Genomic DNA, 112721 nt, shown 5'->3' with positions numbered 1-112721 from the left:
AGCAGCGAACGGACCACGATCGTGTCGAGCAGGACGCCGAACGCGACGACGAACGCGATCTGCACGAGGAACAGGATCGGGATCACGCCGAGGGCGGCGAACGTGGCGGCGAGCACGACGCCCGCCGACGTGATCACCCCGCCGGTCACGCCGAGTCCGCGCAGGACGCCCTCGCGTGGACCGTGCCGCAGCGCCTCCTCGCGCACTCGCGTCATGAGGAAGATGTTGTAGTCGACGCCGAGTGCCACCAGGAACACGAACGAGTACAGCGGCACGCTCGGGTCCGCGCCCGGGAAGTGGAACACGTGGTCGAACACGAGCGCTCCGACACCGAGGGCCGCCGCGAAGGACACGATCACGCTGCCGATCAGCACGAGCGGCGCGACGATGCTGCGGAGCAGGAGCATCAGGATCAGCAGGATCACGACGAGCACCACGGGGATGATCAGCGTGCGGTCACGGATGCCGGTGTCGTTCGTGTCGACCGCCGTCGCGGTGACGCCACCGACGATCGCTCCCGGGTCGACCCGTTCGACGGCGGTGCGGAGGTCGCGGACGGTCTGCTCGGCGGCGTCCGAGTCGGCGGCATCGGACAGCGTCGCCTCGAGCAGGACGTCACCGCGGGAGACCGTCGGCGTGCCGCTGCCGGCGGCGTCCCCGGTCACCGGGACGGTCCCCGCGGGGCTGTCCTTCGCCGCAGCGACGACACCGTCGACCCCGTCCACCGCGGTGATCGCGTCGACGAGCTGGTCGAGGTCGCGCTCCGCGCCGATGACCTGCGCGGGGCTGCCGGAGCCGCCCGGGAAGTGGTCGGCCAGCACGTCCTGTCCGTCGCGCGCCTGCGACGACCCGATGATCAGGTCGCTCTGCGGCACCCCGTCCGCCTTGAGTCCGAACAGGCCGGCACCCATCGCGAGCAGGCCGACCGTGCAGACGATCCACACCACCCGGGACCGACGGGCGACGAGCCGGCCGACGCGCGCCCAGATGCCGCGGGCGTCCGGACCGGTGAGCACGGGGTGGGCGCTGCCGAATACGGGACGCAGCGGCCAGAACGCCGCGCGGCGGAACGCGAGCAGCAGCGCGGGCAGGAGCGTCAGGGCGGCGAGCAGGCTGAACGCGATGCCGATGGCCGCGACGGGGCCGAGCGCCTTGTTCGAGTTGAGGTCGGAGAGCAGCAGGCAGAGCACCCCGACGATCACCGTGCCGCCCGAGGCCAGGATCGGCTCGAGACTCCCCCGCAGGGCGGCCTTCGTCGCGTCCCAGCCGGTGCGGTGGTCACGCAGGGCCTCACGGAAGCGCGAGGTGTACAGGAGCGCGTAGTCCGTCGCCGCGCCGATCACCAGGATCGACAGGATGCCCTGCACCTGCCCGTTGACCGTCACGATGTCGGCCTTGGCGAGCCACCAGACCACGAGGATCGAGGCGCACAGGGCGAAGGTGGCGGTCCCGAGGACGAGGACGGGCAGCAGGGGTGATCGGTAGACGATGATCAGGATCACGAACACCGCTGCGAGCGCCACCCCGAGCAGCAGCCCGTCGATGCCGGCGAAGGCCTCGGTCAGGTCCGCGGTGAACCCGGCCGGGCCGGTGACGTAGCCGCTCACCCCGGACGGCAGTGCGTCGTCGACGTCGGCCCGGATGGCCTCGACCGCGTCCCCGGTCTCGGCGTCCTGCGTGAGCGTGGCGACGATCTCGACCGCGTCGCCGTCCTCGCTCGGGATCACCGGGCTGACGGCATCGACGTCGGCGCGGTCGGACAGCGTCGTGGTGAGTGCCTTCGCGTCGGCGAGGTCGGTCGACGTCAGGCCGCCGTCGCGCTCGAGGACGATGATCGCGGGCGCTCCGGACTCGTCGCGGAACTCGGAGGACCGCTCCTGCACCTTCGTGGCGTCGGCCGAGGCGGGCAGGAACGAGGTCTGGTCGTTGGTCGAGACCTCGGAGATCTTGCCGAAGAAGGGACCGCCGACCGAGGCGATGCCGAGCCAGACCACGATGACGAGCGCGGGGAGGACGATGCGGAGGAAGCGGGACACGTCGGTGAGCGTACACCGATCGTCAGCATGCTGATTACTTGACGGTCGAGCGCTCCTGACGACCATAGAATCACGACATGCAGGACACGAGCGAGCAGTGGCCCCTCGGGCGCCTGCTGTCCGCGGCTGCACGGTCCGTCGAGCGGGACTGGGACGAACGACTCCGCGCCATCGGACTCTCGCACGCCGCGGTCGTCGCGATCGACATCCTCATCCGGACGGGTCCGACCGGCGCGGACACCATCGCCCGCACGGCCCGGGTCCAGCCGCAGACGATGTCCCGCACGCTCGAGCGGATGGAGCGAGACGGCCTGGTCGAGCGCACCCCGCACCCCGCCGATCGTCGGCGCCGCGTGGTGAGCGTGACGCCTGCCGGCCGATCCGCCTGGGAGACCGCACGGCACATCGAGCGCGAGGTCCTGCCGGAGAACCCGGCGCTCCGGACGGCACTGGGCGAACTGCTCGCCAAACCGCAGTCCGAGTGAAACACTGTTCATGAAATACCACATGCGGTAAGATCCCGTGGTCGGTCCGTGCCGACCTGACCACAGGAGCCCGCATGTCCGAACGCCGAGCCGCCCGCGCGGCCGTTGCACACGCCCACCACGCCGCCAGCAGCAGACGGCGTCGTCGGCCGTTCCTCGTCGCGCTGATCACGACGCTCGGCTCGCTCATCGGTGTCGCCCTGGTCGTCGCCGTCGTCGCGAGTGCGTTCGTCGGCGGTCTCGCTCGGAGCTTCGACGCCGGACGCGAGACCATCACGAACCCGTTCCCGAGCGGCACCCGACCGACGCCGACGGCAGGTGAGAACGTCCTGCTCATCGGTTCCGACTCCCGGGCGCAGGGCAACCCCGATGGTGGCCCTTCGACGTCCGGCGGGCGTTCGGACACCCTGATGCTGGCGCACGTCCCCGCCGATCGACAGCACGTCTACCTGATGTCGATCATGCGGGACTCCTGGGTCGAGGTCCCCGGGCACGGCCGCGCCAAGATGAACGCCGCGTACGCCTGGGGCGGGGTACCCCTGACCGTGCAGACCGTCGAGCAGCTCCTGGACGTCCGGGTCGACCACGTCGCCGAGATCGACTTCACCGGGTTCGAGGACATGACCGATGCCCTCGGCGGCGTGACCGTGTCCTCCCCGCAGGCCTTCTCGACCACCCACCACGACTTCGTGGCGGGGACGAACCGCCTCGACGGCACCGACGCACTCGCCTTCGTGCGGGAGCGTCACGCGTTCGCCGACGCCGACCACACCCGGGTCCGCAACCAGCAGGCGTTCATGCGCGGCGTCGTGGACGGGCTGCTGTCCCGCGGCACCGTCACCAACCCCGGGCGCATCCAGGACTTCGTCGCCGCGACCAGTGAGCACCTGTCGGTCGACGCGGGGTTCACGTTCGCTCGGATGGCGGAACTCGGGTGGTCGCTCCGCGCGGTCCGGGCCGACGACCTCGTGACCTTCACGGTGCCGACGGCGGGCTCCGGGACGTCACCGGACGGACAGTCGATCGTGACGCTGAACCAGCTCGCGATCGGGTCCCTGTCCCAGGCGCTCCGGTCCGACGACGTCGCCGGCTGGCTCGCGGACAACCCGCAGTAGCCCGGCTCCGCACGCACGACGACGCCCCACGACTCGAGGTCGTGGGGCGTCGTCGTGTTCGGTCTGCGGAGAGATCAGGCGGGGAGCTGGAGCTCCTGGCCGGCGTAGATCAGGTTCGCGTCGTCGATGGTCGACGTGTTCGCGGCCCAGAGCTGCTTCCAGCCGCCGTCGATCCCGAGCTTCGTCGCGATCGTGTCGAGCGTGTCGCCCGAGGCGATCGTGTACGTCTTGCCGCTCGTCTTGACCGGGGCGGGCTTGCTCGGCGTCGTCGCTGCCGGGGCGGGCGTCGACTCGGTCGTGCTCGGCGCGGCCGGCTGCGGGGCGGCCTGCTCGGCGGGAGCCGGTGCCGGAGCGGCGGGCTGCGGGGCAGCCTGCTGTGCGGGCGCCGGAGCCGGTGCGGGGGCCGGAGCCGCCGCGGCGGGCGCTGCACCGCTGGTGCCGCTCAGCCCGAGCTGGGCGGAGCAGGCAGGCCAGGCACCCCAGCCCTGCGAGGCGAGGACACGCTCGGCGACGGCGATCTGGGCCTCGCGGCTGGCGGAGGCGGGGTTGCCCGCGCCACCGTTCGCCTGCCAGGTACCGAGGTTGAACTGCAGGCCGCCGTAGTAGCCGTTGCCGGTGTTGATGGCCCAGTTGCCGCCGGACTCGCACTGCGCGAGCTGGTCCCAGGTCGAACCGGACGCTGCGTTCGCGGGGGCTGCCGCGAGGCCGACACCGGTCGCGGCGATGCCGGCGAACGCCAGGCCACCGACGATGGTGCGGGTACGGGAAAGCTTCTTCATGTGATTGCTCCACCGGGGTCACGAGCCGCATCTGTTGCGGGATCCACTGCCCACCCCGACCGATCGCGGTCAGTTGTGGGGGTGCGCCACCGGGGGCAGTGGTCATCGGGCCGGCGGCACCTCGGTCGGCAACGATAGGAAACTCTTGACCGTTATCAAACCGAGACAAACGGTTCTACCCGTGCATGCTATGTACCCCGCCCCAGAACCTGAACGGCTCGATGCCCATGGCCATGGCGATCGAGGCGTACCCGGGTACGTGTCCTTGGCAATTCCCTGGCAATGCCGATCGGCGGTCGGGATCAGGCGCGCGTGAGCAGGGTCACGGCCTCGAGGTGACCGGTCTGCGGGAACATGTCGAGCACCCTGGCCCGACGCAGCCGGAACGACGGCATGCGTGCCAGGTCCTTCGCCAGGGTCACCGGGTTGCAGCTCGAGTAGACGACGTGCTGGACGTCCGAATCCTCGAGCCAGGTCGACAACCGCTCCCCGATCCCGCGACGCGGAGGGTTCACGACGACGAGCTCGGGCACCGCGTCCGGACGGGCCCGGAGGGCGTGCTCGGTCGCGTCGTCGGCGGCGAACCGGAGGCCCTCGAGGCCGGCCTCACGAGCGGACTGCTTGGCGGAGCGGATCGCCTCGGCGCTCGTCTCGATGCCGGTCACCACGCGGCCAGGACGGGCAGCGTGCAGCGCGAACCCGCCGACGCCGCAGTACAGGTCCCACATCGACGCCGGGTCGAGCTCGTCGATCCAGGCCGTCGCCTGCGCGTACAGCTCGGTCGCGACGCCGGTGTTCGTCTGGAAGAAGCTCTGCGGCCGCAGGTGCATCGTGATCCCGCCGAGCCGCATCGGCAGGGTCTCCTGCTCGGTCAGCACGATCTCGCGGTCGCCCTCGGTGACGGCCTTGTGCTCGGGCAGCAGGTTGGCGGTCACCACGACCGCGTTCGGCAGTGCGGCACGCAGGGCGTCGAGGTGTTGGCGGAGCCGCGGGATCTGCCCCTCGGAACGCAGCACGAACCGGATCATCAGCTCGCCGTCGGGCGACTCGGTGACCAGGACGTACTTGAGCTCACCCCGGCGCGCGGCGACGTCGTACGGGATCAGCCCGGCGGTCGAGACGAACTCGGCCAGCACGGGCAACGCGTGCCGGATGCCGGGCGTGCAGATCCCGCAGTGCCGCAGGTCGACCCCGCGCTGCCGGTGGTCGAGGATGCCGACGGTGGGGTGCTGGACGGTCCCGCCCACGACCATCTTCGCCTTGTTCCGGTACCCCGACTCCGGGCTCGTGATCGCGGGCGACCAGGAGACCGCTCCGGGGCCCCCGGCGGCCTCGACCGCGTCCTGTAGGAGCTCGCGCGTGCGGAGTTCCTTGTCGAGGACCTGGTCGGCGTAGGGCTGGCCCATGAGCGTGCACGACCGGCACACCCCGCGGTCGAAGTAGTCGCACTGCATGGCCGAGTCAGGATACGGCAGCGTCCCGCGTCGTCGTGGCGATCCGGTACACCGAGGTCGTCGCCGTCAGGAACAGCGTCGTGCCGTCGTCGCCGCCGAAGCACAGGTTCGACGTCACCTCGGGGACCGCCACCTCACCGATCCGCTCGCCGGACGGGTCGAACACGACGACGCCGCAGTGCGAGGACGACCAGACGTTGCCGTGCACGTCGACCCGGATGCCGTCCGGCGCACCCTCTCCGGGCTCGAGCCGCGCGAACACCCGGCCGTTCTTCAGCAGGTCGCCTCGGCGGTCGTAGGCGCGGATGACCGGCTCGTCGCCCGACGAGCTCGCGATGTACAGCACCCGCTCGTCCGGGTCGAAGGCCAGACCGTTCGGCTCGTCCAGGTCGGTCGCCACTGGTCGCAGGTCCTCGCCCGCCGTGCCGCACCGGAACACCCAGTGGTCGCCGTACTCACGCACGCCCGGGTGTCCCTCGCGCGGCTGGGTGATGCCGTAGGCGGGGTCGGTGAACCAGACGCCGCCGTCCCGCGCGACCACCACGTCGTTCGGGGAGTTGAACCGGCCCCCGTCCCACACGTCGACGATCGGCGTGACGACGCCGTCGCGGTCCCGCTCGACCCGACGCAGCCCGTGCGAGCACTGCACGACGCTGCCGTCCCGGTCGAGCGTGCGGCCGTTGGTGAACTCGACACCGTCCGCGTACACCGAGGTCTCCCCCGAATCCGCGTGCCACTGCAGGATCCGGTCGCCGGGGATGTCGGACCACCGCAGCGTGCGCGTCGACGGGATCCAGCAGGGCCCCTCGGCCCAGGTGCTGCCGGTGGCGATGCGCTCGAGCGCGTCGGGGTCCGGTACGAGGTCGTCGAGCAGCACGGGTTCTCCTTCGAACGGGGTGCTCAGCCTACGTTCGTCAGGCCGCGGCCGCAGCCTCGGTGCGTCGTCGGACGGCCTTCTCGATCGCGGAGATCGCGAGGCCGAGCAGGATCGACGCCACGACCGCGAGGGTCGTGACGAGGAAGGGCTGCTCGCGGCTCCAGCGCCCGGTGGCCGAGGCGATGCCGACGCAGTACGCGGCCCACACGACGTCGGCGAGCACACAGCTGAGCAGGAACCGCCGGAGGTCGAGCCCGCTGTCCGCGCCGACCAGGTTCGTCGTCAACCGGCCCATCGGGATGAAGCGTCCGAGCACCGCGATGCGCCCGGGAGCGGCACGGTAGCGGCCGTCGATGGCGTCCCGGGCCGCGCGGACCTTCGGACGCGCGAACCACGACCTCGAGCCGAGGTCGACCGACCGCGCCAGCTGGTAGAGCCCGAGGTCGCCGAGGACCATCCCGATCGACGCCGCGACGACGAGGAAGAGGACCGGCAGGAGACCGCCGTCACCGCCCACCAGGAGCGTGCCGATCGCGACGACGAGTGCCTGGCTGGGCAGGAAGACCGCGACGCTGCCCACGGCGAGCACGAGGCCGACCACGAAGAACGCCCACGGGGTGCCGACGAGCTGGACGACCAGGTCCTGTGCTGCGTCCACGACTCACCCTCCACGGGCACCGGTGGGGCGCGCCGGGGTCCATCCTCGCAGGTCCGGCGCGCTCCGCTCACGTGCGGTCGACGATCGCCCGCATGGTCGAGGCCGCGTCGTCCGGGCGGCCGTCGAGGACGGCGTCGGCGAGTGCCAGGTGGAGGCCGACGTCGTGCCGGTCCGGGCGGACGCTCCCGCGTTCGCGCAGCACCTGGCCCACGACCTGGTGCAGTCGTCGGTACAGCGCGTTGCCGGACAGGTCGAGCACGAGCGCGTGGAACCGCACGTCCGCGGTCACGAAGTCGAGGCGGTCGTCGCGGGTCGCGGCGGCGGCGAGCTCGTCCGCGGTGGTGCGGAGGGCCTCCCGTCGGTCCGCGCACGCGTCGAGCGCCGCTCGCCGCGCCGCAGCGGCAGCGGCGGCGGGTTCGACCGCCGCGCGCAGCTCGCGGAGCTCGACCGCCACGCGGTCACCGTCGGGGCCCCGCAGACGCCACCGCACCACACGCGGGTCCAGGACGTCCCACTCCCGCACGCCGAGGACGGTCACGCCGACCCGGCGCCGCGCGCTGAGCAGGCCGAGCGCGACGAGGACGCGGACGGCCTCGCGGACGATGCTGCGACTGGCACCCGTCAAGGCCACCAGGTCGTCGATGCTCCGCCGGCTGCCCACGGCGACCGCGCCGGAGACGACGGCGGCACCGACCTGGTCGAGGACCCGTTCGAAGGTGCTCGTCACCGCTGCGAGACCGGCGACAGCACGAGCTCGTCGATGCGCACGTGCGCCGGCGACCCGAGCACGAAGGCGACCGTCCGCCCGATGTCCTCCGGTTGGAGCATGCGCTGCCGCGCGGCCGCGTCGGGGACCTCCGGCCGCTGGTCGAGGAAGTCCGTCGCGACGTCACCCGGGCACAGGTGGGTGGCACGCACGCCGTGCTCGGCCTCCTGCTGGTTGAGCGTCCGGACGACCGACGCGAGCGCGGACTTGCTCGCCGAGTACGCGACACCCGCCCCCGGCTGGAAGGACCACCCGGCGTACGACGACACGACGACGACCACGCCGCCGGCCGCGCGGAGTGCCGGCAGCGCGGCGTCCACCAGCGAGACGACGGCGGTGAGGTTCGTGTCCACGATCGCGCGGAAGTCGGTGAGCGACTGGTCGTCCCACCGGCGTCGCGGGGCGTTGAGCCCGGCCGCCAGCACGAGCCCGTCGAGCCGCCCGTGCCGCTCGAGCACGGTGTCCCGCGCGGCTGCGACGGCGTCGGGGTCGTTCGCGTCGAGGGGCAGGACGTCCGCGGTTCCCCCGGCGCCGCGGACGGTGCGTGCGACCTGCTCGAGCCGCTCGGCACGGCGCCCGCTGAGCACCACCGTCCAGCCGTCCCGCGACGCCGCCTCGGCGCTCGCGGCCCCCATCCCGCTGCCCCCACCCGTGACCCAGAGCACACGCTGATCCGTCATGCTCGAATAGTATGCCTATTCAAGGCACCGACGACGGGAGCAACGATGCACCTCGACCTGACCGACCGCGTGGTGGTCGTGACCGGCGCAGCGCGCGGGATCGGCCGCACGCTCGCCGACCGCTTCATCAGCGAGGGGAGCCGCGTCGTCGCGCTCGACCTGGCCTTCGAGCCGGACTTCCCGCTCGACCACGTCGTGTGCAACGTCGCCGACCCGCGATCGGTGCGCGACGCCGTGGACGAGGTCGTCCGGCGGCACGGCACGATCGACGTGCTGGTGAACAACGCCGGCATCAACGTCACGGGCACGGTCGCCGAACTGGAGTGGGACGCCTGGCGCCGCTGCATGGACGTCAACCTCGGCGGCACGTTCCTGATGAGCCAGGCCGTGGCTCCGGTGATGCAGGCCGCCGGGCGCGGTCGGATCATCAACGCCGCATCGTTCGCGGCGATCGTGCCCAGCGTCGGGAGCGCTGCCTACGCGGCGTCGAAGGCAGCCGTCGTCTCGTTCACCCGGGTCCTGGCGTCGGAGCTCGGCCCGTGGGGGATCACCGTGAACGCCTACGCACCGGGCATGGTGCCGACGGCGATGAACGGCTTCGCGACGATGCCGGCCGAGGCGCAGGACCGCCTGCTCGACACGCTGTCCCTCCGCCGGTGGGAGACCGCGGACGACGTCGCCGACCTGCTCGTCTTCGTGGCGAGCGATGCCTCCGGGTACATCACCGGCACCCTGCTCGACGTCTCCGGCGGCAAGCTCGCGACCCAGATCCCCGCTCGCGCGCACGGCCGGACCTGAGCGGACTGCTGTCCGGCCGCACAGGTTCTCCACATGGCCTCCTCCGTAGGCTGTGAAAGCCCAGTGAGCCGGACTGCAGCCCGACCCCGAGGAGGTGCCCGATGGTCCTCGTCCTCGTCGCGTTCGCGATCGTCGCCCTGATCGTCCCCGCCCTGACCCCCGTCCTCGGCCGCCGCGTCTTCTACGTGGCGGCCCTCGCCCCCGCCGCGGCGGCGGTGCTGACGATCGCGCAGACCGACGCCGCCCTGCACGGCAGCGTCGTCGAACGGCACCAGTGGGTCCCCCAGCTCGACCTCGACGTCACGCTGCGGATGGACGCCCTGTCGTGGGTGCTCGCCCTCGTGGTGTCGATCGTCGGCGCGTTGGTGCTGGTCTACTGCGCCTCGTACTTCGAGCGGGACGAACCCGGGCTCGGTCGGTTCGCCGGGGTCCTGACCGCCTTCGCCGGCTCGATGTACGGCCTCGTGATCGCCGACGACGTCATCGTCCTGTTCGTCCTGTGGGAGGCCACGACGGTCTTCTCCTACCTGCTCATCGGGCACGACGCCGCCAAGCGCGCTAGTCGCGCCGCCGCCATGCAGGCGCTCGTGGTCACCACCGCGGGTGGTCTGGCGATGCTCGCGGGCCTCGTGATGCTCTCGGTCACGGCCGGCACGACCTCGCTGTCCGCGATCGTCGCCGATCCCCCGAGCGGCACGGTCGTCTCGGTGTCGGTGGTCCTCGTGCTGCTCGGGGCGCTCACGAAGTCGGCGATCGTGCCGTTCCACTTCTGGCTCCCCGCCGCGATGGCCGCACCGACCCCGGTCAGCGCGTACCTGCACGCCGCGGCGATGGTGAAGGCCGGCATCTACCTGGTGGCCCGGCTCGCCCCCGCGTTCGCGCTGCTCGACGGCTGGCGCGAGACGATCACGCTGCTCGGCGTCGCCGGGATGCTCGTCGGCGGGTACCGGGCCCTGCGGCAGACCGACCTCAAGCTCCTGCTCGCCTACGGCACCGTGGCCCAGCTCGGGTTCCTCGTGCTCGCCGCCGGCTGGGGTGCCCCCGCGGTCGCCCTCGGCGGGGTCGCGCTCCTCGTGGCCCACGCCGCCTTCAAGTCGACGCTCTTCCTGGTCGTCGGCGCGATCGACCACGTCACCGGCACGCGTGACCTCGGTCGGCTCAGCGGGCTCGGCCGGAAGGCACCGTGGCTGGCCGTCGTGGCCGCCCTCGCGCTCGTGTCGATGGCCGGCATCCCGCCGACGATCGGGTTCGTCGCCAAGGAAGCCGTGCTGACCGGCTTCACCGAGTCCCTGCACGGCCCCGACGCCGGCTGGGCCTGGTTCGCCCTCGTCGGTGTGACGCTCGGCTCGGTGCTCACCGTGGCGTACTCGCTCCGCTTCTTCTGGGGAGCGTTCGCCCGCAAGCCCGGCGTCGCCCAGACGGAACCGCACGCCCTGCACGGCCTGGGTGTGGTGCCGTCGATCCTGGCACTGACCGGCGTGGCCCTCGGCCTGCTGACCCCGGTCGTCGCGCACGGCATCGAGCCCGCGGCGACGGTGGCCTCGCTCCCCGGCGAGGAAGTCCCGCACCTCGCGCTCTGGCACGGCCTCGAACCCGCACTCGGCCTGTCCGCGATCACCCTGGTCGGCGGCCTCGCACTGTTCGCCCTGCGCCGTCCGGTCGAAGCGCTCCAGCACCGGCTCGCGGGGTTCCCGAGCGCCGCGGGCACGTACCGGCACGGCATGCGACTGCTCGACCGCGGAGCGACCGGACTCACCGCGAGCCTGCAGCGCGGCTCGCTCCCCTACTACCTGACGGTGATCCTGTCGGTCTTCGTCGCCGGGGCGCTCGCCAACCTGGTGCTCGGCGGGCCGTGGGAGTTCCACGTCCGGTTCGCCGACTCGTGGGGCCAGATCCCGGTGATGATCGTGATGTCGATCGCGGGCATCGCGGTGCTCACGGCGAAGACCCGGTTCGCCGCCGCGGTCCTGGTCGGCGTCACCGGCTACGGCCTCTCGGTGCTGTTCGTCCTGCACGGCGCCGTCGACCTCGCCCTGACGCAGCTCGTGGTCGAGACGGTCACCCTGATCGCCTTCGTCCTGGTGCTCCGACGACTGCCCCCGCGCATCGCCACGACCAACCCGTCGCGGTTCCGGGTCGTGCGGGCGCTCTTCGCCGGGCTGGCGGGGCTGACGCTGGCGATCGTCGTCGTCGTTGCTGCCTCGGCCCGCACGGCCCGCCCCCTCTGGCCCGACCTGCCCGCACTGACGAGCTCGTTCGGGCACGGTCTGAACGTCGTGAACGTCGCCCTCGTCGACCTGCGCGGCTGGGACACCCTCGGTGAGCTCACGGTCGTGGTCGCCGCGGCCACCGGCGTCGCGAGCCTGATCTTCGTGAACTCGCGCGAGGACACCCTGCCCCGGCTGCGCGACCTGCCGGAGACCCTGACCGCGAACGGCGAGCGCACCGACGGCGAGCCCCGCGCCTGGCTGCCGACGAGCGCCGCGATCCCGACCGGCCGTTCGGCACTGCTCGACGTGGTCGTCCGCCTGCTGTTCCACGGCCTGATCGTGCTGTCGGTGTACCTGCTGTTCGCCGGGCACAACTCGGCCGGTGGCGGGTTCGCCGGTGGCCTGGTCGCCGGCATCGCGCTCGCGGCCCGCTACCTGGCCGGCGGCCCGGCCGAACTCGGTGCAGCGGCTCCGGTGCGTGCCGGTCGTCTGCTCGGCCTGGGGGTCGCGACGGCAGCGATCACTGCGATCGTGCCGCTGTTCTTCGGCCGTGAAGCCCTGTACTCCGAGTTCTTCGAGGCCACCGTCCCGATCCTCGGGCACGTCGAGTTCGTCACCGCCACGTTCTTCGACATCGGCGTCTACCTGGTCGTCGTCGGCCTGGTGCTCGACGTCCTCCGCAGCCTCGGTGCCGAGGTCGACCGGCAGCGCCTCGAGGACGCCTCGACCCCGACCCGCGACACCACCGAGGGGTCGGTCAGCGACGCCCTCGATGCCCCCACCCCGGAAGGGAGCGCCACGTGACCGTCACCCTCGTCCTCGTGATCGCCATGGCGGTGCTGTTCTCGTGCGGCGTCTACCTGCTGCTCGAACGCTCCCTGACCCGGATGCTCCTCGGCTTCCTGCTGCTCGGCAACTCGCTCAACCTGCTGCTGCTGGTGATGTCCGGCGCCGCGGGCGATCCGCCGATCGGCAAGAGCGCCGAGGGCATCACCGACCCGCTCCCCCAGGCGTTCGCCCTGACCGCGATCGTGATCACCTTCGCCGTGAGCGCGTTCCTGCTGGCCCTGATCCACCGGTCGTGGCAGCTGTCCCGCGCCGACGAGGTCGAGGTCGACGAGGCCGACGCCGCCATCGGCCGCGACCGCGACGAGGCGGCCGACGAGGACCCGGAGACCACCACCGACGCAGAACAGGAGGCGACCCGATGACCTGGCTCGTCCCGCTCCTCGTCCTCGTCCCGCTGCTCGGTGCCGCGGTCGCGCTCGGACTCCTCCGGCACCAGAAGCTCCAGCGTGCGATCACCGTCGTGGTGCTCGTCGTGGCGCTGGCCGTCGCCGCCACGCTCATGGTCCTGGTCGACCGGCACGGCACGATCGTGGTGCAGGTCGGCGGCTGGGACGCCCCCTACGGCATCTCACTCGTCGTCGACCGGCTCAGCGCGCTGCTGCTCACCGTCAGCGCGAGCGTCCTGCTGCTCGTCCTGCTCTTCTCGATCGGGCAGGGCCTGGCCGCCGACGACGAGGACGCCCCGGTCACGATCTTCTACCCGACGTACCTGGTGCTCGCCGCCGGTGTGCTCGACTCGTTCATCGCGGGCGACCTGTTCAACCTGTACGTCGCGTTCGAGATGCTGCTGGTGGCGAGCTACGTGCTCATCACGCTGGGCGGCAGCGAACAGCGCGTCCGGGCCGGCACGACGTACATCGTCACGAGCCTGATCGCGTCGGCGATCTTCCTCGCCGCCATCGGGCTGGTCTACGGCGCCACCGGCACGGTGAACATCGCCCAGATCAGCGAGCGCGTCGCCGACCTGCCGGAGCACGTCCAGCTGCTCCTGCACACGATGCTGCTGATCGGGTTCGGCATCAAGGCGGCCGTGTTCCCGCTGGCGTTCTGGCTGCCGGACTCGTACCCGACGGCCCCGGCGCCGGTCACCGCGGTGTTCGCGGGCCTGCTGACCAAGGTCGGCATCTACGCGATCATCCGGCTCGAGACGGTGATCTTCCCACGACCACAACTCAACGAGGTGCTGCTCGTCGTCGCCGCACTGACGATGGTGGTCGGGGTGCTCGGCGCGGTGTCGCAGACCGACGTGAAACGGCTGCTGTCCTTCACGCTGATCAGCCACATCGGCTTCATGGTGATGGGCGTCGGACTCGGCACCGTCGCGGGGACGGCGGCAGCGGTGTTCTACACGGTGCACCACATCGTCGTGCAGACCACGCTGTTCCTGGTGTCGGGCCTGATGGAACGTGTCGGCGGGACGACCTCGACCCGGTCGCTCGGCGGACTGCTGAAGGCCGCACCGCTGCTGGCCGCCCTGTACCTGATCCCCGCGTTCAACCTGGGCGGGATCCCGCCGTTCTCCGGCTTCATCGGCAAGCTCGGCCTGTTCCGCGCCGCCGCCGAAGACGGTTCCCCGATGGCGTACGTCACCATCGGCGCCGGCGTCGTCACCTCACTGCTCACCCTGTACGCGCTCATGCGGGTCTGGGACGCCGCCTTCTGGCGGCCGAAGCCGGCGGCCGAGGCCGCGGCTCCGCACGCGACCAGCGCCGAACCGCACGCCCACCTGCGCTCCCCGGAACCGGCGCCGCTCACCGTCTCCGAGGAGACGGGCGAGGCGTACCACCCGGGAGGCTCGGTGACGGTCACCGACGCACCGCACGCGGCCACCGCCTCCAGTCCGACCACCGGCGCGACCGAGGCGGTCGGCGAGGCTCCCGAGAAGGTGCGCCTGCCGCGCATGCTCGTCGGCGTGACGACCGTCGCGGTGCTCGGGTCCGTCGCCCTGACGGTCGTCGCCGGCCCGCTCTACGGCTACGCGACCCGCGCAGCGGAGTCGCTGGAGTCGCCCGACCGCTACGTGCAGGCCGTGCTCGGAGGTGAGCGATGACCGACGTCCGCCGCATCTCGAACGCCCGCCGGATCGCGCTGGCGTGGCGCTACGACGTGCCCCTGGTCGCGGGGCTCACCGTGCTCTGGGCGCTGCTCTGGGGGTCGTGGACCCCGCTGACGCTGCTGTGCGGCATCGTCGTGGCGCTCATCGTCACCCAGGCGCTGCCGCTCCCGCCGGTCCCCCTGTCCGCACGGTTCTCGATCGTGCACGTGCTGCGGTTCCTGGTGGTGTGGTCCGGGCTCGTCGTCGTGGCGTCCTTCCGGGTCGCCTGGGTCGCGTTCCGTCCTCGCGGTGTGCGGCGGAGCTCGATCACGCTCGTGCAGCTGCACTCGACCTCCGAGATGACCTTCACCCTGGCCACCCTCGCGATCTCGCTCGTGCCCGGCTCGTACGTCGCCGACGTGGACCTGCGGCGCCGTCGCCTGCTGCTCCACGTGCTCGACACCGAGCGCCACGAGCAGGTCGAGGACGAACGCCGCGTCGCACTCCGGATCGAGGCCATGGTCATCCGCGCACTGGGATCCAAGCAGGACGTCTCCGAGCTGTCCGAGCCCCTGCCGGAGGTGACCCGATGAGCCCCGCCGTCGTCGTGATGGGCATCGCCGTCGCGCTCGTGCTCGCGCTCCTCGGGGCGACGTTCGCCCTCGCGGTGTTCCGCATCGTGCGCGGCCCGACCATCCTCGACCGCATGATCGGCTCCGACATGGTGCTGACCACCGTGCTCGTGGTCATCGCCGCCGCGATGGTCATCCGCCAGGACCTGACCGGCATCCCCGTGCTCGTGGTGATCTCGGCGACGAGCGTCTTCGCCACGGTCGCCGTTGCCCGGGCCGTCACGCCCTCGGCTGACCCGTCCGACGAGGGACTGACCGTCACCACCCCCGAGCGCGCCGAGGAGGACCAGTCGTGATCGAGATCATCGAGTCGTTCGTCGACGACGCCGGCATCCGGGCGTGGATCGCCATCGGGCTGCTGCTCGTCGGGTCGCTGCTGTCGCTCGGCGCCGGGGTCGGCATCGTCCGGTTCCCGGACCCGCTCGTCCGTCTGCACGCCATGGCGAAGCCGCAGGTGCTCGGGCTCGCACTCGCGCTGGCTGCCATCGTCGTCGCGGTGTGGACGTGGACGGCGTTCTGGGTCGTGCTGCCGATCATGGTGTTCCAGCTGTTCCTGGTGCCGGTGTCGACGCACATGATCGCCCGCGCCGGCCTGCGCGCCGACGACTACCGGCACGAGGACCTGCTCGTCGACGACACGGAGTCCTGACGCACCGATCTGACGGACGGGAGGCCCGTGGCGGCGTCGCCACGGGCCTCCCGTCCGTCAGGTGGTCACGTTCGCGGTCAGGCGGTCGCGACCCGGCGCGGGAGCAGCAGGTTGCCGACCGCGGCGACCACGACGATCGCGGCGGAGACCGCCGGCAGCAGCATCGCTGCAGCGGTGCCGTGGTGCTCGGCGACGTCCCCGGTGATCGCGGAGGCGATCGACTGGCCGACGATGACGGCCGACCCGAGGATCGTCATGGTGGTGGCGGACCGGCCGACCGGTGAGCGGTCCGAGCCGAGGCTGTACTGGGCGACCAGGGTCGGCCCGATCCCGATGCCCATGATCGCGAGGACGATGCCCGCGGCGACGACGGAGTCGGCGCTGGCGAACGCGATCGCACCGGCGAGGAGCACGACGCCGAACACGAGCCAGCGCCACCCGAGGCCGAAGGCCCGGGGGAATGCCGCCGACCCGAGTGCCAGCCCGGCGGACCCGATGCCCATCAGGCCGTAGAGCAGGCCGGCCTGCGAGGCCTCGCCGTGGGTCTCCATGAAGGCCGTCAGCGAGGTGAGCGTCGAGCCGAAGAACAGGCCGATGCCGAGGATGCCGACCACCACGACGACGAGCCGCGGACGCAGGAGCTGCCGTGCGGGTGCCTGCGTCGACTCCGCGTGCTGGCCGACCACGAGCTTGCCGGTCGGGTGCAGCGCGAACGCCGTCACGAACACGAACGTCAGGACCGAGGCGCCGGCGACGGCCACCCACGGGGCGATCGCGCTGGCGAGGATGCCGACCAGGAACGGACCGATGATGAACACGGTCTCGTCGGCGGCGGACTCGTAGGCCATGGTGCCGCTGAGGGTCTTCTCGCGCCGCGCCGGGGCCATCCGCTGCCGGATGATCGCGACGAGCCGCGTGCGGGACATCGGGGCGACCTGCGGTGCCGAGGCGCCGATGCAGAACGCGACCGCGAGGACGGCGAGGTCGGGCGCGGTGCCGCTGACGACGAACGGGAAGAACCCGAGCAGCGCCGCGTTCACCAGGCCGACGGGGACGAGCACCGCCCGCTGGCCGTAGCGGTCCGCCGCGGCGCCGACCATCGGGCCGAAGATCGCGGAGCCGATGCCGACGGCGGCGGAGTTGATGCCGCCGAGGGCGACGGAGTCACGGGCGGCGACGACGAGGGTCAGGACGCCGACCACCATCATCGCGAACGGGAGCCGGGCGATGAACGCCACGGGGAAGTACCAGCGTCCGGCGAGGGAGACGAGTGAGCGGTCCGGAGCGGGCGGGGCGTCGGTTGAGCGGGTCTGGAGCATCGGGGTTGTGCCTTCTCGGCCCGCCCGGTTCGGTGGCGGCGGACCCATCGGGTGCCGCCGTTGTCCGCCGGGATGCCGGCGGCCGGTAGATACACACTGCGTGTTGTCGAACGCTGTCGATGGTACCAACCGGCCGCCGCGCCCCGGAGGAGTTCGCTCCGGGCACCGTCCCGGCGGTCACGACACGTCGCCGGCCGTGCGCGGCGCGGTCGCAGACCGTCGCCTGCGGCGCCGCCAGCCGACGGTTCGTGACCAGTCGGCGGGCGACCCGCGACGTGTCGTGACCAGTCGGCGCGGGCCGACCACGCGACGCAACGCGACCGGACGACGGACGGGAGGCGCGTGGCGGGGTGCCCCGCGCCTCCCGGCCGCCGTGCCGCGCGCCCAGGGCCCCGCACCGGTCACGACACCCCGCCCGCCGTCCGCGGCGCGGTCGCAGACCGTCGCCTGCGGCGCCGCCAGCCAACAGGTCGTGACCGGTCGCCGGGCGACCCGCGACGTGTCGCGACCGGCCGGCGGGACCCGCCGAGCGACGAGATGCGACCAGCCGAGGGACTGGTGCGGCGTGGGGCTCGGGTCAGGAGACCTCGCCCGCGCGGGCTCCCGCCCACAGGTCGACATCGGTGATGCCGACCGAGTGCTCGTCGATGACGCGGAGCTCCTCGTCGCTGAACGACGTGTTCGACAGCGCGGCGACGTTGTCCTCGAGCTGCGACACCCGGGACGCACCGATGACGAGTGAGGTCACCCGCTCGTCGCGGAGTGCCCAGGCGAGGGCGAGCTGCGCGAGGGACTGTCCGCGGGCGGCCGCGACGTCGTTCAGGGCGCGGAGGTGCTCGACGACCTCGGGCGTGATGCTCGACGCGTCGAGGGACTTGCCCGCTGCCGCGCGGGAGTCCTCGGGCACACCGTTCAGGTACTTGCCGGTCAGGAGCCCCTGCGCCAGCGCGGTGAAGCCGATGACGCCGAAGCCGAGCTCGCCGGCGGCGTCGAGCAGCCCCTCGGTCTCGATCCAGCGGTTGAGCATCGAGTAGGAGGGCTGGTGGATGAGGAGCGGGGTGCCGAGGTCGCGGAGGATCTCGACTGCCTGCCGGCTGCGCTCGGCGTCGTACGAAGAGATGCCGACGTACAGCGCCTTGCCCTGCTGGACCGCGGTGTGCAGGGCGCCCATCGTCTCCTCGAGCGGGGTCGAGGCGTCGAGGCGGTGCGAGTAGAAGACGTCGACGTAGTCCAGGCCCGTGCGCTGCAGCGACTGGTCGAGCGAGGCGAGCACGTACTTGCGCGAGCCACCGCCCTGCCCGTACGGCCCCGGCCACATGTCCCAGCCGGCCTTCGTCGAGACGACCATCTCGTCGCGGTAGGGCCGGAAGTCCTCGCGCATCAGGCGGCCGAAGTTCACCTCGGCGGCGCCGTACGGCGGGCCGTAGTTGTTCGCGAGGTCGTGGTGGGTGATCCCGAGGTCGAACGCCCGGCGGCTGATGGCACGCTGGTTCTCGAAGGGCATGTCGTCCCCGAAGTTGTGCCAGTACCCCAGGGAGAGCAGCGGCAGGTCGAGGCCCGAGCGGCCGGTCCGGCGGTACGTCATCGAGTCGTAGCGGTCGTCACTGGCGATGTAGGTCATGGGACGAGCCTGGCACTCGTTCGGGCCCGGGCCTCGCATGCTTCGCTTCGCGGACCCATGATGGGTGCACGAGACCACGAGGAGACGACGATGGCACGGACGACGAAGACCGAGACCACCTTCACCGACGAGGAGCGCGCGGCGATGCAGGAGCACGCCGCCGAGGTCAAGCGTGCTCGCGGCACGAAGGGCACCAAGGCCGAGAAGGCGGCGGCCGACGCCGCTGCGGTCGAGGCGAAGATCGCCGAGATGCCCCAGCCGGACCGCGGGCTGGCGGAGCGCATCCACCGCATCGCGCTCGAGGTCGCCCCCGAGCTCGCGCCGAAGCTCTGGTACGGCATGCCCGCCTACGCCCGGGACGGCAAGGCCGTGTTCTTCTTCCAGGACGCCGCGAAGTTCAAGGCCCGCTACGCGACGCTCGGGTTCCAGGACTCGGCCGCGCTCGACGACGGCACGTTCTGGCCCACGTCGTGGGCGATCAGCCCCGAGTTCTCCGAGGCCGACGAGGCACGGGTGGCCGACCTGATCCGTCGCGCGGTCGGCTGACGGTGCTCGGGCTGGGCGCCGCTCCCGTCTTCGCCCTGCTGTTCCTGGTGCTGTACGTCCTGGGGCGGCGACGGGACCCGCGGATGCTCCGCAACGGGGTGTTCCTGACGGCGGCCGTGCTGTTCGGGCTCGCGACGGTCGTGGGCGTGCTGACCAGGGTGGTCCCCGGGTTCAGCCTGCTCGTCGCCGTGGTGCTGCTGCTCGTGCCGCTCGCCGTGGTGGTGCTCGGCGTCGCCCTGGTCGCGAACGGTCTGCAGATGCTCCGGGCCGAGGGGCGCAGCGTCGGCAACCTGCTGTCGCTCGCCGCCGGCGTGGCGGTGTTCGTGCTGCCGGCGATCGCCATCGCCCTGCTCGTCTCGGGCAGCGGTGAGGGCTTCACGCTGTGGGACGGCACGAAGATCGCCGTCGCCGTCCTGATGGTGTTCGTCTGCGGGTACTTCGCGCTGTCGCTGGTCGCGTTCGCCCTGTACTCCCTGGTCTACGGGCGGACGCGGCACGGCATCGTCCCCGACACGATCGTGGTCCTCGGCTCCGGGCTCGTGCACGGCGAGGTCCCGCCCCTGCTGCAGAGCCGGCTCGACCGGGCGCTCGGCGTCTACCGGGCCGAACGGGCCGCCGGACGCCGACCGCTCCTCGTGCCGTCCGGCGGACAGGGCGACGACGAGCCCCGCCCCGAGGGCACCGCGATGGCCGAGTACCTGGTGGCGCACGGTGCCGACGCGGACGACGTCGTGGCGGAGACCGCGTCGCGGAACACCCGCGAGAACCTGCGGTTCTCGCGGGACGTGCAGACGGCCGCCGGCCGCGACGGCCAGATGGTCGTGGTCACGAACAACTACCACGTGCTGCGGGCGGCGACCCTGGCCCGTCGCCTCGACCTGCCCGCCCAGGTCGTCGGCGCGCGCACGGCGGCGTACTACGTCCCGAGTGCGTTCCTGCGGGAGTTCGCCGCGGTGATCGTCGAGCACCGCTGGCTCAACGTGGTCGCCTGCACGCCGTTCGTGCTGTTCACCGGGTTCCTGCTCTGGGAGTCGTTCCAGCAGTAGGATCTCCACCATGGTCGAGATCCCGGCGCCGCGGCCGACCGACCTGCTGCCCATCGGCGAGATCGTCCGCCGCACCGGCGTCGCAGCCTCGGCCCTGCACTTCTACGAGCGCAAGGGCCTGATCCACCCGGAGCGCACTGACGGCGGCACACGGATGTACCCGCGGCACGTCGAACGGCGGATCGCGATCATCCAGGTGGCCAAACGCCTCGGCATCCCGCTCAGCGAGGTCGCCGAGCAGTTCGAGGCCCTGCCCGCCGACCGCATGCCCTCGCTGCGCGACTGGAACCGGTTGAACGAACGGTGGCGCGCACGACTGCGGGCCCGCCAGCTCGAGCTCGAGCGGCTGCAACAGGAGATGACGCAGTGCATCGGCTGCGGGTGCGTCTCGCTCGGAGCGTGTTCGGTCGTGAACCCCGGTGATGCCCTGGGCGACGAGGGGCACGGCGCGCGTCGCCTGCTGCCGATCCAGGACGAGGCGGCCGACGATGCCGACACCGCTGACGACGCCGACGCTGTCGCCTAGCCCGCGCGAAGTCCGTCGTCGATCCGCTGCAGCAGCTCCAGCGCCTCGACCGCGCCCCGCTCGTCGCCGCCGAGGGCCGTGCGGAGCTTGCCCGACCAGTGCCGGTAGAGCCGGTCGACGCTCTCCTGGGCCAGCGCGGTCGAGTGCAGCTGCACGGTCCGGGCGTCCGCCGGGTCCTGGCGCCGCTCGACCATGCCCTTCGCCACGAGCGACCGGAGCGCGACGCTGAGGTTGCTGCGCTGCAGGGCCGTGGCCTCGGCGGTGGCACTGGGCGAGGTGCCGGGGTTGCGGTTGATCCAGCGCATCACGAGTGCCTCGGTGCCGGTCAGCGGCACGATGTCGAGGGTCTCCGAGCCGTGCGGGTCGATGTCGCGCGCGATCCGGAGCAGGACGTCCGCGAACTCGGCGAGGACGTGGTCGGACACGGCGGAGTGCATGACCGTACTGTACCGATCTCGGGCGATGAGTTATGCTTTCATAACAATGACCACGGACACCGGAACCATCCGCGCGACGATCGCGACACCCACGACCAAGCAGCAGGGCATCACGACCGCGCTGCTCCTGGTGCTCGGCCTGCTCAGTGCCGTCGCCCCCTTCGCCACCGACCTGTACCTGCCGGCGTTCCCGCAGATGACCACCGAGCTCGGGGCGAGCGCCACCGCCGTCCAGCTCACCCTGACCGCGTTCCTGGTGGGCGTGACCGCGGGCCAGCTCGTGTTCGGTCCGCTGTCCGACCGGTTCGGCCGCGTGCCACCGCTCATCGCCGGTGCCGCGGTGTGCGTGCTCGCCAGCATCGCGGCGGTGCTCGCGCCGAACATCGGCGTGCTCATCGCGGCCCGCCTACTGCAGGGCCTCGGCGGTGCAGCCGGCATGGTGATCAGCCGTGCGGTCATCTCCGACCTGGCGACCGGCAAGTCCGCCGCCCGTGCGTTCTCGCTCATGATGATCGTCGGCGGGGTCGCCCCGGTCGTCGCACCGCTGCTCGGCGGCCTGCTCACCGGTCCGATCGGCTGGCGCGGCCTGCTCTCGATCGTGCTCGGTCTGTCGGTCGTCATGCTCATCGCGGTCCTCGCCGTGATCCGCGAGACCCACCTGAAGGAGCACCGCGACGCCCTGCGTGCGGAACGCCGTGGCTCGGGCTCGGCGCTCCGTGCCCTGCGCTCCCGCACGTTCCTCGGCTACACCGCCGTGTTCGGCTTCGCGTTCGCCGTGATGATGGCCTACATCTCCGCGTCACCGTTCCTGTACCAGGACATGATCGGCTTCGGCACGGTCGGCTACGGCCTGGCCTTCGGGCTGAACGCCCTGGCGCTGATGGGCGTCAGCATCCTGTCCGCCAAGCTCACCGCGACCCGTTCGGTCACGGGCGTGCTGTCGCTCGGCATCGTGCTGGTGCTCGCGTCGACCGTGGCGTTCGCGCTGCTCGTCGTCTCCGGGGCGCCGGTCATCTGGCTCGCCGTACCGCTGTTCACCGCGGTGGGCTCGCTCGGTCTGGTGCTCGGCAACGCCACGGCGCTCGCCCTCGGTGCCGTGCCCTCGGCCGCCGGCAGCGCCTCGGCCGTGCTCGGTGCGCTGCAGTTCGGGCTCGCCGCGCTCGTGTCCCCGCTCGTCAGCATCGGCGGCTCGGACACCGCGGCGCCGCTGGCGATCGTGATGCTCGCCGCCGCCGTGGTGGCCGTCGTGGCACTGCTCGCGGCGCGGGGCCGGACCAGCACGCTCCGCTGACCCGGAACGGCGCCGCGCGCTGACGCGGAACGACACTGTCGACGTCGTACGACATCGACAGTGTCGTTCCGCGTCGACCAGACCGCCCCCGACCCGCCCAACCAGCCCGGCCTCAGCCCCGCCCGGGCCGCAGGAACGGCACCCGCGGCATGAGCCAGTCGACCCACACCACCCGCACCCCCGGCGTCACGGCGAGCGCCCACAGGATCGAGGCAGCGGCGTCGGTCGGGTAGTGCACCGCGTCGATCGACACCGCGAAGAACACGATCACGATGGCCACGACCCCGAGCATCAGGGCGAGCCGGTGCCACCGGGTCTCGCGGAGCAGCCAGATCAGGGCGATGACGAACGCCGTGATGTAGACCGTGTGCCCGCTCGGGTACCCGGGGTCGGGCTGCACGGGGAACGGGTGCGGCAGCACGGCGACGTCGGGCCGGGCGCGGTGCACGATCTCCTTCACGATCGCGGACGGCACCCACGTGATCGCGATGGTGCCGCCGAACGCCAGGGCCGGTCGCAGGTCGCGCGTGCGCCACCAGATCACGGCGACGACGACGACCGTGATCCCGATCGCCGGTGCCGGACTGATCACGTGGTAGACCGCCGTGCTGAACGCCCCGATGAACCCGGTGTGCAGCGCGTTGAGGGCTTTGGACAGCCCGAGGTCCACGGTGCCGAGGGTGAACCCGACGATGGTGATGACGACGACCGCGATGACGGCGATCGCCACCGAGACGAGCGGGTACGGCGAGCGCTCGAGGATCCCGTACGCGGCGGGCTCCCGTCGGCGGGGACGGAGGAGCGGCGCGTCGTCGGTCATCCCGCCATCGTCGCAGTCCGACCCCGGCATCCCAGGGCGAGTGAGCCTCACAAAACTCCGAAAGCGTTCAGCGCGGCGGTCGGGAGTAGACAGGACGCATGCCAACCGTTGCCGAGAACATCGTCGCCACCCTCCGCGCCAACGACATCCACCGGGTCTACGGCCTGCCCGGGGACTCCCTGAACGGCTTCACCGACGCCCTGCGCAAGGACGGCACGATGCGGTGGGAGCACGTCCGGCACGAGGAGGCGGCCGCGTTCGCCGCCTCTGCCGAGGCCGCCCTGACCGGTGACCTGACCGTCTGCGCCGGCAGCTGCGGGCCCGGCAACCTGCACCTGATCAACGGCCTGTACGACGCGAACCGTTCGCGGGTGCCGGTGCTGGCGATCGCCGCCCACATCCCCACGGCCGAGATCGGCTCCGGTTACTTCCAGGAGACGCACCCGCAGGAGCTGTTCCGCGAGTGCTCCGTCTACGTCGAGTACGTCGCCGACCCCGTCCAGATGCCCCGCCTGCTCGAGATCGCGATGCGCGAGGCGATCGAGAAGCGCGGCGTCGCCGTGCTCGTGATCCCGGGCGACGTGCTGCTCGCCGAGGCGAAGGACGACCGCACCACCCGCATCGAGCGGGCCACCCCGCGCATCGTGCCGAGCGAGGCCGAGCTGCAGCGCACCGCCGACCTGCTGAACGGTGCCGACCGGATCACCATCCTGGCCGGAGCCGGCGTCGCGGACGCCCACGACGAGGTCGTCGCCCTGGCCGAGCGGCTGCAGGCCCCGATCGTGCACGCGCTGCGCGGCAAGGAGTACATCGAGTACGACAACCCGTACGACGTCGGCATGACGGGGCTGCTCGGCTTCGCCTCCGGGTACCGCGCGATGGAGGACGCCGACGTCGTGCTGATGCTCGGCACGGACTTCCCGTACCAGCAGTTCTTCCCCGCCAAGGCGAAGCACGTGCAGGTCGACATCCGCGGCTCACAGCTCGGCCGCCGGCACCCCGTCGACATCGGGCTGGTCGGCACCGTCAAGGACACCGCCCTCGCGCTCATCCCACTGCTGACCGGCTCGCACCCGACGAAGCACCTCGAGGACTCGCTCAAGCACTACCGGAAGACCCGCGAGAAGCTCGACGACCTGGCGGTCCCCGCCGGGAAGAAGAAGCCGCTGCACCCGCAGTACGTCGCCCGGGTGCTCGACCGGCTCGCCGCCGAGGACGCTGTCTTCATCCCCGACGTCGGCTCCCCCGTCGTCTGGGCCTCGCGCTACCTCACGATGAACGGCAAGCGCCGACTGATCGGCTCGTTCGTGCACGGCACGATGGCGAACGCCGTCCCGCAGGCGATCGGCGCGCAGACGGCGTTCCCGGACCGGCAGGTGATCGCCCTGGCCGGCGACGGCGGGCTGACGATGCTCCTCGGTGAGCTCATCACGATCGTCCAGAACAAGCTGCCGGTGAAGATCGTCGCGTTCGACAACTCGTCGCTCAACTTCGTCGAGCTCGAGATGAAGGCCGCCGGCTTCGTGAACTACGGCACCGAGCTGCAGAACCCGGACTTCGCCGCCGTCGCCGAGGCGATCGGCATCAAGGGGTTCCACGTCGACGTGTCCGACGACTTCGAGGACGCGATGGCCGCCGCGCTCGCGCACGACGGCCCGGCGCTCGTGTCGGTCCGCGCGAACCGCCAGGAGCTCTCCATGCCCCCGGCGGTCACGCTCGAGCAGGCGAAGGGCTTCACGCTCTACGCCATCCGCACGGTGCTGTCGGGTCGCGGCGACGAGCTGCTGGACCTCGCGTCCACCAACGCGCGGCAGCTGCTGTAGACGCGAGCGGACGACGGCCTGGAGGCGCGGTGCCAACTGGCACCGCGCCTCCAGGCCGCCTTTTCGTCACCACCCGAGCGTCTGGCCGTCCTCCAGGAACACGCCGGTGGGGCCCTCCGGGCCCGCGCTCGCGGCGGCCGCGATCGACGCGGCGCTGACCTCGACGGGGCGACCGTGCGGGTTCGGCATGCCACCGAACTCGGTGGCCGTGTAGCCGGGCTCGATCGCGACGAAGTGCACCTCGGGCACGACGCGTGCGTACTGCACCGTCAGCATCGAGACGGCGGCCTTGGACGCGCCGTAGACCACGGCCGGCACGGTGAACGCGGGCTTCGACGGGTCGTGGGTGGCGGTGAAGGAGCCGAGCGCACTCGAGAGGTTCACGACGATCGGGTTCGCGGAGCGACGCAGGAGCGGCAGCGCGGCCTCGGTCGCGCGGATCGTGCCGACGGCGTTCGTGTCGAAGACGGCGAGCGCCTCGGGCCCGCTCTGCCCCCAGACGGCGATGCCGGCGTTGTTGACCAGCACGTCGAGTCCACCGTTCTCGTCGACGTGGGCGAAGGCCGCGTCGACCGAATCGTCGTCGCGGACGTCGAGCTGGACGGAGCGGGCGCCGATCTTGGCGGCGACCGCGGCGCCCTGGTCGGCGTCACGGGCCCCGATCCAGACGGTGTGGCCCGCCTCGACGAGCTGTCGGGCGGTTTCCTTGCCGAGGCCGCGGGTGGCCCCGGTGATGAGTGTCGTTGTCATGGATCCAGCGTCGTGCTCGGCGGCGACCGCAGGGAGTCGCCCGGTTGTCGTAGGACCGGCAGGGCCAGGGTCAGGCAGACCACCGAGCGTCGAGCGCCTCGTGCACCGCTCTGACCGTCGGCGCGTAGTGGCGGCGGTTCGAGATCCGGACGTCCCGCAGCGCGGGCAGTTCGAGCAGCACGCGCAGGTCGCCGTCGACGATCCGCGTCGACTCGTACAGGTGCAGCGTCTCGAGAGCGGTCAATCCCCGGAGTGGGTCGAGGGTCGGGAAGTCGCCGCAGTTCGCAGCATTGAGATGACGGAGCCGCGTCAGACCGGCCACGGGGTCCAGGTCCGGGATCTTCCGGTTGCTCTCGAGGTCCAACCGCCGCAGGTTCGCCGCGAGCCCGCGGACTCCGCTGACGTCGCTGAGTCGTCGTGCGACAGCCACGGTCAGGTCGTCCAACCCGATCAGTGATTCCACCCCGTGCAACGATCGGAGGCTCGGCCAGTCGTCGAGACGGAGCTTGCGGAGCGAGGTCATCGCGGAGAGCGGCTGCAGGTCGTCCGCCGAGTAGTGCCCCGCGTACAGGTCGTCGAGCGGCGCCGCGTTCGTGACCCCGCCGTCCAGGTACTTCCAGAAGGCGACGGCGAGACGGCGCAGCCGCGGGAACGCCGCGAGGTCGATCCGCACCTTCAACCCGGCGTGCAGGTGGAGGAACTCCAGGTCGTGCAGCGTCCCGAGCGCCGAGACGTCGTCCACATGCCGAGCGATCATGAAGAAGCGCCGGAGCGGGAGGTCCCGGACGAACTCGATGTGCGTGTCGGGGAACCCCGCGCCGATGCGGAGGCCCTGCACCTTGCCGGACCGCACGAGCTTGCCGATCTTCGGGTCCCACGGGCCCCGAAGCACAGCGTCCTCGCCGGGCCCGAACGGGCTCGGACCAATCGTGTAGGACTTCACGGTGCTGACCTCGGGTGTTCGGGCGGCGGGAGACGCTGCTGATCCTCCCATCGGTGGGACCAGCAGGGCCAGGACCCGGGCGCCCCTCGACGCGCAGACTGGGGACATGGCGGACACGGACTTCGGGCACACCCTGCGGCGGCTGCGCGACCACGTCTCCCCCGAGGCAGCGGGCGTGGTCGTCGGGGCCCGTCGGCGTGCGGCGGGTCTGCGGCGTGAGGAGCTGGCCGGGCTGGCGGGGATCTCCGCCGACTACCTGACCCGGCTCGAGCAGGGGCGGGCGACCTCGCCGTCCGCCCAGGTCGTCGAGGCGCTCGCGCGGGCGCTGCGGGTCGCCGATGCCGACCGCGAGCTGCTCTACCGGCTCGCCGGGCACGCGGTCCCCGGCGCCGACGTGGTCCCGTCGAGGATCCCACCGAGCGTGCAGCGGCTGCTCGACCGACTGGCGGACACCCCCGTCGCGGTGCTCGACGCCGCCGGGAACCTGCTCGTCGCCAATGCCCCGTACGACGCACTGATGGGGCCGATCGGGGCCCTGCGCGGGAACGACCGGAACACCGCGTGGCGGCACCTGGTGGGGTCCGGCAGCCGCGCCGTGCACACGCCGGAGGAGCAGGCGGCGTTCGAGGCGAACCTGGTGGCGGGGCTCCGGATGACCGCGGCGCGCTACCCGCTCGACCGCCAGTTGCAGCAGCTCGTGCGAGACCTTCGGGCGGCGAGCCCGCGGTTCGTCGAGCTGTGGGACTCGGGCGCGACCGCGCTCGGCGAGACCGCCCGCCGGAAGGTGATCGACCACCCGCACGTCGGGCTGATCACGCTCGACTGCGACACCCTGGTCGTCGGGCCGGAGGACCTGCGGATCCTGGCGTACACGGCCGAGCCCGGGTCGGTGGACGCGGAGCGACTGGCCCTGGCGATCGTGGTGGGGACGCAGTCGTTGGTGGAGTGAGGCGGGGGTTCGATTCCGGTGTGCCCCGACTCCGACTCGGCCGGACTAGCGAGCGGGCCGCACAGGTCTCCGCGGTGGGAGCGCAAGGGAACCACGACTGTGGAGGACGAGCAGGACCAGCCCGAGGGCCACCGGGAGTGCCACCAACTCGACGGACCCGCTCCCGACGTCCATCGCGCGGACTTCGTTCACCGCGAGCGCCCCGACGTACGGGACGAGACTCAGGACGATCGTGAACGCTGTCCGCCACCACCGCATGATCGCGACAACGACGGCGCTGATCTCGAGCACTGCCGTCCCGTACCAGGCGTAGAGGTTCCCGTCCCACAGGGACCGGCTGTACTGCCACTGTCCGGGATCGCTGACGCTGCAGTAGCTGAGGGCGCCGAGCAGGAACCACCCGACGGCTGCTGCCGCGGTGTGCTGGGAGCGGTGCGGGCGCCCGAGGGCCGCGACGACCGCACACGCGCTGAGCAGGAGCAAGGTCGCCCGGTCGACACTCCAGACGCCCGGGTACCGGTTCAGGAGGTACGGCGACACGGTCCCGAGCAGCACGGACACCAGCAGGACGACGCGCCCGACGTTCCACCGGCCGGAGAGCGCAGTGACGAGGGCGATCACCCAGAGCGCCGCGAACACGAAGCCCGTGTCGCGGAACGGTCCGACCTGCACCATCGATCCCGGAGCCGGGTTGCCGGTGATCCACGGCACCCAACTCGAGAACAGGAACTCGGCGAGAGCAAACCCGGTGCCGAGGGTCAGGGCCACCGTGCTCGCGGGGTTCCGCACATCGGCCACCACGAGCCCGTCGAGCCGCAGGCCCACGCCGTGCTCGGCGATGGCCCGACGTTCCTGGCGGGTCGGACGCTCTCGGCCTTCGCCCTCGGCGACGTCGAGGAGCGTCCCGACGAGCGCGTCGGCGTTCGCGGAACGCCACGCAGCCGGGTACCAGGCGAGCAGTCGGCGGTACCGAGCTTCGAGTTCCGCGCTCATGCTCCGGCAACCTTTCCGGAGATGCTCGACGTGCGCGGCAGACGGGCACGCACCGCGCGGAGCCTGACCTCGAGTCGCTCGGTCTCCAGCGCGAGCCGCTGTTCGCCCTGGGTGGTGAGGGCGAAGTAGCGCCGGAGACGCCCCCCAACGACTTCGTCTCCGGCGCCGGTCACCAGTCCGTCCTGTTCGAGACGTTCCAGTGTCTTGTACAGCGTCGTCACCGGCAGGCTGACGTCGCCCTCCGTGAGCTCGGTGACTGCCTGGATGATGCCGTACCCGTGGAGCCGTCCCCGGGCGAGGGTGGTCATGACCCAGAACGCCGGCTCTCGCAACTCTGCTGTTCGCATGGTGAGACCATATGCCCGAAATGGGAATATTTCCACCTCTCCAGGTGAGCGCTGCGACGAGTGCGGCGCGATGCCGCTCCCCCACTTCGCGGGTGATGCCTGCCCTCGGGCTCAAAGACGCTTCACAGGTTGGCTACGATCCGAGGGCGCCGGCTTCCGGCGATCGCACTCGTCCGGCCGTTGTCGGACGGCACACCCGAGGGGACAACCCGTGCCACACAGCACCGCAACACTCCGACGCGCATGCGCGATCGGCGCGACGATCGCCGTCATCGGCCTGAGCACCGGCTTCGGGGCACTGTCTGCCTCGGCGGCAGAACTGCCGGACGCAGCACCGGCGAGCGCGTCGGCAAGTTCGACCGCGGCACCCACCGAGGACACCGCGCCCGGAACCGGCACGGACACCGGCACCGGCACCGGCACCGGCACCGATGAGGAGACCGCAGCAGCGTCGCCCGACGCGACGACTCTTGTCGTCCCGGTTCCGGCCGCCGAGGACACGGAGGTGCCCGCGGACGAGACCACCGCGCCCAGCAGCGCGCCGGCCGCCCCGGCGACGTCTGCTCCCGCCGTCGCCGACCCCACCGCGACCATCGCCGGGGATGCGACCGTGGGCAGCACCCTCACCGCGACGGGGACGGGCTTCACCGGCACGCTCTCCTTCGTGTGGACGGGTGACGGCACCACGCTCCCCGTCACGACCGAGTCCTACCTCGTCCTCCCTTCGGACGCCGGCAAGGTCATCGCCGTCACGATCACGGGCGACGACGACCAGACAGCAACGGCGTCGACCGCTGCGGTGACACAGGCCGCCTCGTTCCCCGAGGCGACCACCGAGGACGAGCCGGTCATGCTGTCCACGACGGCCGGGGAACGGTTCACCCACACGTTCGCCGCGGACGGGTTCCCGAAGCCGACGTACTCGGTGGAGTACTTCTCGCTCGACGACCCGTACGCCGACGAGACCGATCAAGACGAATCCGGTTACCTTCCCTACGGTCTGTCGCTCGACCACTCCACCGGGGTGCTGTCCGGCACCTCTGACTACTCGGGCACGTACGCCTTCCGCATCGTCGCGACCAGCGGCACGACGACCGCATCGCAGTACGTGAACCTCACGACGGACGCCTCGACACCGCTCGGCGTGCGGGTGACGGCCGAGGACAAGGACACGTTCCTCACCGCTCATTCCACGAGCTGGGTCGTCGAGCGCGACGGCACCGTCTGGACCTTCCAGAACGAGACCACGCCCGAGCCCGACGGCGGTTACAGCACCTTGGGCGTGGGCTTCGAGGGCGGGCAGCCGACCATCGATCAGGGCGGCACGCTCCTGGTCGGCGGGAGCCTCGTCGACCGCTTCGGCAACGAGGTCGACGGCGCCGACGGCTACCCGGCACCGTTCACGGTGACGTCCGACCACACCTCTGACGTCATCGTCCCGAACACCGACCCGTGGGCAGGTGCCGAAGTGACGTTCCCGCACGCGTCGACCCACGCCCTGACCGTGGCGTCGAGCAGCTTCGCGACGGCGTTCACGGTGGACGTCCGTCCGACGGCTTCGACGGTGGCGACCCCTGTCGCTCCGACGAGCGCGGTCTCCGCTGCCGTCCCGACCGACCAGCTGGCATACACCGGGAGCGACGCGATGCACCTGCTGCCGTGGGCTGCGGGACTCGCGCTGACCGGCGTCGGCGTGATCGCGCTGCAGGCCCGTCGTCGGAAGCGATCCTGACCCACCACCGATGAACGACCGAGGGGCCCAGCGCGTGCTGGGCCCCTCGGCCGTTCACTGCGAGCCCGCCTGAACCCTTCGGAGAAGGCCCACAGGTCGGGTCCTTCGCCCTTGTCCGGCTCGGACGCCGTCCATAGGCTCCCGCTGTCAGACGATCGTCTGATTCCAGAGCGGGACGAGGACGGGCATGAACGACGACACGCAGGTCAGCATGAACCGGGTGCACTGGGACGGTGGCGTGCCGCGCAGTGCGGTGGACGCCCTGCTGCACGACGGCGGGCTGGCGGTGGTCCCCACCAAGGTCGGCTACATCCTGATGACCTCGGACCGCGCGGGTCTGGAGCGCAAGTTCGACGCGAAGGAACGCAACCGCAACAAGCCGGGCGTCGTGCTCGTGAGCTCGCTCGAGATGCTCCGGAGCATCGCGCAGCTCACCCCCGAGATCGACGCCCTGTACCAGCGGTGCTGGGACGAGGACGTCCTGCTCGGGTGCATCCTGCCCTGGAGCGACGAGGGTCGAGCGGCACTGCCGGCGGACGGCTCCGACGAACTCATGATGGACACCCGCGGGACGTCCTGCTTCGTCATCAAGTTCGGCGTCCCCGGTGAGCTCGCCGCCCGCGAGCTCTGGACCGAGCACGGCAAGTTCGCCTTCGCGAGCTCGGCCAACCCGTCGGGCACCGGCAACCGTGGCGTGGTGGACGGCATCGGCGAGCGCATCGCCGAGCGCGCCGACGTGATCGTCGAGGCGGACGACTACGTCGCGTCCATCCAGCCGGAGCAGAGTGCCGAGACCCGCTACGAGCAGGGAGTCATGGTGTCGATGGTCGACAGCACCGGAGCCCTGATCCCGCTGCAGGACGGACGCCGATCGGTCGTCCCCGCACCGACGCTGATCCGCAAGGGGCTCGACGTCGACCGGATCATGGGGCTGCTCGCGGACACGTTCACGAGCTGGGACTACCGGCAGGGTGAGTACTACTGAGCCCGCACGAGAGGACTTCCGTGGGCCGGCAGCGCCTGTCGCGTGAGGACGCCTCGAGCCGCATCACCGCGTTCGTGTACGGCAACATCGTGATCCTCGGCACGATCGCACCGATGCTCCCGGACACCGCCGAGAGCGGTCGGGGGCTCTGGTACGTCCTCGCCACCGCGTTCTCGACCTTCCTCGCACACACCTTCGCCGAATCGGTCGGCCGACGTGCGCGGAGCGACCACCGCCTCACCGGGGAGACCGTCCGCGCCGAGCTGCGAGATTCGCTGCCCATCCTCACCTCCGGTTTCCTGCCGGCTGCCGTCCTCGCCTACGCATGGCTGACCGGCACGTCCGGACTCGCGGCGGAGATCATCGCGATCGCGTACCTCGTGGTCCGGCTCGCCCTCCTCGGGCCCGTCGTGGCCAGACTCCGCGGGGAGAACCCGTCCCCGCGGACGTTCGTGGCCGGCCTCGTCCTCGCGCTCGTCGGTGTCGGCATCGCCCTGGTCAAAGCGGGTCCGGGCTTCTGAGGCGAGCGTGCGCGAGGCGCGCGAGCGCGGGAACCTCGACACCTCGCGTCATCACGTGGGCTGATCGTCGGCGACGGCCGCGACGGCTTCGATCTCGACCAGCTGGTCGTCGTAGCCGAGCACCGTGACCCCGAGCAGGGTGCTCGGCACGTCGTGCGCGCCGAAGGCATCGCGCACCACCTGCCATGCGGTGACGAGGTCGGCCTGCCGCGAGGACGCCACGAGCACCCGGGTGCTCACGACGTCCTCGATGGACGCACCTGCGGCACGCAGCGCCTCCTGCATCGTCTCGATGCACCGGGCAGCCTGGCCCGCGTAGTCGCCGACCGCGACGGTCGACCCGTCCGCGGCGAGCGGGCAGGCCCCGGCGAGGAACACGAGCCGCGTCCCGGCCGGCACGGTGGACGCGTACGCGTACTGCGCCGCATCGCTCAGGACGTCGGACCGGATGAGACGGACTGCGCTGGCCATGCCCGTCATCCTGCCAGGGACGCCCGGACCGTTCGGCGTCAGGCTCCGGCGCCGCCGTCCACGGGGACGATCGCCCCGGTGACCATCGACGCGCGATCGCTGAGCAGCCACGCGGCAACCTCGGCGACCTCCTCGGGCTCGGCCATCCGACCGAGCGGCACCGTGGCGTTGATCTGGTCGACGATGCCCGGCGTCGCTGCCTCCCACGCGTCGATCATCTCGGTCGCGGTGCCGCCGGGGGTGATGCCGTTCACCCGGATGTGCGCCGGAGCCCAGGTGACGGCCGCGGTCTCGGTGATGCTGTTCAGCGCACGCTTCATCGCACCGTAGGCGGGCAGCGCCGGGTTGGCGCGGCGGCTGCCGATGCTCGAGGTGTTGACGATGGCGCCACCCGCGCTGCGACGCATCAGTTCGGCTTCGGCGTTCATCGCCACCCAGTGTCCGCGGAAGTTCACCGCGAACTGGGTGTCGATGTCCTCGTCGGTGGTGGTGTCGAGCGGCCCGGGCTGCTGGATGGTCGCGCCGTTGTTGAAGGCCCCGTCGAGCCGACCGTGCAGCTCGTCGACGCGGGCCACCGCTGCACGGATGCTGGCGGAGTTGGCGAGGTCGAGTGCGACGGCATCGGCCGTGCCCCCGGCCGCTCGGACGTCGGCGACGACGGTGTCGAGTGCGTCGGTGCTGCGGGCGGCCAGGACGACCCGAGCGCCCTCCCGAGCGAAGAGTCGGGCGGCCGCCGCACCGATGCCGCGGCTCGCGCCGGTGATGAGGACGACCTTGTCGGACAGGAGGCCGATGGGACTGGTGGTGGTGTCGTTGTTCATTGGATCAGCGTCACGCCGGACGACCGACCGGATACAGGTACGAGCGGTACCAGGATCCGGGCGCCGAACCGGTGGAGACTCGTGCCATGGACAAGCCGGAACTCGCCGCGTTCCTCCGCTCTCGACGCGAACGCCTGCGCCCCGAGGACGTCGGGTTGCCGTCGGGACCACGACGTCGGACGCCCGGGCTCCGTCGTGAGGAAGTAGCGGTCCTCGCCCACATCTCCACCGAGTACTACGTCCGGCTCGAGCAGGGTCGCGCACCCCGACCCTCCGCCGAGGTCCTCGCGGGCATCGCCGGGGCGCTCCTGCTCACCTCGGCGGAGTCCGACCACCTGCACGCACTGGCCGGCACGGCCGCACTGCAGCTGGGCCGGGTGCGCCGCGATGTCCGGCCGAGCATCCTCGCACTCGTGGACCGGCTGCCGCAGACCGCTGCGATCGTCCTGTCCGCCACCTTCGACGTGCTCGCGTGGAACCCCCTCGCCGCAGCGCTCATGGAGGACTTCTCGGTGCTCGACCCGGCCGAGCGGAACCTGGCCCGGCGGGCGTTCCCCGCACACCCCGGCCCGGAGACTCCGCCGCCCTACGGGATCTCCGACGGCGCCGAGTTCCGGCGTCACGTCGTCATGCAGCTCCGAGCAGCCCGGACCCGATACCCGGACGACCCCGCCGTGGGCGACCTGATCGCGGAACTCAGAGCGGGCGACAGTGAGTTCGGGCGGCTCTGGGACCAGCACGACGTGCAGATGACGCCCGTGCTCACCAAGACCTTCCGGCACCCGTCCGTCGGGTCGGTCACGGTCGACTGCGACAGCCTCGTGCTCACCGACCGCGACCAGCACCTGGTGCTCTACACGGCCCCGGTCGGTTCACCCGACGCCGACGCCCTGGCCCTGCTCGGTGTGCTCGGAGCCGAACCCGTCAGCAGGTAGCGCAGCGTCAGGCGCAGTACTCGTACGGCAACATCGCGACCGACCCCACCCAGATCGCCCCCACGGTGGTGCCGTCCGTCCCCAGCTGGAACGTCATGTAGCGCCCGTCGGCCTGCACGCTCCACATCGAGTACGGCCCCTGGTCCTCACCGTAGGTGCCGGTGTACTGCAGGTCCGGGTACGCGGAGCGCACCTCGGTCAGGGGCGCTCCGATGCCGATCCCGGCGTCGGTCTCGGGCGAGTTCGTCGTCACCGGGTCCGACCCCACCCCACCGATGGTCACCCCGGCGACCTTGCCGTCGCGGGGGATGACGATGAGGCCGGGGGTGTCGGACCGCTCCCAGAAGGTCGTCTCCGGGCTGGCCGGACACGCATCCGTACTCCGGGTGTAGGCGGCTGCCAGGTCGTCGATCTCGCCCTGCACCGGACCACCGAGGGCGATCGGTCCGACCTCCTGGGTCGAGATGGTCCACGTCGCGGGGTCCGACAGGCTGAAGGCCGTATCGGTCGCGGTCGGGGTCGCAGCGGGGGTCGGAGTGTCGGGGTCAGCCGGCGCCTCCGGGGTCGCGGTCGCAGTCGCCGTCACGGTCCGGGTCGGCGTCGCGGCCGGTGAGCCGGAACAGGCGGTCAGCGCCATCGCTGCGATGAGCCCGAGGGCCACCCCGGCGGTCCGGGCGGTGCCGTTCACGCGGCCCCCGCCGCACTGCGCCCCTGCCGATCCGGTGGGAGCTGGGGGCCGGGTTGCTGCACGGTCCTCCAGCTGCCGATCCGCGGGTCGAGCCGGACGGCATCACCGCATTCGTCGCAGTGCGCCGCTCCCGCCTCGCCGAGCAGGATCTTCGCGCCGTCGTGGACGAACGGGTTCGGGTTGCCGGGCATCGTCTGTTTCCCTCCGTCGGCGGATGTCGAACGGTCCCCGCCCGCAGGCGGGGACCCGACCGGCGCGGGCTCCGGAGAGCCGCAGCGCCGGCCGATGACCCCCGCGCCGTTGCGATGGCCGATCCACCGTACGTCGAGCCTCCACGAGGAACGGAACCCCTCGTCCGCCATCGCAACCAGAGCGTTACACAGCTTCCGACGCAGCGATCAGTCGGCGTCCTCGACGTCGAACACGACGACCCGCGCACTCGCCGCACCGATGAACTCGGCCACCGGCCGGTGCTCCGGGTGCGGCAGGTACCCGGCGAGCGCGGCACGATCGCGGAACCGGATGACGAGCATCCAGTGGAACCCGCCCTCCAGCCCCTCGGTGCTCACGCTCGTGCCGGACTGCACCGACTCGACCCCCTCGACCCGTGGCAGGTGCTCGTGCGACAAGGCCGTGGCCTCGGACGACCGGTCCTCCCCGTCCCACTCGACCAGCACGGTGTGCGTCACTCCGGACACGTAGTCCCCTTCCTCGAACGCAAGAACGCGAAACCCAGAACCTCAGAACCTCAGAACGCCAGATCAGAACGCCGGCGTCCCGCCAGCGATCGTGATCGTCGACCCGGACTGGTAGCTCGACTCCGGGCTGACCAGGTGCACGTAGGCGGCACCGAGCTCGGCGGGCTGACCGGGACGGCCGAACGGCGAGCTCTCACCGAAGTGCGACACCGTCTCGGCATCGTCGGAACCCGGCTGCAGCGGCGTCCACACCGGCCCCGGCGCGACGGAGTTCACACGGATGCCCTTCGGCGCGAGCTGCTGCGCGACGGCCTCGGTGAAGAGCTTGATCGCGCCCTTCGACACGGCGTAGTCGATCTTGTCCGGCGAGGGCGTGGATGCCTGGATCGAGCCGGTCGTCACGATGGTCGACCCGGGCTCGAGGTGCGGCACCGCAGCCTTGGTCAGCCAGAACAGCGAGTAGATGTTGGTCTTGAAGGTGGAGTCGAACATCGAGGTGTCGAGCGTGAGGATGTCCTCGTTGCTCTCCATGCGCCCCGCGACCATGACCAGGGTGTCGAGGCCGCCGAACTCGTCGACGCCCTTCTGCACCAGGTCGGTGCAGTACTGCTCGTCGGAGATGTCCCCGGGGAACAGCACGGCGCGACGGCCCTCGGACTCGAGCAGGTCGCGGACCTGTTCCGCGTCCTCCTGCTCGTCCGGCAGGTACGAGAGCACCAGGTCCGCACCTTCGCGCGACAGTGCGATGGCCGCGGCACGGCCGATGCCGGAGTCGGCACCGGTGACGATGCCGCGGTACCCCTTCAGCCGTCCGAGACCGACGTAGCTTTCCTCGCCGTGGTCGGGCTTCGGGTCCATCTTCCACGCGGCACCCGGCAGCGACTGCTCCTGCTTCGGGTACGGCGGTGCCGGGTAGAGGGTGTTCGGATCGCGCTTCTCGTACTGGCTCATGGCCCCACTGTCGTCGCAGCGCCCGCACGGGCGCTCAGCTGGTGGGTGACGGACGCCGAGCAGGCGACCCCGGTTCTGGAGACGGGCGGGGACGGACTGGAGGCGCGGTGCCAGCTGACACCGCGCCTCCAGTCCGTCAGGTAGTTCAGACGCCGGCCGTGGTCCGGATCCAGGACGAGGCCTGCGACAGCAGGGCGTAGTTCGAGCCGGCCTTGGTGTTCGCGCCGGGGTCGGCGCTGTCGCCGGTGGAGCAGACGGCGACGACCTTGCCGTTGACGAGCAGCGGGCCGCCCGAGTCGCCGTGGTTCGAGGCGCCGGTCACGCCGGTGAGGTGCTGGGCACGACCGCTGAAGGCGTCGGTGCTCGCGCCGGTGAGCGAGACGGTGGCCTGGTACAGGCCGTCGGACTGGGTCGCGTTCGCACGCAGGCCGTAGCCCTGGATGGTGCCGGTGCCGCTCGACTTGGCGGTCGCGGTGAGGTCGAGGGGTGCGTAGGTGGACAGCGAGTAGGCGGTCCGCAGGTGCACGAGCGCGATGTCACCCGCCGGCGAGGCACTGACGCGGTCGACGGCGACGGCCGTGCCGCGGTTGACGGTGGAGTTCGAGTGGTAGACGTTCATCGCACCGATGCCGTCGATGCAGTGCCGGGCGGTGAGGATCCACGAGGCGTTGAGCTGCTCGCCGGTGCAGTTGCTGACGTAGCCCGAGGGGATGCTCCCGCCGGAGGCTTCGAGCTGCACCGCCCACGAGGTGGTGGGGGCCTTCTCGCCGCCGACGACCTTCGTGCTGACGGGCAGCGCGGACGCGGGCGAAGCGGCGAACACGCCGGCGGTGATGACGGCGACCGCGGCGAACGCGGCGGCGATGGACTTCTTCATGACGACTCCTCTGTCGGTGAAGCACCTGTCAGTTGCTCTGTGCAACTGATGCGTCATCCTGACCCCCTGACCAGGGGTCGCACCAGTCCGCACTTCGACGGACGCTGCTCCCGGAAGGGCCGTCGCGGACTTGCTGACGGTCGTCCGCTACGCGAACTGGCTGAGCCGTGCGCCATCGGTCTGGTCGTAGCGTCGAAGCATGACGACCAGTGACGCGATCAACCTGCCGGATCGGTTGGTGCCGGCTCTGGACCCTGACCTCGAGGTGCTCGACGCCATGGACCGGGTCATCGCAGCGTGCGTGGAGGGGACCTCGGCGACGGAGGCCGGGGTCGTGCTCGCGGACCGGTCCGGCGTGCTGCAGGTCGTCGCCTCGACGAGCGAGCGCAGCAGCGAGGCCGAGGAAGCGCAGCTCGGGACGAACGAGGGCTCGTGTCTCGACTGCTACCGGACCGGCGAGACGATCGACGTGCCCGACGTGTCGACGCGCGAGTCGGAGTGGCCGACGTTCGCGGCGACGATGCGCGAAAACGGGCTGCACGGCACGTTCGCCGAGCCGATCCGCCTGCGGGACCGGACCATCGGCTCGCTGTGCGTCTTCGCCGACAACACCCGCGGGCACAGCGACCAGGACGTCGTGCTGCTCCAGCTGCTCGCCGACGCGGCTTCGGCTGCCCTGGTCCGACAGCGCGACCGCGGGGTGTCGACCACGATCGAGGAGCAGGTCGAGGACGCGCTCGAGGCCCGGGAACTCCTCGAACAGGCCAAGGGTGCACTCGCGTACCGACGGGGCATCCGCATGGACGAGGCGTTCCAGGTCCTGCGACGTGCTGCTGCCGGTGCGGGCCGCGGGATCCGGGCCATGGCGGAGGACGTCGTGCACCGGGGCGCCGACCTCGGCAGCACCGGCTAGGCCCGTCGGGTCCGCGGCCCGTCCGGCTCCGTCCGGAGGACCAGGCCGTGGTGGTCGGTGGTGAGCGTCACCGCGACCACCTCGCCGAACGCGTCGCCGTCGAGCTGCACCCGCTCCGGCGTGTCGACGGTCAGCCGCAGCGTCCGTGCCCGGGTGTACCGGAGCGCGCGTGAGGTCGGCAACACGCGAGCGAGGAGTCGCCCGAACCGGGTGCGCGCGAAGAAGCGGTTGAGCGTCAGGGCGTAGCCGACCTTGGTCCACCCGAACCAGCCGGCGGGCCGGAACGCCACGGCGTCGAGGATGCCGTCGTCCGGTCGCGCCGCGGGCAGCAGCAGGATGCCCGCGGTCAGGGTGCCGCAGTTCCCGACGATGATCGTGTGCGCGCTCATGCTGCGGAGCGGGCCGTCGTCGATCCCGTAGTGCACCGGGATCTGCCGGTTGCCGATCACGGACCGGGCGATGGGATCCGAGTAGGCGACCCATCCGAACCGCTTCTTCACCCACGCGTTCGTGTCCGCGGCCATGCTCGCATCGAGCCCGATGCCGGTCATCACCAGGAACGCGTGCGACGTCGTGGTGCCCGCCGGGTCGGTCAGGTCGGCCAACCCGACGTCGATCGGGCGGTCCGTCCCGCTGAAGTCCGCTCGGACGGACCGCACCAGGTCGCCGAGGGGCAGCCCGAGGTTCCGCGCGAACAGGTTGCCGGTGCCGCTGGGGAGGAGCGCCACCGGGATCCCGGTGCCGCGGAGTTCCGCGGCGACGACCCGGAGCGTGCCGTCACCCCCGGCGACGAGGACGACGCTCGGGCGGGCGTCGCGCGCGGCCCGGGCAGCCGCCCGTCCGTCGTCTTGAGCGCTCGTCTCGAACCAGAGCGACTCGGCCCATCCATGTGCGCGCTCCTCGGCGCCGAGCACCGCTCGGAGGCGGGCCTGGTCGATCTTGGTCGGGTTCACGACCACGGCGGCTCGGAGCTGCTGGGGTTCGTTCGGGAGGTTCGGCACGGGGGTGGTGGTCAGTGGATCCGGAGCTCGGACACCATCGGGCAGACGAAGGGGTCGCGGGCGCCGAGGCCGACGCGGTTGAGGTACCGGACGACGATCCCGTACGAGCGCAGCAGCGTGGTCTCGGTGTACGGCACGTCGAGGGTGTCGCAGTGGTCACGGACGAGCAGGCGAGCCTGCTTCAGCGCCGGACGCGGCATCGACGGGAACAGGTGGTGCTCGACCTGGTAGTTCAGGCCACCCATCAGGAACGACACCCACCAGCCGCCACGGATGTTGCGCGAGGTGCGCACCTGGCGGGAGAAGAAGTCGACCTTCGCGTCGTGTGCGATGGTCGGCATGCCCTTGTGGTTCGGGGCGAACGAGGCACCCATCATCACGCCGAACACGGCCAGCTGCACGCCGAGGAACGCACACGCCATCCCGAACGGCAGGAACCAGAACACCACCGTCAGGTAGATCGCGAACCGCGCAACCAGCAGGATGCCCTCGAGGACCCGCCCCCGGACGTCACTGCGCCCACCCGTCCCGCGGAGCACCGACATGACGGCGGCCCGGTGCAGGTTGATGCCCTCGAGCGTGAGCAACGGGAAGAACAACCAGCCCTGGTACTGCACGAACACCCGGAGCGGCCCGTTCTTGACGGCGGCGGCGTCCTCGGGCAGGAACCGGATCACGTCCGGCGCGATGTCCGGGTCCTTGCCGACGGTGTTCGGGTTGCCGTGGTGACGCGTGTGCTTGTTCATCCACCACGAGTAGCTCAGGCCCACCAGGAACGTCCCGACCCAGCGGCCAGCACGGTCGTTCCACTTCTGGGACGCGAACACCTGACGGTGCGCGGCCTCGTGCGACAGGAACGCGAACTGCGTGAACAGCACACCCAGCGCACCGGCCACGATCAGCTGGAACCACGAGTCACCCAGGAACGCGAACGCGACCCAGCACGCGGCCGTCGCCACGACGAGCGCGGAGAACAGCGCCCAGTAGAACCCCCGACGGCGCTCGAGCAGCCCGGCTTCCTTCACCTGCGCCAACAGCGCGGAGTAGGACGAGGTGCCGCCGGTCCGCGGCCCGGCCGGGGAGCCGGTCTTCCGGTAGCCGCCGGTGAGGGGTTTCGAGCTGGTCTCCCGCTGCGGGCTGGTACCGGCGTGCTGCGTGGTCATGGATTCCCTGGTCGTCATCGGAATGGAGGATCGTTCCGGCGGCCGGGGTCTGGGGCTGCTGGTCCAACGCTAGAGCCGCCGCGCTCCTCGGTGCAAGCCACAGGTCCGCGTGTCCGCTGCTCGGCTACGGTTGTCCCGCCTGCTCGACGGAAGGACCGTTCCCCACATGACCGAGGTACGCGAAGCACGACTGGTCGAGACGTTCGTGACCCTCACCGACAGCCTGGTGGCGGACTACGACGTGGTCGACGTCCTGCAGACGCTGGTCGACCGGGCCGTCGAGCTGTTCGACGCCGCCGCGGGTGCCATCCACCTGCTCGACAAGCACGACGAGCTGCGGGTCGTCGCCTCCACGAGCGAGCGCAGCAGCTTCATCGGTCTGCTCCAGCTCAACGCCGGCGAGGGGCCCTGCATCACCGCCGTGACCACCGGCCGGTTGGTCACCTCGGAGAACGCCGACGACCTGCGGCAGCACTGGCCCCGGTTCGCCGAGGCATCCAGGGCGCGCGGGTACGCGGGCGTCCACGCCATCCCGCTCCGGCTGCGGGACACCACCGTCGGGTCGCTGAACCTGTTCCGCGAGACCGAGGGGGCGCTGAACGGTGCCGATGCCCGAGCCGCGCAGGCCCTCGCCGACGTCGCGACCATCAGCCTGTTGCAGCAACGGACCCTCGAGCACGCGACCCTCACCGCGGAGCAGCTCCAGCGCGCCCTCGACAGCCGGGTCGCCATCGAGCAGGCCAAGGGGTACCTCGCACGTGCGGCCGGGGTCGACGTCGAGGAGGCGTTCGGCATGATCCGTCGCTACGCCCGCGCCCACCAGCGCTCGCTGAGCCAGGTCGCCGCCGCCGTGGCGCGCGACGACGTCCCGCTCGCCGACCTCATCGGGGCCGGAGCGTCCTGAGGGTTCGCTCGGGACCGCGCACGACTACTTCGTCGTCGTGAAGGTACCCCGGGCCCGCTGGTCCGAGCCGTAGCCACGAGCGTGCACCACGTGCGTGCCCGGTGCCAGCGCCGCCACGGTCTTCGTGATCTTCAGGCGGACCTTGCCGGCGGCGTTGGCAGTCGTGCGGGTGGCCCGACCACCGTCGATGCTGACGGTGACCGACTCGCCGGCACGGAACCCCGTCGCCGAGATCGCGACCTTGGCACCCTTCCGGCTGCTCGTCGGCGTCACGGCGATGGCCGTGCTGGACGCCTGCGCCTCGGCACACGCGTCACCCGGGGTCCCGACCGCCGGAGCGGACGCGGTCGGCCGTCCGTTCACGCTGCGCACGCCGTCGTCCTCGCGGATGCGCATCGTGCCGACCGAGTCACCGATCACCGAACCGCCCTGGGTGTTGCTGAGGGTCATCGCGTAGTCCGACGTCCGCGAGAACGACGGGGTGCGGTCACCGTTCACCGAGACCGCGACCGTGCGGCAGACCTCGCCGGGCTGGAACGTGACGGGCTGCACCGCCGGGCGGATGCGCCCGTCGTACGCCTGGTCGAGGTCGAAGGACACCGTCGTGGCCTGCTCGGCCGGTCGGGAGAGCACGACCGCTGCCCGGACCACCGTGCGCGTGCGGCCCTCGTCGACGAACCGGTCCGCGATGCGTGCGGCGGGACGCTTCGTGACCACCGGGGTGCCGAGGGTCGCGGCCGGCACGACCGACAGGTCGCTCAGCAGGACCCCGCTGTTCTTCTGCGGGACGTCGATGGTCACCTCGCGCACCGACGTCAGGTCGATGCCGGTGAACGCGTCGAGGGGGATGCGCGCCTGCTGCAGGATCGTCTTGCGCGGGGCCGTCCGGGTACCGGGGAGCAGCTGTCCGGCACGGCTGGTGTCGGACAGTCGTCGGGTCGCCACGGCACCGGTCGCGTCGTGGAGGGTGATCGAGACGTTCGCGTTCGTCGTCGCGGTGTCGTCCGGGGTGAGGCGGAGCGACAGCGCCTGGAACCCGGTGAAGTCACCGGCCGCCGGAGCCACCGGGACGTGCACCTGGCCGCCGGTCGCCGCCTTGGTGGGCGAGACGTGCAGGGCGGGGGTGGCCGGCACCGACGACGCCAGGTAGGCCGGTGTGTAGTCCGGGGCGTTGGACGAGATCGAGACGCACGCCGGCAGGATCTGCTTCGCGGGCAGGTTGTCGGTGCTCGCGCAGGTCTTCGCCGTCAGGGCACCGGTCGTGGTGATCGCCGGGTTCGCGGTGTCGAACAGGGCGAGGTCACGGCGGCTCGCGCCGGGCTGGGAGGCGCTCACCCGGATGTCGGCCGTGCCCAGGGCGGCGGGCTGGCGGTTGGTGCCGTCGAACATCGGCAGGAACTGCTGCTCACGGTCGAGCGTCAGGCGGAAGAAGCCACTGATCAGGCTCGTGCCGACGGCGTACTGCTGGTCGGACGACAGCCGCGTGGTGTGCTTCGCCTTCGCCCCGCAGACCGCGTCGGACTCGTCGTACCAGTCGTCCGACGACGCCTTCGCGTACTTGCCGGGCGTCCACGTCGTGTTGAAGAAGTTGTGGTTCGCACCCATCACCAGCACCGAGGAGCGCAGCACGTCGTCCCCGAAGGCGGTGCGGGAGTCGTCGTAGAAGTGCTGTCCCTGCAGGTCGGACACGTCGCCGTCGCAGTACGGCAGGACGACCGCCGTGTTGGTGTCCGGCAGGGTCATGCGCCCGAAGTCGGTCGGCGCCAGGGGCAGGACGGCACGGATGCCGAAGGGGTTCGTGCGCTGCGTGTTGAGCAGGGCCGCGCGGACCACGCCGTCACCGCCGCGCGAGTGGCCCATGAGGCCGACGTCCTGCAGGTCGAGCTTGCCGGTGAGCAGCGGCGAGAGCCGGGGCTCCTGTCCGGCGTCCGCGCGCTGCAGCAGGCTGAGGTGGTCGAGGACGAGCTGCCCGCGGGCCACCGCTCCGCCGTCGTCCGAGTAGCTGCCGTCGAGGGCGTTGATCGCGTTCGCGGAGATCGACACGACGACGTTGCCGTGGCTCGCCAGCGCGGTCGCCGCTGCGTTGTAGCCGAGGTAGCTCGGGATGTCGGTCTGTCCCTTCCCGCACGGCCACGCCTTCGGGTTGTACGTGCCGCCGTAGCAGGCCTCGTGGCGGCCGTGCAGGAACACCACGACCGGGCGCTTGCCCGGGGCGTCCTTCGGCACGAAGACGGCGGCACGCATCTCGCCCTTGCGCCCGAAGCCCTTGATCGTCTCGGCTTCGTTGCCCAGGTCGTAGTCGGCCCGGGTGACCGCGTACTGGCCTGCGGCGGCCGGGTCGTCGGTCAGGGGTGCCGGGGCTTCGCTCGGCGCGACCGTCTGCGGCGCGGTGGCGGCCTGCCGGTTGCCCTGCAGGTCGGTCTCGCCCGTCCAGCCGAGCTCGACGCTGCGGGCGTCGGCGACCGCGGGGTCTGTCGTGGTGACCGTCAGCTGCCGCTGGTCGAGGCTCGTCTGCGCGACGCCGATGTCGGTGCCGTCCACGAGCAGGACGGGGGCCGCCGCACGGAGCGGCAAGGGGTCGGCGAGGGTCAGGACGACGGTGTACCCGCCGTCGGTCGGCGTGACCGTCCAGTCGTCACCCTGCGCGACGGGCGTGCCCGGGGTCGTGATCGTGGTCGTCCCCGTCGCGGCGGTGGACCCGTCGCCCGGCGCGGCCGTGGCCGGCAACGCCGCGATCGTGCCGGAGACGGCGAGCGCCCCGGCGATGAGTGTCGAACACGCGATCTGCAGCGCGATGGTGGAACGGCGTCTCGGCGAACGGTTCACGTCGGATCTCCCCTGGTGCGACGGGCATGCGCCACCGCACGCTCCGTCGCCAACAGTAGGGAGCGCGCTGCTCGCCGCGGATCGTCCTGGAGGATGAGGTGGCGGCTCAGTCCCTGAGGGTCCTCACGGGTGCGACGGCCGGGTGCCCGACGGCACGCAGACGGCCCCGCGACCAGGGTCGCGGGGCCGTCGATCGTGCGGGTCGATCAGATGCGGCCGACGGTGCGGCGACGACGACGCAGGACCATGAGCGTGGCACCCGCGGCGAGCAGTGCCGCGGCGATGCTCAGCGGGACGGTCGGGTCCGAGCCGGTGAACGCGAGCTCACCGGTGGGCTGGTCGGTTCCGCCGCCACCGCCGCCGCCGGCGCCTGCGGGGCCGCTCGGGGTGGCGGTGGGCACCACTGCGGGTGCCGTCGGGGTGGGTGTCGCGGTGGGCGCCGGTGCCGGGGCACGGACCGTGATGGTGACCGTCTGGGTGTCGTCCGGGCTGGTGCCGTTCGACGCGGTGATCGTCACGGTCGAGGTGCCCGGGGTGGTCGGGGTGCCGGAGATGACGCCGGTGGTGCTGTCGATCGTCAGGCCGTCGGGCAGACCCGTGGCGGTGAAGGTCGGGTTCGGGGTGCCGGTCGCGGTGACGGTGGACGAGTAGGGCACGTCCACGGTGCCGTCGGACGGGGTGCCCGAGGTGATGGTCGGCGACTCGGACGGCGTGCCCGGTGCGGGGCAGCCGTTGGAGGCCGTGATCGTGTTCGTGTCGAGGGTCACGGCGCCGGTGCGGGCCAGCAGGCGGCCCTGCACGGTCGCGCCGGTGGTGGCGGTCACGGACTGCTGCGCCAGGACGGTGCCCTGGAACTGGGCGCCGGTGCCGACGGTGGCGGAGCTGCCGACCTGCCAGAACACGTTGCACGAGCTGGCGCCGCCGGTGATCACGATCTGGCTGGCGGACCCGATGGTCAGGGTCGACGCGGCCTGGAACACCCACACGGAGTTCGCGCTGCCGGCGAGGGTCAGCGCACCGTTGTTGGCCAGGGCGAGGGCGCCGCCGGAGTACACGCCGGGTGAGAGCGAGAGGCCGTTCAGCTCAGTGAGACCGGTCTGGGTCGGGGAGAGCGACGCGGCGACGTTGTACGCGGTGGTGGTGTCGCGCTGGGCCTGTGCGGCCGCGGCGTCGGTCTGGTGCGTGGTGCCGTTGACGACGCCGTTCGGTGCGCCGCCGAAGCCGGTGATGGACGTGCCCGGTGACAACCCGAGGTCGCCGTTGATCACGGAGGGGCCGGTGTTCGTGACCGCGCTCGCGCCGAGGACGCCGTAGGTCGATGCGGTGCCGAGGTTGACCGGACCGTCGATGACCGTCGCGGCGGATGCTCCGCCACCGGTCCCGAGGGTGACCAGCGCGGCGACGGCAGCCGCCGACACGACCAGGAGGGAACTGCGTCTGAGATGGCGAGCCTGCACGGTCCGACCGCTTCCTGCAAGGAGAGGCGGGGTGACGTCGGCGACGAGCGCGCATTCTCGGTGGCTCGAAGTATGCGCTTCTCCACAGCGATTACCTAGCAATGTCTGAACATTCGCTCAAAGCCTGGCAGTTGGCCTGGCTGCCTAGGCGATCCCGGCATGTGAGCGCATGCTCACCACAGGTTGACCGGCCGCTCTCACCAGCGGACGGGTAGGGAGTTCGGGTCTCCCGTCAGCCGGTGCGGCGCCGGTCCCGGGTAGGACCGGTCGCCCACCCCCGGACACACGGCGAAGGGCCCCGCGATCGGGATCGCGGGGCCCTTGCTGGTGCCGGGTGCTACTTGATGACGACCTTGATGGTCGGGCTGGTGCTCGTGGTGAGCTCCGAGGTCCCCGCGAAGACGGCGTGCAGGTTGTGCGTGCCCTTCTTCAGCGGGAGCTTCGACGTGACCACGCCGTTCTCCACCGTGACGGTGGCGAGGCGCTTCGAGCCCTGGTAGATCCGGGCGGTGCCGTCGACGCTGAAGCCGGTGGCCTTCACCTGGACGGTCGCCTTGCCGCCGCTGTACTTGATGGCGGTGCGGGACGGGGCCTTCTCGACGGTGACCGTCATGGCCTTCGCCGTCTTCGAGTTCGTTCCCGAGTACACCGGGTCCGCGTTGACGAACGAGGCCGTGACCGCGTGCTTGCCGATGGCGAGCGTCTTCGGCAGCGTCACGCTCGCCGCGCCGTCCTTGACCGGGGCGGTGCCGAGGACCTTGCTGCCGTCCTTGAACGTCACGGTGCCCTGCTGGGTACCGATGCCACCGGTGATGGTCGCGGTGACCGTGGCCGGCTTGGCGGTGCCGTAGGTCTGCTCGGCGGCCGACGCGGTGAGCGTGGTGGTCGTCGTCGGCAGCGTGGCGTGCAGGTTGAACTTGTCGACCGTCGAACCGATCGCAGCCGGGTCGGCCGTGGCCGTCGGCTGGAGCGTCACGCCGCAGCTGTCGACCTTGCCGTGCTGCACCGCCGAGTTGAGCGTGGTGCAGTCGCTGGCGCGGATGTTCTCGACGGCGAGCTTGTCGTCGGTGACCGAGACCTTCACGAAGGTGCGGACGTGCTCCTGGTTCTCGACCGAGTTGGCCCAGTGACGCTCACCCTTGGGGTCCAGCGGGTCCGCGCCGTAGCCGCTCTGTGTGGCGTCCGGCGTGGTGAGGTCGTAGTACTTCGAGCCGGAGGCCGAGTTCGCCGTCATGTAGATGACGCCGCCGGGGCCGGAGAAGACCTCGGGAGCAGCGGGCTGCTCGTTGACGTTGGCCTTCTTGCCGTTCTTGATCGCGTAGCTGCGCGAGTAGGAGTGGTCGTGGCCCTGCAGGACCAGGTCGACACCCATGTCCGAGAACGACCGCGTGAAGTCGAACCGGCGCTGCTGGTTGTCACGGTCGTTCGCGTGGTCGGCCGGCGAGTAGATCGAGTGGTGGTAGACCAGCGTCGTCCACTTCGCGTCGTCGCCGTAGCGGTTGATGACGTCGCGCACGTAGTTCACGTGGGCAGCGTCCGAACCGGCCGCGTAGGCGTTCGAGTTGATGTCGATGAACAGGACGCCCTTGTACATGTACCAGTAGTCGCCACCCGAGTTCGCGGTCGTGTTGCCGCCCGGGTAGAAGTCCGGCACCTTGAGGGAGTTCGGCACCTGGTTGTGCTGCTCGTAGGCCTTGCCGCCCACGTCGTGGTTGCCGATGGTCGAGGCCCACGGGTAGCGCTTCAGCACGTCGCTGCTGTCCGCGAACGCACCCCACTCGTACTCGTTGTTGGCGTGCTCGACCTGGTCGCCACCGGAGACCAGGAGCTCGGCGTCCGGCTCGGTCGACGTGGCGTACTTGAGCGTGTCCGCCCAGCCGGCGCCGTCGTCGTCGGTGAAGCCGGACGAACCGATCTGCGGGTCACCGAAGAACAGGAAGTCGAAGTCGCCGGAGAAGCTCTTCGTGGTGAAGGTGTACGACGCGGACCAGGCCGAGCCGTCCGCCGCACCGACGTGGTACGTGTACGACGTGTTCGGCTCGAGGGCCGAGATCGTCGCGTGCGCGTTGATGTAGCCCGACTCGGCGGCGATGCCCGGGATGCTCTTGGTGTTCGAGTCGGTCGCGCTCGAGTCGGCTGCGGTGTTCGCTGCCTCCGAGGCGGCGACCGTCTCCTTGGCGTCCGTGAAGACGCCGTCCGTCATGGACGCGGTCTTCTGGATCTCGAGCGACTGCGCGACGTTCGTGGGGAAGTACCACGAGGCGATGCGCTGGCTCTCGGTCGCGCCGACGCCGAGCAGGATGTGGATCGGGCCACCGGTCGAGATGTTGGTGGTGGGGGTGTTCGTCGCAGCGGTGGCGGCGTTCGTGCCGACCATCGAGGCACCGGCGATGAGCGCGGCCCCGAGGACGGCTCCGCAGACGCGGAGGGTGGTGGTTCTGCGCCGGGTAGTGGCGCCGGACAGGAGACTCATGTTGGTCCGTTTCTCAGACGTGGGATGGTGCAGCACGGAAGACTCTGCATGCACTGCAAAACGTCTTGGTAAACGCTGAGTGACGGTTCGTCGCCGTTCAGGAACGAACGCGACTCGTCAGCAGGTCCGTGGCGAGCGTCAGCCCGCCGCGAGCCGCTCGACGAACCAGATCATCCCCATCACGAACACGCCGGCGGTCACGGCGCCCGTCACCCAGAGCGACACCCGGTGCGCCTTCCGCCGCAGCAGCGAGAGCGGCGGGAAGACGATGACGATGATCGCGAGCTGCACGGCCTCGATGCCGACGTTGAAGATGAGGAGCGAAACGAGCAGCTGCCACGAGAACGCCTCGTGGATGCCGAGGGCCCCGGCGAACCCGAGCCCGTGGATGAGCCCGAAGGCGAAGACGACGGCCAGGCGGGTCCACCCGGCGCGGTCGAGCGAGAAGTGTCCGTGCTCGCCGACCACCAGTTCGTCGGCCCGCGACCGACGACGCCAGAGCCGCCACAGGTACCAGCCGGCGACCGCGGCGATCGACAGGGCGATGAGCGGCTCGACGACGATCGCGGGCGGGCTGACCACACCGAGGGCGGCGAGGATGAACGTGATCGAGTGGGCGATCGTGAACGCGGACGCCGTGTAGACGACCTCGCGCAGACGACGCGAACCGGCGATGAGCGCCACGAGGAACAGGATGTGGTCGATCCCGGTGAGCAGGTGCTCGGCGCCGAGCCGGAAGAACTCCCAGAAGCGCTCACCCGCGGACTGCTCGGTCGAGAACGTGCGCTGCGAGGCGTCGAGGGTGGCCGAACCCGTCCGGTCGTCCACGTCGTAGGTGACGATCGTCTTGGTGTCGCGCACGAAGGTCTCGTCGTCGGGGAAGAGCTCCGACGACACCACGTGCCCGGACTGCGTCTCCGACGGTTCCGGGCAGGTGAAGTCCGCGGTCACGTGGGCGTACGGCACCTCGTCCTGCAGGTCGACGGTGACGGTGTCGTCGAGCGTGCCCGTGCAGGCCTGCCCGCCGGCTCCGGTCACCCGGAACCGGTCGAACACGTACTTCCCGATCGCGTCGGTGTGCGCCTCGGCAGCCGAGACCATGCCGGGGAAGTCACCGTCGTCCCAGGCCTGCTGCCCCTGCTCGTGCAGCGCGTCGTCGTGCTCGCTCGTGGCCACCGAGACGAGCATCAGGTCGTACTCGAGCCCGAGCTTCGCCTGCACCACCGTCGGCTTCGTGGACGTGACGTCGGCGTAGACCACCGAGCTGAAGCCGTGCGCCGACGCCGGTGCGGCTCCCCCGAGCACGCCGATCACGACCACCCCGAGCAGCACGAGCGCGGCGACGACGCGTGCGACGAGCGCGAACAGGGGGAGGGAGCGGGCAGGGCGGGCGCGCAGGAGCGCGGCGGTGGTTCCGGAGGGCACGCGCAGACGATCCGGCCCGCAGACGACCGGCAGGTGAACAACCGGTGACCAGCAGCGGGACGGCGGTCGGACAGGTCCCCGGACCGGCCCGGAGCGGCCGTCGGGCGTGCTTGCATGGTGCCGTGATCCGCCCCGCCACCCGGCCGACCTCCCTGTTGACCGCCGTCGCCCTCGCCGCGGCCGGCACCGCTCTGCTGGCCGGCTGCTCCGGGGCGTGGAACGGCCCCACCGGCGGCACCGGCACCGGCCCGACGGCGACCGCGTCGGCGCACGCCTCGGCCGGGGTCCTGGGCACCGGGTTCTCCGACCCCGACCAGCCGCCGGCACCCGAGGCCACCATCCACCCCGAGCCCGGTTCGTGGTCCGGGGTGCACGCCCCCGCCGGCTACGACGTCGTGCTGCTCTCCGACGCGGGTGACGCCGCCGACGCTCCGACCCGGACCCTGCTCGACGCCGTCGAGTCGTGGGCCGCGGACGAGGACGTCACCGTCACCCCGGTCTCGGCGAAGGGCCCCGACGACCGGATCGCCGCGGTCCTGCGCGCCGTCGACGCCGAGCCCGACCTGGTCATCACCGTCGGCAACCACATGGTCGACCCGCTCGCGGCCGTCTCGCCGACCGCGCTCCACCAGCAGTTCCTGGTCGTCGGTGCCGAGATCGCGGAGCCGACGTCGAACGTCACGGCGGCGGACTGGACGGGCGGTGGGTTCCGCGGCGAGGGCCTCGGGCCGTCGAGCCACTACGACCCGGAGACCTTCACCGAGGACCGCGCGGCCCGCGGCCTGCGCGCCGGCCTCGCCGCCGTGCTCCACGACCTGCGCGGCATCGTCGTCTGGGTGCCCTGACCGGGCGCTCCCCCGCTACGCGGTCTCTGGCTCCAGGACGCGCGCCCGCACCTGCGCCGCTGCGCCGAGTGCCACGGCGTCGGACCCGAGCGTCGACTGCGCGAGCCGGATCGTCGCCCCGCTGACCGGCGGTTCCGCGGCGATCGCCGCCGAGATGGCCGGTTCGAGCAGGTCCCAGGACCGAGCGATCCCGCCGCCGATCAGGACGGTGGTGACGTCGAGGATCCCCGCGGTCAGCAGTGCGGCACGCGCCAGGCCCCACCCCGCGGTGGCGAAGACGGCGGCCGCGTCGGCGTCCCCACCGCGTGCGGCGACGGCGACGTCCCGTGCCGAGAGCATCCGCCCCGAGCGTTCGGCGTAGCGGTCGGCGATGCCGCGTGCGCCCGCGATGGTCTCCAGGTGCCCGGTCTGCCCGCAGGTGCACCGGGCATCGCCGAAGCCGGGGACGTGGCCGATCTCGCCGGCGGCTCCGCGCGGGCCGGCGAAGAGCCGTCCGTCGAGCACGAGCGCGCCGCCGACGCCGGTGCCGAGGGTCATCCCGAGCACGTCGGACTCCCCCACGACCGCACCGGTGGCGATCTCGCCGAGCAGGAACGCGTTCACGTCGTTGTCCAGGGTCGCGGGGACGCCGAGGGCGTCCGTCACCGCCCGGGTCACGCCGTACCCGGCCCACCCGGTGAACGAGTTGCCGGTGACCAGGACGGTCCCCGTGGTCCGGTCGACGACGCCGGCCGCGCCCACCCCGACACCCGCCAAGGAGGCCCGGTGCGTCTCGAGCAGACCCGTCACGGCCCCGAGTGCGGCCGTCACGATCGCCGCCCCACCCGCGTGGGCGGGCGTCGGCAGGTCGAGGCGGTCGATGACCTCGAGGTCGGGCGTGGTCAGGACGACCTTCGTGTTGGTGCCGCCGACGTCGACCCCGGCCAGGACCCGGGTCACGCGGTCACCGCCGCGAGAGAGGCCAGGCGCTCCGTCCGACGCTGCCGTTGCAGCACGGGGTCGGGCACCGGTACCGCGGCGAGCAGGCGACGGGTGTAGTCGGTGGTGGGGTGCAGCAGCGTCGTGCCGGTGGTGCCCTGTTCCTCGACGACGCCCTGGCGCATCACGACGACGCGCTCGGCGAAGTGCTGCACGACGGCCAGGTCGTGCGAGACGAACAGGCACGCGAAGCCGAGGTCGTCCTGCAGCTCGCCGAGGACCTCGAGCACGGTCTCCTGCACGCTGACGTCGAGCGCCGAGGTGGGTTCGTCGGCGACGAGCAACCGCGGTTCGAGCACCAGCGCCCGGGCGAGCGAGACCCGCTGGCGCTGCCCGCCGGAGAGCTCGCGCGGGGCACGGGACGCCAGGGTCCGCGGCAGCCGGACGGCGTCGAGCACCTCGTCGATGCGACGACGACGATCGGCCGAGGACATCCCGCGACGGTGCACGGCGAGGGGCTCCGCGATGCACTCGGCCACCGACATCCGGGCGTCGAGGGACGCCACCGGGTCCTGCAGCACGACGCCGATGCCGGAGCGGAGTGCCCGGCGGTCACGGCCCTTCGCGGTCCGCAGGTCCTGCCCGAACAGCGACACCGTGCCGGACGTCGGCTTGATGAGCCCGAGCGCCACGCGGGCCGCGGTCGACTTGCCGGAGCCGGACTCGCCGACCAGGCCGACGGTCTCGCCGGCGTGCACCGCGATGTCGATGCCCGCAAGCGCGTGGACGGCGCGCGCCCCGCGCCCGAACGTCACCGAGACGTCCCGCAGGTCGACCACCGGGGCCGCACCGGGCCTCCCGGCCGGCTCGGTCTCCGCGTCGGTGACGGGAGCCGGCGGACGATCGCCCGCCACGTCGAGCCGCGGCACCGCGGCGAGCAACCGCTTGGTGTACTCGTGCTCGGGGCGGAGCAGGACGTCCTCGACCCCGCCGGTCTCGACGATCTCGCCCTGGAGCATGACCGCGACCCGGTCGGCGAAGTCCGCGACGACCCCCATGTTGTGCGTGACGAGCAGCACGCCGGTACCGGTCTCGACGGCGAGCGCGCGGAGGAGCTCGAGGATCTCGGCCTGCACGGTCACGTCGAGGGCCGTGGTCGGCTCGTCCGCGATGAGGAGCTTCGGGGCGTTCGCGATCGCCATCGCGATGACCACGCGCTGGCGCTGCCCGCCCGACAGCTGGAACGGGAACGACCGGGTACGTGACTCGGGGTCGGGGATGCCGACGCGACGGAGCAGGTCGACGGCCTCGGCCGCGGCGGCGGACGCGGAGACGTCACGGTGGTTCCGGATCACCTCGGCGATCTGGGCACCGACGCGGGTGAGCGGGTCGAGGGCGGTCGCGGGCTCCTGGAAGACCATCGAGACGGTCGAGCCGCGCAGTGCCCGGAGTTCGGGCTCGGCTGCCCCGACGACCTCGTGCCCGGCGACGACGGCGCTGCCCGAGGCCGTCGCGTTGCCGGAGAGCAGACCCATCGCGGCGAGGGCGACGGTGGACTTGCCGGAGCCGGACTCGCCGACCAGGGCGAGGGTCTCGCCGGGGGCGACCGACAGGGACACCCCGCGCACGGCGTCGACGGTGCCGGACTCGGTGCTGAAGGAGACGCCGAGGTCGGTCGTCCGCAGGATCGGTTCGTTGGTCATCAGCGGCCCCGCACGTCGAAGGCGTCCCGCAGTCCGTCGCCCACCGCGTTGAACGCGCAGACGACCAGGATCACGGCCAGACCCGGCGGCACGATGAGCCACCAGCGTCCGGAGTAGGCGGCGGTGAGACCCGCCGAGAGCATGCCACCCCAGTCCGTCGCGGGCGGCTGCACGCCGAGCCCGAGGTACGAGACGTAGGCGACCAGCAGGATCGCGTCGGCGACCTGGAACGTCGCCGCGACGACGATCGTCGACACCGAGTTCGGCAGCAGGTGCTTGCCGATCGCGCGGGCGTGCGAGCCACCGATCGCGCGCAGGGTCAGGACGTAGTCACGGTTCTTGAGCGTCAGGGTCTCGGCGCGGATCAGGCGGGACGGCACGAGCCACGACACCAGGCCGAGGATGACGATGAGGCCGCCGACCCCGGGGTTCGTGATCGCCGAGATGACGAGCAGGATGAACAGGGCCGGGATCGCGATGCCGGCGTCGACGACGCGCATCATCAGGGCGTCGACCCAGCCGCCGACGTACCCGGCGACGGAACCCCACAGCGTGCCGACGACGGTGGCCAGGACCCCGGCGGCGATGCCCACCATCAGGGAGACCTTGCCGCCGTACATCAGGCGGCCGAGGACGTCGTGGCCGACGGCGTCGGTGCCGAGCCAGTGCGCGGCGCTCGGGCCCTGGTTGGCCTGCTCGAGCAGCGTGTGGGTCTGGTCGGTCGGGTACACGAACGGGCCGACGAAGCAGAACAGCACGATGACGACGATCAGGGCGAGGCCGATCACGGCGAGGGTGTTGCTCCGGAACCGGCGGGCGGCGAGCCGGAACCCGGTGGCCGCGACGGTGACGGGGGCGCCCGGGGCTTCGGGGGCCATCTGGACGGCGGTCATGCGCGGCTCGCCTTCACTCTGGGATCGATGAGGGACTGTGCGACGTCGGCGAGCAGGGTGCCGATGACGGTCGCGATGGAGATGACGAGCACGCAGCCGAGCAGCGTCGGGTAGTCGGAGGACTGTGCGGCGTTCCAGAACAGCAGCCCCATGCCGGGGTAGTTGAACAGCTGCTCGGTCACCAGGGCGCCACCGAACAGCACCGGCAGGTAGTACCCGAGCATCGCGACGACCGGGGTCAGCGAGTTCCGGAACACGTGCCGTCGCAGGATCGTCGCGGTCGAGGCGCCGCCGGCACGGGCCGTGCGGACGTAGTCCTCCTGCAGGTTCTCGAGCGTCGAGGCGCGCATGTACCGACTGAACACCGCGATCATCGCGAGGGCTCCGGTCACCACGGGCAGCACGAGTCCGGCGGGGTCCTGGAACACCTCGGCCAGGGTGGTGCCGCTCGGTGCCTGGGACGGCAGCCACGGCAGCTGCTGGCTGAAGACGATGATCAGGACGAGGCCGAGGAAGAACGCGGGCGTCGAGTAGAAGACGAACGCGAGGGCGGTGGCTGCGTAGTCGACCGCACCGTTGCGGCGGGCCGCCTGGAGCATCCCGACCGGGATCGCGACGACGAGTCCGAGCACCGCGGAGATGCCGGTGAGCACGAGGGTCTTCGGCAGGCGCTCGGCGATGAGCTGCGAGACCGGCTCGTTGAGCGTGTACGAGGTGCCGAGGTCGCCGGTGAGCAGGCGACCGAGGAACCGCAGGTACTGCACGGGCAGCGGCTGGTCGAGCCCCTGCGCCTGGTTGAACTGGGCGATCTGCGTGGGGGTCGCGGAGACGCCGAGCACGCCGCGGGCGGGGCCGCCGGGCAGCGCGTGCAGCAGGCAGAACACCACGACGGTGACGATGAGGATCACCGCGAGTGCCTGCAGGACGCGCCTGGTGAGGTAGAGAGCTGTGGTCATGCGGGTTCCGATGGTCGGTTCTTGCGTGAGCCGGGGCGGAGGCGCGGTGCGGGTCGGGCCCGCACCGCGCCTCCAGGCCGTGGTCGCGTCAGCGACCTACTTGGTCCACTTCCACTGGGCCGGGTGGAAGTTGGCGAGCGAGTCCTGGTCGAACCCGGACAGGCCCTTCTTGACGACCGAGATCTGGTAGTCGGGGCTCGGCAGCCAGATCACCGGCAGGTCCTTCGCGACCGCGGCGCTGTAGTCCTGCACGGCGGTGGCGTCGGTCGAGGTGGTGGTCGCGTCGATCAGGGAGTCGACCTCCTTGTTCGAGTAGCTGCCGAAGTTCGCCGAACCGCCGGTCTGGAACAGCGACTCACCGGTCGGGTAGGCCGGGAAGTACCAGCTGCCCGCGGTGCCGAAGAACGACAGGTCCCAGTCGCAGCTGGCCTCGTCCGAGGTGCAGGTCGGGGTCTGCGACAGCACGCTCGACACCGGTGCGGTCTTGATGATGAAGTCGATGCCGGTCTTCGCGAGCGAGGACTGGATCGCGCTCATCATGTTGTCGGTCACGGTCGAACCGGACTGCGACAGGACCTGCATCGAGAACTTCGTGCCCTCCTTGACCCCCTCGCCACACTGGCTGGCGGACGTGCCCGGGTCGGTGCAGACCATCGTGCCGCCCTGCTCCTCCCAACCGTGGCTGGTCAGCAGGTCCTTGGCCTTCGAGGTGCTGAACGGGTACGGGTTCGACTTCTGCACGTCGGAGACGTAGTCGGACTCCTGTGCCTGCGGGATCGGACCGTAGGTCGAGGTGGCGGTGCCGTTGAAGACGACCTTCGACAGCGACGTCTGGTCGATCGACATCTGGACGGCCTGACGGGCGTACAGCTGCTTGAAGACGGCGCCCATGTCGGGGTTGTTGAAGTTGTACGGCATGTACGTGATCGCCCAGCCGGTCCACGGCTCGACCTCGTAGCCCTTCCCGGTGAAGGACGCCTTCTGGTCCATGTCGGTGGCGTTGATGTAGCCGTAGTCGACCTCGCCCGAGCGGACGGCGTTCACCTCGGCGTCGGCCGTGGTGAAGGGCAGCAGGTTCACCGTGGTGATCGACGGCTTCTCGCCACCGTCGTACTTCTTGTTCGCCGTCAGGGTGACCTTGCCGGCCGTGGTGAAGGTCTTGACCCCGTACGGGCCGGAGATGGTCTTCCACAGGTCGTCGGTGGCGTAGTCGGAGATCTTGCCGGCGGCGGTGTTGAGGTACTTCCACACCTGCTTCGCGCCGGCGGTGGTCTCGTCGGCGTCGGTCACCTTCGCGGTCGCGCTGGTCTTGTCCCAGGCGTGCTGGGGCAACGGGATGATGTGGCTCAGCTGGTTGGCGAGCATCCAGTCCGAGTTGTAGGCCTTGTCGAACGTGATGGTGAAGTGCGTGTCGTCGACGGCCTTGAACGAGGTCCAGTTGTCCGGCGCCTTGCCCTTGGAGTACGAACCCCACTGGTCCTTGTTCGCCTTGATCAGGTTGAACCAGAACCCGACGTCGCGGCTCGTGATCGCCTCGCCGTCCGACCAGTGCCGGTCGCCGAGCGTCATGGTGACGCTCTTGCCGTCGTCGGCGAACTTCGCGTCGGTGGCGACGGAGCCGGCCTTGTTCCACGCGATCTTGCCGGTGGAGCCGTCGTACGCGACGAGCGGCTCGTACAGCGACTGGGCGATGGAGCCGTTGTTCGTGTTGAGGTGCGCGGCGGTGCCGATCGGCAGGATCCAGTTCGGCGTGAAGTTGGCGGGGAGCGCGTAGTCGATCTCGTCGGTCGATCCCTGCGAGGCGTTGCCGCCTCCGGAACAGCCGGCGAGCAGCGCGCTCACGGCGATCGCAGCTCCGGTGAGGAGCGCCCAGCGACGGGGCTTGGACATGCGGTGTCTCCTTGTGCGAGGGACTTCGGGGAGGTGGAGCACGGGTGCCGAGCGGCACGAGGACAGTCAAGGACCAAAGCGATTGGAAAAACAAACATCTCGATGTAAAAACTGCGTTACTGCGGAACGGACGAAAGGGTGGACCGCTCGATCCGCCCCGTAGGCTCGCGGCAGAACGGACCACCGACCGGTGCTCCGTTCCCGTTCCGCCCGGATTGGAGAAAGTCGTGGCCGATCTCAGCGCCCGCGTCCTCGAGCTCGTCGCCTCGGGGCAGGCCGCCAGCCGGACCGAGATCGCGAAGGTGCTCGGAGCCGCCCCCTCGACCGTCTCGCACGTCGTCGGCCAGCTCCTGGAGCACGGGATCCTCGCCGAGGAGGGCACGGACGTCTCGACCGGCGGGCGCCCCCGCAAGGTGCTCCGCATCGGCGGCGTCGACGAGTACGCGGTCGCCGCGGACGTCGGTGGAGGCCACGCGCGCATCGGCGTGGTCCTGCCTGGAGGCGCGCTCGAGTCGGTCGCGAACGTCCCGTTCGCGCTCTCCGACGGTCCGACCGCCGGGCTCCAGCGCCTGGCCGCGCTGCTCGAGCGGCTCGCCGACGACCGTGGTCGCGAAGGGCTGCGGGGCGTCGGGCTCAGCCTGCCCGGGCCCGTCGACGTCGTCGCCGGGGTCGTGGACCTGCCGAGCCGGATGCCGGGGTGGAACGGGTTCCCCGTGGCCGCGTGGCTGAGCGACCGGTTCGGCCTGCCGGCGATCGTCGACAACGACGCGAACTGCATGGCGGCGGGTGAGCAGACCGTGCAGGATCCGGCTCGACGCCAGACCATCACGATCAAGGCCGGGTCGGCGATCGGCGCGGGCATCGTCATCGACGGCCGGCTCTACCGCGGGTCGACCGGGGCCGCCGGGGACATCACGCACGTGCGGATCGACGCCGCCGGGGACACCCCGTGTTCGTGCGGCAACACCGGCTGCCTGGAGACGGTGGCGTCCGGGGCCGCCCTGGTCCGGATCCTGTCGAACGCCGGGGTCGACGTCGCGTCGACCGCCGACGTCGTCCGGCTCGCCTCGGACGCGCACCCCGAGGCCACCCGTGCCGTGCGGATGGCGGGCAAGTACCTGGGCGAGGTGCTCGCCGCCAACGTGAACTTCTTCAACCCGGACGCCGTCTACCTGGGCGGCATCCTGTCGACCCTCGACCCGTTCATCGCCGCCGTGCGCAGCCAGCTCTACGAGAGCTGCCACCCGCTGATGACCCAGCACCTGGCCATCGAGCCGGTGTCGCTCGGTGCCGATGCCGGGCTCGTCGGCGCCGGCCAGTTCGCGCTGCAGCGGGGCCTCGCCGCCTCGCTCGAGGAGCTCTCCGCGCCCATCCCCCAGTCCACCACCAGGAACAGGAGCGTCCGTGTCTGAGACCGGCCCCGTCACCCCCGCCGCCCCCGCCAGCACCGCTGGTGCCCGTCGCCCGGTCATCGCCATCGCCGGGCTCGCCATCGAGACGTCGACGTTCACGCCGACCCGGACCCACGCCCCCGCGTTCCACCCGGACCGCGGCGACGAGGCCGTCGCCCGGTACCCGTTCCTGGCGACCATGGCCGACCGGGCGGACTTCCGCGGGGCGCTCATCGGGCACGCGCTGCCCGGCGGGATCGTCGACCGGGCGTCGTACGAAGCCCTGGCCGACGAGATCGTCGAGCGGCTGGGTGCGATGGGTCCGGTCGACGGGCTCTGGTACGACATCCACGGTGCGATGGTGGTCGAGGGGCTCGACGACGCCGAGACGGACCTGCTCGGTCGCATCCGCGCGGTCGTCGGCCCCGACGTCATCGTGTCCGCGTCGATGGACCTGCACGGCAACGTCACGCGCGAGCTCGCCCACCAGGTCGACCTCGTCACCTGCTACCGGATGGCACCGCACGAGGACACCCTCGAGACGAAGGAGCGTGCCGTCCGGAACCTCGTCGACGTGCTGACCGAACGACCCGTCGGTGCGCAGCGACCCGTGAAGGCCTGGATCCCGATCCCCGTCCTGCTGCCCGGCGAGCAGACCTCGACCCGTCTCGAGCCGGCGAAGTCCCTGTACGCGCAGGTCCCGCTCGTCGAGCAGACCGAGGGCGTGCTCGACGCCGCGATCTGGGTCGGGTACGCGTGGGCCGACCAGCCCCGCGACCAGGCCGTCACCGTCGTCACCGGGTGGGACGAGGCAGCCGTCGCCGCCGGTGCCGAACGGCTCGCCCGCGCGTTCTGGGACGTCCGCGAGGACTTCGTCTTCGTCGCCCCCACCGGCACGTTCGAGGAGTGCCTCGACGCCGCGCTCGCCCCGGGCGCCGCGAAGCCGTACTTCGTCTCGGACTCGGGCGACAACCCCACGGCGGGCGGCTCCGGGGACATGACCTGGGGCCTGACGCAGGTGCTCGCCCGCCCGGAGTTCCAGGACCCGTCCGGCCCGACCGTCATCTACGCGAGCGTGCCCGGACCGGCCGCGGTCGCCGCGGCGGTGGAGGCCGGCGTCGGTGCGACGATCACCGTGACCGCCGGGGCGTCGGTGGACCACGTGCATGCCGGCCCGATCACGATGACCGGGCGGGTGCACGCGATCAAGCACGGCGACCGGGACGCCGAGACCGAGGTCGTGCTGCAGGTCGGCAGCGTCTTCGCGATCCTGACGAAGCTGCGGAAGCCGTACCACCACGAGCACGACTTCACCGACCTCGACCTGGCGCCGCGGCAGGCGGACGTCGTCATCGTGAAGATCGGGTACCTCGAACCGGAGCTGTTCGACATGTCCGCCGACTGGATGCTCGCCCTCACCCCGGGCGGTGTCGACCAGGACCTGCTGCGCCTCGGGCACCACAGGATCGAGCGGCCGATGTTCCCATACGATCGAGTGTTCCCGACGGCACCGGACCTCCGCGCCCGCATCGTCCCCGCCTCCAACGAACCGCTCGGAGCCCCTGCATGAGCACCACCGCCGCACTCGAGATCGCCGTGACCTCTCCGGCGGGTGCGATCACCGCGCGGGACGGCGGCGCCGACCGCGTCGAACTCTGCGTCGGACTCGAGCTCGGCGGGCTCACCCCCTCGCAGGCACTGGTCGAGACGACCCACGAGACCGGGATCCCGGCGCACGCGCTGGTCCGCTGCCGCCCGGGCGGGTTCGTGCACTCCCCCGACGAGGTCGAGCTCATGGTGCGCGAGGTCCGCACGGTCCTGCGCTCCGGGGCCGCCGGTGTCGTGGTCGGTGCCCTGCGCCCCGACCGGACCCTGGACGAGGACGCCCTCCGCCGCTTCGTGGACGCCGCCCGCTCGGTCAGCGCCACCGCCGAGGTCACCCTGCACCGCGCGATCGACCACGCGAGCGACCCCGTCGCCGCAGCCGGGTCGCTCGCCGCGCTCGGGTTCACCCGCGTCCTGACCTCGGGTGCCGCCCCCACCGCGGTCGCCGGCGCCGAGACGATCGCCCGCATGGTCGAGGCCGCCGGGCCCGTGCAGGTGATGGCCGGCGCCGGGGTCACCCCCGCCGACGTCCGCGCGCTGCTCGCCACCGGCGCCGCCGCCGTGCACCTGTCGGCCAAGCGTCCGGCCGCGGACAGCACGCACACCGGGGTGCCGATGGGCGCCGGGGACGACGGCTCCGCGCACTTCGTCACCGACGCCGAGGTCGTCGCGGCCGCACGGCGCGCGCTCGACGCCTGACCCGCTCGCCGTCACACGGGAATGGCGGCCGTCGGAACCCGCTTGACGCCCCCATGACATCGTCAGCAGCGCGCCGTGGGTGGCTCAGCGTCACGTCCGTCGCACTCGGGTCGTTCGTGCTCGTCCTGTCCGAGTTCCTGCCCATCGGGCTGCTCCCCGCCATCGCCGACGACCTGGACGTCGGCATCGGCACCGCCGGCCTGATGGTCGTCGCCACCGGACTGGTCGGAGCCGTCGCCGCACCGGTCGTCACCGTCCTGACCTCGCGGCTCGACCGCCGGGTGGTGCTCGTGTCCCTGACCGTGCTGCTCGTGGTCGCCGACGGCCTCGCCGCGATCGCACCCTCGTTCTGGGTGCTGCTCATCGCACGGATGCTGCTCGGTGTCGGCATCGGTGGCTTCTGGGCCATCGGTGCCGGGATCGCCGGGCGACTCGTCCGGCCCGAGCTGACGATCCGCGCGACCTCGCTCATCACGGCAGGCGTCTCCGTCGCGACCGTCGTGAGCCTGCCGCTCGGCGCACTGGTGTCGTCGCTCGCCAGCTGGCGCCTCGGCTTCGTGATCGGTGGGGCGCTCGGCCTCGTCGCGCTCGTCCTGCAGCTGGCGATGCTGCCGAGGATCCCCGCGCAGCAGCGGGTGCGGTTCGCCACGCTCGGGTCGCTGCTCCGTGTGCCCCGTGCCCGGGTCGGGCTCATCGCCGCGGCCTTCGTCTTCGCGGCCCAGTTCGCCGCGTACACCTACATCGCGCCGTACCTGCAGCAGCTCGTCGGCGTCGGCCCGGACACCGTGACGATCGCGCTGCTGGTGTTCGGCGTCGCGGGCATCGTCGGGAACTTCGCCGCGGGCTTCACGCTCGACCGCAGTGTCCTCGGCACCATCGGGGCGTCGAAGTTCGTGCTCGCGGCGGCCGTCGTGCTGCTCCCGCTGCTCGCCCACTCCGTCGTGGGGGTCTTCGTGCTGCTCGTCGTGTGGGGCTTGGTGTGGGGTGCGCTACCGCTCGGGATGCAGACCTGGATGTCGACGGCGTCGCCGGCCGGGTCCGAGACCGGGCTCGCGCTGTTCGTCACGACGATCCAGCTCGCGATCGCCGCGGGTTCGGTGCTCGGTGGTGCCGCGGTGTCGTCGTTCGGTCTGGCTGCCGACTTCTGGCTGGCGGGCGGGGTCGCGATCGTCGGTGCCGTGGTGCTCGTCGCGATGGGGCTGCGGAAGTCGAGCGCCGTGCCGGTGGTCGAGCCGGTCGCGGCCGACCCGACGCCGACCGGCCCGGTGGCCGTCGCCTGCCCCTGACCGCCGTTCCGGGGCCCGCAAAACACCGGTGTTCGTGCTCTGAACACGCGAGAACCGCGGTTCGACAGGCGAACACCGGTGTTTTGCGGAATCGACCCGACGGACGCAGGGTCAGGTCAGCGTGACGATGCGGTCGGCTGCGGCGATCGCCACCGGGTCGTGGGCCGCGTGCACCACCACGACACCGCCCGCGGCCTCGTCGGCGAGCGCCGCCACCACGAGCGCCGCAGACTCGGCATCCACGCCGGCGGTCGGTTCGTCGACCAGCAGCACCCCGGCCCGCTGGGCCAGCCCGAGCGCGACGAGCGTCCGCTGCCGCTGCCCGCCCGAGAGCTCCTCGATCGGCCGGTCAGCCAGGTCCGTGATCGCCATCCGTTCGAGCTGCGCGTCGACGACCGCTCGGTCAGCGCGCCCGAGCGGCCGCCACCACGCGCGGTGCCGCCACCGCCCCATCGTGACGGCCGCGCGGACGGTGAGCGGGAGCGTGGTCGGCGGCACGGACTGGGTCACGTAGGCGACGCCGTCGGACGGGAGGCCCGTCACCCGCCCGGCGGTCGGCCGCACGACGTCCGCGACCACGTCGAGCAGCGTCGACTTGCCGGATCCGTTCGGTCCGGTGAGCGCGGTGACGACCCCGGCGGGGAACGTCACGTCGAGCATGTCGAGGACGGTCCGGTCGCCGAGGACGGCCGTCACCCGATCCAGGTGGACGGGAGATCGGGGCTCGGCGGGGTCGGTCGGCTCGGTCGCAGGCACCTGAGCACGCTATCAGTATCGATACTCGTTTTCATGTAGCGTCTCGGACCGTGACCTGGCTGACCGATCCGTTCTCCGTCGACTTCATGGTGCGCGCCCTGGTCGGCGGCTCCCTGGCGGCGGTCCTCTGCGCCGTGGTCGGCACGTGGGTGCTGGTCCGGGGCATGGCGTTCCTGGGCGAGGCGCTCTCGCACGGCATGCTGCCCGGCGTCGCGATCGCCACCCTGACGGGGATCCCGCCGGTGCTCGGTGCCGCGGTGAGCGCGGGCGTGATGGTGCTCGGCGTCGGGGCACTGCGTCGTCGTGCACGACTGTCGTACGACACCTCGATCGGCCTGCTCTTCGTCGGGATGCTCGCACTCGGCGTGATCATCGTGTCGTCCTCGCGGTCGTTCGCCACCGACGTCACCGCGATCCTGTTCGGCGACGTCCTCGCCGTCACCCGGGCCGACGTCGGCGGCCTCGCGATCGCCGCTGCCGTGGCCCTGGCCGTCGCCGTGGCGTTCCACCGACCCTTCACCGCGCTGGCGTTCGACACCCGCAAGGCCGCGACGCTCGGCCTGCACCCACGCCTGGCCGAGGTCGTGCTCATCGGGCTCGTCACCCTGGCGGTCGTCGCCTCGTACCGGGCCGTCGGCACCCTGCTCGTCGTGGGCCTGCTGCTCGCGCCGGCGGCCGCCGCACGTGCCTGGACCCGGCACGTGGCCTCGACGATGCTCCTCGGCGCCGGCATCGGTGCCGCCGCCGTCCTCGTCGGGCTGCTCGTCTCCTGGCACGCCGGCACCGCCGCCGGCGCGAGCATCGCCGCGGTCGCCGTCGCCAGCGTCGTGGTCTCACGCGCCCTGGCCGCCGTCGTCCTGCGACGCACCCCGATCCCGACACCGGCGCGCGCGGCCGCGCCGGCAGCACCACGATCCGCCGCACCGTCTCGAGAGGGAGCATGAAGCACTCGACCAACAACCGCGCCCCCGCGCGCCTCCTGTCCACCATCGGCCTCGCCACCGGCCTGGCCCTCACCGTCACCGCCTGTTCCACGGACACCCCGTCAGCCGACAGCTCGACCGGCACCGCCCGTCCTCACGGCTACGTGGCGGGCGCGAGCGAGTCCCAGGAACCCCAGGTGCGCCTCCTGGCCGTGTCGGCGACCGGCGCGACCGCGCTGCACGACCTGCTCACCGAGGAGACCACCGAACTCGACGACGTGGACGCACCGGAGCACTCGGCGACCGACGGCCGGTTCCTCGTGACGAGCGACGCCGACCGCACGACGATCGTCGACGGCGGGTCATGGACGGTCGACCACGGCGACCACACGCACTACTACGCCGCCGAGCCGCGGGTGGTGGGCACGATCGACGGCGGCGGCCGGGTCGCGGTGCACTCGTCCGAGACCATGACGACGATCACCTGGCCGGACCGCGCCGAGGCCGTCGTGCTCGACCGCGAGGCGCTGGGCCAGGGTGAGGTCGACGAGACCGCACGGATCGACGCGAGCGTCCTGCTGCCGATGGGCGAGCAGCTCGTGGCAGCCGACGGCGACACGGTCCGCGTGCTCGACCCGGACGGCGAGGCGACCGACGCCGCCGGCGCAGCGCAGACCTGCACCGACCCCGCCGGCGGGATCGTCACCCGCGCCGGTGCCGTCGTGGGCTGCGCCGACGGAGCGGTCGTGGTGGACGACGCCGGCGAGACCTCGTTCGTCGACCTACCCGACGGCGCGGAACGTCCGACGGCCTTCGCCGCCCGCGCCGGCCGGCCCACCGTCGCCGGACTGGCCGGCACCACCGGGTTCTGGTTGCTCGACGTGCGACAGGGCTCCTGGCGGCTCGTGCCGACCGAACGGCCCCTGCGCGCCGTGGTCGCGGTGGACGACGAGGACGAGCACGTGGTCGGGGTCGACGACTCCGGGCGGGTGGTCGTCGTGACCGCCTCGACGGGGAAGGTGGCCACGACGAAGGCGCTCATCGTCACCGACGCAGACGACCCCGCGCCGCTGCTGCAGCTCGACGCCCAGCGCGCCTACGTGGCCGACCCCGCGGACGGCACCGTGCACGAGATCGACTACGCCGACGGCGCCCGGGTCGCCCGCACGATCGAACTCCCCGTCACCCCCGTCGCCTTCGCCGAGGTCGGACTGTGATGCGCACCAGGATCCTGACCGCGGGTCTCGTCGCCGCGATCGTCGCCCTCGTCGCCACGGGGTGCACCACCGCCGGCTCGGACCGGCCCCTCGTCGCGGTGACGACGAACATCCTCGGCGACGTCGTCAGCGAAGTCGTCGGGGACCAGGCCGACGTCATGGTCCTCATGCCCCCGGGCGCCGACCCCCACTCGTTCGAGGTCTCCGCGCAGGAAGCCGCACGACTGCGGAGCGCCGACCTGGTGGTCGAGAACGGGCTCGGGCTCGAAGAAGGGGTCGCCCGTCACGTCGCGGCGGCGGCCGAGGACGGCGTGCCGGTCTCCACCGCCGGGGACGCGTTCGACCCGCTGGAGTGGACCACCGAGGACGACAGCGGCCCCGACCCGCACTTCTGGACCGACCCCGCCCGGATGGTCGACGTGGTCGAGGCCCTCGACCAGGACCTGCGCGACGCCGGCATCGAGCCGACCGGCACCGATGCCTACCTGGACGAGCTCCGTGACCTGGACGACACGATGACGACCGCGTTCCGGACCGTGCCCGAGGAACGCCGGGCGCTCGTCACGAACCACCACGTGTTCGGGTACCTGGCCGACCACTACGGCTTCCGGGTCGTCGGGGCGGTGATCCCGAGCGGGACCACGCTGGCCTCCCCGAGCGCCGCCGACCTGCGTGACCTGGCCGACGCCATCGACGAGGCGGGGGTCCGGACGATCTTCGCCGACGCCTCGCAGCCCGCGCGACTGGCCGAGGTGCTCGCGGAAGAGGTCGACCTGCACGTCGAGATCCGACCGCTGGCGACGGAGTCCCTCACCGCGGACGGCGACGCCTCCACCTACCTCGGCATGATGCGCTCGAACACCGAGGCCATCGTCGACGGCCTGTCGACTGGTAATTGAGAATGAGAATCAATACAGTGAGCGACATGACGAACACGAAGACGCTCCGGGCCGCGTGGCCCGCCGCCCTGCTCGGCGCGGCCGCCCTGGCCCTGACCGGGTGCGCCACGAACACCGAGGCCGGGTCCGACACCACTGCGACCCCGAAGGCCGACGGGACCCGCATCACCCTGACCTACGACGGCGGCCTGCTCGTCCTCGACCAGGACCTGCAGGTGGCGGCCGACGACGCGATCGACGGCTTCACCCGGGTCAACCCCGCCGGCGACGGACGCCACGTGCTCGTCACCGTGCCCGAGGGCTTCCGGGTCCTCGACACCCAGGCCGAGCCCGCCCTGACCGACGCGGTGTTCCCCGCCGACACCGGCGGCCACGCGGTCGTCCACGGTGACCGCACCGCTCTGTTCGCCGACGGCACCGGGGACGTGACGACGTTCGACCACACCGAACTCGACGGTGCCGACCTGCCCGAGGTCGAGACGACGAAGTCCGAGGCCGCCCACCACGGCGTCGCGATCGAGCTCGAGGACGGCACGCTCCTGACGACCATCGGCACCGAGGAGAGCCGCTCCGGCGTGCGCGCCCTGGACGCCGACGGCACGGAGATCACCCGGTCCGAGGAGTGCCCGGACGTGCACGGCGAGGGTGCGGTGCGAGGTGAGGTCGCGGTGTTCGGCTGCACCGACGGCGCCCTGGTCTACCAGGACGGCGCGTTCGAGAAGATCGACGCCCCGACCGAGTACGGCCGCACCGGCAACCTGTTCACCGCCGAGGACTCGTCCGTCGCGGTCGGCGACTACAACGACGACCCCGACAGCGAGGGCTACCTGCTCGACCAGATCGCCCTGATCGACGCGGCCTCGGGGAAGTACACCGTCGCGGACATGCCCGAGGGCGTCGGCTTCACGTTCCGCGACCTGGCGCGCGGCCCCGGCGACGAGGCCGTCGTGCTCGGCGACGACGGTGCCCTGCACACCTTCGACGAGACGACCGGCGAGCAGCTGGAGTCGTACCCGGTGATCGACGCGTGGGAGGGCCCGGCCGAGTGGCAGGACGCCCACCCGGCCCTGAAGGTCGAGGGTGACATCGCCTACGTCACCGACCCCGCCGAGCGGAAGGTCCACGCCGTCGACCTGACCACCGGGAAGGTCATCGCCTCGAGCGACGAGCTGCCGGGCGTGCCCAACGAGATCGCGGTCGCGTAGCGACGAGCAAGACGAGCGCGCTGCGAGCGCGCGACGGGGTCCGGAACACGACCCCGAGACGGACAGGAGGCCCGTGGCGATCCCGCCACGGGCCTCCTGTCCGTCGTCAACGCGTGGACCGCGCGACGTCAGCCGCCGTCCGTCAGCCCTTGACCGGGATCGACTGCGCCTTGAGCGCCGCGATGGTCTTGGACTGCCCGGCCTCGAGCGCCTCGCTCAGCGTGCCCGAGCCGGACGCCGCCTGCCCGAAGCCGTCGGACACGTCCGAGTAGGTCTGCGTCATCGTCGGACCCCAGGTGAAGGGCTGGATGTCCTTCGCCGCGGTCGCGAACTCCTCGTAGATCTTCTGGCCGCCGTAGAAGTCGAGCCCCTCGGTCAGGGCCGGCAGGTCGGCGCCGGTGGTCGAGGCCGGGTACAGGTTGGCCTCCTTGTTCAGTGCGGAGAGCGCCTCGGTCGAGGTGTTCAGCCAGACCAGGAACTTCGACGCCTCGGCCGGGTGCTTGCTGCCCGCGAAGACGACGTTCGACGAACCGCCCCAGGCGGCCGACTTGGTCTCGCCGGACTTCCACTGCGGCATCGGGGCGACGGCCCACTTGCCCGAGGTCGACGGCGCACCGCTCGAGATGGTGTTCGCACCCCAGACCGCGGAGACCCAAGTCCAGTCCTTGCCGCTGTCGTAGGCGTTGTTCCACTGGTCGGTGAAGCTCGGCAGGGTGTTGACGAGCTTCTTGTCGATCAGGTCCTGCCAGTAGTCGGCGACCTTCTTCGACGCGGCGTCGTCGAGGTTGACCTTCCAGTCCTGGCCCGAGTTCTCGAACCACTGGCCACCGGCCTGCGAGACGAGCCCGGCGAACTGGTTGACGTCACCCTTGGCGAAGTTGGTGATGTTGCCGCCGAGCTTCTTGATCTTCACGGCGTCCTCGGCGTACTCCTCCCACGTCTTCGGGGCGTCGAGGCCGGCCTTCTCGAACAGGTCCTTGCGGTAGTACAGCGCCATCGGACCGGAGTCCTGCGGCACCGCGTAGACCGACTTCGACTCACCGAAGGTGACCTGGTTCCACAGGCCGTCGGAGAAGTCCTTCTTCGCGTCGCTGATGCCGGCGCACGCGCCGATGTCCTCGAGGCCGCCCTGGACGCGGAACGCCGGCAGGGTGTCGTACTCGACCTGGCCGATGTCCGGCGCCTGCTTGGCCTTCAGCTGGTTGAAGAAGTTCTGGTAGGTGCCGCTGTTGCCGTTCGCGACGATCGAGACCTTGACCTGGATGTCCGGGTTGGCCTTGTTCCAGATCGCGACGACCTTGTCCATGTTCGGCACCCAGGTCGTGAAGTCGAGGGTGACCTTGCCGTCCGAGGGCTTGCAGCTGGCGGCCGCGGTGTCGGATCCACCGCCGCTGCTGCTGCCACCGGTGCTGCAGCCGGCGAGGGCCACGGTGGCGGCCACGGCGATCGCGGCGACGCTGAGGAACTTCGTTGTCTTCATGCTGTTTCCGTTCGGATGTGGTGGGGGGAGAGCTGGTGCGGGAAGGGGTGCGGGTCGAGGGGCTACTTCAGGCCGCCGGAACCGAGGCCGGAGCGCCAGAAGCGCTGCAGGCTCAGGAAGGCGATGAGCAGCGGGATGATCGAGACGAACGACCCGATGAGCACGAGGGTGCGCAGGTCCGGGTACTGGTTCACGCTCGAGTTCCACGTGTAGAGGCCGAGGGTGACGGGGAACAGCGACGAGTCGCGGAGCATCACGAGCGGCAGGAAGAAGTTGTTCCACACGGCGACGAACTGGAACAGGAAGATCGTCACGAGCGCGGGCGACATGAGGCGCACGGCCACGGTGAAGAACGTCCGGACCTCGCCGGAGCCGTCGATGCGGGCCGCTTCGATGATCTCGTCGGGCACGCTCGACGCTGCGAACAACCGCGACAGGTAGACGCCGAACGGGCTGACGATGCTCGGCAGGAACACCGACCAGAACGTGTCGGTCAGGTCGACCTGGCTGAAGATGAGGAACAGCGGCAGGGCCAGGGCGGTCGCCGGCACGAGCACGCCGCCGAGGAACACGTTGAACAGGACCTCGCGGCCGCGGAACCGGTACTTGGCCAGGGCGTACCCGCACATCGCGGAGAGCACGGTGCCGAGCAGGCCGGCGACCCCGGCGTAGGCGATGCTGTTCAGCAGCCAGCGCAGGTAGATGCCGTCCTGCCGCGTGAACAGCTCGACGAGGTTGCCGAAGAAGTCCTGCACCGAGGTGGCGCTGAACCACAGCGAGAACGTCGAGTTGAAGTTCGCGGCGGTCTTGGTGGACGAGACCAGCAGCCAGAAGATCGGCAGCAGGAAGTAGAGGGTGAAGACCCCCATCACGATCATCGCGGCGCTGCGCGAGATGACGCTCTCACGGGGACCGCGCGCTCCGCGCTGGTGCGGACGGGAGGCCCGGTTCGGCTCGAGCGGTCGGCCGACGTCGCGGACGAGGTCACCTGGGGACGGGGCGTTGACGGTCATTCGGCGGCCTTCCGCTGGGTCAGTCGGAGGAACCCGATCGACAGGACGAACGTGGCGACGGCGAGGACGACCGAGAACGCCGCGGCGAGGTTGAAGTTCGGCACCGAGGACGTCGAGTAGACGAGCATGTTCGGCGTGAACGTCGACGAGATGGTCGAGGTGAACTGGCGGAACACGGTCGGCTCGGTCAGCAGCTGCAGCGTGCCGATGACGGAGAACACCGCGGTGAGGACGATGGCCGGCACCACGAGCGGGATCTTGATCGACAGGGCGATCCGGAGCTGGGACGCACCGTCGAGCTTCGCCGCCTCGTACACCTCGGCGGGGATCGCGAGGAGCGACGAGTAGATGATGAGCATGTTGTAGCCGACGTAGACCCAGGTCACGACGTTGGCCACGGCCCACAGCACGGTGCTGCCGCCGAGCAGGTCGACCCGCGAGGTCACCGCGGAGAACGGCGACAGGTCGGGGGCGTAGAGGTAGCCCCACATGATCGCGGCGATGACGCCGGGCACCGCGTACGGCGCGAAGAACGCCAGGCGGAAGAACCGTTTGCCGCGCAGCAGCGGGGAGTCGAGCAGCAGGGCGAACAGGAGCGCGAGCCCGAGCATCACCGGCACCTGCACGACACCGAACAGCAGCACGCGGAGCACCGAGCTCCAGAACTCGCCGTCCTGGAACACCAGGGCGTACTGGCTCAGGCCGCCGAACACCTGCGTCGGGGCGCCGAACGTGCCCTGCCGCTCGATCTTCTGCAGCGACTCCCACACGGCGTAGAGGATGGGGACCAGGTAGAACGCCGTGAACAGGACGGCGAACGGCAGGACGAAGATCGCGATGGCGCGGCGGTAGCGGAACCCGCCGCCCCGGCGTCGTCGGGTCGCGCTGGGCGACTGTGCGGTGGTGGTCATGAGCGGTTCCTGTCGGTGCGGATGATCTGGGTCCCGCCGGGGGCGATGGCGGTGGTGCCGGTGACGGGGCGGTCGGCGACGAGCTCGTGGCCGACCTCGTGGTGCTCGACGGTGCGGTCGGAGTGGTTCAGCAGGAAGACCCACTCGTGGGTGTCGTCCCGGCGACGCACGACCTCGAGTCCGGGGCGGACGGCGGGGTCGGCGCGCACCCCGGCCTCGTCGAGGACGCGGTGGACGAACCCGCCCAGCGCACCGGCGTCGAGCACCGTGGACGTGTACCAGGCGGTCCCGGCGCCGTGCTCGTTGCGGGTGACGGCCGGACGGCCGGCGAGCGAGCCCTCGGCGTAGTCGACGACGCTCGTCGCACCGCGCAGCTCGACCGGCTCCGACCAGACGCTGCCGGTCGTGCCGTCGGACAGCGCGATCGTGGCGTCGGCGGCGAGCGGGAGGAACTCGTCCACCCGCACGCCGAGCAGGTCGCGGAAGGCGCCCGGGTAGCCACCGGTGCGGACCCGGTCGCGCTCGTCGACGATGCCGCTGAAGCAGCTGACGATCGCGTGCCCGCCGCCGGCGACGTGGTCGGCGATGACGGCCGCGTGCTCGTCGCGCACCAGGTACAGCTCGGGGACGACGACGAGCGCGTACCCGTCGAGCGGTGCCCCGGGGGCGACGACGTCGACGGTCACGCCGAGGTCCCAGAGCGCGGCGTGGAACGCGTGGACCTGCTCCAGGTAGCGGAGCGCGGTGCTGGGGTGGGCCTCCAGGTCGGCCGCCCACTGGTTCTCCCAGCTGAAGACGAGCGCGACGTCGGCGACCACGCGTGACCCGCGCAGTTCGCCGAGCCGCTCGACCAGGGCGCCGAGCGCGACCACGTCGTGCCACGTCCCCGACTCGGTGCCGGCGTGCGGCAGCAGCGCGGAGTGGAACTTCTCGCTGCCCTGCACGGACGCGCGCCACTGGAAGAAGCAGACCCCGTCGGCGCCGCGGGCGATGTGCGCCGCGGTGTTCCGGAGCATCTCCCCCGGGGCCTTCGCGACGTTGTGCGGCTGCCAGTTGACGGCGCCCGTCGAGTGCTCCATGAGCAGCCAGGGGGCGCCGCCGGCCAGGCCACGCGTGGTGTCGGCGGCGAAGGCGAGCTCGACGTGCGGCCGGGGCAGGCGGTGGTCCAGGTAGTGGTCGTTCGCGATGACGTCCATGTCGCCGGCCCACGACCAGTAGTCGAGCGCCGTGATGTGCGCGGCGACCATGAAGTTGGTCGTGACGGGCTTGTCGCTCAGCTCACGCAGGACGGCGGCCTCGGCACAGTGGTGGCCGAGGAGCTCATCGGACGAGAACCGGTCGAAGTCGATGGTCTGCGCCGGGTTCGTGAACGACAGCGTCGCGCGGGGCGGCAGCACCTGCTCCCACGCGGAGTAGCGCTGGCTCCAGAACGAGGTGCCCCAGGCGGCGTTGAGCGCGTCGACCGTGCCGTACCGGGCCTGCAGCCAGCCGCGGAACGCCTGGGCGGAGACGTCGCAGTAGCAGTGCGCGTTGTGGCAGCCGAGCTCGTTCGACACGTGCCAGAGCCGCACGGCGGGGTGGTCGCCGTAGCGCTCGGCGGTGGCGCGGACCAGGGCGAGGGCGTGCTCGCGGTAGATCGGCGAGCTCGGGCAGAACGCCTGGCGGCCACCGGGCCAGCGGGTGGTGCCGTCGGCGACGACGGGCAGGACCTCGGGGTACCGGGTGGTGAGCCACGGCGGTGTCGAGGCGGTGCCGGTGCCGAGGTCGACCCCGATGCCCGCGCCGTGCAGCAGCTCGATGACGGTGTCGAGCGCGGCGAAGTCGTACTCGCCCTGCCGCGGTTCGACGTGCGACCAGCCGAAGACGTTGATCGCGACGAGGTTCACGCCGGCCTCGCGCATGAGCCGGACGTCCTCGACCCACACCTCGGGGTCCCACTGCTCGGGGTTGTAGTCGCACCCGAACGCGAGGCCCGTCGAGCCGAGGCCGAGCGCGCCGGTGGCGGTCGTCGGCAGGGTGGTGGTCGTCACGGGGATCCTCGCTGATCGGGGCGACCCCGGCCGCCTCGGTCGCGTGCGACCCCTTCGACGGCGAAGGCCACCCAGTGTTCTGGGAGCGCTCCCAGTCCGCACCGGCCGATCGGGGCCGGATGTTTCTGGGAGCGCTCCCAGATCAAACACCAGCGGCTGCACCCTGTCAACTGCGAGGCGTTCCGAGGGCTCCTCAGCGGCGGATATGGTTGCCCCATGTCCGAGGTCCGATCCGCTCGTCAGCGCGCCACGATCCAGGACGTCGCCGACGAAGCGGGGATGTCGCGCGGCACCGTCTCACGGGTGCTCAACGACGAGCCGTACGTGTCCCCTAAGGCGCGCGAGGCCGTGCAGGACGCCGTCCGACGCGTCGGCTACGTGCGCAGCGCCGCCGCCCGCAGCCTGGTCACCCGGCGGTCCGGGGCGATCGCGCTCATCGTCCACGAACCCTCGGTCGTGGTGCTCGACGACCCCAACATCGGCAACATCCTGATCGGCACGAACGCCGTGCTGTCCGACGCCGACCAGCAGCTCGTCACGATCATGGTCGACTCCGCCCGTGACAGCGAGCGCGTGGTCGAGTACCTGCGCGGCGGGTTCGTCGACGGCGCCATCGTGCTGTCCGCCCGTGACGGCGACCCGATCACCGGCGCGATCGAGGAGATCGGCATGCCCGCGTGCTTCGTCGGGCACCCGTCCGACGCCGCGAACATCTCGTACATCGGCATCGACAACCGCGCCGCCGCCGAGCAGATCACCCGGCGCCTGGTCGACACCGGTCGACGCCGGATCGGGATGCTCGCGTCCGGGCTCGACCGCGACTCCGGCCAGGACCGTCTGGCGGGGTTCACCGCGGCACTCGGCGAGCGCTTCGACCCCGACCTCGTCGCCCGGAACCCCCTGTTCAGCTACACCGCCGGCGCCGAGGGCATGCGCGAGCTGCTCGAGCGAGCCCCGGACATCGACGGCGTGTTCGCCGCGTCGGACGCGGTCGCCGCCGGTGCGATGGACGTCCTGCAGCGCAGCGGCCGGAGCGTGCCGGGTGACGTCGGCGTGGTCGGGTTCGACGACAGCGCCTGGGCACTGCGGTGCGACCCGCAGCTGTCGACGGTGCGGCAGCCGGCGCGCCTGCTCGGTGAGCAGGCGGCGCACCAGGTCCTCGAGCAGATCGGCGGCACCGACGACGGCCCACGCGGCCTGCTGTTGCCGACGGAGGTCGTCTGGCGCGGGTCCGCGTAGCCGGCCGCAGAACGGACCGGAGGCCCGTGGCGGCGTCGCCACGGGCCTCCCGTCCGTCCGTGGGTGCGTCCCGCACCCGCTGGGTCAGCCCTGCGGCGGCGAGTAGAGCTGCAGGTCGTTGCCCTCGCTGTCCTTGAAGGGGATGATCTTGCCCCACGGGTGCTCGCTGATCTCGCCCTGGATGTCCGCGCCGCGCTCCTTGAGCGCGGCGACCTCGTCCTCGATGCTGCCGTCCGGCTGGAACGACACGACGGCGCCGCCGTCGCTCGCCTGGCTGGCGGACTCGCGCCCGTTCAGGCCGATCATCAGGCCGCCGGCGTCGATCTCGCTCCAGTCGTCGGACTGGTCCTTGACGGTGAGACCGAGCGTGTCGCGGTAGAACGCGACGGCGCGCCCCATGTCGCTGACCGGGACCCAGACTGCTGCGACTCCACTTGCCATGGTGTTTCCTCTCGTCGTGGTGTGCCGTGGACGGTAGGCAGGGCTCGTGCACGCCGGTACAGGGTCGGTGTCCCCCGGCGTCGGGTCAGCCGGCCGCCGGACGCCACATGCTGATCGGGGTCGCCGCGCGGAACCCCGCGATCGGCGCGCCGTCCGCGAACCCGTGCCGTCGGTACAGCCGGCGGTTCACCGGGGTGGAGGACTCCAGGTACGCGCCGTCCGACGTCCGGTCCGCACGCTCGAGTGCGTGGCCGAGCAGCAGTCCGCCGATGCCCCGACCACGTGCTGACGCCGACACCCCGATCTCGGCGAGGTACCAGTGCGGGGTGACCGGTCGGGCGCGCTCCATGCGGCGCAGGTGGGCCACCGCGCGGAGCGCCCCGCCGATCCCCAGGGTCCGGAGGAACGCCGGCACCTGCCGTACGAAGGCGCGGACGCCACCGGGCTGCCGACCGGGTGCCTGCCAGAAGGCGGCGCCGACCACGCGGTCACCGATCGTGGCGACGTCCACCCGACGGGCGGGCATCGGCACCGACCGGATGAGCGCGGCGAACAGTCCGGTCAGCACGGCGGGGCGGTCCTCGCCGGGTCGCGGTGGCCGGAACTCGGCGAGCACCGGGTCGTCGGCGAAGGCTTCGGCGAGGACGGCCGCGGCCGCCTCGAGCTCGGCGGGTCCTGCTGCTCGGACGACGGTCTCCATGCTGACTCCTCGGGTGCTCGATGATTTGGCCACGTGGCCGACTTCATCTTCGCGGCCGGTCCTGCACGCGCCCCGTACGCTTCCTGTGATGACCGAGGACCAGCAGTCGCGCGGGTACCGCAGCCGACAGGACCGCCGTGCGGAACTGCTCGACGCCGCGGCCCTGGTCGTGCGGGACGACGGCCTGCGCGGCCTCACCACCCGGGCCGTCGCCGCCCGAGCCGGCGTCGCCCACGGTGTCGTGCACTACGTCTTCGGTGCGCGGCGCAACCTGGTCGTCGCGCTGCTCGAACGGCAGGCACGTGCGGTCCTGCCGCCGGTGCTCGCGGCCGCCGACGAGCACGACGACCTCGCCTCCGCGCTCGAGGCGGGGATCTCCGCGTACCTCGACCTCGTGCGGCGCGAACCCGAGCGGTTCCGGGTGCTCGAAGCCCTCAGCGCGACGGCCCTCGCCCCGGACGGCGACGGGGACCTGCTCGACGCCGAACGACGGCTCTGGCGCGACGGCGTGGTCGCCGGGATCGAGCGCTGGACCGCGCGGCACGGGGCGACGCCGTCCGAGCCGGTGCCCGTCGTGGCCGATGCCGTGATCACCCTGGTGGACGGACTCGCCCGCGCCGCGTGGAGCGATCCGGACGGCACCGCGACCACCCGATCGCGGGGGCTGCTGGTGCGCGGATTGACCACCGCGGTGACCGCCGTCTAGACCGCCGTCTGGACCGCCGAGCACTGACCTGCAAACCGACCGGGGAAGCGCTCCGAATGTCATGTGTGCCGCACACCGCGGCGCGTACAGAAAAGAGGGCTGATCATGACCAGCAGCGCAGCAACCGCACGCACCACCTCCGGTTCGACGTGGACCCAGCGGGGCGCGTTCGTCTTCGGTGTCGTCTTCCTGATCGTCGGCATCGCCGGGTTCATCCCCGGACTCACCATGGACATGGGCTCGATGTCCATGGCCGGCCACGGCTCCATGGCCCTGCTCCTGGGCCTGTTCCAGGTGTCCGTCCTGCACAACATCGTGCACCTGCTCTTCGGCATCGTCGGGCTGCTCGCCGCCCGCCGTGCCGCCTCCGCACGCCTGTACCTCGTCGCCGGCGGCATCGTCTACGCGGTGCTCTTCGTCTACGGGCTCTTCACCGCGGGCATGGCCGGAGGCGCGAACTTCGTGCCGCTGAACAGCGCGGACAACGTGCTGCACGCCTTCCTGGCCGTCGCGATGATCGTGCTCGGCTTCGTCCTGCCGCGGATCGGGACGCGCACCGCGCGCTGAACCGCACCACATGACGGACGGGAGGCCCGTGGCGACACCGCCACGGGCCTCCCGTCCGTCGTCAGGGGCGTCCGTCGTCCGCGTCGACGACGCCCGGGGTCGGGGTCGTGCCGGTGAAGGCGTCGCGCATCGTGCCGACACCGCGCTGCGGGTGGGCGCGGTCGAGGTACTTCGCCCGCGACTCCTTGCGCGGTTCCGGATCGGTGCGCATCGCCTGGTTCCGGTCCTGCTGCAGCGCGCTGTCCACCTCGCCCTCGCGGTTGAACGACCACATCAGCATCGGGTCGCCGATCGGCAGGTCGTGTGCGGGCTGCGAACCCATCGGGGTGCTGTGCCACGTGTGCCAGGTCTTGCCGTACGAGTTCACCAGGTGCCCCATCAGCTCGGTCTCCACCGCGACCGGCAGGCCCGGAGCGACGAGTTCACCGGAGAACACCTCGTGGTTGTGCGGGTGCCACGACGCCTGCTCGTCCTCGGGCAGGGAGTCGAAGAGCCGCTCGGACACGATGTACTCTATGCCGATCAGGTTCGCGTCGGCGGTGTTGCCGTCGAAGAGCACGCACTGCAGCATCTCGGCGTTCACCACCTTGCAGAAGTGGTGCGCCTCCATCTGCACGTCGGGCTCGCCCTTCACGCAGTGGAAGCCGACCACGTAGACGTCGAACCCCCGCAGCGGCGACGAGGTCTGCAGCACGGCGGCGCCGCGGTCGAGCAAGGCGAGTTCGAAGCCGCCGGGCTCTCCAGGCGGGGCGACACCGGTCTTCCGGTCGTGCACGGTGGGGTTCAGGGGCATGGGGGGCGTCCTTCCGTCCGTTCGAGGTGGGCGCCATGCAACCCGGCAGCCCCTCGGAACGCTGTGCGGTTGCGGCGTACTGTCCGCTGCATGCCCGCACTCATCGACACGTTCACCCTGTCCAACGGTCTGCACATCCCGAAGATCGGCTTCGGCACCTGGCAGATCCCGTCCGGCTCCGACGCGTACGACGCCACGAAGACCGCCCTCGACCTCGGCTACCGCCACATCGACACCGCCCTGGCGTACGGCAACGAGGCGAGCGTCGGCGAGGCCGTCCGCGACAGTGGCATCCCCCGCGACGAACTCTTCATCACCACGAAGCTGCCGGCCGAGATCAAGACGGCCTCGGGCGCCCGCGACGCCTTCGAGGAGTCGAGCCGCAACCTCGACCTCGGACACGTCGACCTCTACCTGATCCACGCGCCGTGGCCCTGGAGCGACATGGGCTCCGACCACCGCGACGGCAACGTCGAGGTCTGGAAGGTCTTCGAGGAGCTCTACGACGCCGGCCGCACCAAGAGCATCGGTGTCTCGAACTTCGCCGTCGCCGATCTCGAGGACCTGCTCGGCCGCACGGACGTCGTCCCGCACGCCAACCAGATCCGCTGGTTCATCGGCAACACCCAGGACGAGACGACCGCCTTCGACCGCGAGCACGACATCCTGACCGAGGGCTACTCCCCGCTCGCCACCGGAGGCCTGCTCGAGAACGAGCAGATCGCCGAGATCGCGGCGAAGTACGACAAGACCGTTGCCCAGGTCGCGATCCGCTACCTGCTCGAGAAGGACGTCCTGCCGCTGCCGAAGTCCACCACCCCGTCACGCATCGCCGAGAACGCCGACGTCGACTTCGTGCTGGCCGCCGAGGACGTGGCCGCACTCGACGCGCTCGAGGACACTGCGAACTGACGCGACCCCACCCGGACTGGAGGCGCGGTGCCAGCTGGCACCGCGCCTCCGGTCGGTACACGCCGAGTCACGGGCGAGGCTCAGCCACAGTGCGGACGCACCGTGATCTCGGCTACGAAGTTCCGGTCCTCGTGCTCGAGGTTGTCGTCGGGGGGCGTCCGTGACCGTCACGGCAATGCCGGTGTCGAGAAGGATGCTGGCGCGGGTTCCTTGGCCTTCGTCGCCTGGGGTGGCGTGTAGCGTTTGGCGCCCCTTCACCGGGCATTTTTGCGGGACAGATATACGGGAATACCCCTGGTCAGGCTGCAGTAGGCAACGGAAGGCGTCGTAGGTGACAATTGGGGTGTAGCGGTGAACCACCGACTATCGGACGCGGTGATGACGACTGCCGAGCGCTGGTCCTTTGTCGCCCGCAGCGGGCGTCAGCCTCGTTACTGATGGGGGCTTGGTAGGCGTGCATAGCAATTCGGGTCTCGCTTCACAGAGTGTTACCTGAGAGCTTTTCGCGTAGTATTTGCATCATGAACCCTGCCCAGCGGCTGCACGACACCCTTGTGGACTGGAAGGAACGGCACAACGGGAACACGTCCCTCTCGCAATCCCGTGACCTCGAAACAGCCGAGGGGATGCGTGCACAAATGCTGGCGTTGGGCGATCTCCAACTGATCGAAGCAGGACTCGACGAACTTGAGGCGCTAAAGGTCCGGGTGGCCACCTACCGCAGGAACGTTCCGACGTGGAGACGAATGGTGCTGGCGTATCCTCACGGCTGGACGTCTGGCATCAGCCCTGAAGACGCATATCCGTCGGATCCGATCGACCATCTCGACACCCTCGCTGATCGCTGGGAAGACAAGCAAACATCGATGCCCGAGGAGCGCAAGCAGTTCCTCCTGGAAGCGGTCCGGGAAGTTGATTCGCTCCTCGACGCCGACGGCTCGCTGTCCCCCAAGCTACGCGGCTACATCCGACGGCTCTTGCGCGAAATCCAAGCCGCCTTCGACGACGAGGTACTGGACGAGCGCTTCGATTACGAGGAAGCCGCACAACGGCTCTGGGTGTCTCTCTTCGCCGCGCGAGCTCAGTCCACTAATGGGGAGCGATGGACGGACACCATGAAGCGTTTCTTCTACGACGCCGGCGCCGCCGCATTGGGTTCAGCACCCCAGACTATCCTTGCGATCGCAGGAGCAACCGGTAACTCCTGAGTCTGGCCGCGCGGGCGATGTCAGAAGCGTCCGGTCGCCACCGACGGCTGACCTGATCAATGGTTCTCCCGCAGCGGCTACGCCTCCCGGGTTGACCCAATGTGCGGCTGGAGGCTGAGTGCGGGCCCCTCCAGCTCGAGGTTGGAGAGGCGGACAAACACCTCAGACGGAACCTGGTCGGAACGAAGGGCACCCCTCCCCTCGTCGTTCTTTCACCGCACGACGGTTCCGGCGACTCGTTCCATGTCGCGAATGCTGTCGAGGCCCTCGCCCCGCCCGCCAGGCGCGATGAGCGCAGGTATGCCCCGCTGCTCAGCGCTTCAGCGTCGGGGCCGCCGCCAAATTCAGAGTGCCACGAACTCCAACGACCCAGCGTCTGCTGTTCTGAGCCATTAGTGCGTTGAGCCCCCTCAGATCGACCGCCTCCTCAGGCTGCTCACCCATGACGAGGAGACGAGTGGGAGACAACGGGAACGTCACAGTGCTGACGTCTGCGGATCCTCCAGCAGGAGACCGGTATAGCAGGACAGCCCCATCCCCGGTCGCAAGGTGGATCGGGGTGTCGTACACGTGCCATGGCCACCCCTCAACGCCACGTTCCGCAAGTCTGACAACGTCCGTCAGCGACTTGGAGAGGAGCAGGCGATCGGCGATGTTCAACTTGTGATCGGTAGTCTCTCCGTCAGACAACAACACGACGGCGGGCGTCATGACCTTGGTCTGATCTGCATACCGACCACGGTCAAGGTGCATGTCGAGGAAGTTGACTAGGTCAGTGCGCTCCTCCAGCGTCGCCGGAAGCCCGCTGCGCAGCTTGACGATCACGGGGATGCCACGCTGCTCAATGCGAGCGTAGTCCGCTTCAAGGTCGTGCGACAGTGCATTCGTCTCGTAGGCGTAGTTCACCACCGTCGCGCTGTCCACCGAGGTCACGAACCCTCGACCATGTTCCAGATCAAGAACTTCCACGACCCGATGCGCATCTCCCCAAGCTCGGATATACCCCTTCGACACCATATGTGCGCGACGAACCTTCATCAATCCAGCTCCTTCTCCCGGTCAGCTGATGCTATGTAGTGACGATTGATGGTTGGGGCTACCGTGCGACCAGAGATAATGCATTTCATTCTCCGCCGCAAAAGGTTCGTCCTTCGGCGTGCAGATCAGGGTGTACCGCTATCGCATCTCCTTGATGCAGGAAGACCTCCTGATTCGATGGCGACCAACGGCAGCGCACCGGTCTCAGTCGAGGATCGGCTCAAGATCAGGGGAGGTCGGCCGTCATGGATCATCCGAGCTTGTTGCCGTCGCTGACCGTCGCATCATGATCGGCGACCTCGCTTACTGCGCAGTGAGACCGGCTGCCCACAATACCCCGATGAGTGCTAGAAGGACGGCGAGCACGATTGCGCACCCCGGTCCACGGAAGTACCGCTTGTTTGCTTCGAAGTCGATCGACGGTTCCATGATTGCCTTCCAGTTACAGATGACACACCGTCGCGTGAGCCAGCCCTCTGTCGCCACTCCCACTTCGGGGTACCGCCAGCGGACGCGACGTCCCGCTGGCGGTGGCTCAACAAACAGCACCGGGCCCGCGTGGCTCCGCCCGGTAGAGGGACGGCTATCGAGACCCAGTACGCATCGGTCGGGCTCATCCCAATGCGACGATCACAAGCGGCCCGCAATTCGGCGGAGGGTTGACGGCTCGGCGCTTCGGCACCGTCACCGAAGTGATCTATGTTTCTGGGTAACCCTCAACGATTGGCTACCGCTCGATGACCACGTACGGCTACCGCATTCACACCCTCGAGCCGCGTCTCGGTCGGGCACGCGAGCAGAACGGTGCGATGGCCCTCGAGGACGTCAGCGCCGCTGGTGGGGCTGTGGATGCGTTCGAGCAGTTCAAGAAGGAACTGCTCGAGCTGCAGGATGCGAAGACGCAGCTCGGCACGCCGACGTTCTACGTCGATGAGATCACGGACGCTGAGCGCCAGGCCAAGCTGGACGAGACCGAGGGTGTGCCGTACTTCGAGGTCACGGACGTGCAGGTCGAGGACCGACGCATCCGTGTAACTGTTGAGACCGGTCGGGAGCAGGACCATGACGCGTTGGTCAGCCGGGACGGCACGCACGAGCCCATCGAGCGCAAGGCAGCCGTGCGCGGAATGCAGGTTGTGCTGATCTTCCCTCAGGCGGGGCCGATGGCGATCATGCTCTCGGAAGTACGCGGGCAGACCTATGTCGGCGAGCTCTTGATCAAGTGGCTGACGCGTCGTGCGCAGCATGCAGCCGTGACCGTGAACGCCGACAACCGCAAGATTGTCGGTCCATTCCTGAACTGGCACCTAACTCCGAGGATCGACGGAGCCCGGCTCGACGGCATCCTCGGCAACGCCGCCGACCCGTCCTTCCGTCTCCGCCGACGCGGTGTCAGTGCGGCGGGGACTCGGACCAGCTATGACCTGGAGCTCGTGCAGTGGGGCTTGAAGAAGACGACCGCTGAGAAGGTGTTCGATGCGATCCTTGCGATGGCTGCACGGAAGGGCTCAACTACTGAGCTCGAGCGGCGCAAGGCCGCTGCGAACGATGTGATCGAGCTCGTCGATCCCGCTGTCAGTAGGAGCGGCATAGAGTACGACGACGCCGAGATCTCGATTGTCGAGCGAGGCAAGCGGCAAACGATCAACGCCGAGACAGTAGACAAGCTGTTCATCTACCCGCTGGGATCGACTCGTCCCAAGGGGTACGAGCTGGTCAACGAGGCAGCCCCGGTGGTCAACCGCATCGCGAGCGCGTTGAAGATCCCCACCACCCTTCCCGAGTAACACCTGCTTGAACGGAGGATGCAGCCGTGGCCTCACGACTCTGGCCCATCGAGCTCTTCCGCGGGCACTGGAAGGCCCTCAGCGACTACCGCAATGAAACGACGCATCCAGACCGGTTCACGCGAACGGTTCTGTTGCTCGTCCCTGCGGGCGTGTTCATCGCGATGCTTGCGCTGCCGGGTGCGCGGCTGGCCGCACCCGGCGCACTCCTGAGCGGTGTGGCGCTGCTGGCGGGAAGTTTCCTCGCCGCTTGGGGGCAGATCTCGTCGATGCGCCTCAAACTGACGGAACGAGCATCTGTATTCGGTGAGACCGAGCGCATCGATCGGGACGCCCTGGACGAGTCAGCAGCGCACCTCCTCGTGGCCTCGCTGTTCTCCGGCGCGGCTGCGCTCATGTTGGTGCTCGGCATGAACTTCACGGCCGACCCGAAGACCGGCGCCATCCATGGTTTCTTCGCCGCAATGGCTGCCGCCTTCGCCAGCTACGTCCTGCTGCTCTTCTTGATCGCCGTACCGCGCCTGTACACGGCGTACGCCACCCTTCACTCCGTCCGCAACGAGCTGAACGGAACTCACCGAAGCCGTCCATGACATCGCAGTAGCCGATCGGCTATAAGGCACCGAGACCAGCGCTCCTGAGTCCGTCGACGACGCCATCCACCCCGCAGTCGGCCCTGTCTTGTAACCGACCTGGAGTGAACGGCATCAGGTCCTCGGGAGCGCAGGGCGGCGAGTTCGCTTGACGACGGTCATCGGATCGACAGATCGATCGCGACGACACCGAGCACGAAGATCAGGACGATGACCACGAGGCCGATCGTGGGTATCAGCACCCGTCGCCGCACCGTGGGAGCACCGGACGCCCCGATGACCCACGTCGTGATCGCGACGATGAACGCGACCAGCGGCACGAGGATCTGTGCGGTCTCCCCGACGGCGTACGAACACCGCATCGTCTCGTCGGAGCCACACGGGGTGTACTGCAGCTGCGCGGCGAGCATCCCCGGCAGCGAGCCGATCGCCACGAACACCTCGAGGAACACGAGGAAACAGAACGCGAGTCCGAGCAGCCACCAACCACGTGGACGGCGTTGGACCTCGTCGTGCATGGATGACCGCTTCATGTGGCCCGACCGTACCGCAGGGGTGACACGGAGCACGGACTCGTAGGGTCGAGTCGTACCGACCGCACACCCGGGTGGGTCCGTGCCCCACAGCGGACCTGACGACGGGAACAGATCGTCCCTGTTGCCGGTTGCACCACACGGTGTCGCAGCCAGTGACACGAGAGCCCAGGAGGCCACCATGACCACCACCGAGACCGCCATCCTCGCCGGCGGATGCTTCTGGGGAGCGCAGCAGCTCCTCCGTCGTCGTCCCGGCATCGTCAGCACCCGCGTCGGCTACTCCGGCGGCGACGTGCCGAACGCGACGTACCGCAACCACGGCGACCACGCCGAGTCGGTCGAGATCGTCTTCGACCCGTCCCAGATCTCGTACCGGGACCTGCTGGAGTTCTTCTTCCAGATCCACGACCCGTCGACGAAGGACCGCCAGGGCAACGACGTCGGTCGCAGCTACCGTTCGGCGATCTTCTTCACGACCGACGAGCAGAAGCAGGTCGCGCTCGACACCATCGCGGACGTCGACGCGTCGGGCATCTGGCCCGGCAAGGTCGTCACCGAGGTCACCGCGGCTGGCCCGTTCTGGGAGGCCGAGGACGAGCACCAGGACTACCTCGAGAAGAACCCGCACGGCTACACCTGCCACTTCGTGCGTCCGGGCTGGAAGCTCCCGCACCGCGACGAGGCGACCGCGGCCGTCTGACCTGACGACCGCCGCGGATCAGCGTGATCCGCCGAGCAGTTCCAACCAGTCCCCGGGAAGGCGATCCGCCGGCCCGGGGACTGCCTGCGTCACGGGATGGCTGGTGGGGGCTGCGAGCTCGAGCCCCTCGGAGCGGGTGTCGTCGCGGTAGTCCCAGGCCCAGGTCTCGCCGGGCTCGTAGCTCTGGATGACCGCGTGCCCGGTCTCCTCCCAGTGCCGCGTCGCGTGCGTGTTGAGGGAGTCGTCGCAGCAGCCGACGTGGCCGCACGCCGCGCAGCGGCGCAGGTGCACCCACCACGAACCGGTCGCGTCGCACTCGACGCACCCGTCTCCGCTCGGTGCGATCTCGGGGTGGATCATCTCGGCCTGGTCCGTCATGGCCCCATCATGCCTGTGAAGGGCCACATGCGGTCGGGAGGCACGGGGCGGGCCCGCACCGCGCCTCCAGGCCGTCATCGGGTCGCGTCCAGGGCGAGGCGTGGGGCGGTCGTGCGGGTGGCCGGGCCAGGATGGCCCTGGGGCCGACAGCCGATCGGCTCGCAGAGGGAGGACACCGTGGACACAGCGCCGTACTCGCAGCCGTTGCGGGAGTACATCGAACAGCTGCGGACCGAGGGGTACAGCGTCGCGGACGGTCAGACGGCCGACCCGGAGCTGATCGACCCGCACGGCAACCCGGTGCTCACCTGGCAGGACGACTACCCGTACTCGGAGCGCCTGCCGCGGGACGAGTACGAGTACCAGAAGTACCTGCTGCAGATCGAGCTGCTGAAGTGCCAGTACTGGCTCGAGGACACCGGCCAGAAGGTCGTGGTGCTCTTCGAGGGGCGTGACGCCGCGGGCAAGGGCGGCACGATCAAGCGGTTCACGGAGCACCTCAACCCCCGGACCTCGCGGGTCGTCGCGCTGAGCAAGCCGACCGAGCGCGAGCGTGGTGAGTGGTACTTCCAGCGGTACGTGCAGCACCTGCCGGCCGCGGGTGAGATGGTCCTGTTCGACCGCTCCTGGTACAACCGTGCCGGCGTCGAACGGGTGATGGGGTTCTGCAGCGACGACGAGTACGAGTCGTTCATGACCCAGGTGCCGCAGTTCGAGCGGATGCTCGTCGACTCCGGCATCCACCTGACGAAGTTCTGGTTCTCGGTGACCCGGCGCGAGCAGCGGACCCGGTTCGCGATGCGCCAGCTCGACCCGGTGCGGCGGTGGAAGCTGTCCGACATCGACCTGCTGTCACTCGACCGGTGGGAGGACTACACCGAGGCGAAGACGGCGATGTTCACCCGGACGAGCAAGCGCTACGCACCGTGGACGATCGTGCGGTCGAACGACAAGAAGCGCGCGCGGCTCAACGCCATGCGGTACTTCCTGACGCAGTTCGACTACCCGGACAAGGCCGCCGACGTCATCGGCAAGCCGGACCCGCTCATCGTCCGCCGCGGCAAGCGGGACGTGGACGTCGAGTGACCCAACCGGTGATCCCCCGCCGCTGATCCGCCCGCCGACTCGGAACGTTTACACGCCGGGGCCTGCCGTCACGCACTCGAAACAGACGGGCAACGGCGCCGACACAGGGCCGCAAGACACTTGTCGCACTACCTGTCACCCGACAGGTACTCCGCGAAAGGTCTGCAGTCATGCGTTCTCCGCAAGCACCGCTCCACGCACCGCGCGCCACGTCCGACGTCGACACCCAGGGGCTCGCCCGCCTCGGCTACGAGCAGGAACTCCACCGCGGAGTCGGCTCGTTCTCCTCCTTCGCGGCGGGCTTCTCCTTCGTCTCGATCCTCACCACGGTCTTCCAGCTGTTCGGACTCGGCTTCGGGCTGGGTGGTGCTGCGTTCTTCTGGGCGTGGCCGCTCGTCTTCGGCGGCCAGCTGCTCGTCGCGCTGAACTTCGCGCAGCTCGCGGCCCGCTGGCCCATCTCCGGCGCGATCTTCCAGTGGTCGAGCCGTCTGGCCGGAGCCCGGTTCGGGTGGTTCACCGGCTGGACGATGATCATCGGCCAGATCCTCACCGTCGCGGTGGCGGCCATCGCCGTGCAGGCCGTGCTCCCCGCGATCTGGGACGGGTTCCAGGTCGTCGGTGGTCCGGGCGCCGACCCGTCCGTCGCATCGCCGACCGGTGCCGCGAACGCGGTGGTCCTCGGGCTGGTGATGCTCGCCGTGACGACGATCGTGAACATCACGAGCGTCCGGCTGATGGCCCGCGTGACGAGCTTCGGCGTGCTCATCGAGATCATCGGCGTGGTCGTGCTCATCGGCGCCCTGTTCCTGCTGCCGCACCGCAGCGCGTCCGTGGTGTTCACGACCGCCGGGTCGACGAGCACCGAGCCGTACGTGTGGGCGTTCCTGGCCTCCTCGCTGATGGCCGCGTACGTGATGGTCGGCTTCGACTCGGCCGGTGAGCTCGCGGAGGAGACCCACAACCCGCGCCGGACCACCCCGAAGACGATCGTCCGGGCACTCACGGTCTCGGGCCTCGGCGGCGGGCTGCTCATCATCGGTGCCCTCGTCGCCGCCCCGAGCCTGACCGACGGCAAGCTCGCCACCCAGGGGCTCGCCTGGGTGATCACCTCGACCCTCGGCGACGTCTTCGGGCGACTCCTGCTCTGCACCGTCGCCGTCGCGGTCTTCGCCTGCACCCTCGCCGTGCAGACCGCCGGCGCCCGGATGGTCTACTCGATGGCCCGCGAGAAGGCGCTGCCCTTCCACCGCACCCTCGCCCGCGTCTCGCCCCGCACCGGCACCCCGATCGCCGCGTCGATCGTCGTCGGGGTCGGCGCCGGGCTGGCCCTCGCCGTCAACATCGGGCAGTCCGCGATCTTCACCGCCCTGTCGAGCCTGTGCATCGCGATGCTCTACCTGGCCTACCTCGGGGTCACCGGGCCGCTGCTGGTCCAGCGGATCAAGCTCCGTCGCACGGGGCTGCCGACCGGGGTCGACGAGGACGGCAAGCCGCTGTTCACCCTCGGTCGCTGGGGCATCCCGCTCAACGCCCTGGCCGTGGCGTTCCAGATCGGCATGGCGATCAACCTCATCTGGCCCCGGCCGGAGATCTACGACCTGACCGGCACCTCGTGGTGGCTGCAGTACAGCGCCCTGCTCTTCATCGGCGGCGTGCTGCTCGTCGGCTGGGCGTGGTCGAGCTGGCGGCACCGCACACACGGGCCGATCACCCTGGCCGAGGTCCCCACCACCGCGGCGGTACCCGTCCCCGCAGCCGCGACTGCGGCGAGCCCGACCGCCGCCTCCGTCGAAGCCTGATCCGGAAGGAACCCCATGCGCGACCTCCACCAGACCGACAGCGTGCTCGCCTCCCGGTCCGACGCACGCGCCCAGGCCGGCTCGCAGTCCGAGTACATGCCGTACCTGCCGGCGTCGTCGTCACCGTTCGCCCCCGAGGGCGTCGACCCCGCGCAGCTCGTCTGGGCCGAGACGGTGGCGCCGGGCGGGTACACGCACAAGGTGCTGGCCCGCGGGTCACGGCTGCGGTTCGACGACCCGACGGGTCAGGCCTGCGCCAACGTCCTGGTGTTCAACGCGCTCGAACCGTGGGAGCGGCTCAACGTCGCCGACACCCAGAAGATCCCGTGGCAGGCGTACCTGGGCCAGGGTTCCCCCCTGCTGAGCGGGGACGGCCGGGCACTCGCGACCGTGCTCGAGGACACCTCGGGGCACCACGACGCGTTCTGCGGCACCTCGACCGACGCCTGGAACGAGCGGAAGTACGGCGACGCGGCACCCGAGGGGCGCACCCCGAGCGGTCGGTCGCTGTTCGCGAAGGCCGCCGCGAAACACGGGCTCACCAAGCGGGACCTGCCGCCGAGCATCTCGTTCTTCCAGGGCGTGCGGATCGACGCCGAGGGGGCGATGACCTTCACCGGTTCGGCGGGCGCGGGCACCCACGTCACGCTCGTCGCCGAGCTGCCGCTGCTCGTGCTGGTCGCGAACGTCGCGCACCCGATCGACCCGCGCCCGGACTACCTGGTCGGACCACTGCGGGTGCACGCCTGGCGCGGGGCCCCGACGACCGCGGCCGACGAGCGGTTCACCGCGACGCCGGAGCTCACCCGCGCCTACCTGAACTCGATCGACCACGCGGAAGCCCGAGGCCTGTGATGACCGACACGACGACCCACACCCCCACCTCCACCGTCCCGGTCGGAGCCGTCCACGACCCGGACGTCGCTCTCGACTGGAGCGAGTCCCTGGTGCCGGGCACCGTGGTCCGCGACGACCGGGTCGCCCCGCTCGCGCCGTGGTCCGCCGTGGTCCGCGCCGGCGAGGTGCTCACCATCGTCGACGTCGGCGGCAACCAGAGCGCCGACTGCCTGCTCTACGACGCCCACGACCCCGACGAGCGGTACAGCGTGCCGGACACCCTCGCCGCACAGGGCAACGCGTACGTCCGGACCGGCACCGTCCTGATGTCGAACGAGGGCCGCCCGCTGATGACCGTCGTCGCGAACGAGATCGACCGGCAGGACACCATCGGCGGCGCGTGCTCGAAGGAGTCGAACACCCTGCGGTACGGGCACCACACCCAGTACCAGCACGGCTGCCGCGAGAACTTCCTGGCCGAGGCCGGCCGCCACGGACTCGGTGCCCGCGACATCGTGTCGAACCTCAACTGGTTCATGAACGTGCCGGTCGAGGCCGACGGCGCCCTCGGGATCGTCGACGGCATGAGCGCCCCCGGCAAGCGGGTCGCGATCCGGGCCGAGCGGGACGTGCTCGTCGTCGTCTCGAACTGCCCGCAGATGAACAACCCCTGCAACGACTTCTCCTGCACACCGCTGCGCATGATCGTGGTCCAGCCGTGACCGCCGCGCCCGACCCCACCGGGACCGCCACCGTGAACCAGACCCCCGCCCTCAGCACCGACACCGTCCTCGTCGCGAACCGCGGTGAGATCGCCCGCCGCATCATCCGCTCCGCGAAGGCGCTCGGCATGCGCACCGTCGCCGTCTACTCGGACGCCGACCGCGCGGCACCCCACGTGCGCGAGGCCGACACCGCCGTCCGGCTCGGACCCGCACCCGCCCGCGACTCGTACCTGCGCATCGACGCGGTGGTGCAGGCCGCGAAGGACACCGGCGCCGGACTCGTGCACCCCGGCTACGGGTTCCTGTCCGAGAACACCGACTTCGCCCGGGCCTGCGAGGACGCCGGCATCCGGTTCGTCGGGCCGACCGCCGACCAGATCGTCCGGTTCGGCGCGAAGCACACCGCCCGCGAGCTGGCCGCCGCGGCAGGGGTCCCGATGCTCGCCGGCACCGGACTGCTCGCCAATGTCGACGACGCCGTGGCCGAGGCCGAGCGCATCGGATTGCCCGTCATGCTCAAGGCCACCGGGGGTGGCGGCGGGATCGGCATGCAGGCGTGCTCGACCCTCGACGAGGTCCGCGAGGCCTACACGAGCGTCGTCCGCCTGGCGACTGCGAACTTCGGGTCGGCCGGCATCTTCCTCGAACGACTCGTGCGGCCGGCCCGGCACGTCGAGGTCCAGCTCTTCGGCGACGGCGAAGGCCGTGTCGCGGTGATCGGCGACCGCGACTGCTCCCTGCAGCGCCGCAACCAGAAGGTCATCGAGGAAGCCCCGGCACCGGCGCTCCCCGAGCACGTCCGCGCCGAGCTGCACGAGTCCGCCCGCCGCCTGGCCGAGAGCGTCGGGTACCGCAGCGCCGGCACCGTCGAGTTCGTCTACGACCCGGTGCGCGAAGAGGCGTCGTTCCTCGAGGTGAACACCCGCCTGCAGGTCGAGCACCCCGTCACCGAGGAAGTGTTCGGCGTCGACCTCGTCGAGCTCATGCTCCGCCTGGCCCGCGACGGTGCCGCCGGCATCGACCCCGACGTCTTCGACCGCACCTGGACCCCGAACGGCCACGCCGTCGAGGCCCGTGTCTACGCCGAGGACCCGGCGAAGGGCTCGCTGCCCTCGAGCGGCCTCGTCACCCAGGCCGTGTTCCCGAGCGCGACCACGGCATCCGGCGAGCGCACCGGCATCCGCGTCGACGGCTGGGTCGAGACCGGCTCCGAGGTGTCCGCGTTCTACGACCCGATGCTCGCCAAGGTGATCGCCACCGGGGAGACCCGCGACGACGCCCTCGACCTGCTGCGCGACGGGCTCGCGGCCACCCGCATCGACGGCATCGTCACGAACGCCGGGCTGCTGCGTGCGCTGACCGACGACCTCGAGCTCCGCACCGCCACGCACTCCACCTCGACGCTCGACGCGACCGAGGACCCGGACCCGCGCATCGACGTCGTCGCGCCCGGCACCATGACGATGATCCAGGACCTGCCGGGCCGGGTCGGGTACTGGCAGGTGGGCGTCCCGCCGAGCGGCCCGTTCGACGCGGCGTCCTTCGCCGAGGCGAACCGCGCCGTGGGGAACCCGGACGGTGCCCCCGCGCTCGAGGTCACCGCGACCGGCCCGACGCTCCGGTTCTCGGCCGCCGCGGTGGTCGCGCTCGCGGGAGCGCCGGCGCCGGTCACCCTCGACGGTGAGCCCGTAGCGCTGTGGGAGCCGGTCGAGGTCGGCGCCGGCCAGACCCTGGCGATCGGCACGGCTCCCGGTCCGGGCCTCCGCACCTACCTGGCGGTCCGCGGCGGCTTCGACGTGCCGACGTACCTCGGCTCGACCGCGACCTTCACGCTCGGTGGCTTCGGCGGCCACGCCGGTCGGGCCCTGCTCGCCGGCGACGTCCTGCGCCCGGGTTCCCCGGACTCGGACGCCCCGCACCCGGCGTTCCCGTCCGGCACCCGTCTGGGCCTGGTGGGCGGTCCGACCCCGGCCGACCGCCGCACCGCGCTCACCGACGCGTGGGAGATCGCCGTCACCGAGGGGCCGCACGCCGCACCGGACTTCTTCACCCGGGCCGACCTCGACGTCTTCTACGCCACCGACTACGCCGTGCACCACAACTCGGCGCGCACCGGCATCCGGCTCATCGGGCCGCGGCCGGAGTGGGCGCGGACCGACGGCGGCGAGGCCGGTCTGCACCCGTCGAACATCCACGACACCCCGTACGCCGTCGGTGCGATCGACTTCACCGGGGACACCCCGATCATCCTCGGACCGGACGGGCCGTCGCTCGGCGGCTTCGTCTGCCCCGCCGTGGTCGCCAGCGGCGACCTGTGGAAGCTGGGCCAGCTCCGCCCGGGTGACACGGTCCGGTTCGTCCCCGTCCGCGAAGCCGACGCCGCCGCGCTCGACGCACGCCGGGCCTCCAGGACGGTGCCGCGCACCGGAGGCGACGGCGACGACGGCGTGATCGCCCGCCTGGACGCGACCGACGTGCGGCCGAGCGTCGCGTACCGACGCGACGGCGACGACAACGTGCTCGTGGAGTACGGCGACATGACCCTCGACATCGCGCTGCGGATGCGCGTGCACGCGCTCATGACGAAGCTGCAGGAGCACACGCCGAAGGGGATCCTCGACATCACGCCGGGCATCCGCTCGCTGCAGGTGCACACCGACGCGTCCGTGCTCAAGGCGCGCGACGTGGCGGGGCTGCTCCGCGAGCTCGAGGACGAGATCCCGCCGACCGGCCAGCTCGTCGTGCCGTCGCGCACCGTCAGGCTGCCGCTGTCGTGGGACGACCCGGCCACCCGGCTGGCGATCGAGCGGTACATGAACGGCGTCCGGAACGACGCCCCGTGGACCCCGTGGAACATCGAGTTCATCCGTCGCATCAACGGGCTGGAGAGCGTCGACGACGTCTTCCGCACCGTGTTCGACGCGAGCTACCTGGTGCTCGGCCTCGGCGACGTGTACCTCGGCGCCCCGGTCGCGACCCCGCTCGACCCCCGGCACCGCCTGGTCACGACGAAGTACAACCCGGCCCGCACCTGGACCGCCGAGAACTCCGTCGGCATCGGCGGCGCGTACCTGTGCATCTACGGCATGGAGGGTCCGGGCGGCTACCAGTTCGTCGGCCGCACCGTGCAGATCTGGAACCGGTTCCGCCGGGGCGGGCTGTTCCAGGAGAACCCGTGGGCGCTGCGGTTCTTCGACCGGATCGAGTGGTACCCGGTCGGTGCGGACGAGCTGCTCGAGCTGCGCGCCGAGACGGACGCCGGACGGGGCTCGTTCGAGACCGTCGAGGGCGAGTTCTCGATCGCGTCGTACAACCGGTTCCTGGCCGACAACGCCGGGTCCATCGCCGATTTCCGGGCGCAGCAGGCGCAGGCGTTCGGCGAGGAGAAGGAGCGGTGGCGGGCATCAGGCGAGTTCGACGTCCGTGACGAGCCGGCCGCTGTGGTGGCCGACGCCGTGACCGTGCCGGAGGGGTCGACCGCCGTGTACGCCCCGTTCACCTCGACCGTGTGGCAGGTGGACGTCCGCCCCGGTGACCGTGTGGACGAGGGGCAGAAGCTGCTGGCCGTGGAGGCGATGAAGATGGAGTCGATGGTGCACGCACCGGTGCCGGGCCACGTGCTCGAGGTGTACATCAAGCCGGGCGACCAGGTCGCGCCGGGCCAGGTCCTCGCCGCGATCGGAGCGGCAGCGTGAGCGGGGCCGTCGCCACTGCGGCCGCCACCACGTCCGCCGCCGCCCGCGTCCGTGACGCCTTCGCCCGCATCGACGCCGTCGACCGTCCCGAGGTCTGGATCACCCTGCGCGACCGCACCGACGTGCTGGCCGAGGCCCTCGCCGTGGACCCGTCCCTGCCCCTGGCCGGCCTGCTGTTCGCCGTGAAGGACAACATCGACGTCGCCGGCCTGCCCACCACCGCCGCCGCCCGCTCCTACGCCCACGACCCCGCCGCCGACGCCACCGCCGTCGCCCGGCTGCGCGCCGCCGGCGCCGTCATCGTCGGCAAGACGAACCTCGACCAGTTCGCCACCGGCCTGGTCGGCACCCGCTCACCGTTCGGCGCGGTCCGGAACGCCTGGGACCCGACGCGGATCTCCGGCGGCTCGTCGAGCGGTTCCGCCACGGCGGTCGCCCTGGGCATCGTCGACTTCGCGCTCGGCACCGACACCGCCGGGTCCGGCCGGGTGCCCGCCGCGCTCGGCAACCTGGTCGGGGTGAAGCCGACGAAGGGGCTCGTGCCGAACACCGGGGTCGTCCCCGCCTGTCGCTCGCAGGACTGCGTCACGGTGTTCGCCCGGTCGCTCGACCTGGCGCGCACGGCGGCCGAGCTGATGGCCGGTCCGGACGGCGTCGACCCGCTCGCGCGGCCCGACCTCGCCCTCGCCGACCTGCCGGCCGTCCCGCGCATCGCGGTGCCGCTGCCGTCGCAGCTCGAGGGGCTCGCACCCGGTTGGGCCGAGGCGTTCGCCGCGGCCGTCGACCGGTTCCGTGCGCTCGGACACCAGGTGGTCGAGGTCGACATCGCACCCCTGCTCGACGCCGCGTCGCTGCTCTACGGCGGCGCGTTCGTCGCCGAACGGTACGCGGCCGTCGGCGCCCACATCGAGGCCCACCGCGACGAGGTCGGTGCCGACCTCGACCCGTCGGTCGCCGCGATCGTGCTCGGTGGCGCACGACCGACCGCCGCGGAGCTCTTCGCCGACCAGGAACGGCTCGACGCGTTCGGGGCAGCGGGTCGCGCTGCACTCGAGGGCACCACGGCACTGCTCACCCCGACGACGACGTGGCACCCGACGCTCGAGCAGGTCGCGGCCGATCCGATCGGCGCGAACAGCCGAATGGGTCGGTACACGAACTTCGCGAACCTGCTCGACATGGCCGCGCTCGCGGTGCCGGCCGGCTTCGTCGACGGGCTGCCGTTCGGCGTCATGCTCACCGGTCCGGCGTTCAGTGACCGCCGCCTGGCGGCGTTGGCGGGCGCGTTCGCCGCTCCGACCGTCGACCTGCTGGTCGTCGGGGCGCACCTGCGCGGGCAGCCGCTGAACGGGCAGCTGGTCGCGTCCGGCGGATCGTTCGTCCGGGAGGCCCGCACCGCGTCCGACTACCGGCTGTACGCCCTCGACACGGTGCCGCCCAAGCCCGGGTTGGTCCGCGTGGGTCCGGTCGCGTCCGGCGCTGCTGCGCCGGGGTCGGGCTCGGGCTCGGGCTCGGGCTCGGGCATCGTCGGGGAGGTCTGGCGCCTGCCAGCCGCCGGCTTCGGCACCTTCGTCGCGGCCCTGCCCGCACCGATGGCGATCGGCACCGTCGCGCTCGACGACGGCACCGAGGTCACCGGGTTCCTGGTCGAGCCGTTCGCGGTCGAGGGGGCCGAGGACATCACCCACCACGGCGGCTGGCGCGCGTACCGGGAGCAGTCGTGACGGACACCGGCTGTCAGGATGGGGGCATGACCCCCGACGACCGGCCCGTGCGCCCCGGCCGACCGCGGATCGTGCCGAACGCCGACTCCGCGCTGAGCCCGCGCGACCAGATCCTCGACGCCGCCGCCGCGCTGTTCGTCGAGAACGGCATCAGCGCGACCTCGACCCGGGCGATCGCCGAACGGGTCGGGATCCGGCAGGCCTCGCTGTACTACCACTTCGCCGGCAAGGACGACATGCTCGTCGAGCTGCTCACGACCTCGGTGCGCCCGAGCCTCGAGCTGGTCCGCGGCCTCGAGCAGCGCGTGCCGGAGTCGGCCTCGGCCGCCGGTGCCCTCGCCGCGCTGGTCGTCGCCGACGTGGACACCCTCGCCCGTACGCCGCACAACATCGGCACGCTGTACCTGCTGCCCGAGGTGCAGGGCGAGCGCTACGACGGGTTCCGGGCCGAGCGCGTCGAACTGCAGGAGGCCTACGGTCGCCTCGGCTCGCGCGCTGCCACCCCGGACGTCGCCGCCGGCGTCTCGCCGTCGCGTCTCGGTGCCGTGCTCATCCAGATCACCGAGACCGTCATCCAGCTCCGCCGGTCCGGCCCCGTGCAGGACGCCGATCGCGACGCCCTCGTCGCGACCTGCCTGCGCGCCTGCGGCCTCGACACCGCCGCCGTGGCCGAGGCCCGGCGCGACGCCGAGTCGCTGCTGGCCGCCGTCGCGGTCTGACCCTCCCTCTCCCCTCTGCAAGGAGTCACCATGACCACGATCACCCCCGCCGCACACCGTCCGCTCGCCGACGCCCTGCTCCCCCGTACCGCCGTCGTCAGCACCGCCCTGGTCCTCGGCGGTGCGCTGCTGACCGCCGGCGCCGCGCAGGTGTCCGTGCCGATCTGGCCCGTCCCGATCACCGGGCAGACCCTGGCCGTGCTGCTCGTCGGCAGCGCCCTCGGTGCCCGTCGCGGTGCCCTGTCGATGCTCGTCTACGCACTGCTCGGCGTCGTCGGGCTGCCGGTCTTCGCGGACGGTTCGGCCGGGGTCGGCGTGCTCGTCGGCCCCTCGGGCGGGTACATCGTCGGCTTCGTCGCCGCCGCGGCCCTGGTCGGCTGGGTCGCCGAACGCTTCGGCGACCGCCCGCTGCGGAACGCGCTGCTGTCCTTCGCCCTCGGCACCGTCGTCACCTTCGTGGCCGGGATGGCCTGGCTCGCGGTGGCACTCGGCCTCGACCTGCAGCTGACCCTGCAGTACGGGCTGTACCCGTTCGTCCTCGGTGGTGTGGTGAAGACCGTGATCGGCGCCGGCGTGATCTCGCTCGGGTGGACCGCGGCACTCCGCTCGGCCACCCGCCGGTGAGCGCTCCGTCAGGACTCCGCCGCCGACCGTAGGGGTTCCGTCAGGAGGCCTTCCGCGCTGCTCGAGCGCGCGAGAGCGTGTGGTCGTGACACTGACTGCGATCATGCCGACGCTCCGCGCGTCGCTCCCCGATCCGATGGACCCGTTCCTCTGGCCGGCCCACACCGTCGCGACCACCGACGACCTGCTGGTCTCGGCGATCTCGATGGTCCGGCTCGCCGACCTCACCGGCACCCCGACCGTGCACACCGCCGAGCAGTCCCCGCCCCGGTACCGCCCGCGCGGCTGGGCACCCCGCGACGTGAGCGTCGCCGTGGCGTCGGTCACCCGTGTGCGGCGACCGCGCACCGGGGTGGTGCTCCTGGAACTGGACGCGGTCCTGCCGACCTGCGCCGTGCTCGACCAGGTGCGCCTGATCGGACGCCGGAGCACCGCTCCCCTCTCCCCGATGTACGTCGTCACCCGCTGTGATGGTCAGGCCGACGGTCCGTTCCACCGCCTCCCGGCTCCGTTGCCCGCTGACGTCCGCGAAGGCGACCTGGTCTGCTTCCCGTGCCTGGCGACCGTCCGGCACCGCGACGTCGTCGAGCCGGTCCGGGCGGAACTCGAGCCGGTCCGGGCGGAACTCGCGCCGGTCGATCGATGACCACGGCGCTGCCGGTCCGCACCCGGCTGCTCGACGGCACCCACCTGTGGGGCCGGTACACGATCCGACCCGTCGGGCGGACGCTGTGGAGCTCGCGGACCCTCGTCGTGTTCCCGCCCGGCACGACCACCGGCGAGCGCCTGCTGCTGCGTGCCTGGCACGTCTGGCCGGCCGCCGGGGCGGTCGTCGCCCTCGCTGCCCTGGTGCTCGCCGTCTCGGTCCCCGCCGTCGGTACGACCACCGCGCTGCTCGTCTACGGCGGCGGCTTCGCGATCCTCGCCCGCGCCACCCGCACGTTGCGACCGCGGGTGCGGTCCGTCACCGTGACGACGTTCCTGGGCGACGGCCGCCGCGAGGTCCACGGCGACGAACGTCTGCTCACCGGCTCCCTGGACGCGCTGTCGATCCTGGAGCAGGCGCTCCGGGCCGACCGCATCCGCCCCGTCGACTTCGAGCTGATCTGGGCCGACGTGTGGAACGCCCTGGAGTCCCCGGACCCGGACCACCGCGTGCAGCGGTCATCCTGAAGCCCGTTCCCGCGCCGCGCGTTTGTATGGGTCCGGGAAGGAGTACGCGATGAAGCACATCCACTACGACGCCACCACGATCCTGGTCGGTGACGACGTCGCCGACGCCGTGATCGAGTACGCCGCGGCCCTCGCAGGCGGGGACCGAGCGGACACCGTCGACGTGCCCGCCGTCGCCGACGACGGGACGATGACCACCACGAAGATCCTCATCGGGCCGTCGAGCGAGATCGTCATCGAGGACGCGGAGGAGGACGAACTCGAGATGGACAACGGGGAGTTCGTCGGGCGGCTGCGCGCCGCCGCGAAGACCTTCGGGCACAGCGAGCCGATCCACGCGAACACGCGGACGGACCTGGCGGACGCGGCGGAGGCCGCCGAGGAGTCCTGACGCCCGGGCGTCGCGCTTCCGCGACGAAACGGAGAGGGTCTCCTGTACGGTGGTGATTCCGGAGAGCCTCTCCGGTACTCGACGCCACAGCCTGGAGGCCCGCCATGCCCGAGCAGACCGCTCCCGCCGGGCGCGCACCGCGTTCACTGCACTCCCCGCGTCCCGCGCGCGCTGACGCGCTGCGGAACCGGGACCACATCCTGCGGGTCGCGGAGCGGGCGTTCACCGAGCACGGCGTCACCGGCTCGCTCGACGCGATCGCCAAGCAGGCCGGCGTCGGCGCCGGCACCCTGTACCGGCACTTCCCCACGCGCGAGGCCCTGCTCGCCGAGCTCCTCGCCGCGCGCGACGAACACCTGGTGGCCCGTCGCGAAGCGCTGCGCGACGGCTCCGTGGACACCGGCGACGCCCTGCACGGCTGGCTCGACGCGGTCACCGAGTGGGCCGGCACGTTCGACGGACTGCCCGAACCGCTCCGTGCCGCCGCGTCGTCCGACTCGTCGCCGCTCGCCCTGACGTGCCAGGGGTTCATCACCACCACGGACGAGTTCCTCCGCGCCGCGCAGCGTGCCGGTCGTGCACGTGCCGACGTCCGCGCGCGGGACCTGTTCCTCGCCGCGTTGGCGACCAGCTGGGTCCGGGGTGCCGCGATGGCCGACGACTCGTCGTCCGCCGCGCTCTCCGCCCTGTCGCGGCGCGGCTGGGAAGCCCCTGCTCTCCCCTGACCTCCACCACTGTTGAAAGGGCACCACATGAACCGCATCGGCATCATCGGCAGCGGAGCCATCGGCACCGCGATCGCACGCCTGGCCGTCGCCGCCGACCTCGACGTCCTCATCGCGAACTCGCGCGGCCCCGAGTCGCTGCAGGACCTCGTCGCCGAGCTCGGCCCGCGTGCCCAGGCCGGCACCGTGCGACAGGCCGTCGAGTTCGGCGACGTGCCCGTCCTCGCGATCCCGCTCACCGCCTACCCGGCACTCGCCCCCGACCTCGACGCTTTCGCCGGGCGGACCGTGCTGTCGACGGGCAACTACTACCCCGGTCGCGACGGCCGGATCGAGCAGCTCGACACCCTCGCGACGACCACGGCGGAGTACGAGCAGACGCTCCTGCCCGGCACGCGGATCGTCAAGGCGTTCAACAACATCGTCGCGCACCACATCCCGAACCTCGCCGACTCCGCGCCCCGCACCGCACTGCCGATCGCGGGCGACGACGAGCAGGCCAAGGCCGTGGTCGCCGAGCTCGTGCAGCTGCTCGGGTTCGACACCGTGGACGCCGGGACCCTGGCCGAGTCGTGGCGCTTCGAGCCGGAGTCCGGGGCGTACACGGGGATCTACGCGGCGAGTGCCGAGGGGTTCGCGGCGGACTACCTGGCGGATCAGGGAGCACCATTGCCCGCCGAGCGGCTGCGGGACATACTGGCGGTGTCGCACCGGGCGGATGTGGCGAACCGGCAGTTCTGACGATCGCAGCTCCAGGGGGACACTTGCGACGACGAAACCATCAGCTCCTCACTGCAGCAGTGGGCATGGCCTGCATCGCCCTGGTCAGCGGGTTGTCCGCATGTGCCACGCCTGGGGCTACCTCCGGGCCGGAGCCCGATGCGCTGAGCGCAGCGCGAGCGGAGACCATCCTCGACGCGAATGCCGACCAGGCGTGGCAGCTGGTCGAGTCACGCCATCCGGGGCTCGACCGGCCGGCGGTCGACCGCGTCCGGACCGTCTCGCACGCCGACTGGGCCCCGACGCAGGAACGCTGCATGAGCGCCGCGGGGTTCCCGCAGGCGAAGGCGATGCCCGACGCGAGCCTCGTCTCCGGACAGGTGCCGGCGGAACAGTCCGAGCCGTTCGCGGTCGCTGAGTACATGTGCGGGGTCGAGTACCCCATGGCCGCGAAGTACCAGACCGCTTTCAACGAGTCCCAGTTGGAGTGGCTCTACCGCTACTCCACGGGCGAGCTCACGAAGTGCTTGCAGGACCACGGCATCGCGGTGGGGCGCGGCCCGAGCGAGCAGGAGTTCGTCGACAGCGACGGGGCGTGGTCGCCGTACCGGTCGGTCGATCTGCCGCAGTCCCAGTACTACGAGCTCGTCACCGCCTGCCCGGAGATCCCGGACTCGATCTACGGCTGAGCGGCTCGGGAGAAGTCTCCCGAGAGCCCGCTCGTCCGAGCTGCCCACCCAGGGAACCGAGGAGCGCGACGACGAAGCCGACGATCTGCAGCGGCGACAGCGCCTGGCCGAGGACGACCCACCCGAGCACCGCAGCGGTCAACGGGCTGAGGACACCCAACAACGCGATCCGGGCCGACGGCAGCGCCCGTGCGCCTCGGAACCAGACGCTGTAGGCCAGGGCCCCACCGACCAGCGTGAGCCAGGCGTACGCACTCGGAGCCGACCTGACGCGCTCCGCTTCAGGCGGCGCCGTGGCCCCGGCTGTGCCCGTGGCCGTGCTTCGTCGCGTTGGCGTTGACGAGGTGCAGTTCGTTGCCGTGGCGCTCCACCACGGGCTCGTACCCTGCGGGCAGGCCGGCGATGCGGACCCGGCTGAAACTCGAGCCCTTCGCGATCCGGTCCGCCGTGATCAGGACCAGGTCGTTCGCCACGGCCGTGCCCTTGGCGACGTGCACCCGCAGCGTTCCGCCGAACGACGCCGTGCCCTCGACGCGCAGGGCAGGACGGGGTCCGGAGACACTCAGCGACAATGCGGCGTGCGAGCGCTGCGTCAGGTTGCCGCCGATGCGGATCACCCTCGTGCTGGCCTCGGCGAGCGTGCCGGAGACAGTGGTCACCGACCCCTTGCCCAGGGCAGCAGCGGAGTCCGCGATCAGCGTCCCACCGCGGACGACGGTGCCGCCGGTGTAGCGGTTCGAGCCGGCGAGGGTGAGGGTGCCGGTCCCCCGCTTGGTCAGTGACCCGGTCCCGCCAATGTTGTTGCGCCAAGTGTCGGCGGCGTCCAGTCCCTTCTCGGCGGCGTCCATCGAGACGCTCACCGCGCTGTCGAACGCTCCGTAGCCGGACGCTGCCGAGAAGAGGTCGAGGCGCCCCCACCCTTCCGCGTCGTCCAGCAGGGGGTAGCCCGACGGCAGCGCGGTCGTCCGGAGCACCTCTCGGATCTGGGCGTCGCTGAGGTACGGCAGGCGGGTCCGCAGGAGCGCCTCGGCACCCTTCGGCACCGTGGCGGGGATCGTCTTCGTGCCGGTCCGCGTGAACCCGTACGTCAGACGCCCGCGGTAGTCCTTCTTGTCCGACGCGTAGTCCGCGTACCGATCGACCGCGCTCGGGCTGGCAGTGGCGAGCACCTTCTCCGCCTGCTGGTGCGCCTGCTGCTCGAGCTGCGTGTTGGCCGGGTCGTCCAGGATGGCCGCCGCCAGCGCAGTCGCCAGCACTCGTCCTCCCATGACGTCGAGCGGCGAGTGCATCCCCGCGACGATCCGACTGTTGCCGATCTCCGAGCCGTTGGCGAGGAGCTCGGTGTACTTCTCCGGGTACGCGTACGCGAACGCCAGAGAGGCCAGGTAGCCGGCGTTGGTGTGTCCGCTGGGGAACCCGCCGTCGGTGGCGGGCGTCGGCGACTTCTCGGGGACGAGCTGCGGCAGCACCTTCACGTCCTGGCTCTGCCGGTACGGCCGCGCGTACTGGTAGTACTTCTTCGCGTTGCTGGCCGAGGAGTAGTCGCCCCGCAGCGTGTTCACCAGCTGGACGACGTCGCCGAGTTCCGAATCGGTGTCCGCCCACGCTCCCTTCGCGTTGCCCTGGTCGACGTACTGCTTCGTCGTGGCATCCGCAGGGATCTCGTCGGGGATCGTCGTGCCCGCGTTCGTCGCGGTCCGCACCGCGTCGGACAGGTCACCGAAACCCGCGATGGCCGAGTAGCTCTGGTTCCGTCGGTCGATCAGGTACGCCTCGTGCCCCTGCGCATCCGTGCGGGTCTGCGTGGTCCGCGCTGCCTGCGCGATGTTCGAGTCCAGGATCCGCTGCGCTGCGGCACTGGTTGCGACCCCGTTGTCCCACGACGATCCCGGGCTCCACAGGGTGCCGAACTGCGACAGCACCCCGGTCGCGGCGTTCGTCTCGGGCGTCGTGGCGGCAGGGGTGTTCGTCTTGTAGGTGTCCACGAAGTACCCGTAGGCCCCTGGACGCGGCGCGGTCCCCGATGTCGCCGCGGACGCTCCCGCCGGAGCGATCAAGGACACGGCGCACGCCACCGCCAGGACCCCCAGCACCGTGCGGGCCCGACGTCTCGGAACAGCGATCAGGAACCGGCGCATGGCGTTCTCTCCACTCGGGGCATGGTCACACGACTCGGTGACACAGAGCAGCAGCGTGGCGCAGGCCCGTGAACCGGAAGTGGCAGGTGTGTGAACCGCTGCCGTACTCGCTGCTGTTGCTCACCACGGACCCCGCCGGGTACGGCGACGACAGGTTCGCACTCATGACCCCTCGACGCGTTGCACTCATGACGCTGGGGCTGCTGGTCATCATCATCGGCTTCGTGTTGATGGCCCACTCGGACGGCAGGCTCGACCGTCTGGCGGCGGTTCTCGTCGTCGTCGTCGGGTTTGCTCTGCTCCTGTTCACAACGGCGCGACCGGGTCAGGCGGCGCTCGCGCGCTACTGGAGCAGGTACGAGAGGAAGTAGCCGCGCACCCGTCACTCCTGCCGGACCGTCGAACTGTCCGTTAGCGGACGTGGAGCTCGAGGTAGTCGAGGGCCCGGCGCACCGTCTCTTCAAGCGGGCGGGTGCTGTCGATGACGAGTCGATCGTCCGTGCGGGGCTCGTACTCGTCGGCGGCCCGCTGTACCTCGTCCCACGTCGGCAAGATGAACCCGGGCAGGTCGTTCGCACGCTGCTCCACCCGGCGACGGTGCTCGTTGACGTCCGCACACACGACCTCGATCACGCGCAGCGGAACCCCGGCGGCTTCCGCTGTCGACGCCCATCCAGCCCGAGCGGGTTCGACACCACTCACCGCGTCGGCGATGACCACCTGTCCGCGAAGCAGATTCGGCACCGCGATGGCGTGCATGATCGAGTAGGCGGCGATCCCGGACTGCTCGCGCGGAATCTGGTACTTCCACATCGCGCCCTCGATCGCATCAACGCGAAGCGTCAGTGAAGGCGTCAGCTCCGCGATCGCAGCAGACAGCGTCGACTTCCCTGCGCCGGGAAGACCACAAACCTGAACCAGCATCGGCAACTCCTTCGTTCCCCGGAGCTCCTTGTCTATCGGTCCTGGACGCGCAGCACCAGCGAAGTGGATACCTTCGTCGGCTTCCGATGACGTGTCCGAATGCCGCGCCGTGAAGCCCTCGGACGGGCGAGATCTGCACCGTCGCAGCGGCTGACGCACGTCACGACGCGCGGGGCACGTTCGCGCGCACGTCGTCGGCCTGCGCCTCGTCGAGTACCCAGAATCCGGTGTGCTCCGGGTAACACTCCCGCAGGTAGGCCCGCACGGCCTGCCCCGGACGAGACTCGTTCGTGTAGCCGAGCTCGGCTGCCAGCTCTCGCGGTGTGTACGTCGTCATCGGTTGCTCTCCCTCTCAGCCGCGCCCGCGCAGCCGCCGAAGCCAGCCGGAGCGCGTAGTGGTCTCGCTACTCGCCTGGGGTGGTGACTCCCCCGCCGCCGGCACGGGCCGAGTCATGGGCGCCGGCGCGCCGATCGTGATGGTCAGCTCGCGCTCCGCAGGGTCCGGGATCGGCGTCATCGGCCAGTCCGACGGCTCGTAGTTGTCCGGAACGACGTACCCGCCGCAGTCGACGACCTCGCCGGCGGCGTTCACCGTGACGTGCTGCACGTACAGCGTCCCGTCGTCGAAGTCGTAGGGGCTGGGCCCGTCCGGTGCGTACGCCGTCTGCTGGCGAAGCCCCTTCGACCAGGAGAGCCGGCCGACGGCGCCTTCGTCCGACGACGCCCACCAGTGGGTCCCTCGCCACTCGACGTGGAGCTCGTCGCCGACGCGGACTGATCCGATGTGCTCGGTGACCGTCGAGTGGTACAGGCTCGACAGCATCGGCGTTCCTCGGCCGGCGTACACACCTGCCATGAGCCCCGCGACACCGAAGCGACGATCGCCGTTCTTGTGCCTCGAGCCGAGCTGCTGATGACCATCCGCGGCCGCCGGCGGTTCTGCCGTCTGCGCCATCACCCCTCCTCGCGCTCGCTGCTCAGGCTACGAGCCGATCAGGCCGAGAGCCACTGCGATGACCAGCCCGCCACCGACGAGCACCGCCGTGGCGCTCCCGATGATCACGGCGAGTCGTTGGTCCCTGTGCATCCCCATGCGTCGAGCCTAGGAGCCGCGGGCACTCGACCGACCACCGCCGGAGCGATCGACGTCGTCGATATCCGCAGACAGACGCAGCATCAGGTCACTTCAAAGGGTGGGACTCAGACCAACGCATAGTGCCATCTATCGCAAGTTCCGGAGCCCACGACCGCAACGGAGTCGGGTGTCACCTTCGTCGAGGAAGACGACGGCCACCGAGTAACGGCCCGGAAGTTGCGGTTGCTCACACCTTCCCGGGACAGAGCGAAAGAGCCCCACATCCCCGTTGTGACGGGGATCTGGGGCTCTTTGCGTTGGCGGGCTCTTTGCGATTTCCCTGGTTGCCTTCCAGCGCCTGGGATCAGGCTGATGCTTCGACCTGGGTTCCCCCCGCGAGCCGGAGTTGTTTCCCCCGTTTGTGAAAGCCCTGGTCAGAGGGGTTTCGGAGCATCGATCCGATAGGGCTGGCGGCGTGCGATACGGCCCGTCAGCTCTCGACTACGCGGCCCTGAAGCCGATCGCTTGGTGCGGCGATTGGCTCTTGGGGGAAATAGAGCTCCGGATTTCGCCGTTTGGGACGGCCTGAGCCAGTGGGACCTACCGGTAGTGGGCTTCAAGCAGGCTCGCATCTGCTCCGGGACGGCTGCGGGTTCTCTGGCGCGCAGCCGGAGGGACAGGAGATTCGGACGACGCGGAAGCGCCTACTCGTCGAGCCTTAGGTCGCCGAGTTCCTCGACCCGCAACGGCGCGTCGGCGAACGACGCGGTTGTCAGTCGAACCATGTACCTCTTGAAGACGCGCTTCGTGATGTCCTCGGCCTGCGTGCCGTGTACTTCGAAGCTCGTGACGGGAAGATGGCCGCGGCTGTCAGTGAACGCTCGGAGCTCCTCGTGCTGCGCGTGCTGCAGTCCATGCTTCGCTCGGTCCAGGGCCTGCACCGTAACCCGGGAAGCGCGGGTAGATGTGCCGTCGAAGAACTCGATGCCGATGATGGTCCATTTGGTTCGGTCGAGCCCGACGACTTCATACAGATCATCCGAGTTCACGGTGATGTCGTCCTCGGCGGCCGCCGTGCCCAGCCACTGGTCGTATTGCACGTGTGCGGGGCCGAGGTCATATGGGTCCACTGTCGTTGCCATAGGGGCACGGTACCGTGGAGCAGTTCGGACCGATCGTCTTCATTTCCAGATCAACCGTCCGATGCAGGTTGCTCGGCGCGAGCCCGATGGCCTGCCAGCCCCTCAGCTCACGTAATCGGCCCTGCCGTTCCATTTCCCTTTGACGGCTCCGGTCGCGAGTCCGCTCCAGGAGCCGTTGAGGATGTAGAACGCGGCTCCTCTGAGCCGCCAGGTCACGCCGACGAGTTCCTCAATGAGCTCGACCATGCCGTCGAATGTGGTCTCGGTGATGGTCTGCTCGCCGTCGGGTTGACGCTCGAGCCCTGCTAGTTCCCATCCGCCGCTGAGGAGATCGGCGCGGAGCATGTCGTGAATGAACCGGTTCCGTGTCGCATACAGCTTGTTTGCGGCGGTCAGCGCCGCGTTCACTGCTCGCCGGCCGGCATCGTCGATGCCGTCTCGTTCGGCTAAGAGCGCCTTGCACTCCTTGACGATGGTCGTGATATACCGCGGCGCATCGAGGAACGCATCGATTTCATGACGGCCGCGCAGAGCAGCATGCACGAAGCGGAGTGCTGCATCGAGGCTCGTCGTCTCCGAGGTGATCCTGCCGAGCAGGAACACCCGCTGATCAGCTGACGGCAGCGTCCGCAACAAATCGAGTTCCATGAGGCCACACTGCCATGCGATAGACAGCAGCGGGGACCTGGACCCTTTGATCCACGGAGACCCGATGGGCTGGCGCCTCCGACCGAGGCCACAGTCTGCTGCCAGCCGCGGTGCCTCTGGCCGCATCGCTTCCGCAAGCCATGTCCGTGGCATGACGTACTCTCAGTTCCACTGCTTCGGGCGATGGTCGCTTGAGCTTCAAAGAAGAAAAGCATGTCGGACTCAGTAATCAAGAACGTCGAGAAGGACCGCGACGGGGACATCACCCACGTGGGAGTCGCCGGAGACTGGAAGTGGACAGTCGCAAAGGTCGTGACGTCGATCGAATCCGGAACGAACACGTTCTACGTGATGCGCCCGCAGCGAGCGGACGTCGTCGTCCGGAGCACAGCCGGAGGGCGCGAGTACCTGAAGACGACGGCGGACACCACCACGAAGAACAACCTCGACAACCTGCCGGCGTTCTGATCGCCCAGAGATGCCACCACGAAGTCGTGGCGGCGTCTCGTCGGCGCCTCGTCAAGACGCCGGAGTGCATCCCGTTGATCGGGTACACCTCCAGCCCCGTTGATCGGTGCCGATATTAGGTGTCAGAGCACCAAGCCCGGTGCCAAGACACCAGGAGCCAGATCACGACCGTCCGCCTCGTCCGCATCACCTACGAACACCATCTCCGTGTTTGGCGCCTCCGCCTCGACCCCGACGCGACGGGCGACGGCGACAATGCTGGTGACCTCATTGGACTCAGCGGGAACGTCCGCGACCCGGACGATGAACTCCGTGTGACAATGCACCTCACCGGTTGGGGTGTCCGCCCGGAACCCGGCGGCTGGCGGGACGCGACGGGACGTGGGTCGTACCGGTGGTAGCGGTCGAGTAGGTCCGGCCGCGCAGGTCACTCGGCCGCGAAGCGCATACATCAGCGCCGATCGGTGTCGTTGGCACGAGAGCGCCGGCGGCTCGATGTCGGCGCAGCCGCGATAACGTGGCTCTCCCCGCTTCGGAGTCGATAGACTCTCACTCTCTGGCCACAACTCGATGGGTCGGATGACTCGATGGGGGACGCGTGCTCGACGACGATCTGCGGGAAGTGGAACAGCCGGACCTGGCTGATGCAGTCGGCAGGATTCCGATTGCTGTCGCCGACTGGTGGAAGACTCCGATGCAGTGGAGCTTCACCGATCACGGGCCGGCTCACTCCCGTCGTGTGGCTCAGTATGCGCTGGAGATCGCCGATAAGGCTGACGTGTCCGAGAAGTACGCGCTGAACCCGATTGAGCGCTTCGTGCTGTGGGCGGCGGCATGGGTGCACGACCTCGGCATGCAGAACCTGCGGCAGACCGAGGACGTCGGTGAGATTCGCTCGACGCACCCGGAACGGTCCCGGCAGATCCTCGAAGAGGAGCGTATCAACCTCGGCACCACGGACCGGCAGGTGCTGAACGTCATCGGCATTGTTGCGAACGCCCACGGCACCCACTATTACCGCCGTGTCGTGGATGAAGAAGGTGCTTCGCAGCGTCTGCGTGGGCACTCAGTGCGCGTCGCGCTGCTCGCGGCGCTGCTTCTGATGGCCGATGAGCTCGACCTCAATACCGAACGCGCTCTGCCGGACAATGCGCCGACGGAGTTTGAGAACGACACAGCAGCACATTGGTTGAAACACCAATGCGTTCAGGATGCAGAACTGCACAACGGCAGCTGGGGCATGCACATACGGATCGCGATGCTGTTCCCGAAGCAGCTAAGCTTCCGCGATCGCGCAGCTATTCAACAGTGGATTAGGGATAAACTGCAGCGGCAGATCGCACTCGTGGATCCGGAATTACAGGATGGCTTCAACGGCAAGTTTGAGTTCGACCCCAACATCACGTTCACCTCGTCTGAGCACCGGATGGCGCAGAAGTACGCAACGTCGGAGGTGATGGCGGTTATCCACCGCGAAAATGCGCGGTCAAAGCTAATCAATCACGTCGAATCTGCCGGACGGGCGACAGCAGCATTGGATAAGTCTCGCAGCATCCTGCTCATCGGCGGCGGTACCGCCGACGGCCGTATCCAGGATGGACGTGACGACCTTTTCGACGTGCTCCTTGCCCATGCGGCTGCGGACGACGTCGTCGTCGGGTCCGCACCCCTGCCGACGCCAGAGACCTCTCTCGCGGCGTCAGATGTGCTGTACGCCTGGACGACCCAGTTGGCGGGCGAGCCACCAGAGCTCGACGTCACCCTGTACGAGCACGACCGCCGCCGCATATTGCTCGGTGTGCTGCAGACTCAGGTACGAGAGGGTGACGGGCGGATCGTGCTCGGCCTACCAGGCTGGGAGCAGCTGTCTCTGCAGGACGCCGCATGGTTGTCCTCCGTAGTCTTCAAATCACTCGGGGAAGCCGATAGCTTGTCACTCGTCGTCAGCACCACGCCCGATCGGGGGCATCCGGAGACGCTCGCTGAGTGGGAGCATGTCATCGTCGGGGAGACCTCAAGCGAGGCGCTGCGACACTGGGTCGTCGCCCGAACGGGCCGGCAGTCCCAGCGATACAAGTCCTGGTGGATTGACTACGCCACCGCAAAGCGGACGACCCTGGACACGGAATCACAGAGAGCAGCAGGCGAATGAGCGGCGTGGACACGCTTGAGCTGAACCAGCAGGCACTTGAGTTGCTCGGCGCGCTCCCGTACTTCGACGTTGATCTGGGCGTTGATGTTGTCGCGCTGTTGCGCCAGCGTGACGGCGAGGATCATCTCCGGTGGGCGAACCAGTACCTGTTCGATCTGGTCGCCGCGGGTCTCCTTGAGGACGTGCAGGGGCTGCTGCGGGTGCCGGCGTATCAACGCGGGGAGTACGCGGGCCCGAGCTGGACGGAGCGCGACACGCTAACGGACGCGGCGTTGCAGCGGTTCGTGTCTGCGGCGTCAAACGGGCTACGAGACGACATCGAACGGGTCATTGGCCCTCGAGGGACCGACGTGCTGGTGCAGGCGGTTCGCGTCGTTGCGGATCCGCCGAGCGACTCTGAGTTCGATGTGTTAGCGGAGACGATTCAGGAGTCCGGACGGCTTGGACGGGCGAACGACGCACGTAACGCAGCTGCGACGCTGCGACGGTTTCTGTCGGACACCGACCGACGGCGAGTTTTCCTCGACGCGATGGCGAAGTGGCAGACAGGTGCTCGAGCTGAAGCTGCCGAACAATTTCGGCTCGTCCTGCAGTCAAAGACTCGGGACAAAGCAGAAGGTATCGCGGCGCATCTGCTGGCCACGTTTGAGCATGAGAACGGTGTCTCGACGTCGGAGACGATGCCGTTGTTGACGCGTGCTGAGAAGGCGCTGCGGCACGTCGACGACCCGTGGGGGCTGAGTTTGACGCTCACGACCCATGGCAGGGTCCTTCGCGATCACGCGAAGGAGACGGACCCCCCGTCGGAGAAGATTCTCACGAACGCCTTGCATCAATACGAGCGTGCGCGGAAGACGTTGGGGAAGGTGCCGCTCGACGATCTGATCGACCCACAGCGATCATTTGGTCGCATAGACCTGGGGCGGGCTGAGGTGCTCGCCGATTTGAAGCAGATTGATGCTGCTATTGAGTTGGCGGAGCAGACGCTGAAGTCGTTGCGTGAGGGCTCAGAAGAGAAGCTTTACGCCCGAACGCTTCTGGCGCGTCTCTACCGGGACGAAAACCGCATCAGCGACGCGTTGGAAGTGTTGAACTCGGACACGATTCGACGGGTCCGTGCGACCCGTCGCGCGGACTATGAGATCGCCAAGGCGTTGAACATCCTCGCAACCGTGCAGCGACGAAGCGGTGACCTTCCTGGTGCGCAACAATCCGCAGAAGAAAGCCTTGAGATCGGCCAGCAGCTGGGCGTAGGACGACACATCGCGCATGCGGCGACGAACCTGGCCGCGATCCGTATAGAGCGGTTGCAGCCGAAAGCGAAGACTGCGGATCGTGACGTTCGGGAGATTCGATCGTTGCTGTACCTGGCGCGCAATCACGGGGCGTTCGTTGAGGACCAGCTTGCACAGCTGCCTTCCTTCTGATTCCCGCGCAGGCGCTACCGCGCAACTAATGAGCGTGTTGAGCGCCGAGGTGGGATATACCGCGCTGAGCAGGCGCCCTCATCTGTTCCGTCGAAACAACCTCCGGCGCGGACAGCGAGCTTGAGCGCGATGCCGATTGCCTACCCGTCCCGACTTCTCCCCAGAACCTGAGTCGGGGCGCCGATGGCTGGCTCACTGCGGCAGCTAACCTGACGTCGTGGACGCGAACTGGGCTCCTAATCGCCTCTACGAATGGGTTGCGCTGGCATTGCCAGCAGGGGCGCCCGGTGGACGCAGTGCGGGCGACCCCTACCCCTGGGCTAATCTTTCGGATGGCAGGGTGACGCAGCTGCGTTAGCGGCATGATCAGACGCCCCGCCTGACGGGGCCTGGCGTCGACACCGACCTGAGCGTGCGTGCAATACGTATAGGTCTACTCAACTACTCGCAGGGAATCTTCTCCGGTGTTCGTAATATTGCAACGCACGCGGTTGATGAGATCAAACCACAGATCGCACTGGAGCAGCCCGCAGCGTTGATTTTCATGGCTTGTTGGGTCGACCGATGCGACCTCGTGCGCGCTGATTGAGATACCCGCAGACGTGCTTTCACTGCTTTCGTCCTCGATTGGTGTTCGACGAGCCGGCAGTACGACCGCCTCGACCTCGACCTCGCCGACCGGGATGTTCTGGCCTTGCGGTCGCCCATCTCAGTTGGAGACCTGGGGGACGTACAGCTCGCCGGGGAAGTAGGTCAAACGGGGCGAGCAACCTTCAGCATGCAGGCGAGCACGGCTGTGACGCTTGCGCGTTGGTCGATGAGCCAGTGAGCTTGACGCCATGAGCATCTCTCTCCCAACGGTTTTCGATTCGGCCACCATCGGCACGGCTACCCCGACGCTCTTCCTTGACCAGTCGGCCTGGGTGCGCCTAGCGCAGGGTGCGCGCGGGAAGAATGTCGAGTTCGAAGAGCTTCGGACCGCGCTGGAGTCCCGGATCGAGGGCGGCGAGCTCTGCATTGCCCTCTCCGCGACCAACTACCTCGAGCTGTGGCACCGCATCGACGGTGAGAGCAGACGAGATGTCGCTGATGTCATGGCCCGGTTGAGTGGCTACGTGACGGTCGCTCCGATCGAGAAGCTCATTGACCGAGACCTCCGTCGAACGCTCGGTTTGCCCGAAGCGATCGGCTCCGTCTTCGACGTAGGAGTCGATCATGCGTTCGCGAGTCCGCTTGGCCGCCTTCGGGTTGTTGCGCATCTAGCTGACGAAGACGGCGTCGAGGGTCCGGAGCTTGACCCACCACAAGACCTGGTTGACGTCTTGGCGCGCGCGGATCCGACGATGAGGGAATGGAATCACCTTGCAGGCCCCGATCGAGTGTTCGAGATGGACGGCATCGAGATGCGGCCGGAGCATCGCTTAGGCGGGCAGTTCGCGGTCCTGCAGCACGACCTCCGAGTGAGATCGGCAAGTGGTACTGACGCGTCCTTGCTATACCGGTCGCTCGTTGCCCAGACATTCCAGATGATCGCGTACAACCTCAATGAAGACGTCACGGCGGGAGTCCGTGACAGATTCCGTTCGGCCGTCGACGGTGTCGCGCTGGTGAACCACACACCGACGCTCACCGTCTTCACCGAGCTGCTATTCCGTGCCCACCGAAACTCCGATTACTCATTTCGGCAACATGATCGGGCGGACGTGATGAGTCTGGCACAGACGATCCCCGTCTGCGACGCGGTCTGGGCGGACAAACACTGGGCGTCCATCGCACGCGGCGCCCGTCTAGACGCCGCATACGACACGGTCGTCCTCAGCAGCCCGCTCGCTCTCGCGTCCTGGCTCCAGCGACTTTGATCCGTGGAGTCGTCCTGGGTATCGCACTTCCACACTGACTACGCGATTCACTAGTATTGCTCACATGTTGACATGGCGTCCCACGAAGCCGGCTCCGGAACAGGCAGCTCGAGAGCTCGTCTCCGTCGCCATGCACCTTCACACCACCTACCAGGACGTGTTCCTGTGGCGAGGTCAAACGAATACCGCTTGGGGCCTCACCCCCGGGATGCACTCCCGGGTCACTGGATCGACACTGCCTCACACGGAAGCCACCTCATCGCGGGCGACCGCGCACCTGTTGAGCACCGCGCGGGCCGTTGGAGTTCACGAGTACAACGGCGCAAAACTGCCAGACCTGGCCCTGCTCGCACACCTTCAGCACTACGGCGCTGCGACTCCGCTGCTCGACGTGTCCACGGACCCGCTGATCGCACTGTGGATGGCCGCTTTCAAGAGCCCGGAACGCCCCGGCAACGGGGACGACGTGTCCGGCGCTTTGTTCGGCATTGTCAAGCCGGAGGACAGCCACTGGATCAAGTCTCTCGATTCAAGGAAGTGGGACGACTCCCCACTGTCCATCAGCAGCAATCTCGACGGCCGTGTCTGGTGGTACCAGGCGCCGGACGTGACCGAGCGTCTCCGCATCCAACGTGGCTCGTTCCTCCTCGGCCCGCTGCAGGCCGGCCGTCCGGACGGCACCACCCTCCCGCTTGTGGTCGACCCGGCGGGCGAGAAGAACTGGGTGGAAGACCGCATCACCAGCCGCGGTAAACCCGGTGCTCCGGCAAGGCGAACCACGGACGTGTTCAAATTGGAGATCCCCGCCGCCTCGAAGCAGTTCATCCGCAAGCTGCTCATCGAGCGCTCCGGCCTGACCGTCGCGGCGATCTACCCGGTTCCGTGGCACCGCCCTTACATCGAAGAGTTCTCCCGCAGCTACGACCGATGCCGACCGCTAGGACTGGATCTGTGAGCACTTCCCGCTGCGCGAGGCGGATGAGCCACGGCCTGCATCGCGATCGCTCCTCACCCTCTGGCTAGCCCACTCGTGGGTGCACCGGACCTCGGACTTCATCGCCGGGAACGGATGATTTCACCTGGGATCCGGAACCAAGTGGCGCTCATGCAGACCCCGCTCCGACGATGCAAACCGACCTCATCGCGTCCGGAGCCTGCTACTTCGGCCTGTAGCGGGAATCACTGTCCTTGCGCTGTCTGTGTCGGGGGCGCCGGCGTCAGCTCCCCCTCCCCCCCCACAAAAAAAACACACACTCCTAAGCCTCAAACTCTCCTCGCAAGGAAGACGACCTTGCCCGAATGGCGTCGCACGATCAGCTGACACCGGGCATCAGCGCTGCGGGCTCGAGGTCTTAGTACCGGCGCAGGATCCGCCCAGCTGCGGTCGAGGCGCGGAATCGGTCGAAAGCGCCTCCTGCAGTTCCGGTCAGCACGACCATCCCAGCTTTCACCTCCCCGATGAGCCGTCGGTGTGCCTTCAACTCCTCG

General features: G+C 70.4%; 110 protein-coding genes (2 of these 110 running past the window's edge). 58 read left to right on the top strand and 52 right to left on the bottom strand.

The genetic code is table 11. The features are described 5' to 3' along the window. Positions 1 to 2036, bottom strand: partial view of an efflux RND transporter permease subunit gene (locus DEJ02_RS08460; protein WP_111032659.1) — the 5' portion only. It extends 79 nt beyond the left edge of the window; the window shows 2036 of its 2115 coding nt (coding positions 1-2036); its start codon is at positions 2034 to 2036; its stop codon lies off the left edge, out of view. A 77-nt stretch (positions 2037 to 2113) separates the two neighbouring features. Between DEJ02_RS08460 and DEJ02_RS08455 the strand changes: the two genes are divergently transcribed. Further along, positions 2114 to 2521, top strand: a complete 408-nt coding sequence (locus tag DEJ02_RS08455; RefSeq protein WP_111032658.1) for a MarR family winged helix-turn-helix transcriptional regulator — start codon at positions 2114 to 2116, stop codon at positions 2519 to 2521. A 74-nt stretch (positions 2522 to 2595) separates the two neighbouring features. Then, positions 2596 to 3636: an LCP family protein gene (locus tag DEJ02_RS08450; protein ID WP_111032657.1), complete on the top strand. Its 1041-nt coding sequence runs from the start codon at positions 2596 to 2598 to the stop codon at positions 3634 to 3636. Between the two features lie 74 nt (positions 3637 to 3710). Here DEJ02_RS08450 and DEJ02_RS18745 read toward each other — a convergent pair whose 3' ends face one another. The 6 genes from DEJ02_RS18745 to DEJ02_RS08420 all read right to left on the bottom strand — a co-directional run bounded on the left by DEJ02_RS18745 (position 3711) and on the right by DEJ02_RS08420 (position 8850). Further along, a complete protein-coding gene (locus DEJ02_RS18745; RefSeq protein WP_111032656.1) occupies positions 3711 to 4415 on the bottom strand; it encodes a transglycosylase family protein in 705 nt (234 codons plus the stop codon). 302 nt (positions 4416 to 4717) lie between these two features. After that, positions 4718 to 5869 carry a 23S rRNA (uracil(747)-C(5))-methyltransferase RlmC gene (gene rlmC, locus DEJ02_RS08440; protein ID WP_111032655.1) on the bottom strand — a complete coding sequence of 384 codons (1152 nt, stop codon included), beginning with the start codon at positions 5867 to 5869 and terminating at the stop codon, positions 4718 to 4720. 7 nt (positions 5870 to 5876) lie between these two features. Then, positions 5877 to 6743: an SMP-30/gluconolactonase/LRE family protein gene (locus DEJ02_RS08435; RefSeq protein WP_375342364.1), complete on the bottom strand. Its 867-nt coding sequence runs from the start codon at positions 6741 to 6743 to the stop codon at positions 5877 to 5879. Positions 6744 to 6783: 40 nt separating this feature from the next. Further along, positions 6784 to 7404, bottom strand: a complete 621-nt coding sequence (locus tag DEJ02_RS08430) for a DedA family protein (protein ID WP_111032654.1) — start codon at positions 7402 to 7404, stop codon at positions 6784 to 6786. Positions 7405 to 7471: 67 nt separating this feature from the next. Then, a complete protein-coding gene (locus DEJ02_RS08425) occupies positions 7472 to 8131 on the bottom strand; it encodes a FadR/GntR family transcriptional regulator (protein WP_111032653.1) in 660 nt (219 codons plus the stop codon). Next, entirely contained in the window at positions 8128 to 8850 is a 723-nt protein-coding gene (locus DEJ02_RS08420; RefSeq protein ID WP_181440307.1) for an SDR family oxidoreductase, read from the bottom strand. The genes DEJ02_RS08425 and DEJ02_RS08420 overlap by 4 nt, the downstream gene beginning before the upstream one ends. A 45-nt stretch (positions 8851 to 8895) precedes the next feature. Here DEJ02_RS08420 and DEJ02_RS08415 point away from each other — a divergent pair, with 45 nt between their 5' ends. The 7 genes from DEJ02_RS08415 to mnhG all read left to right on the top strand — a co-directional run bounded on the left by DEJ02_RS08415 (position 8896) and on the right by mnhG (position 16023). Continuing rightward, positions 8896 to 9648 carry an SDR family NAD(P)-dependent oxidoreductase gene (locus tag DEJ02_RS08415; protein WP_111032651.1) on the top strand — a complete coding sequence of 251 codons (753 nt, stop codon included), beginning with the start codon at positions 8896 to 8898 and terminating at the stop codon, positions 9646 to 9648. 101 nt (positions 9649 to 9749) lie between these two features. Continuing rightward, the gene (locus DEJ02_RS08410) at positions 9750 to 12662 is read left to right on the top strand and encodes a Na+/H+ antiporter subunit A (protein WP_111032650.1); all 2913 of its coding nucleotides are present in this window, start codon (positions 9750 to 9752) and stop codon (positions 12660 to 12662) included. Then, positions 12659 to 13069, top strand: a complete 411-nt coding sequence (locus tag DEJ02_RS08405; RefSeq protein ID WP_110865552.1) for a Na(+)/H(+) antiporter subunit C — start codon at positions 12659 to 12661, stop codon at positions 13067 to 13069. The genes DEJ02_RS08410 and DEJ02_RS08405 overlap by 4 nt, the downstream gene beginning before the upstream one ends. Then, the gene (locus DEJ02_RS08400) at positions 13066 to 14757 is read left to right on the top strand and encodes a Na+/H+ antiporter subunit D (RefSeq protein ID WP_017887554.1); all 1692 of its coding nucleotides are present in this window, start codon (positions 13066 to 13068) and stop codon (positions 14755 to 14757) included. Before DEJ02_RS08405 ends, DEJ02_RS08400 begins: the two co-directional genes overlap by 4 nt. Then, positions 14754 to 15335, top strand: coding sequence for a Na+/H+ antiporter subunit E (locus tag DEJ02_RS08395; RefSeq protein WP_111032649.1), 582 nt, complete (start codon positions 14754 to 14756; stop codon positions 15333 to 15335). The genes DEJ02_RS08400 and DEJ02_RS08395 overlap by 4 nt, the downstream gene beginning before the upstream one ends. After that, positions 15332 to 15670 carry a hypothetical protein gene (locus DEJ02_RS08390; protein ID WP_051597118.1) on the top strand — a complete coding sequence of 113 codons (339 nt, stop codon included), beginning with the start codon at positions 15332 to 15334 and terminating at the stop codon, positions 15668 to 15670. The genes DEJ02_RS08395 and DEJ02_RS08390 overlap by 4 nt, the downstream gene beginning before the upstream one ends. Beyond that, a complete protein-coding gene (mnhG, locus tag DEJ02_RS08385) occupies positions 15667 to 16023 on the top strand; it encodes a monovalent cation/H(+) antiporter subunit G (protein ID WP_071245814.1) in 357 nt (118 codons plus the stop codon). Before DEJ02_RS08390 ends, mnhG begins: the two co-directional genes overlap by 4 nt. A gap of 77 nt (positions 16024 to 16100) precedes the next feature. On the opposite strand, the gene DEJ02_RS08380 is transcribed toward mnhG, so the two are convergent. Continuing rightward, positions 16101 to 17342 (bottom strand): MFS transporter, encoded by a 1242-nt coding sequence (locus DEJ02_RS08380; RefSeq protein ID WP_111032648.1) that lies wholly within the window; start codon positions 17340 to 17342, stop codon positions 16101 to 16103. Between the two features lie 577 nt (positions 17343 to 17919). Then, on the bottom strand, positions 17920 to 18963 hold the full coding sequence (gene mgrA, locus DEJ02_RS08375) for an L-glyceraldehyde 3-phosphate reductase (protein ID WP_111032647.1): 1044 nt from the start codon (positions 18961 to 18963) through the stop codon (positions 17920 to 17922). A gap of 90 nt (positions 18964 to 19053) precedes the next feature. Between mgrA and DEJ02_RS08370 the strand changes: the two genes are divergently transcribed. From DEJ02_RS08370 to soxR, 3 genes are read left to right on the top strand one after another with little or no spacing between them, the layout of a single operon-like run. Then, the gene (locus DEJ02_RS08370) at positions 19054 to 19509 is read left to right on the top strand and encodes an iron chaperone (RefSeq protein WP_196783353.1); all 456 of its coding nucleotides are present in this window, start codon (positions 19054 to 19056) and stop codon (positions 19507 to 19509) included. Between the two features lie 2 nt (positions 19510 to 19511). Next, on the top strand, positions 19512 to 20555 hold the full coding sequence (locus DEJ02_RS08365) for a YdcF family protein (protein WP_258378694.1): 1044 nt from the start codon (positions 19512 to 19514) through the stop codon (positions 20553 to 20555). 10 nt (positions 20556 to 20565) lie between these two features. After that, a complete protein-coding gene (gene soxR, locus DEJ02_RS08360) occupies positions 20566 to 21081 on the top strand; it encodes a redox-sensitive transcriptional activator SoxR (protein WP_111032646.1) in 516 nt (171 codons plus the stop codon). Here soxR and DEJ02_RS08355 read toward each other — a convergent pair. Continuing rightward, positions 21078 to 21518: a MarR family winged helix-turn-helix transcriptional regulator gene (locus DEJ02_RS08355; protein ID WP_216852147.1), complete on the bottom strand. Its 441-nt coding sequence runs from the start codon at positions 21516 to 21518 to the stop codon at positions 21078 to 21080. The two genes, soxR and DEJ02_RS08355, sit on opposite strands and share 4 nt — an antisense overlap. A 46-nt stretch (positions 21519 to 21564) precedes the next feature. On the opposite strand from DEJ02_RS08355, the gene DEJ02_RS08350 reads away from it, so the two are divergent. Then, positions 21565 to 22809 (top strand): multidrug effflux MFS transporter, encoded by a 1245-nt coding sequence (locus DEJ02_RS08350; protein WP_111032645.1) that lies wholly within the window; start codon positions 21565 to 21567, stop codon positions 22807 to 22809. Between the two features lie 112 nt (positions 22810 to 22921). Here DEJ02_RS08350 and DEJ02_RS08345 read toward each other — a convergent pair whose 3' ends face one another. After that, complete coding sequence (locus DEJ02_RS08345) at positions 22922 to 23629, bottom strand: phosphatase PAP2 family protein (protein WP_181440306.1); 708 nt, start codon at positions 23627 to 23629, stop codon at positions 22922 to 22924. 98 nt (positions 23630 to 23727) lie between these two features. Between DEJ02_RS08345 and poxB the strand changes: the two genes are divergently transcribed. After that, entirely contained in the window at positions 23728 to 25452 is a 1725-nt protein-coding gene (gene poxB, locus DEJ02_RS08340; protein ID WP_111032643.1) for a ubiquinone-dependent pyruvate dehydrogenase, read from the top strand. A 66-nt stretch (positions 25453 to 25518) separates the two neighbouring features. Here the strand turns inward: poxB and DEJ02_RS08335 are convergent, their stop codons facing one another. After that, a complete protein-coding gene (locus DEJ02_RS08335; protein WP_111032642.1) occupies positions 25519 to 26202 on the bottom strand; it encodes an SDR family NAD(P)-dependent oxidoreductase in 684 nt (227 codons plus the stop codon). A gap of 70 nt (positions 26203 to 26272) precedes the next feature. Further along, positions 26273 to 27145 carry a leucine-rich repeat domain-containing protein gene (locus tag DEJ02_RS08330; protein ID WP_146249250.1) on the bottom strand — a complete coding sequence of 291 codons (873 nt, stop codon included), beginning with the start codon at positions 27143 to 27145 and terminating at the stop codon, positions 26273 to 26275. Positions 27146 to 27251: 106 nt separating this feature from the next. Between DEJ02_RS08330 and DEJ02_RS08325 the strand changes: the two genes are divergently transcribed. Further along, positions 27252 to 28094 (top strand): helix-turn-helix transcriptional regulator, encoded by an 843-nt coding sequence (locus DEJ02_RS08325; protein ID WP_111032640.1) that lies wholly within the window; start codon positions 27252 to 27254, stop codon positions 28092 to 28094. Between the two features lie 45 nt (positions 28095 to 28139). On the opposite strand, the gene DEJ02_RS08320 is transcribed toward DEJ02_RS08325, so the two are convergent. Further along, complete coding sequence (locus DEJ02_RS08320; RefSeq protein ID WP_111032639.1) at positions 28140 to 29087, bottom strand: hypothetical protein; 948 nt, start codon at positions 29085 to 29087, stop codon at positions 28140 to 28142. Further along, positions 29084 to 29434 (bottom strand): PadR family transcriptional regulator, encoded by a 351-nt coding sequence (locus tag DEJ02_RS08315; RefSeq protein WP_071404801.1) that lies wholly within the window; start codon positions 29432 to 29434, stop codon positions 29084 to 29086. Before DEJ02_RS08315 ends, DEJ02_RS08320 begins: the two co-directional genes overlap by 4 nt. A 211-nt stretch (positions 29435 to 29645) precedes the next feature. Between DEJ02_RS08315 and DEJ02_RS08310 the strand changes: the two genes are divergently transcribed. The 3 genes from DEJ02_RS08310 to DEJ02_RS08300 all read left to right on the top strand — a co-directional run bounded on the left by DEJ02_RS08310 (position 29646) and on the right by DEJ02_RS08300 (position 32672). After that, the gene (locus DEJ02_RS08310) at positions 29646 to 31166 is read left to right on the top strand and encodes a putative Ig domain-containing protein (protein ID WP_111032638.1); all 1521 of its coding nucleotides are present in this window, start codon (positions 29646 to 29648) and stop codon (positions 31164 to 31166) included. Between the two features lie 187 nt (positions 31167 to 31353). After that, positions 31354 to 32151, top strand: coding sequence for an L-threonylcarbamoyladenylate synthase (locus DEJ02_RS08305; protein WP_111032637.1), 798 nt, complete (start codon positions 31354 to 31356; stop codon positions 32149 to 32151). 20 nt (positions 32152 to 32171) lie between these two features. Beyond that, entirely contained in the window at positions 32172 to 32672 is a 501-nt protein-coding gene (locus DEJ02_RS08300) for a hypothetical protein (RefSeq protein WP_258378693.1), read from the top strand. Between the two features lie 51 nt (positions 32673 to 32723). On the opposite strand, the gene DEJ02_RS08295 is transcribed toward DEJ02_RS08300, so the two are convergent. Both DEJ02_RS08295 and DEJ02_RS08290 read right to left on the bottom strand, forming a co-directional pair. Beyond that, complete coding sequence (locus DEJ02_RS08295; protein ID WP_111032636.1) at positions 32724 to 33143, bottom strand: Rid family hydrolase; 420 nt, start codon at positions 33141 to 33143, stop codon at positions 32724 to 32726. Between the two features lie 38 nt (positions 33144 to 33181). Further along, entirely contained in the window at positions 33182 to 33964 is a 783-nt protein-coding gene (locus DEJ02_RS08290; protein ID WP_111032635.1) for an SDR family NAD(P)-dependent oxidoreductase, read from the bottom strand. Between the two features lie 86 nt (positions 33965 to 34050). Here DEJ02_RS08290 and DEJ02_RS08285 point away from each other — a divergent pair, with 86 nt between their 5' ends. Continuing rightward, on the top strand, positions 34051 to 34899 hold the full coding sequence (locus DEJ02_RS08285; RefSeq protein WP_111032634.1) for a helix-turn-helix transcriptional regulator: 849 nt from the start codon (positions 34051 to 34053) through the stop codon (positions 34897 to 34899). A 7-nt stretch (positions 34900 to 34906) separates the two neighbouring features. On the opposite strand, the gene DEJ02_RS08280 is transcribed toward DEJ02_RS08285, so the two are convergent. From DEJ02_RS08280 to DEJ02_RS08260, 5 genes are all read right to left on the bottom strand, one after another. Next, a complete protein-coding gene (locus DEJ02_RS08280; protein WP_111032633.1) occupies positions 34907 to 35587 on the bottom strand; it encodes a hypothetical protein in 681 nt (226 codons plus the stop codon). Continuing rightward, positions 35584 to 35778, bottom strand: a complete 195-nt coding sequence (locus DEJ02_RS08275; protein ID WP_111032632.1) for a hypothetical protein — start codon at positions 35776 to 35778, stop codon at positions 35584 to 35586. The genes DEJ02_RS08280 and DEJ02_RS08275 overlap by 4 nt, the downstream gene beginning before the upstream one ends. Positions 35779 to 35985: 207 nt before the next feature. Continuing rightward, positions 35986 to 36285 (bottom strand): Dabb family protein, encoded by a 300-nt coding sequence (locus DEJ02_RS08270; RefSeq protein ID WP_111032631.1) that lies wholly within the window; start codon positions 36283 to 36285, stop codon positions 35986 to 35988. Positions 36286 to 36348: 63 nt separating this feature from the next. Continuing rightward, positions 36349 to 37236: an SDR family oxidoreductase gene (locus DEJ02_RS08265; RefSeq protein ID WP_110858568.1), complete on the bottom strand. Its 888-nt coding sequence runs from the start codon at positions 37234 to 37236 to the stop codon at positions 36349 to 36351. Between the two features lie 145 nt (positions 37237 to 37381). Further along, entirely contained in the window at positions 37382 to 38113 is a 732-nt protein-coding gene (locus DEJ02_RS08260) for a trypsin-like serine protease (protein ID WP_084740785.1), read from the bottom strand. A gap of 199 nt (positions 38114 to 38312) precedes the next feature. Here DEJ02_RS08260 and DEJ02_RS08255 point away from each other — a divergent pair, with 199 nt between their 5' ends. Further along, the gene (locus DEJ02_RS08255; protein ID WP_111032630.1) at positions 38313 to 39026 is read left to right on the top strand and encodes a GAF and ANTAR domain-containing protein; all 714 of its coding nucleotides are present in this window, start codon (positions 38313 to 38315) and stop codon (positions 39024 to 39026) included. Here DEJ02_RS08255 and DEJ02_RS08250 read toward each other — a convergent pair. Both DEJ02_RS08250 and DEJ02_RS08245 read right to left on the bottom strand, forming a co-directional pair. Continuing rightward, a complete protein-coding gene (locus DEJ02_RS08250) occupies positions 39023 to 40027 on the bottom strand; it encodes a diacylglycerol kinase family protein (protein WP_111032629.1) in 1005 nt (334 codons plus the stop codon). The two genes, DEJ02_RS08255 and DEJ02_RS08250, sit on opposite strands and share 4 nt — an antisense overlap. An 11-nt stretch (positions 40028 to 40038) precedes the next feature. After that, a complete protein-coding gene (locus DEJ02_RS08245) occupies positions 40039 to 41190 on the bottom strand; it encodes an acyl-CoA desaturase (RefSeq protein WP_111032628.1) in 1152 nt (383 codons plus the stop codon). Positions 41191 to 41356: 166 nt separating this feature from the next. Here DEJ02_RS08245 and DEJ02_RS08240 point away from each other — a divergent pair, with 166 nt between their 5' ends. After that, complete coding sequence (locus DEJ02_RS08240; RefSeq protein WP_111032627.1) at positions 41357 to 42094, top strand: GAF and ANTAR domain-containing protein; 738 nt, start codon at positions 41357 to 41359, stop codon at positions 42092 to 42094. A 24-nt stretch (positions 42095 to 42118) separates the two neighbouring features. Here DEJ02_RS08240 and DEJ02_RS08235 read toward each other — a convergent pair whose 3' ends face one another. From DEJ02_RS08235 to DEJ02_RS08220, 4 genes are all read right to left on the bottom strand, one after another. Beyond that, positions 42119 to 44920, bottom strand: coding sequence for a hypothetical protein (locus tag DEJ02_RS08235; protein ID WP_111032626.1), 2802 nt, complete (start codon positions 44918 to 44920; stop codon positions 42119 to 42121). 206 nt (positions 44921 to 45126) lie between these two features. Further along, positions 45127 to 46338 (bottom strand): ice-binding family protein, encoded by a 1212-nt coding sequence (locus DEJ02_RS08230; protein WP_181440305.1) that lies wholly within the window; start codon positions 46336 to 46338, stop codon positions 45127 to 45129. 376 nt (positions 46339 to 46714) lie between these two features. Continuing rightward, positions 46715 to 48850, bottom strand: a complete 2136-nt coding sequence (locus DEJ02_RS08225) for an Ig-like domain repeat protein (RefSeq protein WP_111032624.1) — start codon at positions 48848 to 48850, stop codon at positions 46715 to 46717. 138 nt (positions 48851 to 48988) lie between these two features. Continuing rightward, positions 48989 to 50275 carry a HupE/UreJ family protein gene (locus DEJ02_RS08220; RefSeq protein WP_220038372.1) on the bottom strand — a complete coding sequence of 429 codons (1287 nt, stop codon included), beginning with the start codon at positions 50273 to 50275 and terminating at the stop codon, positions 48989 to 48991. Positions 50276 to 50397: 122 nt separating this feature from the next. Between DEJ02_RS08220 and DEJ02_RS08215 the strand changes: the two genes are divergently transcribed. Further along, the gene (locus tag DEJ02_RS08215; protein WP_111032623.1) at positions 50398 to 51120 is read left to right on the top strand and encodes a hypothetical protein; all 723 of its coding nucleotides are present in this window, start codon (positions 50398 to 50400) and stop codon (positions 51118 to 51120) included. 15 nt (positions 51121 to 51135) lie between these two features. Here the strand turns inward: DEJ02_RS08215 and DEJ02_RS08210 are convergent, their stop codons facing one another. The 5 genes from DEJ02_RS08210 to DEJ02_RS08190 form a co-directional block, all read right to left on the bottom strand. Then, entirely contained in the window at positions 51136 to 52059 is a 924-nt protein-coding gene (locus tag DEJ02_RS08210) for an ROK family protein (protein WP_071404784.1), read from the bottom strand. Beyond that, positions 52056 to 53741 (bottom strand): ABC transporter ATP-binding protein, encoded by a 1686-nt coding sequence (locus DEJ02_RS08205; RefSeq protein WP_111032622.1) that lies wholly within the window; start codon positions 53739 to 53741, stop codon positions 52056 to 52058. The genes DEJ02_RS08210 and DEJ02_RS08205 overlap by 4 nt, the downstream gene beginning before the upstream one ends. Next, positions 53741 to 54634, bottom strand: a complete 894-nt coding sequence (locus DEJ02_RS08200; protein WP_111024068.1) for an ABC transporter permease — start codon at positions 54632 to 54634, stop codon at positions 53741 to 53743. The genes DEJ02_RS08205 and DEJ02_RS08200 overlap by 1 nt, the downstream gene beginning before the upstream one ends. Further along, entirely contained in the window at positions 54631 to 55590 is a 960-nt protein-coding gene (locus DEJ02_RS08195) for an ABC transporter permease (protein WP_027467218.1), read from the bottom strand. Before DEJ02_RS08195 ends, DEJ02_RS08200 begins: the two co-directional genes overlap by 4 nt. A 96-nt stretch (positions 55591 to 55686) precedes the next feature. Beyond that, complete coding sequence (locus tag DEJ02_RS08190; protein ID WP_111032621.1) at positions 55687 to 57480, bottom strand: peptide ABC transporter substrate-binding protein; 1794 nt, start codon at positions 57478 to 57480, stop codon at positions 55687 to 55689. A gap of 227 nt (positions 57481 to 57707) precedes the next feature. Here DEJ02_RS08190 and DEJ02_RS08185 point away from each other — a divergent pair, with 227 nt between their 5' ends. Genes DEJ02_RS08185 through DEJ02_RS08170 form a run of 4 tightly spaced genes read left to right on the top strand, consistent with a single transcriptional unit; the run spans position 57708 to position 62461 of the window. Next, positions 57708 to 58892, top strand: a complete 1185-nt coding sequence (locus DEJ02_RS08185; protein ID WP_083404204.1) for an ROK family protein — start codon at positions 57708 to 57710, stop codon at positions 58890 to 58892. Continuing rightward, positions 58885 to 60441: a M81 family metallopeptidase gene (locus tag DEJ02_RS08180; RefSeq protein ID WP_111032620.1), complete on the top strand. Its 1557-nt coding sequence runs from the start codon at positions 58885 to 58887 to the stop codon at positions 60439 to 60441. The genes DEJ02_RS08185 and DEJ02_RS08180 overlap by 8 nt, the downstream gene beginning before the upstream one ends. Beyond that, positions 60438 to 61175 carry a copper homeostasis protein CutC gene (locus tag DEJ02_RS08175; protein ID WP_111032619.1) on the top strand — a complete coding sequence of 246 codons (738 nt, stop codon included), beginning with the start codon at positions 60438 to 60440 and terminating at the stop codon, positions 61173 to 61175. The genes DEJ02_RS08180 and DEJ02_RS08175 overlap by 4 nt, the downstream gene beginning before the upstream one ends. 53 nt (positions 61176 to 61228) lie before the next feature. Further along, positions 61229 to 62461 (top strand): MFS transporter, encoded by a 1233-nt coding sequence (locus DEJ02_RS08170; RefSeq protein WP_111032618.1) that lies wholly within the window; start codon positions 61229 to 61231, stop codon positions 62459 to 62461. A 111-nt stretch (positions 62462 to 62572) separates the two neighbouring features. Here DEJ02_RS08170 and DEJ02_RS08165 read toward each other — a convergent pair whose 3' ends face one another. Beyond that, complete coding sequence (locus DEJ02_RS08165; protein WP_258378692.1) at positions 62573 to 63217, bottom strand: ATP-binding cassette domain-containing protein; 645 nt, start codon at positions 63215 to 63217, stop codon at positions 62573 to 62575. 50 nt (positions 63218 to 63267) lie between these two features. Between DEJ02_RS08165 and aztB the strand changes: the two genes are divergently transcribed. The 4 genes from aztB to DEJ02_RS08145 are packed head-to-tail and all read left to right on the top strand — an operon-like array spanning position 63268 to position 67461. Next, the gene (gene aztB / locus DEJ02_RS08160; RefSeq protein WP_111032617.1) at positions 63268 to 64161 is read left to right on the top strand and encodes a zinc ABC transporter permease AztB; all 894 of its coding nucleotides are present in this window, start codon (positions 63268 to 63270) and stop codon (positions 64159 to 64161) included. Then, positions 64158 to 65357 carry a YncE family protein gene (locus DEJ02_RS08155; RefSeq protein WP_111032616.1) on the top strand — a complete coding sequence of 400 codons (1200 nt, stop codon included), beginning with the start codon at positions 64158 to 64160 and terminating at the stop codon, positions 65355 to 65357. Before aztB ends, DEJ02_RS08155 begins: the two co-directional genes overlap by 4 nt. Then, complete coding sequence (locus DEJ02_RS08150; RefSeq protein WP_181440304.1) at positions 65357 to 66256, top strand: metal ABC transporter substrate-binding protein; 900 nt, start codon at positions 65357 to 65359, stop codon at positions 66254 to 66256. Before DEJ02_RS08155 ends, DEJ02_RS08150 begins: the two co-directional genes overlap by 1 nt. A 26-nt stretch (positions 66257 to 66282) precedes the next feature. After that, positions 66283 to 67461 (top strand): hypothetical protein, encoded by a 1179-nt coding sequence (locus DEJ02_RS08145; protein ID WP_111032673.1) that lies wholly within the window; start codon positions 66283 to 66285, stop codon positions 67459 to 67461. 142 nt (positions 67462 to 67603) lie between these two features. Here DEJ02_RS08145 and DEJ02_RS08140 read toward each other — a convergent pair whose 3' ends face one another. From DEJ02_RS08140 to DEJ02_RS08125, 4 genes are all read right to left on the bottom strand, one after another. After that, entirely contained in the window at positions 67604 to 68941 is a 1338-nt protein-coding gene (locus DEJ02_RS08140) for an ABC transporter substrate-binding protein (protein ID WP_111032615.1), read from the bottom strand. A 62-nt stretch (positions 68942 to 69003) separates the two neighbouring features. Beyond that, entirely contained in the window at positions 69004 to 69954 is a 951-nt protein-coding gene (locus tag DEJ02_RS08135; protein ID WP_258378691.1) for a carbohydrate ABC transporter permease, read from the bottom strand. After that, entirely contained in the window at positions 69951 to 70865 is a 915-nt protein-coding gene (locus DEJ02_RS08130; protein ID WP_027467229.1) for a carbohydrate ABC transporter permease, read from the bottom strand. The genes DEJ02_RS08135 and DEJ02_RS08130 overlap by 4 nt, the downstream gene beginning before the upstream one ends. Next, positions 70862 to 72895, bottom strand: coding sequence for a beta-galactosidase (locus DEJ02_RS08125; RefSeq protein ID WP_111032614.1), 2034 nt, complete (start codon positions 72893 to 72895; stop codon positions 70862 to 70864). The genes DEJ02_RS08130 and DEJ02_RS08125 overlap by 4 nt, the downstream gene beginning before the upstream one ends. A 216-nt stretch (positions 72896 to 73111) precedes the next feature. Between DEJ02_RS08125 and DEJ02_RS08120 the strand changes: the two genes are divergently transcribed. Next, positions 73112 to 74134: a LacI family DNA-binding transcriptional regulator gene (locus tag DEJ02_RS08120; protein ID WP_071245173.1), complete on the top strand. Its 1023-nt coding sequence runs from the start codon at positions 73112 to 73114 to the stop codon at positions 74132 to 74134. 84 nt (positions 74135 to 74218) lie between these two features. On the opposite strand, the gene DEJ02_RS08115 is transcribed toward DEJ02_RS08120, so the two are convergent. Next, positions 74219 to 74575, bottom strand: a complete 357-nt coding sequence (locus DEJ02_RS08115) for a VOC family protein (RefSeq protein ID WP_111032613.1) — start codon at positions 74573 to 74575, stop codon at positions 74219 to 74221. Between the two features lie 85 nt (positions 74576 to 74660). Beyond that, the gene (locus tag DEJ02_RS08110) at positions 74661 to 75275 is read right to left on the bottom strand and encodes a GNAT family N-acetyltransferase (protein ID WP_111032612.1); all 615 of its coding nucleotides are present in this window, start codon (positions 75273 to 75275) and stop codon (positions 74661 to 74663) included. 88 nt (positions 75276 to 75363) lie between these two features. Between DEJ02_RS08110 and DEJ02_RS08105 the strand changes: the two genes are divergently transcribed. Both DEJ02_RS08105 and DEJ02_RS08100 read left to right on the top strand, forming a co-directional pair. After that, a complete protein-coding gene (locus tag DEJ02_RS08105) occupies positions 75364 to 75981 on the top strand; it encodes a TetR family transcriptional regulator (RefSeq protein ID WP_181440303.1) in 618 nt (205 codons plus the stop codon). Between the two features lie 105 nt (positions 75982 to 76086). Then, positions 76087 to 76548 (top strand): DUF4383 domain-containing protein, encoded by a 462-nt coding sequence (locus tag DEJ02_RS08100; RefSeq protein WP_027467234.1) that lies wholly within the window; start codon positions 76087 to 76089, stop codon positions 76546 to 76548. Between the two features lie 61 nt (positions 76549 to 76609). On the opposite strand, the gene DEJ02_RS08095 is transcribed toward DEJ02_RS08100, so the two are convergent. Next, positions 76610 to 77341, bottom strand: coding sequence for an OBAP family protein (locus DEJ02_RS08095; protein ID WP_111032610.1), 732 nt, complete (start codon positions 77339 to 77341; stop codon positions 76610 to 76612). Between the two features lie 90 nt (positions 77342 to 77431). On the opposite strand from DEJ02_RS08095, the gene DEJ02_RS08090 reads away from it, so the two are divergent. Together DEJ02_RS08090 and DEJ02_RS08085 are read left to right on the top strand one after the other, a co-directional pair. After that, positions 77432 to 78253 (top strand): aldo/keto reductase, encoded by an 822-nt coding sequence (locus tag DEJ02_RS08090; RefSeq protein WP_027467236.1) that lies wholly within the window; start codon positions 77432 to 77434, stop codon positions 78251 to 78253. 521 nt (positions 78254 to 78774) lie between these two features. Further along, on the top strand, positions 78775 to 79461 hold the full coding sequence (locus tag DEJ02_RS08085; protein ID WP_146249249.1) for a hypothetical protein: 687 nt from the start codon (positions 78775 to 78777) through the stop codon (positions 79459 to 79461). A gap of 312 nt (positions 79462 to 79773) precedes the next feature. Here DEJ02_RS08085 and DEJ02_RS08080 read toward each other — a convergent pair whose 3' ends face one another. Further along, complete coding sequence (locus tag DEJ02_RS08080; RefSeq protein ID WP_111032608.1) at positions 79774 to 80499, bottom strand: DUF4238 domain-containing protein; 726 nt, start codon at positions 80497 to 80499, stop codon at positions 79774 to 79776. 737 nt (positions 80500 to 81236) lie between these two features. Here DEJ02_RS08080 and DEJ02_RS08075 point away from each other — a divergent pair. Continuing rightward, complete coding sequence (locus DEJ02_RS08075) at positions 81237 to 82286, top strand: hypothetical protein (protein WP_111032607.1); 1050 nt, start codon at positions 81237 to 81239, stop codon at positions 82284 to 82286. 26 nt (positions 82287 to 82312) lie between these two features. Continuing rightward, on the top strand, positions 82313 to 82879 hold the full coding sequence (locus DEJ02_RS08070; RefSeq protein WP_111032606.1) for a hypothetical protein: 567 nt from the start codon (positions 82313 to 82315) through the stop codon (positions 82877 to 82879). Between the two features lie 158 nt (positions 82880 to 83037). Here the strand turns inward: DEJ02_RS08070 and DEJ02_RS08065 are convergent, their stop codons facing one another. Further along, positions 83038 to 83412: a hypothetical protein gene (locus DEJ02_RS08065; RefSeq protein WP_111032605.1), complete on the bottom strand. Its 375-nt coding sequence runs from the start codon at positions 83410 to 83412 to the stop codon at positions 83038 to 83040. A gap of 181 nt (positions 83413 to 83593) precedes the next feature. Here DEJ02_RS08065 and msrA point away from each other — a divergent pair, with 181 nt between their 5' ends. After that, positions 83594 to 84115, top strand: coding sequence for a peptide-methionine (S)-S-oxide reductase MsrA (gene msrA / locus DEJ02_RS08060; protein WP_111032604.1), 522 nt, complete (start codon positions 83594 to 83596; stop codon positions 84113 to 84115). Between the two features lie 18 nt (positions 84116 to 84133). Here the strand turns inward: msrA and DEJ02_RS08055 are convergent, their stop codons facing one another. Then, a complete protein-coding gene (locus tag DEJ02_RS08055) occupies positions 84134 to 84493 on the bottom strand; it encodes a UBP-type zinc finger domain-containing protein (protein WP_071404761.1) in 360 nt (119 codons plus the stop codon). Between the two features lie 177 nt (positions 84494 to 84670). Between DEJ02_RS08055 and ppk2 the strand changes: the two genes are divergently transcribed. The 14 genes from ppk2 (at position 84671) to DEJ02_RS07985 (ending at position 99400) form a co-directional block, all read left to right on the top strand. Beyond that, a complete protein-coding gene (gene ppk2 / locus DEJ02_RS08050; RefSeq protein WP_027467245.1) occupies positions 84671 to 85579 on the top strand; it encodes a polyphosphate kinase 2 in 909 nt (302 codons plus the stop codon). 170 nt (positions 85580 to 85749) lie between these two features. After that, complete coding sequence (locus DEJ02_RS08045; protein ID WP_110863544.1) at positions 85750 to 87378, top strand: APC family permease; 1629 nt, start codon at positions 85750 to 85752, stop codon at positions 87376 to 87378. Positions 87379 to 87393: 15 nt separating this feature from the next. Further along, positions 87394 to 88233 (top strand): urea amidolyase associated protein UAAP1, encoded by an 840-nt coding sequence (locus DEJ02_RS08040; RefSeq protein WP_111032603.1) that lies wholly within the window; start codon positions 87394 to 87396, stop codon positions 88231 to 88233. Next, positions 88233 to 88937, top strand: coding sequence for an urea amidolyase associated protein UAAP2 (locus tag DEJ02_RS08035; protein ID WP_111032602.1), 705 nt, complete (start codon positions 88233 to 88235; stop codon positions 88935 to 88937). Before DEJ02_RS08040 ends, DEJ02_RS08035 begins: the two co-directional genes overlap by 1 nt. Next, positions 88934 to 92635 (top strand): urea carboxylase, encoded by a 3702-nt coding sequence (uca, locus tag DEJ02_RS08030; RefSeq protein WP_375342363.1) that lies wholly within the window; start codon positions 88934 to 88936, stop codon positions 92633 to 92635. The genes DEJ02_RS08035 and uca overlap by 4 nt, the downstream gene beginning before the upstream one ends. Beyond that, positions 92632 to 94359 (top strand): allophanate hydrolase, encoded by a 1728-nt coding sequence (locus tag DEJ02_RS08025; RefSeq protein WP_111032601.1) that lies wholly within the window; start codon positions 92632 to 92634, stop codon positions 94357 to 94359. Before uca ends, DEJ02_RS08025 begins: the two co-directional genes overlap by 4 nt. Before the next feature lie 26 nt (positions 94360 to 94385). Then, complete coding sequence (locus DEJ02_RS08020) at positions 94386 to 95078, top strand: TetR/AcrR family transcriptional regulator (RefSeq protein WP_111032600.1); 693 nt, start codon at positions 94386 to 94388, stop codon at positions 95076 to 95078. 30 nt (positions 95079 to 95108) lie between these two features. Then, a complete protein-coding gene (locus DEJ02_RS08015) occupies positions 95109 to 95702 on the top strand; it encodes a biotin transporter BioY (protein WP_111032599.1) in 594 nt (197 codons plus the stop codon). 85 nt (positions 95703 to 95787) lie between these two features. Next, positions 95788 to 96348: a hypothetical protein gene (locus tag DEJ02_RS08010; protein ID WP_146249248.1), complete on the top strand. Its 561-nt coding sequence runs from the start codon at positions 95788 to 95790 to the stop codon at positions 96346 to 96348. Next, positions 96345 to 96875, top strand: coding sequence for a DUF6611 family protein (locus DEJ02_RS08005; RefSeq protein ID WP_111032597.1), 531 nt, complete (start codon positions 96345 to 96347; stop codon positions 96873 to 96875). Before DEJ02_RS08010 ends, DEJ02_RS08005 begins: the two co-directional genes overlap by 4 nt. A 49-nt stretch (positions 96876 to 96924) precedes the next feature. Continuing rightward, positions 96925 to 97266, top strand: a complete 342-nt coding sequence (locus DEJ02_RS08000; protein WP_051597132.1) for a hypothetical protein — start codon at positions 96925 to 96927, stop codon at positions 97264 to 97266. A 104-nt stretch (positions 97267 to 97370) separates the two neighbouring features. Next, the gene (locus DEJ02_RS07995) at positions 97371 to 97991 is read left to right on the top strand and encodes a TetR/AcrR family transcriptional regulator (protein WP_111032596.1); all 621 of its coding nucleotides are present in this window, start codon (positions 97371 to 97373) and stop codon (positions 97989 to 97991) included. 27 nt (positions 97992 to 98018) lie between these two features. After that, positions 98019 to 98732 (top strand): NADPH-dependent F420 reductase, encoded by a 714-nt coding sequence (locus DEJ02_RS07990; protein ID WP_111032595.1) that lies wholly within the window; start codon positions 98019 to 98021, stop codon positions 98730 to 98732. 65 nt (positions 98733 to 98797) lie between these two features. Beyond that, on the top strand, positions 98798 to 99400 hold the full coding sequence (locus DEJ02_RS07985; protein WP_146249247.1) for a hypothetical protein: 603 nt from the start codon (positions 98798 to 98800) through the stop codon (positions 99398 to 99400). Here DEJ02_RS07985 and DEJ02_RS07980 read toward each other — a convergent pair. Further along, positions 99360 to 99635, bottom strand: a complete 276-nt coding sequence (locus DEJ02_RS07980; protein ID WP_258378697.1) for a DMT family transporter — start codon at positions 99633 to 99635, stop codon at positions 99360 to 99362. The two genes, DEJ02_RS07985 and DEJ02_RS07980, sit on opposite strands and share 41 nt — an antisense overlap. Before the next feature lie 46 nt (positions 99636 to 99681). Next, entirely contained in the window at positions 99682 to 101385 is a 1704-nt protein-coding gene (locus DEJ02_RS07975; protein ID WP_111032593.1) for a phosphatase PAP2 family protein, read from the bottom strand. Positions 101386 to 101606: 221 nt separating this feature from the next. Between DEJ02_RS07975 and DEJ02_RS07970 the strand changes: the two genes are divergently transcribed. Next, positions 101607 to 101909: a hypothetical protein gene (locus tag DEJ02_RS07970; protein WP_111032592.1), complete on the top strand. Its 303-nt coding sequence runs from the start codon at positions 101607 to 101609 to the stop codon at positions 101907 to 101909. Between the two features lie 40 nt (positions 101910 to 101949). Here DEJ02_RS07970 and DEJ02_RS07965 read toward each other — a convergent pair whose 3' ends face one another. The 5 genes from DEJ02_RS07965 to DEJ02_RS07950 all read right to left on the bottom strand — a co-directional run bounded on the left by DEJ02_RS07965 (position 101950) and on the right by DEJ02_RS07950 (position 105327). Continuing rightward, the gene (locus DEJ02_RS07965; protein ID WP_111032591.1) at positions 101950 to 102462 is read right to left on the bottom strand and encodes an ATP-binding protein; all 513 of its coding nucleotides are present in this window, start codon (positions 102460 to 102462) and stop codon (positions 101950 to 101952) included. A 160-nt stretch (positions 102463 to 102622) separates the two neighbouring features. Beyond that, the gene (locus DEJ02_RS18445; protein ID WP_181440301.1) at positions 102623 to 102799 is read right to left on the bottom strand and encodes a hypothetical protein; all 177 of its coding nucleotides are present in this window, start codon (positions 102797 to 102799) and stop codon (positions 102623 to 102625) included. Between the two features lie 15 nt (positions 102800 to 102814). Then, positions 102815 to 103417 (bottom strand): hypothetical protein, encoded by a 603-nt coding sequence (locus DEJ02_RS07960; RefSeq protein ID WP_146249245.1) that lies wholly within the window; start codon positions 103415 to 103417, stop codon positions 102815 to 102817. 824 nt (positions 103418 to 104241) lie between these two features. Beyond that, the gene (locus tag DEJ02_RS07955) at positions 104242 to 104679 is read right to left on the bottom strand and encodes a hypothetical protein (protein ID WP_146249244.1); all 438 of its coding nucleotides are present in this window, start codon (positions 104677 to 104679) and stop codon (positions 104242 to 104244) included. 102 nt (positions 104680 to 104781) lie between these two features. Continuing rightward, positions 104782 to 105327, bottom strand: coding sequence for a hypothetical protein (locus DEJ02_RS07950; protein ID WP_111032588.1), 546 nt, complete (start codon positions 105325 to 105327; stop codon positions 104782 to 104784). A 213-nt stretch (positions 105328 to 105540) separates the two neighbouring features. Between DEJ02_RS07950 and DEJ02_RS07945 the strand changes: the two genes are divergently transcribed. The 5 genes from DEJ02_RS07945 (at position 105541) to DEJ02_RS07920 (ending at position 112188) form a co-directional block, all read left to right on the top strand. After that, positions 105541 to 105795 (top strand): DUF3892 domain-containing protein, encoded by a 255-nt coding sequence (locus tag DEJ02_RS07945; protein WP_111032587.1) that lies wholly within the window; start codon positions 105541 to 105543, stop codon positions 105793 to 105795. A gap of 598 nt (positions 105796 to 106393) precedes the next feature. Next, positions 106394 to 107947 (top strand): HD domain-containing protein, encoded by a 1554-nt coding sequence (locus DEJ02_RS07935; protein ID WP_111032585.1) that lies wholly within the window; start codon positions 106394 to 106396, stop codon positions 107945 to 107947. Beyond that, the gene (locus DEJ02_RS07930) at positions 107944 to 109374 is read left to right on the top strand and encodes a hypothetical protein (RefSeq protein WP_111032584.1); all 1431 of its coding nucleotides are present in this window, start codon (positions 107944 to 107946) and stop codon (positions 109372 to 109374) included. The genes DEJ02_RS07935 and DEJ02_RS07930 overlap by 4 nt, the downstream gene beginning before the upstream one ends. Before the next feature lie 839 nt (positions 109375 to 110213). Then, positions 110214 to 111233, top strand: a complete 1020-nt coding sequence (locus DEJ02_RS07925) for a hypothetical protein (RefSeq protein WP_111032583.1) — start codon at positions 110214 to 110216, stop codon at positions 111231 to 111233. Between the two features lie 64 nt (positions 111234 to 111297). Further along, positions 111298 to 112188, top strand: a complete 891-nt coding sequence (locus DEJ02_RS07920; protein WP_111032582.1) for an FRG domain-containing protein — start codon at positions 111298 to 111300, stop codon at positions 112186 to 112188. Between the two features lie 397 nt (positions 112189 to 112585). Here the strand turns inward: DEJ02_RS07920 and DEJ02_RS07915 are convergent, their stop codons facing one another. Next, positions 112586 to 112721: the 3' end of a hypothetical protein gene (locus DEJ02_RS07915; protein WP_111032581.1), read on the bottom strand. The gene runs 221 nt beyond the window's last position; only the last 136 of its 357 coding nucleotides appear in the window; its start codon lies off the right edge, out of view; it ends in the stop codon at positions 112586 to 112588.

The sequence above is a fragment of the Curtobacterium sp. MCLR17_042 genome, from assembly GCF_003234695.1.
In the GTDB taxonomy this organism is placed as follows: domain Bacteria; phylum Actinomycetota; class Actinomycetes; order Actinomycetales; family Microbacteriaceae; genus Curtobacterium; species Curtobacterium flaccumfaciens.
This window is presented reverse-complemented; position numbering and strand designations above follow the sequence as displayed.

Excerpts from the sequence above, each read along its gene's own strand:
- DEJ02_RS08455 (WP_111032658.1), top strand. The coding sequence starts at position 2,114 with ATGCAGGACACGAGCGAGCAGTGGCCCCTCGGGCGCCTGCTGTCCGCG.
- DEJ02_RS08450 (WP_111032657.1), top strand. The coding sequence starts at position 2,596 with ATGTCCGAACGCCGAGCCGCCCGCGCGGCCGTTGCACACGCCCACCAC.
- DEJ02_RS18745 (WP_111032656.1), bottom strand. The coding sequence starts at position 4,415 with ATGAAGAAGCTTTCCCGTACCCGCACCATCGTCGGTGGCCTGGCGTTC.
- rlmC (WP_111032655.1), bottom strand. The coding sequence starts at position 5,869 with ATGCAGTGCGACTACTTCGACCGCGGGGTGTGCCGGTCGTGCACGCTC.
- DEJ02_RS08420 (WP_181440307.1), bottom strand. The coding sequence starts at position 8,850 with ATGACGGATCAGCGTGTGCTCTGGGTCACGGGTGGGGGCAGCGGGATG.
- DEJ02_RS08415 (WP_111032651.1), top strand. The coding sequence starts at position 8,896 with ATGCACCTCGACCTGACCGACCGCGTGGTGGTCGTGACCGGCGCAGCG.
- DEJ02_RS08410 (WP_111032650.1), top strand. The coding sequence starts at position 9,750 with ATGGTCCTCGTCCTCGTCGCGTTCGCGATCGTCGCCCTGATCGTCCCC.
- DEJ02_RS08400 (WP_017887554.1), top strand. The coding sequence starts at position 13,066 with ATGACCTGGCTCGTCCCGCTCCTCGTCCTCGTCCCGCTGCTCGGTGCC.
- DEJ02_RS08395 (WP_111032649.1), top strand. The coding sequence starts at position 14,754 with ATGACCGACGTCCGCCGCATCTCGAACGCCCGCCGGATCGCGCTGGCG.
- DEJ02_RS08390 (WP_051597118.1), top strand. The coding sequence starts at position 15,332 with ATGAGCCCCGCCGTCGTCGTGATGGGCATCGCCGTCGCGCTCGTGCTC.
- DEJ02_RS08380 (WP_111032648.1), bottom strand. The coding sequence starts at position 17,342 with ATGCTCCAGACCCGCTCAACCGACGCCCCGCCCGCTCCGGACCGCTCA.
- mgrA (WP_111032647.1), bottom strand. The coding sequence starts at position 18,963 with ATGACCTACATCGCCAGTGACGACCGCTACGACTCGATGACGTACCGC.
- DEJ02_RS08370 (WP_196783353.1), top strand. The coding sequence starts at position 19,054 with ATGGCACGGACGACGAAGACCGAGACCACCTTCACCGACGAGGAGCGC.
- soxR (WP_111032646.1), top strand. The coding sequence starts at position 20,566 with ATGGTCGAGATCCCGGCGCCGCGGCCGACCGACCTGCTGCCCATCGGC.
- DEJ02_RS08355 (WP_216852147.1), bottom strand. The coding sequence starts at position 21,518 with ATGCACTCCGCCGTGTCCGACCACGTCCTCGCCGAGTTCGCGGACGTC.
- DEJ02_RS08350 (WP_111032645.1), top strand. The coding sequence starts at position 21,565 with ATGACCACGGACACCGGAACCATCCGCGCGACGATCGCGACACCCACG.
- DEJ02_RS08345 (WP_181440306.1), bottom strand. The coding sequence starts at position 23,629 with ATGACCGACGACGCGCCGCTCCTCCGTCCCCGCCGACGGGAGCCCGCC.
- poxB (WP_111032643.1), top strand. The coding sequence starts at position 23,728 with ATGCCAACCGTTGCCGAGAACATCGTCGCCACCCTCCGCGCCAACGAC.
- DEJ02_RS08335 (WP_111032642.1), bottom strand. The coding sequence starts at position 26,202 with ATGACAACGACACTCATCACCGGGGCCACCCGCGGCCTCGGCAAGGAA.
- DEJ02_RS08325 (WP_111032640.1), top strand. The coding sequence starts at position 27,252 with ATGGCGGACACGGACTTCGGGCACACCCTGCGGCGGCTGCGCGACCAC.
- DEJ02_RS08320 (WP_111032639.1), bottom strand. The coding sequence starts at position 29,087 with ATGAGCGCGGAACTCGAAGCTCGGTACCGCCGACTGCTCGCCTGGTAC.
- DEJ02_RS08315 (WP_071404801.1), bottom strand. The coding sequence starts at position 29,434 with ATGCGAACAGCAGAGTTGCGAGAGCCGGCGTTCTGGGTCATGACCACC.
- DEJ02_RS08305 (WP_111032637.1), top strand. The coding sequence starts at position 31,354 with ATGAACGACGACACGCAGGTCAGCATGAACCGGGTGCACTGGGACGGT.
- DEJ02_RS08295 (WP_111032636.1), bottom strand. The coding sequence starts at position 33,143 with ATGGCCAGCGCAGTCCGTCTCATCCGGTCCGACGTCCTGAGCGATGCG.
- DEJ02_RS08290 (WP_111032635.1), bottom strand. The coding sequence starts at position 33,964 with ATGAACAACGACACCACCACCAGTCCCATCGGCCTCCTGTCCGACAAG.
- DEJ02_RS08285 (WP_111032634.1), top strand. The coding sequence starts at position 34,051 with ATGGACAAGCCGGAACTCGCCGCGTTCCTCCGCTCTCGACGCGAACGC.
- DEJ02_RS08275 (WP_111032632.1), bottom strand. The coding sequence starts at position 35,778 with ATGCCCGGCAACCCGAACCCGTTCGTCCACGACGGCGCGAAGATCCTG.
- DEJ02_RS08265 (WP_110858568.1), bottom strand. The coding sequence starts at position 37,236 with ATGAGCCAGTACGAGAAGCGCGATCCGAACACCCTCTACCCGGCACCG.
- DEJ02_RS08260 (WP_084740785.1), bottom strand. The coding sequence starts at position 38,113 with ATGAAGAAGTCCATCGCCGCCGCGTTCGCCGCGGTCGCCGTCATCACC.
- DEJ02_RS08255 (WP_111032630.1), top strand. The coding sequence starts at position 38,313 with ATGACGACCAGTGACGCGATCAACCTGCCGGATCGGTTGGTGCCGGCT.
- DEJ02_RS08245 (WP_111032628.1), bottom strand. The coding sequence starts at position 41,190 with ATGACCACGCAGCACGCCGGTACCAGCCCGCAGCGGGAGACCAGCTCG.
- DEJ02_RS08240 (WP_111032627.1), top strand. The coding sequence starts at position 41,357 with ATGACCGAGGTACGCGAAGCACGACTGGTCGAGACGTTCGTGACCCTC.
- DEJ02_RS08225 (WP_111032624.1), bottom strand. The coding sequence starts at position 48,850 with ATGAGTCTCCTGTCCGGCGCCACTACCCGGCGCAGAACCACCACCCTC.
- DEJ02_RS08205 (WP_111032622.1), bottom strand. The coding sequence starts at position 53,741 with ATGACCAACGAACCGATCCTGCGGACGACCGACCTCGGCGTCTCCTTC.
- DEJ02_RS08200 (WP_111024068.1), bottom strand. The coding sequence starts at position 54,634 with ATGACCGCCGTCCAGATGGCCCCCGAAGCCCCGGGCGCCCCCGTCACC.
- DEJ02_RS08195 (WP_027467218.1), bottom strand. The coding sequence starts at position 55,590 with ATGACCACAGCTCTCTACCTCACCAGGCGCGTCCTGCAGGCACTCGCG.
- DEJ02_RS08190 (WP_111032621.1), bottom strand. The coding sequence starts at position 57,480 with ATGTCCAAGCCCCGTCGCTGGGCGCTCCTCACCGGAGCTGCGATCGCC.
- DEJ02_RS08175 (WP_111032619.1), top strand. The coding sequence starts at position 60,438 with ATGAGCACCACCGCCGCACTCGAGATCGCCGTGACCTCTCCGGCGGGT.
- DEJ02_RS08170 (WP_111032618.1), top strand. The coding sequence starts at position 61,229 with ATGACATCGTCAGCAGCGCGCCGTGGGTGGCTCAGCGTCACGTCCGTC.
- DEJ02_RS08155 (WP_111032616.1), top strand. The coding sequence starts at position 64,158 with ATGAAGCACTCGACCAACAACCGCGCCCCCGCGCGCCTCCTGTCCACC.
- DEJ02_RS08150 (WP_181440304.1), top strand. The coding sequence starts at position 65,357 with ATGCGCACCAGGATCCTGACCGCGGGTCTCGTCGCCGCGATCGTCGCC.
- DEJ02_RS08145 (WP_111032673.1), top strand. The coding sequence starts at position 66,283 with ATGACGAACACGAAGACGCTCCGGGCCGCGTGGCCCGCCGCCCTGCTC.
- DEJ02_RS08140 (WP_111032615.1), bottom strand. The coding sequence starts at position 68,941 with ATGAAGACAACGAAGTTCCTCAGCGTCGCCGCGATCGCCGTGGCCGCC.
- DEJ02_RS08135 (WP_258378691.1), bottom strand. The coding sequence starts at position 69,954 with ATGACCGTCAACGCCCCGTCCCCAGGTGACCTCGTCCGCGACGTCGGC.
- DEJ02_RS08130 (WP_027467229.1), bottom strand. The coding sequence starts at position 70,865 with ATGACCACCACCGCACAGTCGCCCAGCGCGACCCGACGACGCCGGGGC.
- DEJ02_RS08120 (WP_071245173.1), top strand. The coding sequence starts at position 73,112 with ATGTCCGAGGTCCGATCCGCTCGTCAGCGCGCCACGATCCAGGACGTC.
- DEJ02_RS08115 (WP_111032613.1), bottom strand. The coding sequence starts at position 74,575 with ATGGCAAGTGGAGTCGCAGCAGTCTGGGTCCCGGTCAGCGACATGGGG.
- DEJ02_RS08110 (WP_111032612.1), bottom strand. The coding sequence starts at position 75,275 with ATGGAGACCGTCGTCCGAGCAGCAGGACCCGCCGAGCTCGAGGCGGCC.
- DEJ02_RS08105 (WP_181440303.1), top strand. The coding sequence starts at position 75,364 with ATGACCGAGGACCAGCAGTCGCGCGGGTACCGCAGCCGACAGGACCGC.
- DEJ02_RS08100 (WP_027467234.1), top strand. The coding sequence starts at position 76,087 with ATGACCAGCAGCGCAGCAACCGCACGCACCACCTCCGGTTCGACGTGG.
- DEJ02_RS08095 (WP_111032610.1), bottom strand. The coding sequence starts at position 77,341 with ATGCCCCTGAACCCCACCGTGCACGACCGGAAGACCGGTGTCGCCCCG.
- DEJ02_RS08090 (WP_027467236.1), top strand. The coding sequence starts at position 77,432 with ATGCCCGCACTCATCGACACGTTCACCCTGTCCAACGGTCTGCACATC.
- DEJ02_RS08085 (WP_146249249.1), top strand. The coding sequence starts at position 78,775 with ATGAACCCTGCCCAGCGGCTGCACGACACCCTTGTGGACTGGAAGGAA.
- DEJ02_RS08080 (WP_111032608.1), bottom strand. The coding sequence starts at position 80,499 with ATGAAGGTTCGTCGCGCACATATGGTGTCGAAGGGGTATATCCGAGCT.
- DEJ02_RS08075 (WP_111032607.1), top strand. The coding sequence starts at position 81,237 with ATGACCACGTACGGCTACCGCATTCACACCCTCGAGCCGCGTCTCGGT.
- DEJ02_RS08065 (WP_111032605.1), bottom strand. The coding sequence starts at position 83,412 with ATGAAGCGGTCATCCATGCACGACGAGGTCCAACGCCGTCCACGTGGT.
- msrA (WP_111032604.1), top strand. The coding sequence starts at position 83,594 with ATGACCACCACCGAGACCGCCATCCTCGCCGGCGGATGCTTCTGGGGA.
- DEJ02_RS08055 (WP_071404761.1), bottom strand. The coding sequence starts at position 84,493 with ATGACGGACCAGGCCGAGATGATCCACCCCGAGATCGCACCGAGCGGA.
- DEJ02_RS08045 (WP_110863544.1), top strand. The coding sequence starts at position 85,750 with ATGCGTTCTCCGCAAGCACCGCTCCACGCACCGCGCGCCACGTCCGAC.
- DEJ02_RS08040 (WP_111032603.1), top strand. The coding sequence starts at position 87,394 with ATGCGCGACCTCCACCAGACCGACAGCGTGCTCGCCTCCCGGTCCGAC.
- DEJ02_RS08035 (WP_111032602.1), top strand. The coding sequence starts at position 88,233 with ATGACCGACACGACGACCCACACCCCCACCTCCACCGTCCCGGTCGGA.
- DEJ02_RS08020 (WP_111032600.1), top strand. The coding sequence starts at position 94,386 with ATGACCCCCGACGACCGGCCCGTGCGCCCCGGCCGACCGCGGATCGTG.
- DEJ02_RS08015 (WP_111032599.1), top strand. The coding sequence starts at position 95,109 with ATGACCACGATCACCCCCGCCGCACACCGTCCGCTCGCCGACGCCCTG.
- DEJ02_RS08005 (WP_111032597.1), top strand. The coding sequence starts at position 96,345 with ATGACCACGGCGCTGCCGGTCCGCACCCGGCTGCTCGACGGCACCCAC.
- DEJ02_RS08000 (WP_051597132.1), top strand. The coding sequence starts at position 96,925 with ATGAAGCACATCCACTACGACGCCACCACGATCCTGGTCGGTGACGAC.
- DEJ02_RS07995 (WP_111032596.1), top strand. The coding sequence starts at position 97,371 with ATGCCCGAGCAGACCGCTCCCGCCGGGCGCGCACCGCGTTCACTGCAC.
- DEJ02_RS07990 (WP_111032595.1), top strand. The coding sequence starts at position 98,019 with ATGAACCGCATCGGCATCATCGGCAGCGGAGCCATCGGCACCGCGATC.
- DEJ02_RS07985 (WP_146249247.1), top strand. The coding sequence starts at position 98,798 with ATGGCCTGCATCGCCCTGGTCAGCGGGTTGTCCGCATGTGCCACGCCT.
- DEJ02_RS07965 (WP_111032591.1), bottom strand. The coding sequence starts at position 102,462 with ATGCTGGTTCAGGTTTGTGGTCTTCCCGGCGCAGGGAAGTCGACGCTG.
- DEJ02_RS18445 (WP_181440301.1), bottom strand. The coding sequence starts at position 102,799 with ATGACGACGTACACACCGCGAGAGCTGGCAGCCGAGCTCGGCTACACG.
- DEJ02_RS07960 (WP_146249245.1), bottom strand. The coding sequence starts at position 103,417 with ATGGCGCAGACGGCAGAACCGCCGGCGGCCGCGGATGGTCATCAGCAG.
- DEJ02_RS07955 (WP_146249244.1), bottom strand. The coding sequence starts at position 104,679 with ATGGCAACGACAGTGGACCCATATGACCTCGGCCCCGCACACGTGCAA.
- DEJ02_RS07950 (WP_111032588.1), bottom strand. The coding sequence starts at position 105,327 with ATGGAACTCGATTTGTTGCGGACGCTGCCGTCAGCTGATCAGCGGGTG.
- DEJ02_RS07945 (WP_111032587.1), top strand. The coding sequence starts at position 105,541 with ATGTCGGACTCAGTAATCAAGAACGTCGAGAAGGACCGCGACGGGGAC.
- DEJ02_RS07930 (WP_111032584.1), top strand. The coding sequence starts at position 107,944 with ATGAGCGGCGTGGACACGCTTGAGCTGAACCAGCAGGCACTTGAGTTG.
- DEJ02_RS07925 (WP_111032583.1), top strand. The coding sequence starts at position 110,214 with ATGAGCATCTCTCTCCCAACGGTTTTCGATTCGGCCACCATCGGCACG.
- DEJ02_RS07920 (WP_111032582.1), top strand. The coding sequence starts at position 111,298 with ATGTTGACATGGCGTCCCACGAAGCCGGCTCCGGAACAGGCAGCTCGA.